The sequence below is a fragment of the Bordetella sp. 02P26C-1 genome, from assembly GCF_009763255.1.
In the GTDB taxonomy this organism is placed as follows: Bacteria; Pseudomonadota; Gammaproteobacteria; order Burkholderiales; family Burkholderiaceae_B; genus Bordetella_A.
Map to the genome: position 1 here is coordinate 57672 of NZ_WSJB01000032.1, position 113881 is coordinate 171552.

The window sequence follows — 113881 nt, forward strand, 5'->3', positions numbered from 1 at the left end:
GCTCCACCAGCGCCTCGTACTCACCCTGGCCGTCAGCCATCATCGCGCGCGCCCGAGCGCAAAATTCGTCCACATAGAACTGATAATTCGTAAATAGGACGAAGTTCTGAAAGTACGACGGTGCTGTCGCTGTGTAATGCTGCAAGCGATGCAAGGAATAATCCACCCGCGGTGCCGTGAACGGCGCCAATGGACGCGGCTCGCCCTCCCGCCCTTGCCACGAGCCATTAACGATCGCATCGTCGGTCACCGCGAGATTCGGCACATCGAACAGATCCCGCAGCGGCCGCCGCATGCCTTCCAGCCGCTCACCCTCGACATACGCCCCTTCCGGAAATGCGAAATGCAAGGGAATTGGCGTTTGCGACTCGCCTACCTCGATGGCAACTCCATGGTTCTGTATCAACAGTCCGATTTGCGCCAAGAAATACTCACGGAACAGCTTAGGTTGCGTGACAGTGGTTTGATAAATACCCGGCTCAGCGACGTGGCCGAACGATAGACGCGTATCAATGGGATCGTAAGTATCAACCTTGATCCGGATGGCGGGATAGCAGGTGCGCACCCGATCTGGCAGGTCGTGGCCCGCGACAACCTGTTGAAACCCATCTCGGATATAGGCCGTGTTCCGCTCATAGATCGCCGTCAATCGATCCACCGCTGCCTCGGCATCGTTGAACGCCTCGAACTCCCAGCGAGGTGGAAAACCCAATGAACCACCAGAAAAGTCAACTGTCATTTTTTATTTTCTGCAAAGTTGCCATGCCTTCAAGCATAAGCCGAAGTTAAGACAACGCAATGACTGTCTCCAAGCCGCCTGGAAAATGCTTCGATATGTTTCTATTTGGTTAGTATTAACCCCGAAATGCAAAAAAAAGTCATTCATGTACAATCCTGCCTGGCTTAGTTGTTCCGCCGCCACACTTTCGCCGGCCTGACGTAGTCAGCCCTCTTTCCGCCCACTCCGATTTTCTGAAGTGTCGCAATGACTCCACCGACGCGAAAAGCACGTACTGCCCGTTCCCTTTTCACCGCATTTTTCAGCGCCCCGCTCCTAGCTTTGGGGCTTTCTTGTTCCCTCCCCGCTCACGCCACGATCATGGCCGAAGCCATCCCTTCGGTTCAGGGCCTGCGCATGGTCGACGCCCTGACGGTGCCCAGCCTGCCAGAAATGGTTGTGCAAGCCGGATTAGAAGCGATTGGCACCCCCTACGTTTGGGGTGGGGAAGATCCCGACGCTGGTTTCGACTGCAGCGGACTGACTCAATTCGTCTACCGTGAGATTGTCGGCGTCGAGTTGCCCCGTACCGCGCGTGAACAGCGCCGCAAGGGTACCGGCGTTAGCAAAAAAGAGCTAAAGCCCGGCGATCTGGTTTTCTTCTCGACGACGCGACGCCGTGGCGTATCGCATGTCGGCATTTATATCGGTCAGAACCAATTCGTCCACGCCCCTACGCGTGGTTCCACCGTGCGAATCGATAGCCTCGACAACAAATATTGGTCGCGTCACTACGTCGCAGCCCGACGCTATATCGAAGCCCCGGCCGAGACGCCCATGCCCGAGGTGCGTATGATCGCCCAGGCAGACCACCAATAAACCGTATCCGACGGGTGCGTGAGCCCTCGCCGGCTCAGCGCGCCACGAATCGGCAAAAGAAAAGGGAGCGATCAGCTCCCTTTTTTATTCCGCATCCAAGCGGCATCAACGACGTCCTGACGACTTAGCCTCGTCCGACGAAGGGCATGTTTGTCGCCATGATGGTCATGTTCTGCACATTGGCATCCAACGGCAGTTTCGCCATTGCCACCACGGCCTGCGCCACGTGAGCCACATCCATCCGCGGCTCGACGCGTCGTTCGCCATTGGCCTGCAGCACGCCGTTTTCCATGCGCTGAGTCATTTCCGTGGCGGCATTGCCGATGTCGATCTGGCCGCACGCGATGCGATACGCCCGGCAATCCAGCGAAATCGATTTCGTCAGGCCGGAAACCGCATGCTTGGTCGCCGTATAGGCCACCGACAGCGGACGCGGCGCATGGGCAGAGATGGAGCCGTTATTAATAATGCGACCGCCGCCAGGCTGCTGCGCCTTCATCAGGCGGATCGCAGCTTGCGCGCACAAGAACATACCCGTGAGGTTCACGTCCACGATCTCTCGCCACAAATCCACGGGCACATCCTCGATCGGCAACGCTGGCATATTCCGTCCGGCATTATTGAACAGGACATCCAAGCGCCCGAACGAGCGTTGCAACTCATCGAACAAGGCGCGTACGGACTGCTCGTCGCTGACATCCGTGGGCACGACGAGCGCCCGAATACCGTCCTCACCGGCTGCCGTGCGGGTTTGTTCTAGCGCCTCGCGTCTGCGACCAGCCAAGACTACCCGGTAGCCCTGCGCCAAAAACTCCAACGCCACCGCGCGTCCGATTCCACTGCCCGCCCCGGTAACCAACGCCACCGGCGAAACGATCGCCTCGTTATCGTGCATCTTTTTATATCTCCTTTAAGGGGGTAGCCCGGTAATCTCTTTGAATGGTTGTCGCGGATACCGCTACCGTTGTAACAACCCGCGCCGCACGCCGGCATCCCAACGGCGCTCTACGATACAAGAGCTCGCGGATACAACTCCTATAATAGTGTGAATTTGTTATGCTTCGCGTCTCTCGCACGCCACTCCCCTTTTATGTCTAAACGCTCCGGCAACGTGTTCATGGTGGTCGCTCCCAGCGGCGCCGGCAAATCCAGCCTTGTAAAAGCCCTGCTGGATCAAGACCGCTCACTGGTTTTGTCCATTTCCTGCACCACCCGCGAGCCACGCCCGGGCGAAGTGGATGGACGCGAATACCGGTTCATCAGCAAAGCAGAGTTCGAGACCCTGCGCGAAGAACAAGCCTTGTTGGAATGGGCGGAAGTTCATGGCAACTTTTACGGCACGCCGCGCGACCTGATTGACCGCGCCACGGCCGAAGGTCGCGACGTACTGCTCGAAATCGACTGGCAAGGCGCGCGTCAGGTGCGGCAACGCTTTCCCGATGCGATTGGCATATTCATCCTGCCACCCTCTATCGAGGAACTCGAGCATCGCTTAAAGGCGCGCGGCCAAGATGCGCCGCAGGTCATCGCGCGGCGCCTGCTGGCCGCCGGAGGCGAGATCGCCCATGCGCCGGAATGCGAATATGTTATTATTAATCAAGAATTTAGCGTAGCCTTGGCGGAGCTGATCCAAGTCATCAGCGCCGCCCGGCTACGTTTTTCGTCTCAGGCCGTACGCCACGCCGCACTATTTGCGCAGCTGGGCATTTCGGCCGATCATTGAGGCGTTCCCTTTCACAGCCCGTTCCAGGTGTAATTCATGGCTCGCATTACTGTCGAAGACTGTCTGAATCAAATCCCCAATCGCTTCAAGCTGACGCTGACGGCAACCTACCGCGCCCGTGAACTGGCCCAGGGCCATGCCCCGCGCGTTGACAGCAAAGACAAGCCCACGGTCACCGCGCTGCGCGAAATCGCCGCCGGCCATACCGGCCTGGAAATGCTCCGTAAAGTTCCGACCTGATCCGGATCAGGGGGCAGCAACATGGCTTTTCCCCGGCTGAAGTACGCGTCGTCCGGCCTGCTGGCAGCGTTGCGGGCAGGCTCGCGCCTGGGACGCCGGGACAAGAAAAACGCGCCAGTCCAGCTGTCCAAGACCACCAGCGATGTCAGTCTGGCGGATACCCCCGCCTCTCCCGTTGCATCGCTGGCGCCGCTGACAGAAATCATCGGTGGCTATCTCGATCAAAAAGACGTCGAACGCGTCCGGGAAGCCTACCGCTTCGCCGATCAAGCGCACCTGGGCCAATTCCGGGCTAGCGGCGCGCCTTATATCTCGCACCCTATCGCGGTCACGGAAATCTGCGCCGGCTGGAAGCTTGACGCGAATGCCCTGTCGGCCGCCCTGCTTCACGACGTTATCGAAGACCAAGGCGTCGCCAAGCACGAACTGGCCGAGAAATTTGGCACCCAGGTAGCCGAACTGGTCGACGGTTTGTCGAAGCTGGATCGCCTGGATTTCGCCACCAAGGCCGAACAACAAGCCGAGAGTTTCCGCAAAATGCTGCTGGCGATGGCGCGCGATGTGCGCGTCATCTTGATCAAGCTCGCCGATCGCCTGCACAACATGCGCACGCTGGATGCGGTCAGCTCCGAGAAGCGTCGTCGCGTCGCGCGTGAAACCCTGGAGATCTACGCCCCGATCGCGCACCGCCTGGGCCTGAATGTTCTCTTTCGCGAGCTGCAAGATCTGTGCTTTGCGGCGATGTATCCCAATCGCTACCAGGTCTTGTACAAGGCGGTGCTCGCCGCTCGCGGCAATCGTCGTGAAGTCATCGGCAAGATCAGCGATGCCGTGCGCGCCGCCCTACCGGCTGCCGGTATCGAAGCCGAAGTCTCTGGCCGCGAAAAAACACTGTTCGGCATCTATACCAAGATGGTCGAACAGAAGAAATCCTTTTCCGAGGTGCTGGACATCTACGGATTTCGGGTGATTGTGCATACGCTGCCGGAGTGTTATCTGGCCCTCGGTACCCTGCATCAGCTTTATCGCCCGGTCCCTGGCAAATTCAAGGACTACATCGCGATTCCCAAGGTCAACGGCTATCAGTCGTTGCACACGACGCTGGTCGGCCCCTATGGCACGCCCGTGGAGTTTCAGCTGCGCACGCGCGACATGCATCACATCGCCGAAGAAGGCGTCGCGTCGCATTGGTTGTACAAGGGCACCGACGTCACCCTGAACGATTTGCAGAAGCGTACGCACCAGTGGCTGCAATCGCTATTGGATATTCAGAGCCAGACCGGCGATTCCGGCGAATTCCTGGAACACGTCAAGGTCGATCTGTTTCCCGATGCGGTGTACGTTTTCACGCCGCGCGGCAAGATCATTTCCCTGCCCCGTGGTGCCACGCCGGTGGATTTCGCCTATGCGATACACACGGACATTGGCAATCAGGCGGTCGCCTCCAAGGTCAATAGCGAGTTCGTGCCGCTGCGCACCGAGCTCAGTAGCGGTGACGTGGTCGAAATCATCACCTCGCCCGCCTCGCGCCCGAATGCACAATGGCTGAATTACGTGCGTACTGGCCGCGCACGGTCGGAAATCCGACATTATCTGCGTACGGTCCGCTACGAGGAATCGGTCGCGTTCGGCGAGCGGCTGCTCGCGCAAGCCCTGCAGGAATTACACCTCACTCTACCCGCCTCGGATGATCCCATGTGGCAGAAACTCGCGCGTAGTACAGGCGCGAGTTCGCGTGACGAAATTCTCGCCGATATCGGTTTGGGCAAGCGCCTGGCGGCCGTGGTCGCACGGCGTTTCGCGCCAGAGCATCAGCTGGTGGCAACGACGGCCGCCGCCGTCGACGAAATCACGTCGGCCCGCAGCGCCCCGATTCTTATCCAGGGCAACGAAGGCGAAGCCGTTCAGCTTGCGTCCTGCTGCGGTCCGTTGCCCGGAGACCCCATCGTCGCCGGCATGCGCCTCGGTCAAGGGCTGGTGGTACACACCGCCGACTGTCCGACCGCGACGCGCCTGCGTGCGCGCGAGCCCGAGCGTTGGGTCAACGTCGCCTGGGATGCACAAACGGCGAAGCACCTGTCGACGCGACTGGATGTCATCACGCGCAATGAACGCGGTGTATTGGGCCGTATTGCCGCCGAAGTCACCGCCGCGGATGCAAACATCGTACAGATCACCATGCACGACGATGCCATTTCAACGGTCTCGCTGCATTTGACGATCCAGGTAGATAGCCGCAAGCATCTGGCACAGGTCATTCGCGCGATTCGCCACGTGCCGCACATCCAGAAGATCGTGCGGGTCAAGAGCTAAATCCTCTATGCGTCATGGCTCGCGCAGGGCGCTTGTTCCTGTCATGGCGTAGATACGACGGCGCTGACACTACCAAACCGTAGCCCCGACGCCGCGTCCGATTTTCATCGACTGATCGCTCGTATCTCATCCACAGCAATCGGCGGCCCTATGCTGTACGAACACGGGCTAGGTAGCCCGTTTCGGCCCGCATCGTATGTGAGCAATTCGCAAAACGGAGCCTGCACGACTGGCCACCGCGGTGTCCGACATGTCAATGGACTGATTTCGATCGGGGGATAAGGATGCACGACCTAACTAAGTACCAAATTGGCCATATTGCTGGCGGCATTCCGGTCATGGCGACGATGGCGACCACGGATTTGGATACGGACGCACAACCGCCATTGGTTGGCAGCGTGAGCCGGCAAACAGGCATTACTGGCAATTTTGTGACTCGCGCGCTCGGTGCGCTGTCAGAGGGTATCCATCTAGCGCAACACCCTATGCTGGGAGCGGGTTTCGCTGCGCTCATATGCGCGGTGGAGTTCCTTTCCCACGAAGGGATGCCCAGCCTGCACCACCGACCACAACGGACCGTCGAAGAGGCACAGTAAGCTCGGGCGGGACCATTCAACAATCGGTGTCTACCGTTTGTCTGATTCTAAGGCGAAAACGCACCCCGCCTTTCGTCCGATTTTCCTCTTCGGCTACCCTCGTCGCCAGCCGTTCGAGCCCCGCGCAGATGGCGCAACTCGAGAAGACAACACCGTCTTCGGCTACGACATCCTGGCTTGTCGACTTAGATAAATGGAGCAATGATGCGCGAACTTTCTTTATATGGTTTGGACTCCGTTGGCGGTGGTCGAGACGACGCCCTTGCCGTGCAGGTGCTGGCCACCGCCGCGACGGTAGGTGTATGGTCCTCCTGGACCGACCGAACAAACACCGAGGCGCTTTTCACGGCGATCAAACGATCCTGGATCCCGACGGCCATCGTCGATGTTGTCTGCGCCAAGGCATTCCCTGACCCAGCGATAGACGGCCCGCTAGGCCCGATCAACTCCAACTACAACCGGTGGGCTTGCGCCATACTCAGCGGCACCGTTCAAAGCTTCTTTCATTTCGGTGTGAACCCGTTGGCCGAGCTGGGCACTGCCAACTAACGTTTTGCATAAGGAGACACAAATGCGCGAACTCGCTCTGTCAACCATGCCAGCTGTTTCCGGCGGCCTGGATTCCACCACCGGCGCCGCCATGATTGCTGGCACCTTATCCCGAGCGCTTGCCTATACAGTAACTTCCAGTGTGACTGGCGGCTCCTGCACGCTCGAAGGGCTCAAGCCATCATGGACCAAAGGCTGGATTGTCCCAGGCATCGCCGACGTATTCTTCGATAGCGACACCTATGAATCACGGCTCCCCGTAGCGTTCTTGTACGGCACACTGGCGGGATTCACCGACGCGCTGGAGCAGCGGGAGCAGGCGGCAACAATCGCCAAGCGCGATTGATTCAGGGACGCAGCGCAATTGCAGCAGGCTTCAGAAAACCGTAGTAGCTACAAGAAGTGAAGCACCGCTGCCGTTAAAAGACGGTGTATCGCGTATATGTCGAGTGCGGCTACAGGCGCCCTGCCGCACTCGACACGCCACCTTAATAACGGAACGTCGCGGTCAGGTTACCCCCGTTCTCCTTATATCCCGCCCGGCCCTGATTGTGAAACAGTGCCAGGTTCAGCAAAAGATTTTTGTCGATTTCGCCCTCGACACCCAGCTTGACTTGCGCCACATCGCGCGCGTGCGAGAGTGTCGTGGTGACACCATCATCGTGAGCCTTGTAGGCCTTGTTGGTGTGCAACCAGTTGAGTTCAACATGAGGCGTGAAGGTCGAGTTTGATGTGCCTGCAAAGTTGGCCGCGGCCCGGACTCCAAGCACTGTTTGCAATCTCGGGCTATTGCTTACAGACACGCGTCTTGCGTCCCCGCTGTCAAAGCCCCGTGCGCGAACATTCTGATAGATCAGTTGTGCGTGTGGCTGCAACTTGTACTTAACATTGCCGCGCTCCGCGAGCATCGCGTCATAGCCGACTTCCAGCCCAGCGGTCAGCCCTTTGGCTTTGTACTTGTCGGCCGCGAGTTGATCTGTCTTGATCCGGTTGTCGAAAACGTTCCAGAGTAACCAGCTATCGATGTAGGCGCCGCGATCTTGACGACGGCCGTTTTCATAGTAGGTCCCATAAGCACCGAAGCTATAGCCGTTCACCGTGCCTGAACTAGAAGGCTTGTTCCGGTTAGAAGTGGTTTTGCCGTGATAGTGACCATACCCGCCCATAATGCCCAAGACGATTTGATCGCCACGCCGACCCGCTTCGTTGAAAAGATCGACGCCAAGCATGACGGCATTTTTGTCGCCTTTGTGGTGCAGTTGACCGGAAGCGTCGTTAAAGCGACTGTGGGAACCGCTATAGCGGATCCATGCATTGCCATGCGTGTTCCCAGCGCTCATATCGCCAGGTTGATAGTTGGCCAGTCGCTCTTGCAGCGACAACTGGAACATGGTGTTGGCCGCCAACAGATTGCTCGCAAATGCGCCGGCCCTGGGCGAATGTATCGGCATGGTGGCGATTGACGGCGGAGCATGGACCGGCGTGGTCTCCGTCTCCGGCATCACGGCGGACGGGGATTCGGCAGCGGATTCAGGATTTGATTCTTGAGATGCTTCTTCGGGGTTATCCGGCGGAGTTTCTTCGACCGGCGGTTCCTGCGTTAACGGGTGGGTTTCCTTATTTGGGGCAGCCTTGGCATTGGGATTCATTTCTTTCTGAGACGATTGCTCCGCATCCTCCGCCCCCTCTTCTGGCTCGCCTTGACCATTTGACTGCTTGGCGGACACTGCCGGCGACGCGTTTGAATCTTGATGCTGCCCAGGCGCGCTGGCTGTTTGCTTCTCAGTGCTTGCCTCTACCGTAGCCCGAGCGGCAGATTCGGCGTAATCGGTTAAATGAACAATCTCTTGTCCAGTTGTCTTCAACGTCGTTAGGGCATCCTTGATCTCGTCCCCAAGCGACGTTTCGCTAATCACGGCTACGACATATGATGCTTCGCTGGCAGCGAGTGGCTTGGCGGCGTCTTCGAGTGCGACTGACGTACGGTCTATAAGCTTGGCGGCTTCTCCTGCCACGCGTGCGGCGTCTGCCAACTCTGGCCCTACCGGGGCTATGACCTTTAAAAGGTCTTCACTCTCTCGTCCCGCAAAGGCCTTCACTTCCTCCTCGGATTGATCTGCCAGAGCAGTCAAGGCGACCCCGGTTTTCAGGGCGTCGGCCAACTCGGACACCAGACTGGTCGCAAGGAGCACCTCCGCAATATCTGATGTTTGTTGTTGCGCGAAGGCCTTCGCTGCGGTTTCCATCTCATCTGTTTGCCGCACGAGCCATCGCACCGTTCCATCACATACGCCCACTGCGTCTTGGAGCTCGGGCATGAGGGGTTTCAAGATAGTTTTGACAGCGGTCGGCAATTCCTCAACCGTTGACCAAGGAACGGGCGGTGAGCTGGATCGCTCCGACTTGGGAGACATCGCATTCAACCCTGGTTTTTGTGGCTGCCGCTGCGATTCGCCCAACGCATGCGATACGCTAGGAACGGCCAGGGACGCCAGTAATACGCATGAAACCCACGACGGATTCCTACGGTGCCGCATGTGCTCGGTAGCCGTCTGGTCACCCTGCGCACACCCAATAAACTTGGTCATCATCCTATCCTCACTTGGTACAACGGTGTAGATCAGTCATCGAGCGAAGTATTGGGCCACAGTCCGCAAACCCGCCGCGGAAGATTCCATGTCCTCGCGGAAAACAGGACCCATGCACATGTGAGGACGCTCGACGTCGCAGCCTCCGACAACACGCGATCTGCGTATCGGTGCCTGACTGAAGTCTTATTTTTGGGGAGAAGACTAACTTTTATCCGTGCTGTTCACGACGGAGATTAGGCTTGGATCCGCTCGCCATCGTGTCTGGTGATGGCGGCGTTTCCGCATCCTTGGATGCATTCAATCGATAAATGCTTTAAAGCACGGAGATATGATGCGTGAACTGACTTTGCACGATCTGACCGACATTGGCGGTGGGAACGTGGTGAATGGTGCGTTTGTAAATTCGGTGGCCGCTGTGATTCGAGGAGTTTTGGGAAGCGCGAGCACCGATCTGAGTTTAGGTAGCGCCATTGATTCCGCCCAGAGAGGGTGGGTCCTGACGACGGCGATCGATTATGGCTGCATGAATTTGGCTCAGGCGGGTGGAGGGGGAAATGAGCACTACATCCGCTTGACATGTGGCACTTTGTCCGCCCTATTACAGAGCTACGCCCGCTGGCCCATCACAAATAGCGATCAAGCGTAGACAAGCGCGCTGGTTGCCGAATTAATCGTAATAAAGCTGGAGAACTAAATGCGTGAAGTTTCAACAAATGAATTGTCGATGGTAGGCGGCGCGGTCACCGCTACGGAAGTGGGCTGCACACTAGCGGCGGGCATCGTGGGTCAAGGGGCAGGCTACCTCGTCGCTGAATTATGGGATAGCGGCTTCAAGAAGCTTCCCTCCAGCGAATCATTGCACTCCGCCCTGACAGGCTGGGTTGCCCCGCTGGCAGTAAGCCTTGCTTACCACACAGAAGATGTTTACCAATCTCGCGGCCCATTGAGTGTAGGCATCGGCTTCCTGGCTGGCATCGCACACCATCGGGCGAAGCAAAAGGCTGTCGAGCCTCAGGCGACTGCATAACGCTACTAACTAGTGCCTTGCACCCGCGCGTCCCCCCACCGGCGCGCGGCCGCCAGCAGGTCATCAACATGCACCATCATCTCCCGCGCTCTGTACATAGATTGATATTGCTGCATGACCGGCTGCCAACGAGGCGCATACAATACCTGCTGCCAGACTGGCTGCAAGGCGTCGGCACATGGCTTCTCTCCATCTTGCAAGCGGGCCGCAAAGGTAAGGCTGTCCTCACACGAAAGAAGCTGCATACGGCTACCAGGGCTTAACAATCCAACAAGGGGCTCGATCTGGGAATCAGAGCAATAAAGCACGCCGCACGACGCCTCGGCCTGACACGTAGGCCATCCGGCGAGCGATGCACCATGGATACTGACTTCGCCTTCGTTTGTCATGCACGCATAGTGGACGTCCCGGCCCGCACTAGCCAAAGCCTGTAACCCACGTATCAAACGCGGCAAGTCCCCCGTGGCTGCGTCCGCCGAGGCTTTCGCTTCGATCAACAGGCAAAGGTCATAAGGCGAAGCCTCACTCGCGGACGCCGAACGCCTAAGTAGCACGACGTCCCACTCGCCCTTGGCATGATCTGTCGCCATCGGCAATATCGCAGGGGAACGTAGCGAGGTGACAACGCGATAGACGTTATGGTGATCGCACAATGCTTCGAGACGCGCCGCCAGATACTTCAGAGCATGTGCAGCGCGCAGCTCTACGGCATCGCCTCGTTGACGCGCTTGAGCCCCTTGCTCTCGCGCGTACGCACTGCCCGCAAGCGGACCCTGACGCGCTCGCAATGCCCGATACTTCATTACGTCGGTATGATTTTGGAGGACCGACAGACGCTGCAACCGTGAAAGTGCGCCTGTACTCAGCAGCCGTTTCAAGGACGCCGTAAAAACAAGATCACCGCGGATCGGTTCCGGTTGCACTATCGCCTGCGCTTCGTCAGCGAGCTTGTCCCAAGCTTCTGCGGCATACTGCTGATACATCCGCTCGGCGACTTCACGGACCGGCCCAACGGGCATCCGTAGCACCTTCTGCGGATGCGCGATGGCGTTGATGTTCGCGGTAACCGCGCGCCGGTCGTCGTTCTGCCCAGCTGAAAGCAAGACATACTCATTTACCGCCGCGGATTGCCGTTGCAAGAGCAACGCTTGAAAGGCCGGATCACCATGAACAGGGTGCGCCGCCCTTTCGATGAGAAGCGCTAATGCCCCGCAGAATTCGACGCTTAAGTCTTCGGACGGGCTCGCCTGGGCTTCGATGGCTGCGCGCGCGTGCTCGATTGCAATAGCGATTCGATTGGCCGGCGTCGCGGGGACCGCGCCATTAGCTGAAACCTGCTCCTGTATGGCCGGGTGCGCCGCTGCAATTAAAGAGGGGCGCGCCGGTATGCGATAGCGCCGTTCCACGGTTCGCAGCACCTGCTCGAGAATCGGGCACTGTCCTGACATACCGAGTAACCCCTCACAACGCGCCCAAACATCTTGCGCACAAACGATTATTCAAACCTAAATGATCGTGCCCGCCTGAGATTGAGCCGATCAACTCAACGCAAAACGCATCATCCGTCCAGCGCCACCCCGAGATCCAAGCTCATCAATTTCTCGGCATACAAAGTGCCGTCAATCAGCAACGCATCCGGTTCCTCACCATACACCTGAAAGCCCAGCCGCTCATATAAGCGCAATGCGCGAGTATTCGAACCCGTCAATGTCAGCGTAATGCGCTGGATGCCATCAAGCTTGCGCGTCTGCTCGATCGCCATGGTCAGCATAGTTTCGGCCGCGCCGCTGCCGCGCAAGTCCGGATCCATGTAGACGCCCCAGAACGTCACCTTATGCGCGGTTTTACGCGCGTGGTTGCGGAATGCGCCGACGGTTCCCTTGAGCTCGCTATCGAGAAACGCGCCCACAATGAACGCGTCCTCGTCCGGCCCGATACGAGATGCCCATTGAGCATCCGACAGCGCCGCCTCATCTGCCACGCTGGCATGGAAGCACTCGGGTGAGTTGGTCAGCATGACCTCGCGCAACCGGCGCATAGGGGTTATGTCCTCGCGGGTCAAAAGACGGAATTGAGGCTGGCGCTTAGTGATTTGGGGACCTGACGTCATGACAATAAAGTTTAGAAACAAGAAGGTCCAGCCAACATACCAGATCTCGCAGCTCGCGGGCGCTCAGGGACGCAGATGTCAGCATCAGGAGCGTCTGAATTCGCACACTCTCGCTACTTAGGAATTACCCCTATGTGGCGCATTCCAGGGACTTGTAGGCGGTCCAGACCCGTAGAATTGCATCGCACAAGGCAAAAGCCTCGAATTTTCATGATGTTTCCGTGTTTCGTACCGGCCGCATCGCTACTCTAAGCCAAGAAGGATCGTTCTCATGAAAAAGACCCTCTCCCTGCTGGCCGCCAGCTTCGCGCTGGCCTTTAGCGCCAGCGCTACGGCACAGACCAAATGGGATCTGCCCACGGCATACCCCTCCAGCAATTTCCACGTGGAAAACCTGAACCAGTTTGCCAAGGACGTCGATACGCTGTCCAACGGCAAGCTCAAGATCGTCGTCCACAACAATGCCTCGCTCTACAAGGCCCCGGAAATCAAGCGTGCCGTGCAGGGCAACCAAGCCCAGATCGGCGAGATCCTGCTGACCAACTTCGCCAATGAAGACCCGATCTACGCTTTGGACGGCCTGCCCTTCCTGGCTACGGGTTACGACGCTTCTTTCAAGCTCTACCAAGCGCAAAAAGCGTATCTGGAAAAGAAACTCGCCTCGCAAGGCATGACGCTGCTGTACTCCGTGGCATGGCCCGCCCAAGGCATTTTTGCCAACCGCGACCTCAAGACCGTGGATGATCTGAAAGGCCTGAAGTGGCGCGCTTACAGCCCGGTGACGGCGAAGATCGCCGAACTGGTGGGCGCGCAACCGGTCACGGTGCAAGCGGCCGAATTGTCGCAGGCGATGGCTACTGGCGTGATCGATTCGTATATGTCTTCGGCCTCCACCGGCTACGACACCAAGACGTACGAGTACATCAAGAAGTGGTATGACAATCAAGCATGGCTGCCCAAGAACGCCGTGATTGTGAACAAGCGCGCCTTTGACGCCTTGGATCCGGCCACGCAGGAAGCCCTGAAAAAGGCGGGCGCTCAGGCCGAGGAACGCGGCTGGAAGCTGTCCCAGGAAAAAGGCGAGTGGTACAAGCAGGAGCTCACGAAGAACGGAATGGCCATCGTCAAGCCGACTGCTGAACTTCAAGAAGGCCTGAGCAAGGTTGGTCAGGTCATGATCGACGAATGGGTCAAGCGTGCCGGAGACGATGGCAAAGCCATCATCGATTCCTATCGCAAGATGTAATCCCAATGCGCCGTTTTCTTGATTCTTTGTACGGCGCAGCCGGCCTTCTGGCCGGCTTGTGCATGATAGGGGTACTGGCTTCAGTACTTATTTCCATTATTGGCCGTCAGATCGATTGGCACGTGGCGGGCGTCGATGCCTACGCGGGTTATTTCATGGCGGCTGCGGGCTTTTTGGCGCTGGCCAGCACGTTCAAGCACGGCGAACATATCCGGGTGACCCTGTTGTTGAATTCCCTCGCGGAACGCAGCAGCCGCCGTCTTGATATTTTCGCGCTGTGCATGGGCACGCTGTTGGCCGCGGCTTTTGCGTTTTTCAGCATCAAATTGACGCTGGATTCGCATATGTACAACGACGTTTCGACGTCCAACGATGCCACGCCACTGTGGATTCCACAGCTCAGCATGGCCATCGGTACCGTGTTGTTCCTGGTTTCGCTGGTCGATGAACTGTTCCGCCGCCTGCGCGGCCTGCCTGCTCCTACGTCTCAGCAAACCCATGAATGAAGTCCTCGTCATCACACTATTGGTCGTCTCGATTTTTGCGCTGCTGGGTTGCGGGGTCTGGGTTGGTTTGACCCTCGCCGGCACGGCGTGGATCGGGATGGAAATTTTCTCCAGTCGCCCCGCTGGCGATGCCATGGCGGTCACCATCTGGGGTGCGGCGTCGAGCTGGACGCTGACGGCGTTGCCGCTGTTTCTGTGGATGGGAGAGATCCTTTTCCGCACGCGGCTGTCGGAGGATCTGTTCAAGGGCTTGGCCCCTTGGCTAAACCGTTTGCCCGGACGCCTCCTGCACACCAACGTCATTGGCTGCGCGATCTTCGCCGCAGTGTCTGGCTCGTCGGCCGCTACCTGCGCGACGGTGGGCAAGATGACCATCCCGGAACTGAAAAAACGCGGCTACCCGGAAAGCAAGGTACTCGGCACGTTGTCGGGCGCGGGCACACTTGGTCTCTTGATTCCACCCTCGATCATCATGATCGTCTACGGTGTCGCGGCCGACGTGTCGATTGCACGCCTGTTTATTGCCGGAATCTTGCCCGGCATCTTGCTGGCCGTGCTATTCATGGGCTATATCGCGTGTTGGGCGATCCGACATCCGGACGAAGTCCCCTCCTCCGACGAGAAAATGTCGTTGCGTGAGAAGCTCTATCACTCGCGTCATTTGATACCTGTGTTGATCCTTATCGCCGCCGTGTTGGGATCGATCTATACGGGTATCGCTACCGCGACGGAAGCTGCCGCTATTGGCGTGGTTGGGGCACTGATCCTGTCGGCCTCGCAAGGGTCGCTGAACCGAAAAAGCTTCATGCAGGCGCTCCTGGGCGCCACAAGGCTGTACTGCATGATTGCCTTGATCCTGGCCGGCGCGCAGTTCCTGACGCTGTCCATGGGATACATCGGCCTGCCGCGCGCATTGGCCGAGTGGATCGGTGGGCTTGGGCTGTCGCAGTTTGGGCTGATCATCGCGCTGATGGTGTTCTTTGTTGTGCTGGGATGCTTCTTGGACGGTATCTCGATCGTGGTACTGACGATGGGCGTGCTGCTGCCCACCGTGCAAGCCGCGGGCATCGATCTGATCTGGTTCGGGATCTTCGTCGTGTTCGTCGTGGAGATGGCGCAAATCACCCCGCCCGTGGGATTCAACCTGTTCGTGCTGTCGGGCATGACGGGCCGCGAATTACCCTATGTAGCGCGCGCGTCCATGCCCATGTTCATCCTCATGATCCTAGCGGTACTCTTGTTGTATGTCGTGCCTGGCATCGCGACTTGGCTGCCTCAGCACATGATGAGCCTGCAGTGATCTTGCAGGCACCCATCTAAGGTCAGTCCCGCGTCTTGATGCCATCTTGGTGTCATGATGCGGGGCTGCCCTAGCTAGCGAAAGCCTCATTGAATGCGCCACCAGCTTGGCAATAACGCGCGTACCTTGCCGCGCCGATACCGGTCATCGATTAAATACACCGAGCCGGTATCGTCTTCCCCCCGAATGACCCGACCCGCTGCCTGCACCACCTTTTGCAAACCAGGATAAAGATAGGTGTAGTCGTATCCCACGTTGGCGCCATACAACTTGTCCATCGCCACGCGCATTTGTTCGGTCACGGGATTGAACTGCGGCAATCCCAGCGTGGCGATAAATGCCCCGATCAGGCGTTTACCCGGCAGGTCCACCGCCTCGGAAAATGCACCGCCGAGCACCGCAAAGCCGACTCCACTACCCGTTTCCGTAAAACGTCCCAAGAATGCCGCGCGGCCGGCTTCATCCATGCCGGGCACCTGTTTCCAAAGTGGGATATCCGGATAGCGCTGCGCTAACAGCGCGCAGACTTGCTCCAGGTAATCGAAACTGCTGAAAAAGCTCAGATAGTTGCCGGGCTGCCGGGCATACTGCGCGGCGATAAGCTCGACAATCGGCGTGAGGGACGCGCCACGATCTCGATAACGCGTCGAAACATTCCCCACCACGCGCACCGCGAGCTGATCCGATTTGAATGGCGCAGCGACCTCGATCCAGCCGGTGTTCGCTGGCAGGCCCAAGGTGTCGCGGTAGTACTGTTGAGGATTCAGTGTGGCTGAGAACAACACGGAGACATGAGCGCCCGCGTAACGCGCGGCCAGATAAGGCGCCGGTACCACGTTACGCACGCAAAGTGTCGAGCTCAGGGTATCGCGCCGCCCGGGCGGATCTTGGGTCACGTCGAACATCGCGTGACTGCCGAACTGTTCGGCCAGACGCATGAACTGCAACGCCTCAAAGTAAAACTGCAGCAAGGGATCGTTCTGCGGCAGCGGCGTCTGGCCCATATGGTCGCCTATCGTCGCGATGGCTTTTTGCAGCGCGGCCAGTACCCCAGCGGGCACGCTTTCATAGACCTGATAGTGCTCTGCTTGCTTGCGATTCAAGGTACTCCACGAACGCGCAAGACCGTCCAAGGAACGACGTAACGCCTTGGGCGCCGCTTGACGCGCCAGCTTCAACGCGCGTTGCGAGAGCTTGCCCGTGTACATCTGCCGCGCACGGTCAACGAGATTGTGCGCCTCGTCCACGAGTACCGCGACGCGCCATTGATTGGCTTGGGTATAAGCATGCAGCATCGCGTTCGCATCGTAGTAGTAGTTATAGTCGCCCACCACCACATCGGCCCAGCGCGCAAGCTCCTGCGACAGGTAATACGGGCAGACCCGATGTTCCAACGCCACCGCACGCAGCGCCTCGCTATCCATCCGTTGTGCGCTTAACGCCGCGGCCCGTGCCGCCGGCAAGCGATCGTAAAAGCCCTGCGCCAAAGGACACGATTCACCATGACACGCGCGATCGGGATACTCGCAGACCTTTTCGCGGGCCTGTAGATCCAACACGCGCAAGCGCGGCGACACCGGTGCGTCGTTGATTTGCGCGAGCGCGAGATGGGCCAATGCTTTACCCGCATTCTTGGCCGCTAAGAAGAAAACTTTATCGATACCGGTATCGGGCGCTGCCTTGAGTAAAGGGAACAACGTGCCTAGCGTCTTGCCAATGCCCGTCGATGCCTGAGCCAGCAGACAACGCCCCTCGCGCGCGCTGCGATAGACCGCGACCGCCAGCTCCCGCTGGCCGGCGCGAAACTGGCCCATGGGAAACTGCAGCTGCGCCAATGCGTCGTCACGCGCTTGTCGATGCGCCTGTTCTGACTCCGCCCAGGCCATAAAACACGCGCACTGCGTTTCGTAAAACGCTTGCAAGGTCGCAGCGTCGTAGTCCCGCGTGAGGACGGTCTCTTCCTCGGTCACGAGGTTGAAATACACGAGCGCGATGCGTAGGTTGCTCAAGCCGCGCGCCTGACACATCAAATGCCCATATACGCAGGCTTGTGCCCAATGCAGCGCGCGGTGGTTTTCGCGCACGCTGCCGAGCTCGCCGCGATAGGTTTTGATTTCTTCAAGCTGATTCGCGGCGGCGTCATAGCCGTCAGCGCGCCCGCGCACGAGCAGGCTATCGTATTGGCCGAACAGGGCGATTTCGGATTCATAGTCCGGCCCGCGACGCGCGACGACTTTGCCGTGGCCGGCAACCCCTTCCGCGCCCGTCGGCGCGGGCGTAAAGCGTAGGTCCAGATCGCCTGCGCGTGCCGTGAACTCACACAACGTACGGACGGCTACTGAATACTGCATGTCTCACCTTCGTGCCACCGAACATAGCAGACATGCGCCGCGATGCCATGCTCCGCGCAATATTGCAGCCAGCGGGACTGATTGTCCTGCAGCTTATCCCCCGGCCCCTTGATTTCAATGAGCTCATAACGTCGTTCGGCCGGGTAAAACCGAATCAAGTCCGGTAGCCCTGTTCGATTGTTCTGCAGGTCTTGCAAGATCCGCGTGAAGAAGCGCCGCAGGTGATCCGCGGGAATACAGTCCAGCGCCAGGCGTATAAGCTCGTCCGACAAAGCCCCCCAAGCGACAAAAGGCGATAGCAGACCCCACTTCTCTTCGTAGTGCCGCCAAACGGTATCGCGGTAGGCGTCCGAATCAAGTTGTGCGAAGCACTCCTCCAACAACGCCGCTCGCCAGGTAGCGAAGTCCGGGGCGGTCAGGTCCGCCGGTCCGCGCTGAAACGGATGAAAGAACGCTCCGGGCAAGGGCGCGAATATCGCTTTCCAGAACAGCAGACCGAATAAAGCGTTAATCAGCGTGTTCTCGACGTAATAGACCGGGGCATCCTCCGTATGCAGGTGGTCACGCGCGACGATTTCCACACTCAGGGGATCACTCGGTTTGCTCAATACCAGATCCTGGCGGGCGATTGGCGGTCGCTGGAGGCGCTGGGGCCGTGGTTCACCGGCATGACGTTGTAGACGTGGCATCATCCGCGTGACCGCCTGCAGTTCCGCAGCGCTTTCCGGCTGGGTTTGCGCCTCTTGCGCCAATGCCAGGGCGTCTTGATGGCGTTCCAGCCGCTCGAACACACGGATGCGACGATGGCGCGCGCCAGGATAGGCGCATTGTTCATAAACCCGCAGTGCGGTGTGCCAGTCTTGTGCGCGCTCGCACGCCTGCCCTAGACGAAATAATACTTTCGCGCGCCGCTGCTCCAGCCACGCATTGTCACTGACGCAGGCATGCACGACCGACAGTAAATCGGGCACTGGGGTTCCTGCCTCCAACGCCTGCCTGCAGCCGTGCAAGGTCAGATAAACATCGATATTCCCGCGCGCGCGAAACGCCCGGGCATCGCCGTCGAACGCCACCGCCTCGTAACGAAACACGCCCAGATCCGCCAGCACGAACTCCGACCAATCTTGATGCAGGTTGCCGAAAAACATGAGACGCAGACGGTCGCAATGATCGCCCAGTGAAAAACGCCAAGCCGGTTCGGCGCCGGGACACCACTCCGCGTACGGACGAGGCGCGACATCGAGCCCGCGTAAGGCCTCCAACCACTCGCCTTTGCGGCGAGCCGCGACAGCCGGGGCCCCAAAGATCGCTCGCAGTTCCGGCATCGTGCAGACATCAAACAACTCGTCGAGCGTCATGTCGGCCTGATCCTGCAGCCAGCCTAACGCAACCAATGCCTCGGCGGCGGCCAGAATGTCGGGAATTTCTTCATACACCAGCCGGCTCGCGCGGAACCACGGGCCACGGCGCATCGCCATGCGCACGAACAAGGCTTGTGCCGAGTGCGGCAAGCGGTCAAAATTCACAAAGAAAGCCTGCTCGCGCGCGTCCAGCAGATCGCAATAGCACCGCCGCACGACGTCCAGCGCACGCCTGAAATTCTGCAGGTAGTAATAACGGTGCGGGGGTACCATCGAGGATAAAGCTGGATATTTATCCAGCCATCATAACAAATCGCGGGAGTTTTACGCTTTAGACGCCCAAACGGAGACAGGTATGCCACTTGCTGCCCACGAGAATTCAGTCAAGGAGACGTCATGATTTCTGAACGCTTGAGACGGATACGACATATCGCGGAGTTCGTGGTCGAACGCAGCGGTGACTATGTAGAACTGGCCGGCATCGAACTTTCCTTGTTCCGCTCAGCGCTCGTGACCACGATGATTGGCGGCGTGGCCTTGCTGTTTTGCACATTGGGGACGCTCGCCTTCATCTCCGTGGGGGCCATTGTCACGTTTTGGGATACGGAGCACCGCACACTGGCGGCATGGGCCGTCGCCGGCGCTTGGCTGCTCATTACCCTGATCGCCCTCGTTGTTGTAACGCGCAACGCGCCCAAGTCCTCGCCTTTCGCTGAATTGAGTCGCCAGGTACGCCTGGATACCGCCACTGTCCGGAGCCAACATGACCAAGATAGACCATCAAGCTGAGAAGCAGACCCTGTTGGCCAAAATGGAGCTGGATCGGGCCCAACTGGCCGATGCGTTGGTGCACCCTACCCCCGAAACCAAGACCACCAAAGGTTGGGCGTCAACGGCCGCTCTGGCTGCTGGTGCGGCTGTAGGCTGGCCACGATTCCTTCGGAAGCCCCTACGCGCGATGGCTTTGGTCGCTGTACGTCAGCGGGTAGCGGAAATTCTCAACCGACGTAATCAGGTTCGAGAAGTGCCTGACGACCCCGAGATGCAACGCTTGGCGCAACTGGCTGCTGATTTGCGGCACGCCATGGCACAGGCCGAGCGCCCGGAAGACGTGGAACGCGTACGCCGGGAGCTCGACGAACAGGTGCAGCGGGTGCGCGAGCTGCGGGCCAGAGAAGCCGAAGCGTTAGCGAAGGAAGCAGAAGCGCAAACTCGCGAAGCGCAAGCAACGAGGATGGCCGCCCAGACAGAGGCACTCCATGCGGAGCACTCGCGTGTACAGGCTAAAAAAGCGCGACTGCAAGCGGAGGCCGAGCGCGCCCGCGCGCTGCAGCAAGCCGATGAAGCCGGACGCGTCGAAGCAGAAGTCCTGCGCGCGAGCCCGCCCGCTACGGGTACTGCCGTAACCCCCAACGCGCCGCCGCACGCCGACGTAGCCCCGCTGCGATCAGCTTCCTCGCGCACCGTGGACCCGATTAGCGGCGATCCGGCTAAAGAACCGCCATCCGACTATTCAGCAAATCGGTGATCAGCATGTGGCCCGGAGCATGCGTGATGCAAAACTCGGGCTGCACCGCCGCGACCACGGACTGTGGCGTTACGCCGCATGCCCAAAATACGGGGACCTCGCCAGGACGAATCTCGACGGGGTCACCGTAATCCGGGCGATTGATATCGGCGATGCCGATTTCGGCGGGATCGCCGAAATGCAACGGCGCCCCGTGCACCGAAGGGAATCGCGAGGTCACTTGGATCGCGCGTATCGCGTCGGCGGCTTTTAAGGGGCGCATCGACACCACCACCGGACCATGGAACGGGCCAGCCGGCAACGTGGGGATAGACGTGCGGTACATCGGCACGTTGCAGCCTTGTTCGATGTGGCGGACAGGCAAGCCATTTTCGAGCATGGCTTCTTCGAACGAGAACGAGCAGCCGATCAGGAACGACACCAGATCCTCGCGCCAGATGTCTCGCACGTCGGTCGGCTCTGCGACCAATTCGCCTTTGTGCCATACCCGGTAGCGCGGTATATCGCTGCGGATGTCGATGTCGTGGCCCAAATCCGGCAGCGCCGGATCGCCCGGCTCAGACATCGCCAACAAGGGGCATGGCTTGGGATTGCGCTGGCAAAAATGCAGGAAGTCTCCCGCCAGGCTAGCCGGCAGGATCGCCAAGTTAGCTTGGACGTATCCCGGAGCGATGTTCGCCGTGGGCCCCGTCAACCGACCGTCGCGAGCTTCCAACCGTGCCAGATAAGACGGGCTTTGTTCAACGTCAGACTGTTTCATCGTTTAACCACGCAGCAAATCTTCGACACCCATTCCGATGGACAGAATACGTGCATCCGCGCCGTTCGCTCCCGCGATCATGAGGCCTACGGGCGCGCTGCCCTCGGCATGGCAGGGTACGGAAAGTGCGCAACCATCCAGGAAATTGATGAATGTGGGATTACGCAGGATAAGGCCATTGGCGGCGTAGTAGGCTTCGTCGCTGGCCGTGACCTCGGCGATGGTGGGCGCCACGACGGGCACAGTAGGCATCAGCATGGCGTCGTAGCCGGCGATGCGATGATCGACGGCGGCCACCCAGGCTTCACGCGCTTGGAGCAGATCCAGATAGTCGGCGGCGGACATGGCCTCGCCGCGACGGATGCGCGAGCCCACGCGTGGGTCATAGCGATCGCCGGCGCGGGCGAGCAGGTCACGATGCCATGCCCAGGCTTCGGCCGCGGTAAAGCCGCCTTTGGCGTTGATCTGAGCCAGCTGTGCGAACTCGGGGATTTCGATTTCTTCGATCAGCGCGCCGGCTTGGGCGAGCTTGTCCAAGGTAGCCGAGAACGTGGCGGAAACGGTCTCGTCCATGCCGTCAAGCACCACCGTGGTCGGTACGGCGAACCGCAGTCCGCGCAGCGATGCCGCATGCCACACGGGCTCGGTCGCGCCAATTTCATCACCGGCCAAAATCGCGTCAAGCGTGGCGCAACAACGCACCGTCGCCGCGATGGGGCCGATCGAATCCAGGTTCGTGGACAAGGGCAACACACCCGCCATCGACACACGCCAGGCGCTTGGTTTGAAACCCGTCAGACCGCAAAGCGCGGCGGGAATGCGCACGGACCCCCCCGTGTCTGACCCAATCGCGCCCAGGGCCATGCCGTCGGTCACAGACACGCCAGCGCCGGAGGACGAGCCGCCGGGAATGCGCCCGGTTGTGCGGTCCCAAGGATTGCGCGGGGTGCCATAGTGCGGATTGATACCCAGGCCGGAATACGCGAACTCGACCATATTGGTGCGGCCAATAATGACCGCACCGGCGGCAAGTAAACGCTGCACCACGACCGCGTGTTCGTCGGCCGCGGGTTCGCCTTCGCGCGCGACGGACCCCGCCATGGTCGTCTCGCCTGCGACATCGAACAAGTCCTTGATCGAGATCGGCAGACCATCAATGGGCGAACGGGCCAAGCCCGCGGCGCGCAACGTATCGGAGGCGCGAGCGGATGCCCGAGCCTGTTCCGCATAAACGCGGGTGTAAACGCGCGCGCCCTCTCCTGCCGGGTCGGCAGCGCGCGCAAGTGCGGCTTCGGTTAACTCGACCGAGGTGACGCGCCCTTGTTGCAAGGCGTCGGCGGTGTCATGCAAGGTAGGAAGCATAATGTCCTCATTCCGCCATGGCGGCGGAGACTTCGTGGTTCACACGGCGCGCGACCAATCCACGCGCACATGCAAACCAGCACCAATATTGACTTAAGCGACTTCGGGCAGAATCTCGACTTCGTAGCGGTGACGCAGCGAACGCTGACGACGCGGATCGTAGAGTTCCATGATAAACGTCGTGGACGCACGGATTCCGCCAATCGCGCCAACCGTGCCGCAAGTCATGCCCGTACCGTCGGGCAAGGCCGAGCCATTGGTATAGCCCGCGATCAATTCCTGCGGCGTGCGCAGCGAATCCAGCGTGCCTTCTTGGTACAAGACTTCCGCGCCGTTTTCGACGATGATCGAACGGATCACGAGTTCGTCCCAGTACTCGGCCACGTCCGCCACACGCCAGGCGGTCGTACCGACGGGCTTGGCGCAAACCTGTTTGGACAAGGCCACGCTGTGCGCTTCGAGTTTGCGATCGGTATGGTCCGACGCGATGCCGACGTAGAGTTCACCATCCACGGCAAACACAAAGGTTTCGATCTCCCCCGACGAAGCATCGCCCACGACTTGGATACGATCGGCCTGCGTGAGCTGGTTATCCGCGATACGGTAGTACAGCGGCACGCTGCTCGGACGCGGCACGCCGATGGCGGCGAGTTCTTCGATATGGTGTTCGATGGCGGCCATGTCACGACCGGCCCAGCCGGCGACGACCAGATTGTGGATATCGACTTCGAGCTGTTGCGCTTCGCGCCCGTCGACGGGCTGGACTTGGAATACGGCTTTCATAATACTTCCTGCTTAAATATTTAAAATTCAAACGATGGCGGGCATCAACCGAATACGCGCGGCATCCATAGCGCCAGATCGGGGAAGAACGCCAAGAGCGCGACCATCACAAACATCGCTGCGACGAAAGGCAGGCTGCCGAGGATGACGGCGGTCATGTTGCCGCTCTTGCGAAGGCTCTGAACCACGAACAGATTGAGACCCACGGGCGGCGTGATCAACGCTGCCTCGACCAGCACGATGATGACGATACCCAGCCAAATCGGGTCGTAGCCCATGGCGATCATGATGGGAGCGACGATGGGAATCGTCGTGATCATCATGGACAGCGTCTCCATGAAGCAGCCCAGAATCAGGTAAAAAATCACCAGGATCAACAGCATCCAACCGGGCGACAAACCGAGACCAGTGATGGACTGAGTGAGCGCATCGGTCAGGCCGGTCGCCGACATCACGAAGTTCAGGAAGCTGGCCGCGATGACGATCAACATGATCATCGCCGTCGACTTCATCGTTCCTTCGATCGCTTCACGCAGCATCGTCCACGTCAGACGGCGAAAGCAGGCGGCCAAGATCAATGCACCCAACACGCCCAGTGCAGCCGCCTCGGTCGGTGTGGCCAACCCGGCGTAGATCGATCCCACCACCAAGAAGAAGATACCCATGGGTGGCGCCAGATGCACCAGACTGGCCAAACGCTGGCCCCAGGATGCCTCGATCTTGCGGCCGCCCCAGCTGGGTTTAACGATGCAGGCCATGATCACGGTCAACATGAACAGCAACGCCAGGCCAAAGCCGGGGATGATGCCGGCCAAGTACAGTTTCGGCACCGAGGAATTCGTCAAAACGCCATAAATCACCAGATTGATCGACGGCGGAATCAGAATGCCCAGCGTGCCACCGGCGGCGAGACTGCCCAAAAACAGCGGCTCGTTATAGCCATACTTCTTGATCTGCGGAATAGCGACCGTGCCGACCGTCGCGGCCGTGGCGACGCTGGAGCCGGACGTCGCGGAGAACAAGGTCGATGCGCCGATGTTGGCATGCATCAGTCCGCCCGGCAGCCACGACAGCCACAGGCTCATGGCGCTGTACATGCGTTCGGCCAGACCCGAACGCAACAACACTTCGCCCAACATGATGAAGAGCGGAATGGCGACCATGAGGAATTCGTTGTTCGTGCTCCACGATACTTCCCCCATGGCCCGCGTGAGCGGCAGCATGGAATAAAGGGGATCGAGAATCAGCCCCAGCAAGCCAAGCGCGGCGCCTACCGGGATCGAGATTCCGATCAGCACCAAAAGCAGTATCAGTGCGGTGGCGATCATGCTGCACTCCCTTTAACCAGACGCTCGCCGGCGGCGGCTTCTTCTTCGGCCTCTTCTTGCGAGGAGCGCACGCCGCAGATCGATTTGACCAATTGAAGGTCACCCGTGACCAGAGCCAGCGATGCACGCACCAGCATCAGCGCGACGGTGATGCACATCCAAACCAGACCCAGCCACCATAAACCTTGCGGAATCCACAGGGGCGTAGCCAAGGGGGTATTGGCAGCGGAACTACTATCCCAGGACATTTGCACCATTTCCATGGCGTAGTACGAGAGATAGACCATGAAGACACCGAGCGCGACTAATGCGATCCAGTCGAGCAAGGCCGACACGCGCACGGGAAAGTGTTGATAGAGCACGTCCACGCGAACGTTGGCGCGCTGCAAGGTCGCGAATGCCAACGACCATGCGGTGCTGATCGCAAACGCATAGCTCGACAATTCATCGGCACCACCCGTGGTAAAGCCAAAGAATTTACGTGCCAGCACATCGAACGAAATCAGCAGCACGCTAGCGAGGATTAGCGCACCGCCCACCCAAACGGCGGCACGCGAGAAGGACTCTGCGCAGCGCAATAGCGTGCCCAGCGTCCGGTATTTTTCATGTGAGGTCATAGATTGCCTCCGCGATATTGCGCAGAGCGGCGCGAGCCCGCCGTACGCACGATCTGGACTGCGATGAAGAGATCAGCGTGGCCGCGACCACGCCTTATAGAGACTGTCAGATTGACGAGCGCCGGGGCCATGCAAGGCCCGCAGTAGCGCCCGTCATGCCAGGCGTTTACTTCTTGGCGACGACGCCCAGCTCTTTACCAATGGTGGCGTTGAAGTCTTCCACGCATTGCGCCGAGCAGCGTGCGGCCCATTTTGGCAACACGGCGTCGTTCAGCACTTTCTTGAGCAACACGCGGTCTTCTTCGGTGGGCTCGACCAGCACCATCTTGCCTTTCACGGGGTACGGGCAAGCATCGGAACCCGTGTTGCAGTCGTAGCCTTCCTGCGTTTGACGTGCGGCAGCGGCCCAGATGTCATCGACCATCTTGTCCACGTTCTCTTGCAGGAACTGCTGCACTTTGGGATCGAGCTTGTCCCATGCCTTTTGGTTCACAGCGTGAATCTGCTGGTTCCAGTTGATGGGCAAGGCGTACAGGTGCGTGGCAACCTCGTACCATTTGGCGGAATAGCCCGACAGCGAACCGGTGATCGCGCAATCGACCACTTTGTTTTGCAGTGCCGGTACGACTTCGCCAAACGCCATGGTGACGCTGGAGCCACCGAGGGCCTGCACGAATTCGGCCGTGGTGCGGCTGCTGGTGCGGATCTTTTTGCCCTTCAGGTCGGCCAGGCTCTTGATGTCAGCGTTGCAGAACAGCACTTGACCGGGATAGGTGGAAATGCCCAGCAGCTTGACGTTGGCGCCATCGCCATACACCTTGGCGTAGACGGGCTCGAACGCGTCGGTGACGGCGCGAGCGGTTTTCGCGTCCGGCGCAAGGCCGGCCAGGTCGATGGCTTCGTTAATGGGATTGTCGCTGGCGAAGTACGACAGCGTAGCGGTACCGAATTCGATCACGCCTTGCGACATCAGGCGCAGCAGTTCCGGACCCTTGAGCCCCATTTCGTTAAAGCCCTTGATGTCGGCCGTCACCTGCCCTTTGGAGAGCTCGGGGACTGTCTTGGTCCAGAACGGCTTTTCGTAGTCGTTGTAGGCGGTCAGGTTGCTCAGGCCACCGACGACTTTCAAATGGGTCTTCGGCAGATCCTGGGCGTGGACGGCGGTGCCCAACAGCGCGACAGCGCTGGTTGCGGTGATTAACAGCTTTTTCATGGAGCTCTCCTTGCAGGCGGGATTCGACGCGCGTCGGGCCCCGTTACCCGATTGACGCGCTGGGATAGACGATGTGGCTGGTGCAGAAACAGCGTTCGGCGATCAGTCCTGCCATGCTGCGCATTCCACCGTTTGGGCAAAACCTTGTCCAATCGTAAGTTACGATGCGCAGACATAAAAAATATTTATACCCCCTCGGCTCCGAAATCAGGATATCGGCAAAATCCAGTAACGACGCGGGTTTCCAGGCAGTGGTGCTGCCAATATCGGACCAGTCTTAGGCCCTACACTTCATTTAGACTGAGGCGAATCCTAGGGAAACCCCTAGGTGACTACGAAAGGACAATCGCTTGTTTTTAGCTGTCTGCAGGGGCAAGCGTGCCCGCAGCCGCCTGTTGCGCCAACAAGGCGATGGTGCGCGCGATATGACTGTCCGGGCCTTGAATCCAGGTCGCGGTAAAGGCCAGGTCGGGTAAGGGATCCGCCTGCACGTTCAAAATCTGGAGCTGTCCGCTGGCCAATTCGTCGTCCAGGAACACCGGCGCGATGACACTGGTGCCGATGCAATCCATGGTCATGCGCACCACCATGGACAACGACGCGCTGCCGTACATGCGGGGCGCGCGCACGCCGGCGCGGGTCAACATGTCGCGCACCATCTGATAGGGGCGGCTGCTGGAGGGATAGGTAATAACCGGCAAGGTGCCGATCTGTGTCAGCGTGAGCGGCTCGGGCCCCAACGATAAACGCGGGCTTGCGACCCAGGCCAAGGGATAGGAGCACAGCGGCAAGTTTTCGAACCGTGGCTCCAGGACAGGCCCCATCAAGAAGGCCAGATCGATCTGCCGCGCGGTCAGATGGTCGCGCAGTACTGATGAGGTGTCGACCTCGATCTGCAGCACCAGGGCCGGATACGCGGCGTGTACGTGTTCGATCAGCCGTGGGAGCCAGGTTTGAACAATGGTCTCGGCCACGCCCAGACGCAAGGGCCCGCGCATGACGTTTTGCTCGCGCGCCGCGCGCAGCATGTCGCTGCGTAATTGCAGCATCCGCTCGGCATGCGAGACGAGTTCCTGGCCTTTGCCAGTCAGCGTGACCCCCCGCGCGTCACGCTCGAACAACCGCACGCCGAGATCGCCCTCGAGCGAGGCAATGCGCTGCGAGATGGCAGGTTGTGTGGTGTTGAGCTTTTCGGCCGCCGCGCGAAAGCTGCCGAGCGTGGCTACCCAGAAAAACGTTTCTATGTTGCGCAGATCGAGCATAGTGAGCATCATAGCCCGCTGTCCCGCCAGAGGATAGGCGTATCATGTCGCGTTGATCGAGCCGGCCGTGTGCCGGCTTGGCTTTGCCGAGCGCCTGAACGGAGGATTATTTCATGCATCGGGCCGTCGCCGGAGCTGTCCCGGCCGCTACGACATCCGCGCCGCGTCCGCCTGCGACGCGCCCTGTGATTGGCATCACGCTGCTGATATTGTCGGCATGGACCTTGTCATGTCTGGACGCCAGCGGCAAATGGGTCATGGGCGCCGGAGTGCCGCTGTGGGTTTTATGCTGGGTGCGCTATCTGGTTCACCTGGTGCTGGTGCTGGGGCTGGTATTGCCCTCGCGCGGGGTCAAAATTTTGCGAGCCACACGCCCTAAGGAACAGCTGGTTCGCGGCGGCGCGATGCTGTGTGCCACGGTGGTGTTTTTCAAGGCGCTCAGCTATATGCCGCAGGCCGAAGCGACCGCGATTAACTTTCTGGCGCCTTTACTGGTGCTGGCGCTGGCGCCATGGGTATTGAAGGAACCGCCTCGCATGTCGCGCTGGGTGGCCGCAGCGGTAGGCTTTGGCGGCGTGCTCATCATCATCCGCCCTGATAGTGGTCTGCCCTTCATGGGCGTGGTCTTCGGTCTGCTGACCGCATGCTGCTTTGCCGCGCAGTTCATCGCGACCCGGCGCGTGGCGGGCGACGATCCGTACACGTCGCTGATCTGGAGCGGCGCGGTCGGTGCGATCGCGCTGACATTGATGCTGCCTTTCATTTTGCCGCCCGCCCTGCCTGCACTGCGTGAGCTGAGCACGGCGAATTGGATTTTGCTGATATCCACCGGGTTTACCGGGGCGCTGGGTCATCTGTTGCAGATCGGCGCCTACCGAAATGCCCCGGCCTCGATGCTCGCGCCTTTTGTGTATCTGCAAATCGTCAGCGCGACGACGGTCGGCTGGCTGTTCTGGGGGCATTTCCCGGATGCCTTGACGTGGCTCGGTATCGCGATCATCTGCGCCAGCGGGATTGTGATCGGGCTGATCGAGTGGCGCCGCAGTCAGAAAACGACTGCTGCGTTGGCGCGCGAGGCCAAGAACGCCTGAGCACGCCCGTCAACGGCGGGCTTTAATGGGATGGAAACGCTGACAGCGCCGATGCGTTTTTTCAGCCCGTAGGCGCACGCCTCGGGCTCATTGCACCTCAATCGACCATGCGCCCGGCCGAAAGAATCAGCTGGCGGCCGCAGCGCGCCGCGAGTTGAGCATCATGGGTGACCAACACCAGCGTCGTACCATGCTCACGGTGCAAATCGAACATCAGATCTACGACCGTCTCGCCAGTCGCGGCATCCAGACTGCCGGTGGGCTCATCCGCGAATAAGAGATCCGGCTGCACGACAAAGGCGCGCGCCAGCGATACGCGCTGCTGCTCGCCGCCGGATAAGGTCCGCGGATAATGATGCAGGCGTTCGCTCAAGCCTACGCGCCGCAACATGGCCTCGGCGGCCGTGCGGGCAGACGACCCGGCAAGCTCCAATGGCAGCATGACGTTTTCCAGCGCGGTCAGATTCGGCAGCAATTGGAAAGACTGAAACACAAAGCCCACATGGCGAGCCCGTAGCTGTGCGCGGCCGTCTTCGTCCAGGGCAAACAAATCCTGCCCGGCAATTCGCACCGTCCCCGTCGAAGGAACATCCAGCCCCGCCATGAGTCCCAGCAAGGTGGACTTGCCGGACCCCGAGCTGCCCGTAATGGCCAACGCACTTCCCGCTGCGACCGTAAAGTCGATATCCTGCAGGATAGAAAGCGTGCCGCCGGCATCCGATACCTGCTTGCCCAGCCCTGAAACCTCAATCGAGACTTTGTTATCCATGCGTGTGTATCCCAAACTGCTGTGCTTGTTCGTCAGTGCGTTCTGCTTTGCCACGGCCGCCTTCGCTCAGACACCCTCGCCGTCACCGAGTTCCGAGCCCCGCGCCATATTGGTGGTGGGCGACAGTTTGTCGGCCGAATATGGTTTGCAGCGCGGATCGGGCTGGGTGGCGTTGCTATCGCAGCGCATTGCCGAACAATACCCGAATTACCGTGTGGTGAATGCCAGCATCAGTGGCGATACCACCAGCGGCGGTCTGTCGCGGCTGCCAGCGCTGCTGGAACGCGAGCATCCCGCGGTCGTGATCATCGAGCTGGGTTCGAATGATGCCTTGCGCGGGCTATCGCTGCAGATGACCGAACAGAATCTGCGCGGGATGACGCAGCGCGCGCGCGAGGCCGGCGCGCAGGTGCTGCTCGTGGGCATGCAAATCCCGCCTAACTATGGGCGGGATTACACCCAGCGCTTTGCCGCGCTCTTTCCAACGATTGCCAAAGCGGAGGATGCGAGCTTGGCGCCCTTCCTGCTCGATGGCATCGCGACGGACCGCGAACAGTTCCAAGCGGATGGGATACATCCTAACGAGCAAGCTCAACCGGCGCTGCTAGAAAACGTATGGGCCGCATTGCGGCCCATACTGGAGACGACCCTAGCGCAAAAACGCTAGTCAGGGGTCTGCGATTTATCCAGCGTTCTCGGACGACTCCGCGCCCTGGATTGCCTGCTGCGCGGCCGGCAAGATCTGAACCTTGTACTGCTCGCGCAGCTGTTTGAGGACGGCGGCAGCCTCGGCCTCGCCCCAGGTGCTGCCTAGCTGACGGGCCAGCAGTTCGTTGGCGGAAGCGTCGGTCTTGCCCGGCTCGACCTTGTCCAGACGAATCACGACGAAGTCGTTGCCTTCTTCCACGCCGGCATAGGCCGGCAGCTTCTGCGCGGGCAAGCGCATGGCGGTTTGCAGCACCGAAGGAGGCAGCTGGGAAGCCTGCTGGCGCGACACCACAATGCTTTCACCGAAGCCCTCGGGCAGGCTAGCCGCGTCGGCGGACCAAGTCTTGAGGGCGTCCTCGCCTGCCTTGCGAGCTGCCTCGGCGGCACGTTCCTCGATCAGGCGTTCACGGATGGTGGCCTCGGCCTTTTCCAGGGGCGCGACGTGCTGGGGCTCAACGTTCTCGACGCGTACCACCAGCAACTTGTCGGACGACAGCTCGATCACGCCAGAGTTGAGTTTTTCGCGCAGGGATTCGGGGCTGAACAGGGCTTCACGTACGCGAGGATTGTCCAGCAGCGCGGCATCTTCGCCAGCGGAGGCCGGGCTCTCGCCGGTGGTGTCGTCAGCAGACAGCAGACCCTTGCGGGTGATGCCGCTGGCGGTGCGCGTCTTCAGACCCAAGGCATCGGCGGCGGGCTGCAGGCTATCGCGCTGGTCGTAAACGATCTCGGTCAGCTTGGTCGCCATTTCGGCAAAGCGATTGGCAGCGATCTGTTTACGGATTTCCGCGACGATCTGGTCACGCACTTCGGCCAGTGGCTTGGTGGCGGCCGGCTGAATCTCGGTGACCTTGAACACGTGATAGCCCGAGGGGCTTTCGATCACGCCGGAGATTTGATCCTTATTCAGGCTGAATACCGCCTCGCCCAGCGAGCCGGTCAGCATGCCGGCGCCCAGCCAACCCAAGTCGCCGCCCTGTTGAGCGGAGCCAGCGTCTTGCGAGTTTTCTTTCGCGAGCTTGTCGAACTCGGCCGGATTGGCGGCAGCTTGTTGGGCCAAGGATTCGGCCTTGGCGCGCGCGGCCTGACGATCGCTGTCACTCGCGTTGGCGGGGACTTGAATCAGGATGTGGCTGGCGCGACGGCGCTCGGGCTGACCAAAGCGCGATTTGTTCTGGTCGTAATAACCGGCGATGTCGGCATCGCTGACTTGCACGTCTTTCGAGGCGGCCGGCTCGTCCAGCACCAGGTACTGCGCAGTCACCTGTTCTGGGATGGTCAGTTCCTGTTGATGCGAGTCGTACCAGGCCTTGATTTCCTCGGGCGTGACCGACACTTGAGCACGATAGTCGGCCGCCGGGAACCGGCGCAGTTGGATCGTGCGCTCTTGCGTCAACGCCGATTCGAGCGAGGCCACGACTTCGGCGGGCGCCAAGCCGGATTGAATGACGGGCTGCAGAACAAGGTTGATCGCCAGATCACCACGCAGGCCTGCCTCGAACTGCGCGGGCGTCATGCCTTGTGCAGCGAGCACCTGGCGGTAGCGCTCGGCGGAAAAACGGCCATTGTCCTGCACGGCCGGGATGGACGCGATCGTATCGCGCAGCGTGGTGTCCGAAACCGAAAAGCGCTCGGCTTGCGCGACCTGGGCCAGCAGACGACGGTCGATCAAATCGTTGAGCAGCTGCTCGCGCATCGCGGGCGTGTCCAGCATCGCGGGGTCATAGCGCGAGCCCAAAGTCTGACGATATTGCTCGAGCTGATTGCGTAGCGCGATGTCGAACTCGCCCTGCGTGATGGGCTGATCGCCAACGCTGGCCAGCTCGGGCTCACTGCTCATGAAGCTGTCATAGCCCTGTATGCCGACCAGGAAAAACGACGGCACGATCAGAATCAGCAGGATGACCTGCATCCAACGACGGTGACTGCGTATTAGTTCGAACATGGAATCCTTGTTGCCCCACGCGGCGCCTCGGACAGACAAACGCCACGGTAAAAAAAGGCGAACCGATTCGCCTTTGCCACGACTAAACCGCGCTGGTTTAGCCGCCGGAGTTTACCATTGTCGGCCTGAAATTCATCACTGAGGGTGCGCGGCTCCCCAAGGGCCCCGTCGCATACGCGCGCTGGATCACGCACTGGCGGGCCGGACAGCTAACGCGCCAGGGTTGGAAAAGCAGACATAGTTAATTTGCCGGAAACCCGGTCCGATAAACAATGAAGGGTTATGCTTTTACCCTCGACCGTGATTTGGTCTTGTTTTCGTATCGTTACTGTTATGTCCACCTCCCAAAACTGGCCCTATCCTACTCATATCGCGCACCGCGGCGGCGGCCGTCTGGCGCCGGAAAACACATTGGCCGCCATGCGCGTCGGCCGCGATCATGGATTCCGCATGGTCGAATTCGACGTGAAGCTCAGCCGTGACGACATCGCGTTTCTGCTGCACGACGACGATCTGGATCGCACCACGGACGGCAAGGGTCTGGCCGGCGATCGCAGCTTTACCGAGCTGGCGCTCCTGGATGCTGGCGGCTGGCATTCACCCGCCTATGTCGGCGAGCCGGTGGCGAGTTTTCAGGCGGTGGCGCAATACGCGATTGCCAATCAGATCGCCTGCAACGTCGAGATCAAGCCCACCACGGGCCGCGAGGCTGAAACGGGTACCGCCATCGCTCTGGCGGCGCGCAATCTCTGGCAAGGCGCTACCGTGCCCCCCCTGCTTTCGTCGTTTTCCGAAGAGTCGCTGGCTGCCGCACAGGCCGCCGCGCCCGAATTGCCACGCGCGTTGCTAGTGGAGGAAATCCCGGCGGATTGGCGCGAAAAACTCGCCAAGTACGAGTGCGTGGCGCTCAACATCAATCAACGCGATGCGACGCAAGCGCTAATCAACGATGTCCACGCCGCGGGTTACCGGATCGCCGCCTGGACGGTGAATGACCCGGAGCGCGCCGCCCTGCTGCTATCCTGGGGCATGGACGCGATCTTCACCGACGAACTCGCCCGTATTTCCCCTACTGCGTGACCTTAGGATTCCATTTTGTTTAGTTATCGACACGCCTTCCATGCCGGTAACCACGCCGACGTGCTCAAACACGCCGTGCTGGTCCAGATGCTGGATTACTTTAACCGCAAGGACGCACCCTACTGGGTGATCGACACCCATGCGGGCGCCGGCCTCTACGCGCTGGACGGCGAATGGGCCAGCAAAAACGCCGAGTTTGAAGATGGCATTGGCCGTCTGTGGGGCCGCAACGATCTGCCGGCGTTGCTGGCCGACTACGTGCGTGAGATCGAACGGTACAACCCGAACGGCCGTCTGCGTCACTACCCTGGATCGCCATGGCTGACGCTCGATGCGCTGCGCGATCGTGATCGCCTGCGCTTGTTCGAGATGCACCCGACGGAATCGGGCATCTTGGCCGGCAATCTCGATAAGCTCGATCGCGTGAATCTGCGCCAGACGACGATCTATGCGACCGACGGTTTCGAGGGCATGAAGGCCTTGCTACCGCCGCCGACACGGCGTGGCATGGTGTTGATCGATCCCTCGTATGAGGACAAACAGGATTACCGGCGTACGCTCACCGCGGTGAAGGAAGGCATCAAGCGGTTTGCCACGGGGACCTACGCGGTTTGGTATCCGTTGGTGCAGCGACGGGAAGCCACCGATATGGTGCGCGGTCTGGAAAACCTGCAGATCAAGAACTGGCTGAACGTCTCATTGACGGTGAAAAAGCCGGCGTCCGAAGGCTTTGGCCTGCACGGCAGTGGCATGTTCATCGTCAACCCGCCGTGGACCTTGCACGCGGCGTTGAAAGACACCATGCCTTTTCTGACGAAGCTACTTGCTCAGGACGAGCGCGCGGCCTTCACGTTGAAGCAACGCGCCGACTAAGGTTGCGGGCAACCGGTTTCGCGCCGCGCGCAAGAGCAACGCTCACGCGCGCGAAGCCGACCTCGATCAACGTCAGGGGTGGCGTGCAATATGCACGCCCACGGCCGCCCGATTTAATCGCGCCGCAACATCGCGATCAAATTCATCACGAGCAAAATGGCGAACAACGCCAGGCTCCACAGGGCATATTCCACGCCCAGGATCTCGACCATGGCATCCATGCAGCTGGCATAAATACCGAATAGCCAGGGTGCAGCCCCATCCAGACCCGATGCGCTCATGAATTGATCGGCGAAGGTCATATCGCACGAAAACATGTGCGCGGCCACGTCATACTGATACCAAGCCGCCGCGATCCCGCCCGCACTCAACAGCAGCCCTAGGGTCGCGCACAGCCGCGTGAGCGCGCGGATATTTGCCCCTAAGAGTGCCAGCACGCCGATTACCAGATACAGCAGCCGTTGGAACACACACCATGCGCACGGCGGCATATCGAAGACATGCTGCGACACCAAGGCAGCGCCCACGGCGCCAAAGCACAGTAATGCGATCAACCATAAGAGGCGGCGGGATTGTTCCATGTAGCTTAACCTGATCAAACCGTTAAAAAATAGCCGGACTACATTGCAGCCCGGCCAGTTTACAAACCACATTAAGCTACCACATGTTCACCCGGTACGAGACCAGCCGGACATGTGCCGCGCAAGATCAACCGTCGTTTGCTACATATCCCATATTGAACTGCAAACCACCGGTGGACTCCTCGTCGCTGGAGCCGCCACGCGACTGCCCCAGACGTTCGAGGTATTCCGCGGTAATGTCGCCCGTGACGTATTGGCCATCAAAGCACGATGACTCGAAACGCGTCAACGCCGGATTGATGTCGGTCACAGCCTGTTCCATATCGCGCAGATCCTGATAGACCAAGCCATCGGCGCCGATGGTGCGCGCGATTTCCTCGTCGGAACGGCCGGTTGCGATCAGCTCGCTCTGCGTGGGCATATCGATGCCGTAGACGTTGGGGAAACGCACGGGAGGCGCGGCAGAGGCGAAGAACACCTTATTGGCCCCAGCGGCGCGCGCCATGTCGACGATTTCGCGGCTGGTGGTGCCACGGACGATGGAGTCATCGACCAGCAGCACGTTTTTGCCCTTGAATTCGCTGCCGATGGCGTTGAGCTTCTGGCGTACCGATTTCCGGCGCACGGCCTGCCCCGGCATGATGAACGTGCGACCCACGTAGCGGTTCTTGATCAGACCTTCGCGATAGTCCAGGTTCAGGCGCGCGGCCAGCTGCATCGCGGCCGGACGCGAGGAATCCGGGATAGGCATGACCACGTCGATGTCACCCAGGCGCATATTGCGCGCGACTTTATCGGCCAGGTATTCGCCCATGCGCAATCGAGCGTCGTACACCGACACACCGTTGATCATGGAATCGGGACGCGCGAAATACACGTATTCGAAAATACACGGCACCAGTTGCGGGTTGTCGGCACACTGACGGCTGATCATGCGCCCGTCCAGATCGACGAACACGGCCTCGCCCGGCTCGACATCGCGCACAAACGCGAAGCCGCTGCCTTCGAGCGCCACGGATTCCGAGGCGACCATCCATTCCGGACCCTGCTCGGTATCCTGACGGCCGATACAAAGCGGACGAATGCCATTCGGATCGCGGAACGCGAGCATCCCGTAGCCGGCGATCTGCGCGACAACCGCGTACGCACCGCGCACGCGCTTATGCACGGCGGCAACCGCCTTGAACATCGTGTCATCGTCGAGCGACACCCCATTGGCTGCCGATTGCAACTCGTGCGCCAGCACATTCAACAGGACTTCGGAATCCGAATTCGTGTTGATGTGACGGCGATCGACGCGATAGAGCGACTCGCGCAGTTCGCGCCAGTTGGTCAGGTTGCCGTTATGGGCAAAGGTGATGCCGAAAGGCGCATTCACGTAGAACGGCTGGGATTCTTCTTCGCTGACGCTGGAACCCGCCGTGGGGTAGCGCACGTGCCCGATACCGCTGTTACCCGGCAGCGACCGCATGTTGCGCGTGCGGAATACGTCACGCACCAGGCCATGGGCCTTGAACATGTTGAAGTGTCTGCCTTGGGACGAGGTGGCGATCCCCGCCGCGTCCTGGCCACGATGCTGCAGCAGCAACAAACCGTCATAGAGCAGCTGGTTGACCGGCCCGCGCCCAATGACCCCGATGATTCCACACATGGTGATTTCCCGTTAAACGAAACTTAGTAGGGCACCCACGTCGCCAACGACGGGGGCAGCCACAACTTGATATGCCTGACGGCCTCGGTGGCCGAATGCGAAAACATGGCGTTTTGCCACCAGGGCTCTTGCGGCAGCGGCGTATAGCCGCCCAACGCCACCAATACCAATACAAATAACAACCCGCGCGCCAGGCCAAAAACCGCACCCAGGCCGTGATCCGCGGGCGTTAATCCCGTGGTGCGAATCAGAGCGGCCAGGGTCATATTGACCAAGCCCACGCCGAGCAGCACCAAAATAAATACCGCCGCATACGCTATGCCCATGCGCAGCATGGCGGTTTCGACGTAGGCCTCGAGCCATCCATACACCGTGGGCCCCCACCAGATGGCGGCGACAAAGGCCAGCAGAAACGCCATCAGAGAGAGGACTTCCTTGAGCAGGCCGCGCACTAACCCCAGCAGCCCGGAGACTGCCAGGATGGCCAAGACGACGAAATCGAAACCGGTCACTGGCTAGCAATAAAGCCGTTGTCATAACCCAGGGTGCGTAAACGAGCCTGGGCAGCCTGTGCGGCCTCGCGCGAAGGGAATGGACCCACGCGCAGACGATATTGCTGTTTCCCCCCGATGGTCGCGGGCTCGACAAAGGCGTTGGTCACGCCGGCTTGATGAAGCTTGGAACGACGCGACTGCGCGTCTGCCTGGGCCCCATACGATGCGATCTGCAGGACAAAGTTGCCTTTCGCGGCGGGCTTGGGTGCGGGTTGCGACGGCACGTCGGTAGGCGCACGGCCCTCAAGCAACGCCAGCGCGCGGGCGCCGTCGTCATCGCGCGCCGTGGGCTTGCTCGGCGCCGGCGGCGCGGATGGCTTGGCCGGTGGCGGAGCGGGCGGTTTCGCGGGCGGCTGCGGCTGCTGGGCCGGTGGCGTGGGCGCAGCGGGCGGTATCGTTACCGCGGGCGGTTCCGGCGGCTGCTGTTGGGCGGTGACTTCGCCCGGCGTGGTGGCGCCGGGTTGGCTGCCGGTGGCACCGGGGGTCGCGCCTACGACACCGCTGCCTGCATCCGCGACGGAGGTGGGCGCGGAGATCTGCGGTTGGTACGGCGTATTGCGCTCGGGCATGCGGATCGGGATATCAGCCGCCACCGGTACGGGCTCGGAGTCCAGGACCATGGGCAGCACGATGACGGCGGCCAGCACGAGCACGACGGCGCCAGCCAGCCGGCGACGCGCACGCCCACGGAGTTCCGCCGCCTGGGCCTCGCTGGAGACCGATGGACGCGGTCTGGCACGCGATGCCTCAGAGGCGGAATCTTTGCGAGTGAACAATCCCATGGGCAGGAATTCCTTGCGACCTGTTCGAGGACACCGCCTCGACTGCCGTAAACCTTAAACTTTGCGACCCAATGCCTGCAAAACCGCGGCAACGGTGAGAAACGAGCCAAACACCACGATTCTATCACCCTCGCCCGCCCGCTCGCGGGCTGCGGCGAACGCGGCCGCCGGGTCGGGATAGGCTTGGACAGACGGCGCCTCGGCACCCGCAGGGCCGTCTTCCAGCGCGGTGGTGACGTGACGAGCGAAATCTTCGCCGGAGCTACCGCGTGGGCCGGGCAAACCTGCGCAGTACCAGTGATCGATGCGGCCACGCAGCTTGGCAAGCACTCCGTCTACATCCTTGTCATTAAGCATCCCTACGACGGCATGTGTGTAGGGGTGAAAGCCCATATTGTCGAGGTTTTGGGCCAGGACGGCTGCGGCGTGGGGGTTATGTGCGACGTCAAGGATGATGACCGGCTGGCCAGGCAGAATCTGGAACCGACCCGGCACGGAGGCTTGCAAGAGCCCAACGCGCACGGCTTGTTGCGGGACGGACAATTTGTCTCGCACGGCTTCCAATGCGGCCAGCGCAGCCGACGCATTCAGTAGCTGATTCGCGCCACGTAATGCGGGATACGCCAGAGCGTTGCGCCGTTGTGCGCGGCCACCGTAAGCCCATTGCTGCCGGTCGCCGGAATAGTTGAAGTCTTTACCGAATTGCCAAAGCTCGGCACCGATCTCGTTTGCGTAGTCGATCAGGGTTTGCGGGGGCTGCGGATCGCTGCAGATCGCCGGACGGCCGCTGCGGAAAATATGGGCTTTTTCCCAGCCGATTTTCTCGCGGGTATCGCCCAGATAATCCGTGTGATCCAGGTCTACGCTGGTGATGATGGCGCAATCGGCATCGATGATGTTGACGGCGTCCAGGCGGCCGCCCAGACCGACTTCCAGCACCACTGCGTCGAGAGACGATTGCGAAAAGAGTCGCAAAATCGCCAACGTGGTGAATTCGAAATAGGTCAGCGTGGTGTCGCCGCGTGCGGCTTCGATAGCGGCGAACTGCTCGGTCAGCGCGGCATCGGAGGCGATTTCGCCATTGATGCGTGCGCGTTCGTTGAAGTCGATGAGATGCGGCGAGGTGTAGAGGCCTACGCGATAGCCGGCGGCTAGCAGGATGGCCTCTAGCATGGCACAGGTCGAACCCTTGCCATTGGTGCCGCCGACGATGAATTTGACGGCGTCGATTTTCAGATCCAGCCGGTCAGCGACTTGCTTGACCCGATCCAATCCCAGGTCGATCGTTTTGCTATGGATGGACTCTAGGTACTGCAGCCACTCTGGCAACGGTGTGGCGGCGTCGGGATGGGGGGCTGACATGACGGGGTATCTGAAATTTGCTTAGACGTGGGAGTTTAGCAGTCTGCGGAGGTTGTACGAGGGATAACCCCTAGAGTTGTGGAGGGTTATCGGTGTATTTGCGTAGGTTGTTCGCGTTCTTCTGGTCGTCGGAGCGGGGTGTGCGGGCCGTGGGGGCTTCACGAGGTCGGTCCGGCGCGCGGGCGCCGGACACCGCGTCGCTCGTCTCGTCCGCGCCTTCGCGCTCCCTTCGACTTCCGCTCGCTCGACCTCGAGGCGCCCCCACGGCCCGCACACCCCGCTCCGACTGGCGGTTTAGAAAGCCGGAACGTCTTGGGGGAGAGAGGGGTTCTTGGCGTTTTGGCGTGACGCTGGCGACCGTTGGAAGATTTTGCGGGGCTGCGTAAATCGGGTGCCCTGCACACCCGATTTACGCTATCGGAGATGCTAGCGCGGGATGTGCGACATCAGTAACGGTGTCAGCCGCCGTACCGATAGGGGTACCGGTATCCGTATCGGCATTGGCATCGCATCGGCATCTGCATCGGTATGTGAATCGATAGCTATTCGGAGCACGAATGCGAGTAGCGGACGAGACGAGCGACGCGGTGTCCGGCGCCCGCGCGCCGGACCGACCACGTGAAGCCCCGACGCCGTCACTGCCCCCCATCGACGCCACAAGCATCGACGGCAGCCACAAGCATCAACAGCCGCCTCGTACACGAACAACAACCCCGCACACACCCAGCCCCCCTTGCACCATCTTTCATATCCATGAAATACTTTTCATACACATAAATTAAGGAACCCCCGAGGATGACCCAACCACCCCACTGGCTAATCCGCCAGCAGGATGTCCCCGGCTACCACCCGGCAAATCACACAGGCACCCTGAACCGACGCCTAATCGGCCCCGCCAACGTCGGCGCGAAGAACGTGGAAGTCCTGTTAGGCGTCATCGAGAAAGGCCAAGGCGCCCTGCCCCACGCCCATCCCGGTATCGAACAAGTCTGTTATCTGCTTGAAGGCACCGCGCGTGCGCAAGTCGGCGATGAGGTCGCCGATATGGTCGCTGGCGACTGTTGCTATTTCCCCCCTGACATTCCACACGTCTTTACCGTCACCAGCGACACCCCCGCGCGCCTGCTGGTGATCTATTCGCCCCCCTACGAAGAATGCCCAGAAAGAGTCATCCGCGAATTTCCCGGTCGCGCACCACCACCGTAAGCGTGCGCGGCCACCCCGAGAGCAGCCCCTGTCCGTTGACACGATTTCCAAACGGCCACGCCAGAGCCGTCCCGCAAAAGGAGACAACCATGCTTTTACGCAGCCTACGCGCCGCGATGCTTTGCAGTGCCGCCATCGTCTCATTAGCCGCCGCGCCGGTTCAGGCGGCTTACCCCGATAAACCCGTCAGCCTCATCGTGCCCTTCCCCGCAGGGTCCGGCACCGATGCAGTGGGACGCATCTTCGCCGCCGAACTGGGCAACCTCCTGGGGCAACAGGTCGTGGTCGAGAACAAGCCCGGCGCCAACGCCACCATCGCCGCGCAGTACGTAGCGCGTGCCAAGCCCGACGGGTACACCTTGTTTGTGACGACCAACACCTCGCATTCGGCAGCGCCTTTCCTCATGAAGAGCGTGTCCTACGACCCCGTCAAGGATTTCACGCCCATCGCGCGTGGCGGCAACCTGCCCTTCATTCTCGTCACCAATCCCAAGCAGCCCTATAAGAGTGTTGAAGAGCTGATCGAGTATGCCCGCAAGAATCCGGGCAAGGTCTCGTATGCCAGTGGCAACAGCACCGGGATCGTTGCTGGAGCAACCTTGGCGCGACGCGCTGACATCGACTTGCTGCATGTGCCCTACAAAGGCACGCCTCAGGCCCTGACAGACTTGGTCGGCGGGCAGGTGGACATGATGTTTACCGACCTGGCGTCGGGCTTGCCCTTTGTGCAGTCGGGTCAGTTGCGGGCGTTGGCAGTATCGACCGCGCAACGCAGCGATATTGTTCCTGATTTGCCGTCGATGAAAGAAGCCGGCGTGGAGAATTTCGACCTTAATTCCTGGAACGGCTACTTTGGACCGGCGGGCCTGCCGCCTGAGGTCGTGAGCAAGCTGAACGCGGCGATCAATCAGATCGTCGCAAATCCGGAGACGAAAAAACGCCTGGCCCAGCTAGGGTTTGACGCCTTTAGCGGGACCCCGGAGAGCTTTGCGGAGTTCGTCAGTGAACAACGCGACTTGTGGGGCAATTTGATTAAAGACGCAGGCATACAGGCACAATGACTCAACTCGCTTCTACCGGCCACGGACCCCTGGCCGGCATACGCATACTGGACCTGAGTTCCGTCGTGATGGGCCCGTATGCCACGCAGGTGTTGGGGGATCTGGGTGCTGACATCATCAAGGTCGAGTCCCCCGATGGCGACAATATGCGGGCCGTCGGCCCCATGCGGCATCCCGGCATGGGGCATCTGTATCTACACTTGAATCGCAACAAGCGATCCATCGTGCTGGATCTGAAAAACGAGGCGGGGCGTGAGGCTTGTTTGCGCTTGGCGCAGAGCTGCGATGTGCTGCTCTACAACATCAGGCCTCAGGCCATGGCGCGCTTGGGTTTGTCCTATGAGGCGGTCCGCGCGCGCAACCCGCGCCTGGTGTATGTCGGCGCGTACGGATTCAGCGAGGCCGGCCCCTACGCCGGGCGGCCGGCGTATGACGACCTGATTCAAGGGCAAACCGGGATTGCGCATCTGATCCAGCAGCAAAGCGGAGATGTACCGCGCTATGCGCCCTTGACGCTGGCCGATCGTGCCGTCGGCCTGCATGTGGCCATCGCGATGGTGTCAGCGGTGCTGCATGCGCGGCAACGCGGCGAGGGACAGTCCGTCGAGATACCCATGTTCGAGGGCATGGCGCATCTGGTCTTGGGCGATCATCTGGGCGGCGCGACGTTTGAGCCGCCGCTGGGCAGCACTGGCTATGCCCGGCTGCTGGCGGCGCATCGACGACCGTATGCGACGTCGGACGGCTATATCTGCCTGTTGATCTACAACGACAAACATTGGCGCAGTTTCTTCAAGCTGATTGGCCGTCCCGAGCTGGCGCAAGATCCCCGCTTTTGCAATCACACCGCCCGGGCGCAGCACATCGATGAAGCCTATGCCTTTTTGGCCGAGGTCATGCGCACCCGTTCCAGCGCCGAATGGCTGGCGGATTTAGCACAAGCCGATATCCCCTCTGCGCGGCTGTATTCCGTGGATGACCTTATCGAGGATCCGCACCTGCGCGCGACCGGGTTTATCTGCGAACAGCAGCATCCGAGTGAGGGGCACCTACGCACGCCCGCACCGCTGGGGCGATATACCGGAACGCCCACCTCTATTCGTCGCCCGGCTCCCCGCCTGGGAGAACACAGCAGAGAGATTCTGCGCGAGGCCGGCTGCACGGACGCGGAGATCGATGCATTGATCGCGGCACGCGCCACCGCCGATATCTCGCTCAACAAAGGAAGCATTTGATGGACTTCGTGTTTTCGACTGATCAGCTCGCCTTGCGTGATGCCATTGAACGTATCTGTGCCCGTTATCCCGACGACTATTGGCGGGAACGCGATCGAGATGGAGGCTTCCCGCATGAGCTGCACGCCGATTTAGCGCGTGACGGTTGGCTGGGCATAGCCATGCCGGAGGAACTAGGCGGCGCGGGGCTGGGAATGACGGAGGCGGCGCTGATGATGCAGACGATCGCCGCTTCGGGAGCGGGATTTTCCGGGGCCTCGGCGGTACACATGAATATCTTCGGGCTTAACCCCGTCGTGGTGTTTGGCTCGGACGAGCAGCGGCATCGGTGGCTCGGGCCGTTGATCGCCGGACAAGAGAAAGCCTGCTTTGCGGTCACTGAACCCGATGCGGGATTGGACACCACCAAGCTATCGACCCGCGCGCAACGTCAAGGTGACGAGTACATCGTGCACGGCCGCAAAATCTGGATTTCGACGGCGCAGGTGGCGCAAAAGATGCTGTTGCTTGCGCGGACGACGCCTCTGTCCGAGGTGTCCAAGCCCACGCAAGGGCTATCGCTGTTCTACACCGACCTGGACCGCGAGCGTGTTGAAGTGCGCGAGATCGAGAAGATGGGGCGGCACGCGGTCGACTCGAACATGCTGTTTATTGATGGCTTGCGTATCCCTGTGGCCGATCGCATCGGCGAGGAAGGGCGGGGCTTTGAGTACATCCTGCATGGTATGAACCCCGAACGGATCCTGATCGCGGCAGAGGCGGTGGGCATCGGACGCGCGGCGCTGGATCGGGCGGTCAAATATGCGGGCGAACGCACGGTGTTCGGCCGGCCCATTGGTCAGAACCAAGGCATACAACATCCGCTGGCGCAGGCCTGGATGCAACTCGAGGCCGCGAATCTGATGGTATTCAAAGCGGCCAGCCTGTATGACGCTGGCTTGCCTTGCGGGCCGTTTGCCAATACGGCAAAGTACCTGGCGGCCGAGGCTGGGCATAACGCCTGTCAGACGGCGATTCTGACCTTAGGCGGCATGGGTTATGCCAAGGAATACCAGGTCGAAAGATTGCTGCGGGAAAGCTATATCGCCCGTATCGCACCGGTCAGCCCACAGTTGATCATGTGCTTTATCGCGGAGAAAGTGCTGGGCTTGCCGAAGTCGTATTAGCCCGCCCACGCCTCGGGGAACCCACTGCCCTCAAACTTGTTCAAGGGCAGTGCATGCCGCCCTGAGCACGCTGGCGCACTCTTCCTGACGGGGTTCCAAGCGATACACCGGTCCCCCCACGGAAATCGCATACGTTTCGCCCGATAAGGTCAGCGGCCACGCCAGCGCACATACATCGGGGATCGATTCGCCCAGGTTCATAAACCAACCACGCTCGCGCGACGCGGTCAGATCCGCGTCAATCGCTTTGATGGTGGTCAACGTGCGTTCGTTATAACGTGTCAGCGGATAGCTCTTGAGCAACGCGTGCCTTGCTGTGGGGTCCATGACGGACAACAAGGCTTTGCCTAATGAATTCGCGTGCGCCTCACGAAATTCGCCAGCCACAGGCGCGTAGCGGATCGTGTGGGGGGAGTCGAGCACTTCCAGGTAGACCACCTTGCCTTCCGTGCTGAGCTTGGCAAACACAATGGTTTCGCGCGTGGCCTCGCGCAGCTCCAGCAATGTGGGATACACACGATCAAGCACCGGGTCGGCCGCGGCAATGCGTTGCGCCATCGCCAGCAGCCTGCCGGTCGGGTAATAGCCTTGACGCCGGCCGGTCTCGTAGAGATAGCCTAAGTCCACCAGCGTACGTATCAACGCCAGACAGCTGGACACCGGCACGCCCAACAGGCGCGCCAGTTCCGATAAAGGCAATGCGCGTCGCTCGCGAGCATAAGTTTCTATGATCTCGATGACGCGCAGTGCGGTCTTGACGCTCATGGCACGGCAGACGGGCTACGCCCGCCTTACTTCTTGCGCACGGGTGGCAAGTCGGTGCACACGCCCTCGGCGACTTCCGCGGCCATGCCCACCGATTCGCCCAGCGTGGGATGCGGATGGATGGTCTTGGCGATATCCACCATATCCGCGCCCATCTCGATCGCCAACGCAATCTCGCTGATCAGATCGCCGGCATGCGTGCCCACGATGCCACCGCCCAGGATGCGATGCGTTTCGGCGTCGAACAAGAGCTTGGTAAAGCCCTCGTCGCGACCGTTGGCAATCGCACGACCTGAAGCGGCCCACGGGAACAGGCCCTTCTCGACCTTGATGCCCTGCTTCTTGGCTTCGTCTTCCGTCAGACCCACCCAGGCCACTTCCGGATCGGTATAGGCCACCGACGGAATGACACGGGCGTCGAAGAATGACTTCTGGCCAGCGGCGGCTTCGGCAGCGACGTGACCTTCGTGTACGGCCTTGTGCGCCAGCATAGGCTGACCCACGATGTCGCCAATCGCAAAGATATGCTCGACGTTCGTGCGCATCTGGCGGTCGACTTCGATAAAGCCGCGATCGGTCACCGCGATGCCCGCCTTGTCAGCGGCGATCTTCTTGCCGTTGGGGCTGCGGCCAACCGCTTGCAGAACCAGGTCATAGCGCTGCGGCTCTTTCGGCGCGCCCTCGCCTTCGAACGTGACGTAGATGCCGTCCTTCTTGGCCTCGGCGCCCACGGTCTTGGTCTTGAGCATGATGTTGTCAAAGCGATGGGCATTCATCTTCTGCCACACTTTGACGAGGTCGCGATCGGCGCCCTGCATCAAGCCGTCTTGCATTTCCACCACGTCCAGGCGTGCGCCCAGCGTGGAATACACAGTGCCCATTTCCAGGCCGATAATCCCGCCGCCGATGATCAGCATTTTTTTCGGAACTTCGCGCAATTGCAACGCGCCGGTCGAGTCCACGATACGTGCATCATCGGGCAAGAACGGCAGCTTCACCGACTGGCTGCCAGCGGCGATGATGGCGTTCTTGAAACGGATCGTCTGAGTCTTGCCATCTGCGCTCTTGACCGACAGATGATGCGGATCGGCGAACTCGCCTACGCCGGTCACGACCTTGACCTTGCGGGCCTTGGCCATGCCTGCCAAACCACCAGTCAGCTTGGCGACCACGCTGTCTTTGTAGCCACGCAGCTTGTCCAGATCGATCTTGGGTTCGCCGAAACTGATGCCATGCGCGGCCAGGGCGCGAGCCTCGTCAATCACAGCGGCGTTGTGCAACAGCGCCTTGGACGGAATGCAGCCTACATTCAGGCACACGCCGCCCAGCGTGTCGTAACGTTCGACCAGCACAACGGACAAGCCGAGGTCGGCCGCGCGGAACGCAGCGGAGTATCCGCCGGGGCCCGCGCCCAGGACCAGCACATCGCATTCTTGATCGGCCGAGCCGGAATACGAAGCAGCGGCGGGAGCCGCGGCTTTCTCGCCCGATGGCTGGCTGGCGGATGCTTTTCCGCCATCAGCCTTTTTATCGCCTTCGGCGGCCTTGGCCTTCTCCGCCGACTTGTCCGATTCGGCATTCTTGCCAGCGGCAGCGCTCTTGTCGTCCGACTTGCCAGCCGAAGCCTGCGCCTCGACTTGCAGAATCACCGCACCTTCACCGACCTTGTCGCCGACCTTGACCTTGACCGACTTGACCACGCCGCCGGCGGAGGCAGGGATCTCCATCGAGGCCTTGTCGGATTCAACCGTGATCAGGCTTTGTTCAGCCTCGATCGTATCGCCTTCGGCGACCAGCACTTCAATGACTTCCACTTCCTTGAAGTCACCGATATCCGGCACCTTGATATCCACTAGATTGCTCATGAAGCCCCCTTACAGCACGATGCGGCGGAAATCCGCCAGCAATTGGCCCAGGTACGCGTTAAAGCGCGCGGCAGCAGCGCCATCGATCACGCGGTGATCGTAAGACAGCGACAGCGGCACGATCAGGCGCGGGACGAACTGCTTGCCGTCCCAAACGGGCTTGTGCGCGGAACGCGACACGCCCAGGATGGCGACTTCCGGAGCATTGATGATGGGCGTGAAGTGCGTGCCGCCAATTCCACCAAGCGACGAGATCGAGAAGCAGCCGCCTTGCATTTCTGCGGGCGAAATCTTGCCGTCGCGGGCTTTCTTGGACAGCTCGCCCATTTCCTTGGCGATTTCCAGGATGCCTTTTTTGTCGGCGTCACGGATCACCGGCACCACCAGGCCATTAGGCGTATCGGCGGCGAAACCGATGTGGTAGTACTGCTTGTAGATCAGCTGATCGCCATCGAGCGAAGCGTTGAACTCAGGGAATTTCTTCAGCGCGGCAACCACGGCCTTGATCAGGAAGGCAAGCATGGTGACCTTGACGCCGGCCTTCTCGTTTTCCTTGTTCAGGGTCACGCGGAAGGCTTCCAGGTCGGTGATGTCCGCTTCGTCGTTGTTGGTGACGTGCGGGATCATGACCCAGTTGCGATGCAGATTCGCGCCGGAGATCTTCTTGATACGCGACAGCGGCTTGGCCTCGACCGGGCCAAACTTGGTGAAGTCGATCTGCGGCCACGGCAAGAGACCGAGCGCAGCGCCACTATCGCCGCCCGCCGGTGCGGCAGCGGCGGCGGGGGCCGACAACGCCTGTTTGACGAAAGCGCGTACGTCATCAGCCGTGATACGTTCCTTCGGACCGGAACCCTTGACCTTGCTCAGATTGACGCCCAGTTCGCGCGCGAATTTGCGCACGGAAGGCGATGCGTGCGGCAACTGACCCGGCTTCAAGCCTGGGTCTTCCAAGGATGCAGTGGGCGATGCCTTCGTAGCAGGCGCGGACGTGGAGGCCGAAGCGGACTTGGCCGACTCGGCTTTGGCAGGCTGGGCAGCCGGCTTGTCCTCGTCAGAGGACTTGGCAGCCGGCTCGGCCTTGGCAGGTGCCTCTTGCGCACCGCCCTCGCCTTCGACCAGCACGATGACCGAGCCCTTGTTGACTTTGTCGCCAACCTTGACCTTGACTTCCTTGACCACACCGCCCGCAGACGAGGGGATCTCCATGGAAGCCTTGTCGGATTCGACCGTCATCAGGCTTTGATCGGCTTCGATGGTGTCGCCAACGTTGACCAGAACCTCGATGACCTCGACTTCCTTGAAGTCGCCGATATCCGGCACCGTAACCTCGACTACCCCGCCAGACTTGGCTTTCTTGCTGTCAGCGGCGGGAGCGTCGGCCTTGGCTTCCTTTTCCTCGGCTTTGGCAGCGGGTTTATCCTCGGCTTTCTCGGCAGCGGCGGCTTTATCGTCGCCGCCCTTATCGGCAGGAGCTGCCTCGGCCTTTTCGCCCGCAGCCTCCACTTCCAGAATCACCGAACCTTCGCCGATCTTGTCGCCCACCTTTACCTTGACGGACTTCACCACGCCGCCAGCGGAGGCCGGGATTTCCATCGAGGCTTTGTCGGACTCAACCGTAATCAGGCTCTGATCGGCCTCGATCGTGTCGCCAGCCGACACCAGGACCTCGATGACTTCGACTTCTTTGAAATCACCGATGTCGGGTACCTTAATTTCCACGAGTGTGCTCATGTCTGTTTACCTTCAAGCGTGGTGCGGGTTGGCTTTTTCCGGATTGATGCCGTATTTCTTGATCGCTTCGGAAAGCTTGGCAGCCGGGATCTTGCCTTCATCGGCCAGGGCGCGCAAGGCGGCCAGTACGACGAAATGGCGGTTGACCTCGAAGTGCTCGCGCAGCTTGGAGCGGAAATCCGAACGGCCATAGCCATCGGTACCCAGCACGCGATAGGTGCGATCCTTGGGCACGAACGGGCGGATCTGGTCGGCGAACAACTTCATGTAGTCGGTCGACGCGATGATCGGGCCTTCGCTCTTTTCGAGCTGCTGCGTGACGTACGGCACTTGCGGCTTGGCTTCCGGGTGCAGCAGGTTGTGGCGATCCACATCCAGACCGTCGCGACGCAACTCGGTAAAGCTCGTCACGCTCCATACATCGGAGGCCACGCCCCAATCCGATTCCAGCAGCTCTTGCGCGGCCATGACTTCGCGCAAGATGGTGCCAGAGCCCATCAGCTGTACGCGCAGCTTGCTCTTGCCGTGCGACTTCAGCTTGTACATGCCCTTGATGATGCCTTCCTCGTCGCCGGCGGTCAGGCCCGGCTGCGGGTAGTTTTCGTTCATCACCGTCAGGTAGTAGTACACATTCTCCTGGTCTTCGACCATGCGCTTCAAACCGTGCTGGATGATCACAGCCAATTCGTGCGCGAACGTCGGGTCGTAGGACACGCAGTTCGGGATGGTCGAGGCCAGGATGTGGCTGTGACCGTCTTCGTGCTGCAGACCTTCGCCGTTCAAGGTCGTACGACCAGCCGTGCCGCCCAGCAGGAAGCCACGCGCCTGCATATCACCCGCGGCCCAGGCCAGATCGCCAATGCGCTGGAACCCGAACATCGAGTAATAAATAAAGAACGGGATCATGATGCGGTTATTCGTCGAGTACGACGTCGCCGCCGCGATCCACGAGCTCATGGCACCGGCTTCGTTGATGCCTTCCTGCAGCAGCTGACCGTTGGCCGCTTCCTTGTAGTACATGACCTGATCTTTATCGACCGGGATGTACTTCTGGCCTTCAGGCGCGTAAATCCCGATCTGGCGGAACAGGCCTTCCATACCGAAGGTACGCGATTCATCGGCCAGGATAGGCACGACGCGAGGACCGACTTCCTTGTCGCGCAGGATCTGGTTCAGCACGCGCACGAAGGCTTGCGTGGTCGAGATCTCGCGGCCTTCGGAGGTGGGTTCGAGCACGGACTTGAACGCTTCCAGCGCGGGGGCCTTGAGCTGTTCGTCGGCCTTCACGCGGCGCTTGGGCAGGTAGCCGCCCAGCGCTTTGCGACGCTCGTGCATGTACTGCATTTCGGGCGCGTCTTCAGCCGGCTTGTAGTACGGCAGTTTTTCCAGCTGATCGTCCGGAATCGGGATCGCGAAACGGTCGCGGAATTCGCGGATCGATTCCAGCTCGAGTTTCTTTTGCTGGTGGGTGGGGTTCTTGGCCTGACCCACCTGACCCATGCCGTAGCCCTTGATGGTCTTGGCCAGGATGACGGTCGGCTGACCTTCATGCGTGGTCGCTGCCTTGAAGGCCGCGTAGACCTTGTGCGGATCGTGGCCGCCGCGGTTCAAGCGCCAGATGTCCTCGTCGCTCATGCGAGAGACGGCTTCCAGCAGTTTCGGGTGCTTGCCAAAGAAGTGTTCGCGCACGAACTTGCCGTCGTTGGCCTTGTACGCCTGGTACTCGCCGTCGACGGTTTCTTCCATGATCTTGCGCAGGATGCCTTCTTTGTCCGTCGCAAGAAGCGGATCCCAATAACCACCCCAGATCAGCTTGATCACGTTCCAGCCCGAACCGCGGAAATCGCCTTCGAGTTCCTGGATGATCTTGCCGTTACCACGCACCGGGCCGTCCAGGCGCTGCAGGTTGCAGTTGATGACGAAGATCAGGTTGTCGAGCTTTTCGCGCGCGGCCAGCGAGATCGCGCCCAGGGATTCGGGCTCGTCCATTTCGCCGTCGCCGCAGAATACCCAGACCTTGCGCTTGCTGGTGTCAGCGATGCCGCGAGCGTGCAGGTATTTCAGGAAACGCGCCTGATAAATCGCCATCAGCGGGCCCAAGCCCATCGACACGGTCGGGAATTGCCAGAATTCCGGCATCAGCTTCGGGTGCGGATACGAGGGCAGACCCTTGCCATCGACTTCCTGACGGAAATAGTCGAGCTGTTCGGCGGTCAGACGGCCTTCGAGGTACGCACGCGCGTACATACCGGGCGAGGTGTGGCCCTGGAAGTAAACCAGGTCGCCACCGTGCTCGGCGTCATCCGCGTGCCAGAAATGGTTCTGACCCGTTTCGATCATCGTCGCCAACGAGGCGAACGAGGCGATGTGGCCGCCGAGGTCGCCGCCATCGGGCGGATTATGTTTGTTCGCCTTGACGACCGTCGCCATGGCATTCCAGCGCACGTACGAACGGATCCGGTTTTCCAGTTCCAGATTGCCCGGATGTGCGGGCTCCAGGCCCGGCGGGATGGTGTTCACATACGCGGTGTTGGGCGAAAACGGGATGTGCGCCCCGGAGCGGCGAGCCTCGTCAATCAGGCGTTCCAGCAAGTAATGCGCACGCTGGGGGCCTTCGCGATCGAGAACGGCAGCCAGGGCCTCAAGCCACTCTTGGGTTTCCAGAGCGTCGTCGTCGTTGGCGGCAGATAGCGCGCTAGCCTGGTTGTTAGAGGACATCGTGGTCTCCTTTGGGAGTCTGAGCAGGCCCGATCCATGATTCAGCTGGGTCGGGCAATCCAATAATCCGGCTCCTGGCCGGGCGTCTTGCGCCTAAACGGTCAATGCTATCGCGTAAGGCTTTAATACGAAAACGCGAAGATTAACCCGTTCGGAGGAAAATTTCATGTTGCGGTACGGAATTTCATAATATGAAAAACACCTGTATTTCGGTTTAGAATATGCGTGCCGTGTAACGCGTGCCGCCTGCACTGGCCCCACAGAGCCGTAACACGCTCTAAAATGCCCGCTCCACACGTCGCTTCCGTCATGTCCAGCCCCGTCAAATCGAGCATCCCGAACTCCTTTCACGACCATGCGCGCAGTCGCCGCCGTGGCGTGTACTGGATCACGCCGGCCGTCGTACTGATTCTGTACCTGTGCGTGATGGGCGCCTTTTTCTGGCTGCAACGCATGCATGGCGACAGCGTCATGTTCGTCACCATCGACCAGGAAGTGCGCCAGCAGCGCCTGACGTGGCTGGTGATCGCGCTGTCTTGCGTCATCATCATCAGCTTGCTGATGCTGTGGCGCTATACCCGGTTCCGTTCGACCGCCGAAGCGGCACTGATCGCCGAGACGGGTTTTCGCCGCGCCATGGAAAACTCCATGTCCACCGGGATGCGCGTACTCGACATGGAAGGCCGCATCGCCTATGTGAACCCGGCGTTTTGCCGCATGATAGGCTGGAACGAGGCCGACCTGATCGGCCGCAGCCCGCCCTTCCCTTACTGGGTGCCGGGTCGCCACGAACAACACCAGCATACGCTAGACCTGCTGACTTCCGGCAAAACCCCCAGCAGTGGCCTGGAAATCGAGGCGCAGCGGCGCGACGGCTCGCGATTCACGGCGCGCATGTATGTATCGCCCCTGTTGGACCCGAACGGCACGCAGATCGGCTGGATGACCTCCATGACCGATATTACGGAGCCCAAACGCATCCGCGAAGCCCTCACCGCCGCGCACGAACGCTTCATGACCGTGCTCGAGGGGCTGGACGATGCGATCTCGGTGACGGCCGACACCGCCGATGGCCTGGAGCTGCTATTCGCCAATCGCACCTATCGGCGCGTATTCGGCGCGCAAACAGGTGGCCACGAAGAGCTGCTCGCGCAGCGCCGGGGTCGATTCACCGACGAAGCCGTCGAAATCTTCGCCCCCTCGGTGCAACGTTGGTTCGAGGTCCACCACCGCATGCTGGCCTGGACCGATGGCCGCCGCGTGCGCATGCAGGTCGCCCGTGACATCACCGAACGCCGCGTTCACGAGGAAGCCTCGCGCGTGCAACAAGAGAAAATCCAGCTGACCAGCCGCCTCACCACCATGGGTGAAATGGCTTCGTCGCTCGCGCACGAGCTGAATCAACCGCTGACCGCCATTGCTAACTACAGTATGGGCGCCGTGGCGTTAGTCAAGGCCGGTCACACCAGCCCGACCATGCTGCTGCCCGCCCTGGAAAAAGCCGCCGCGCAGGCCGAACGAGCGGGCAAAATCATCAGCCGCATCCGCGAATTCGTCAAACGCAGCGAGCCGCGCCGTCAGCGCGTGGCGGTTGGCCGCATCGTCGATAACGCCATCGGTTTTGCCGAGATCGACGCGCGTAAACGCCGCATCCGCATCGAGTCCTTTGTTCCGTCCAACGCACCGGCCGTGCTCGCCGACCCGATTTTGATCGAACAGGTCTTGCTGAATCTGTTAAAAAACGGCCTGGAAGCGATGGAGAACAGCGAGTCAGACGAGTTGAAAGTCGCCGTCATTCCCCACGATCAGCATATCGAGGTGGCCGTTGTCGATCGGGGCCACGGGTTGACCGACCCCGAGCGACTGTTCGAACCGTTCTTCAGCACCAAATCCCAGGGTTTGGGGATGGGGCTCAATATCTGCCGTACGATTATCGAGTCGCATCATGGCCGCCTCTGGGCGGATCCGAATCCCGCCGGCGGTACTATTTTCCGCTTTACCTTGCCCTGCGCCGCGCCCGAGCCGGCCGCGCAGAGTGATCAGTCCGAGGAGTTGCACGCATGAACACCCCCCTACAGTCGAGCACGGTATTCATAGTTGATGACGACGAAGCGGTACGCGATTCGCTGCGCTGGCTGCTCGAAGCCAACGGCTACCGTGTGCGCGCGTTTGCCAGCGGCGAATCGTTCCTGGATGAATATGACGCGTCGCAGGTTGGCGTGCTGATTGCCGACGTGCGCATGCCCGGCATGAGCGGTCTCGAATTGCAAGAGCAACTGATCGCCCGCAAGGCGCCCCTGCCCATCGTGTTCATCACCGGCCACGGCGACGTGCCGATGGCGGTGTCCACAATGAAGAAAGGCGCGGTGGATTTTCTGGAAAAGCCGTTCAACGAATCGGATCTGCGCGAAATCGTCGCCCGCATGTTGGAGCAGGCCACGCAGCGCGTCAGCCAGTTCCAAGCCCAAAAGGACCACGAGGCCATGCTCGCCCGCCTGACCGCGCGCGAACAGCAGGTGCTCGAACGCATCGTGGCGGGGCGCCTGAATAAACAAATCGCCGACGATCTCGGCATCAGCATCAAAACGGTGGAGGCGCACCGCGCCAACATCATGGAAAAACTTGAAGTCACTACAGTTGCCGACCTCATGAAGGTCGCACTGGCAAAACCCGAGGCACACGCATGACCCAGCAGGACCCCAACACGTCCGCCCAATCGGGCGCACGCATCATCGACGGCACCGCGCTGTCGCAACGCATACGCGAAGACGTCGCACAACGCGTGCAAGCCCTCGCCGCCCGGGGCGTGCGTCCCGGCCTGGCGGTCGTGCTGGTGGGCGAAGACCCGGCCTCGCAAGTCTATGTGCGCAATAAAGTCGCCGCTTGCGAAAAAGCCGGCCTGCATTCGGTGAAAGAGCAATATCCGGCCGATATGACCGAGGCCGAGCTGCTGTCGCGCATCGACGCCTTGAACCGCGACCCGGCCATCCACGGCATTCTGGTGCAGCTGCCGCTGCCGCCGCATATGAACAGCCACAAGGTCATCGAAGCGATCTCCGCCGAGAAAGACGTGGACGGCTTTCACATCAGCAACGCCGGTCTGCTCATGACCGGCCAGCCGCTGTTCCGTCCGTGCACGCCCTACGGCGTCATGAAGATGCTGGAATCCGAGGGCGTGGCCCTGCGCGGTGCGGAAGCCGTCATCGTGGGCGCGAGCAACATCGTCGGCAAGCCCATGGCGATGCTGCTGCTGCAAGCCGGCGCCACCATCACCATCTGTAACTCCAAAACCCGCGATCTGGCCGCCCAAACGCGCCGCGCCGATGTACTAGTGGTTGCTACCGGCAAACCTGGCATGATCGATGGCAGCATGATCAAGCCGGGCGCGGTTGTCATTGACGTGGGTATCAATCGCGGCGCCGATGGCAAGCTCTGTGGCGACGTGGATTTCGCCTCCGCGCGTCAAGTTGCTGGCGCCATTACGCCCGTACCGGGCGGCGTGGGCCCGATGACCATCGCGATGCTGTTGGTCAATACTGTAGAAGCCGCGGAACGCGTCGCTGGCTGATTGCCCGCGGCGACAAGCACTTGCCTTTTGGGCAAGTGCCCCCATCCTAGAGATATCTCGTCTCTTTCGCTGCGTCCTCCCATGACCCAAAATCCCCTGCTTGCTCCCGTCTCAGATCTGATCGACTACGCTGCCGTGCAGCCCGCCCACATCGTGCCGGCGATCGAAACCTTGCTGGAGGGCGCACGTGAGGCGGTCGACGCCGCAGCCGACGAGAGCCTGCCGGCGACGTGGGAGGCCGTTGTACAACCCTTGGATACCGCCTCTGAACGCCTGTGGCGCGCCTGGTCGGTGGCCGGGCATCTGAATGCGGTCGTCAACACGCCGGAACTGCGCGAGGCCTATAATGCTGCGCTCCCCTTGGTGACGGAGTTCTCGACCTGGGTAGGTCTGCACGAAGGCCTCTACAAGCAATATCAACGTCTGCATGCCGCTGCCGATTTTGCGCAATGGGATCCCGTGCGCCGTCGCGTGATCGAGCTGGCGTTGCGCGATTTCCGCTTGAGCGGCGTGGAGCTGCAAGGCGAGGCGCGTGAACGCTATGCCGTGATCTCCGACCGTGAAGCGCAGGTTTCGCAGAAGTTCTCCGAAAACGTGCTCGACGCGATCGATGCGTGGTCGCTTTACATCGAAGACGAATCGCGTCTGGCGGGTCTGCCGGCCGACGTGCTTCGGGCCACCCGCCAGGCCGCCGAAGAAGACGACCGCAGCGGCTGGAAGCTCACGCTCAAGATGCCTTGCTATCTGCCCGTCATGCAGTACGCGAAAGACCGCGACCTGCGCGCGCAAATGTATCGCGCCTACGGCACGGTGGCTTCCGAGCAAGGTGAAACGCGCTTTGATAACTCGCCTCTGATCGAGGAGCTGTTGTCGCTGCGCGCCGAGGAATCTAGGCTATTGGGCTATGGCACCTTCGCCGCCTTGCGCCTGCAGACGCGTATGGCGCGCGACGCGGATGAAGTGACCACATTCCTGCGCGATCTGGCTTCGCGCGCGCGGCCCTACGCGGAACGCGATCTCGCTGAGCTTAAGGCCTTCGCCGCCAGCGAGCTGGGCCTGGAATCGCTGGAACCCTGGGACGTCCCCTACGCGGCGGAACGCCTGCGTGAATCGCGTTACGCGTATTCCGAAGACGAGATCAAACAGTACTTCACCGAGCCGCGCGTGCTGCAAGGCCTGTTCGACGTGGCCGAGTCGCTGTTCAACGTGCGCCTGCGTCCAACCGACGTGTCCTGCTGGCATGCCGATGCGCGTGGCGTGCGCGTCGAAACCCCGGATGGCGCGCTGATCGGTCATCTTTATCTGGACTTGTACGCCCGTTCCGGCAAGCAAAGCGGCGCATGGGTCGATAGCGAACGCAGCCGTCGTCGCGTCGGTGATCGGGTGCAAACGCCCGTGGTGTATCTAACGTGCAACTTCGCACGCCCAGGCGACGGCAAACCCGCGCTGCTCACGCACGACGACGTGATCACGCTATTTCACGAATCCGGCCACGCGTTGCACGCGTTGTTGTCGGAAGTCGATGAACCGGGTGCCTCGGCCTTCTCCGCTGTCGAGTGGGACGCGATCGAGCTGCCTTCCCAGTTCATGGAGAATTTCTGCTGGGAATGGCCCGTCGTCCAACGCTTGTCCGCGCATGTAGAAACCGGCGAACCGTTGCCACGTACGCTCTATGACAAGCTGGTTGCCGCGCGCAATTTCCAAAGCGGCATGCAGACGGTGCGCCAGATCGAGTTCGCGCTCTTCGATATGCTGCTGCATAGCCGCGCGAACGGCGCCAGCATTCAGGAAACGCTGGCATTGCTCGAGGAAGTGCGCAAAGAAGTCGCCGTGCTGTTCCCGCCCGCGTGGCATCGGTTCCCCCACGCTTTCTCGCATTTGTTCGCGGGCGGCTATGGCGCGGGTTACTACAGCTACAAATGGGCCGAGGTATTGTCAGCCGATGCCTACGAGGCCTTCGAAGAAGCCGCTGCCGCGGCTGGCGCGGACAACGCGATTGGCACCTTGGACGCCTCCACCGGCGCCCGTTTCCGCAAGGAGATCCTGGCGGTAGGCGGCGCGCGTCCCGCGGCGGAATCGTTCGAGGCTTTCCGTGGCCGTGCGCCGCGCATCGACGCGCTGCTGCGTCATAGCGGCATGGCCGGATAATTCGGTAGCGAAGTCTCCAACGCGGGTGCGAACGGTGGCCTATTGGCCCACCCGCGTTAGAATCCCAGGCATTACCGTGACCTCCGACGCCTGTCGCGTCCCGAATCCAAGATGCCTGCATCGTTCACTGGCCGTTTCTGGCGCGCTCTCCTCTTCGTGACTTGCACGTTGCTCGCCGCTTGCGGCGACCGTGCGGTTAACTGGACGCTGTATGACGTCAAGGGACACTTGCCTGACCTGAAATTTTCATTGTCGGGCGCAGGCGGCCAGACAATCACCAGCGATCAGCTCAAGGGCAAAACCGTTATGCTGTTTTTTGGCTACGCGAGCTGCCCCGACATCTGTCCCACCACGATGGCGCAATTGAGCTCGGTGATCGAACAATTGGGCGATGACGCGCGCGATGTACGCATTGTGTTCGTCAGCGTTGATCCGCACCGTGATACGCCCGACAAGCTGCAAGCCTACGTCGATGCCTTTAATCGACAAGCCATTGGCGTCACTGGCGCCGAAAAACAGATTGCGGATCTGGCGCGTCGGTATCGGGTCGCTTATCAGATCGAAAAGCCCCGTCCTGGTGACTCGGCCGAGACGTACGACGTCACGCATAGCCGTGGCGTTTATATTTTCGACAATAAAGGCCGGGCGCGGCTGTTGGCCTCGGATACCGACAGCACGGAAGCAATTGTCAAAGACGTCCGTCAGCTAGTCGACATCACGCGCTAAGCTGCCGCGTCGTCCAACAGACGCAGATCTGGCGGGCGGTTGTCAATAATGGCCTCCATGCTGAAGAACCCCGTCACCGCGGTCAATTCGAAACCCGTGATCAAACGCTGATAAAAGCGGTCGTAGCCCGCCATGCCTCGGCACGCGACCTTGATCAGATAATCCCAGTCGCCGCCAATTCGATAGAACCCGGTTACCTCCGGCAAGCGCTCGACATGCTGGCGGAATTCGTCGGCCCACTCCTTCGCATGCCGGCTGGTGCGTATCATCACGAAGACCGTCAGATCCAGGCCCAGCGCCACCAAATTAACCTGTGCGCGGGTGCCTTCAATGACGCCGCAGCTGTTTAACCGTTGCAGGCGGCGCCAGCACGCATTTTGCGAAAGACCCACCCGATCGGCCAGTTCACGCTGGGACAAGGCCCCATCCTTTTGCAGGGCGGAGATGATAGCCATATCAAGCTTATCAATTTTTTCCATATTCTCGTTCATATGACCCGTTTTTAAGCGAATCACGCAAAAAATAGGTGATGTTTCAAATTTTCGTCCATCGTATGATATCCAGGACCTTTTCGCATGACCTAGCGCCTGAATTAGATGGACACCTACACCGCCGCAGCCCCTGCAACGCTTAGCGTTTTGCAGCAGTTTCAAGCTTCCCTGAATGCATCGGATTCCACCTTTGCGCATGAATCCGGCTCCCCCCAGTCTCCGGCCTCACTCCCTGGCCCGGCCCACGAACTCACACAGTCCCTCGCCAAAGGGCTGATCGGTCACAACGCCATAGTTCCCGGTCCGTTCGGACCCAAGCCGATGGTGTACGCCGACTATGTCGCCTCGGGTCGCGCGCTGATGCAAGTCGAGCAATTCGTGCTCGAACACGTGCTGCCTTACTACGCCAATTCGCACACCGAAGCATCGTACTGTGGCGGCTACATCACGCGCCTGCGCCGCGAGGCGCGCGCGGCCATCGCTCGCTGCTGCGGCGCTTCGGCCGAGCATGCGGTGATCTTTGCAGGCTCTGGCGCGACCGCCGGGATCAATCGGCTGGTGAATCTGTTGGGCGTCAAGGCGGCGGTCGCCGAGGGCCGCGCGGCGCGCGTCATCATCGGCCCCTATGAGCACCATTCCAATATCCTGCCCTGGCGCGAAAGCGGCGCCGAATTGATCGTTCTGCCCGAATGCGAACACGGCGGTCCGGATCGCGACGCGCTGGCCGCTGCCTTGAAAGCGCCGTCCGACACGCTAGTGATTTGCGCATTTTCCGCGGCCTCTAACGTAACCGGCATCGTGGCCGACGTGGCCGGCATTACCCGCCAGGTCAAGCAGGCCGGCGCGAAAATGGTGTGGGACTATGCAGGCGGTGCGCCCTATTTGCCCATCACGATGATGCCCGACGCCGACGCGCCTATCGACGCGCTCGTTTTCTCGCCTCATAAATTCATCGGCGGCCCGGGCGCATCCGGCGTACTCATCGTACGACGCGACGCCGTCACCACCGCCAAGCCGACGTGGGCAGGCGGTGGCACGGTGAAATTCGTATCGCCCACGGGCCATGACTACAGCGACAGTCTGGAATCGCGCGAGGAAGCCGGCACCCCCAACGTCATCGGCGATATTCGCGCCGCATTGGCGCTCTTGGTCAAGGAGTCCATTGGCGAAGCCTATTTCAAGGATCGGCAAGCGGAATTGGTGCAACGCGCGCTGGAAAAGTGGAAGAACGTGCCCAACCTGGAATTGCTAGGCTCCTTGACGGCGCAACGTCTGCCGATCTTTTCCTTCCGTGTGCGTCATCCCGCTGGCGGCCTCGTGCATCAACAGCTCGTCACCCGCATGCTGAGCGACCGTTTCGGTATCCAGGCCCGGGGCGGATGCGCATGCGCAGGCCCCTACGTTCATGATCTGCTCGACATCGAGCCCGAGGAATCCGCGCGCATACGCGAGGCGATTCTGTCCGGCAACGAGATCGAAAAGCCAGGCTTCACGCGACTGAACCTGAGCATCCTGCTCGACGACGCCAAGGTCGAATTCATCCTGAATTCGGTCGCGACGCTGGCTGCTGATGCCTCGCAATACGTGGATCAATATACGTTCGATCCCAGCCGCGCGATCTTCACGCCGCTGGCGAATAGAGCGGAAGTTTGATGCATTAAAAGTGTTGTTCGTAGACGCCAAATACGTGTTGTTACACCGCGCTTCGCCACGATGAGTATGATCAAAACGTTACCCACCGCCTGAGAGGAGTACACGTATGAGCATCATCATCATGATCATCGTTGGCTTTGTCGTCGGTCTGATCGCGCGCGCGATCATGCCCGGGGATCAATCCATGGGCATCATCATGACAACTATTCTAGGGATCATCGGCGCGGTCGTTGCCGGATTTTTAGGGCAGGCGATGGGGTGGTACGAGCCGGGCGAGCCCGCAGGATGGATTGGCTCGGTGGTAGGCGCCATCATCGTGCTGTTCGTCGTGGGTCTGGTGACGAAAAAACGAGCATAACGCGCCAGTCTCGCGCCCACAGGCGCATGATTGCAAAAACGGGCGGTTTCTTCACGAAGCCGCCCGTTTTCATTTTCGGTACAAAGCTGTCTCGCAACCTGCTCGCACGTCAGTGGCATGACGGCCCGGGCGCGGGATGGGCAGGCTGTACCCTTGCAATGAACAGCCCTTTCAGCGCTCCCCAGGTGCGACCGCAGCACCTGTCCCCTGCTCGGGCTGAGATGCGATGGTTGACTCTGTCCAGCCCCCGCCCAGTACCCGATACAAGGTCACGAGATTGGTCAAACGCGCGAGCCGCGTCTCGACCATGGTCTGTTGTGCCGTGTAGAGCGAACGCTGCGAATCCAACACGCTCAGATAGTCATCAATGCCTTGATCGAAACGCGATTGCGACAAGTCATAGGCGCGCTGGTAAGCAGCGACCAAGAGCCCCTGGGCTTCGATCTGATTTTCCAACGTGCCCTGCCCGGCCAGGGCGTCGGCGACTTCACGGAATGCAACCTGGATGGCGCGCTCATACTGCGCAATTTGGATGTTCTTGCGTACCTTGGCGACATCCAGCTCCGCTCTGAGCGCCCCGCCAGCGAAAATCGGTACGGAGATCGATGGTGCAAAGCTCCACGCACCCGAACCCGCATCGAACAAGCCGCCCAGACTGCTGCTGGCCGTACCGGCGCTGCCTGTCAGGCTGATCCTCGGGAAAAACGCGGCACGTGCCGCGCCGATATAAGCATTGGCGCCACGCAGCTGATGTTCGGCCGCGCGAATATCCGGCCGCCGCATCAACAAATCGGAAGGCAGGCCCGGAGGTAATGCCGATGGCACGACGTTATCGGGCAGGGTCTTGGCCTGGTTCAATCTGGCGGCAATATCTTCCGGCAATGGCTGGCCGGCCAACAGCACCAGTGCATTGCGGTCCTGCGCGACACGCCGCGTGTACTCCGCCTGATTACGCTGCGCGGTACGCAACGAGGCCTCGGCTTGGCTGAGATCCAGCGCGGTCGCAACACCCAAGTCATAGCTTTGCTTGACGAGATCGTACGACTGTTGCTGCGAGGCCAGCGTCGACTGGGTCAACGCCAACAGTTCTTGATCGGCGCGCAGCGTTAAATAGGCAGAGGCCGTTTCCGCGATCAACGCCAGCTGCGCGGCAATACGGGTCTCATCCTGCGCCAGATAGTTCTCCAGCGCCTGATCGCTCAGGCTACGGATACGTCCAAACAGATCCAGTTCCCACGAAGCCGCGGCACCGACCTGGTAGGATCGGTTAATGGCGCTGCTGCCCGTGCTGCTCAGATCCGCGGGCACACGCTGTACCGATCCTTCGCCGCCCACGCCGACCGAAGGAAGAACATCAGCACGTTGAATACGATATTGCGCGCGCGCCTGTTCCACATTCAATGCAGCAACGCGCAGATCGCGGTTCGCCGAAAGCGCCATGGAGATCAGTTGCTGTAGCAACGGGTCGGCGTAGAAATCACGCCACCCTATATCCGCGACCGGCGCCTGCGCGGCCGGCCCCTGAGCCGGACGCGGCGGCACATACGCCTCCCCCGCGGGATATGTGGCGCTGACAGGGGAGACCGGCCGCTCGTAAGTCGGCGCCAACGAGCAGCCCGCCAGGGCCGCGGTCAGCGCGGCCAGCATAAAAGGTCTATGCATGATGGATGTCATTCTCACGATTGCCCCCCAGTATGACCGGGCAGCGGTGCGGGATGGGTGCCAGTGTGACTGCCGCCATCCTGGTCGTCATCGTCTTCCTCGGCCAGTCGCTCGCTCAGACGCTTGATCTTGAACGCACGCAACATCACCACAAAGAACGCGGGCACAAAGAAGATCGCCAGGAACGTACCGGCCAACACGCCGCCGATCACGCCCGTACCAATCGCATGCTGGCTGCCCGAGCCCGCGCCGTTAGAAATGGCCAGCGGCACGACGCCCAGAATAAACGCCAACGAAGTCATCAAGATAGGACGCAAACGTTGGCGCGCCGCATGCACCGCCGCTTCGATCAGGCTGGCGCCGGCCTCATAGTGGGCCTTGGCGAATTCGACGATCAGAATCGCGTTCTTCGCCGTCAGGCCGACGGTGGTCAGCAGACCCACCTGAAAGTACACGTCATTGGACAAGCCCCGCACCATCGTCGCCGCCAGCACGCCCACCACGCCCAACGGCACGGCCAGCATGACCGAGGTCGGAATCGCCCAACTCTCGTACAAAGCCGCCAGACACAAGAACACCACCAGCAGCGAGATCGCATACAAGGCAGGCGCCTGCGACCCGGACAAGCGTTCTTCGAACGACAACCCGGTCCACTGATACCCCACCCCGGTCGGCATGGTGGCAGCGATCCGTTCCATTTCTGCCATGGCATCGCCAGAGCTATAACCCGGCGCGGGACTGCCCTGGATGTTGAACGATGCCACGCCGTTAAAGCGATCCAGACGCGGCGGACCATAGATCCACTCGGCCGACGAGAAGGCGGAAAACGGCACCATCTCGCCACTGCTATTGCGCACATACCACTTGTTCAGATCCTCGGGCAGCATGCGCGAGTCGGGTTGACCCTGCACATACACCCGCTTGACGCGACCCCGGTCGAGAAAGTCGTTGACGTAGGAACTGCCCCAAGCCGTCGACAGCGTGCTGTTGATGTCAGCGATCGCCACGCCCAGCGCACGGGCCTTTTCCCGGTCGATATTCAACTGGTACTGCGGCTGATCGACCATGCCGTTCAAGCGCGTACCGACCAGGATAGGACTCTTGGCGGCCTCGGCCAGGAACTGGTCCCGCGCTTCGGCGAGCTTTTCATGCCCCAGACCGGCTCGGTCCATCAGCTGAAAATCAAAGCCCGAGGCGTTGCCCAGCTCCATCACCGCGGGCGGCGCGAACGCGGCGACGCGCGCATCGTGCAAGTTCGTGGCGAAAAAGGCGTTCGCGCGTTGTGCCAGCGCCGCGACCTTCTGATCGGCGTTGGGCCGGTCCGCCCAGTCGCGCAGCTTGATGAACATGATGGCCGAGTTCTGACCACGTCCGCCAAAGCTAAAACCATGCACCGCAAACACCGATGCCACGACATCTTTCTCATCCTCGAGCAGATACCGGGTCGCCTCACGCACCGTCGCACTGGTGCGTTCCGCTGTCGCCCCCGTGGGCGCCTGCACTTGGACAAACAGGATGCCCTGGTCTTCGTCGGGCAGAAAGGACGTCGGAATCTGCGTGAAGAGAAAGCCCATCCCCAGCACGAGCAGCGCGTAAATCACCATCAGGCGTTTCGTGCGTCCCAAGCCACGCGCGACCGAGTTGGCGTAGCGACGGTTAGAGCTCTCGAACATCCGGTTAAACCAACCGAAGAACCCTGTCTTGGCACCATGATGGCCCTTTGGAATCCGCTTGAGCATGGTCGCGCACAAGGCCGGCGTAAAGACGATCGCCACCAACACCGACAGCGTCATCGCCGCCACGATAGTGATGGAAAACTGTCGATAGATCACGCCCGTCGATCCGCCAAAAAACGCCATCGGCACAAACACCGCGGACAGCACCAGGCCAATACCTACCAGCGCACCGGTAATCTGCTCCATGGACTTGCGGGTGGCCTGTTTGGGCGACAACCCCTCCTCCGCCATTACGCGCTCGACGTTCTCCACCACCACGATCGCATCATCCACCAGCAGACCGATCGCCAGCACCATGGCGAACATGGTGAGCGTGTTGATGGTGTAGCCGAACGCCGCCAGCACCGCGAACGTGCCCAGCAGCACCACCGGCACGGCCAGCGTGGGAATCAGCGTGGCGCGGAAGTTCTGCAGGAACAGATACATCACGAGGAACACCAGAATGATGGCCTCGATCAGCGTATGAATCACGCTCTCGATCGACAGGGATACGAAGGGCGAGGTGTCATAGGGATAGACGACCTCCATCCCCGGCGGGAAGTAAGGCTTCAGCCCTTCGATGGTCTTGCGCACGGCCTCGACGGTATCCAGCGCGTTCGCGCCGGGCGCGAGCTTGATGCCCAGGCCCGTGGCGGGTGTGCCGTTATAGAAGCTGTCGATCGCGTAGTTCTGCGCACCCAGCGACACGGTCGCCACATCGCGCAGTCGCACTTGCGATCCGTTCGGGTTGACCTTGAGCAGGATATCGCCGAACTCTTCGGCCGTCTGCAAACGCGTTGGCCCGATGATGGTCGCATTCAATTGCTGCCCACGCACCGAAGGCAAGCCACCCAAGGCGCCAGAGGACACCTGCACGTTCTGCTCTTCGATCGCGCGCACCACATCGTTGGTGGTGAGCTGGAAGTTCAACAGCTTGGCCGGATCCAGCCAGATCCGCATCGCGTACTGCGATCCAAATAGCTGAAAATCGCCCACGCCTTGCGTGCGGCTGATCGGGTCCTGCACGTTGGCGGCCACATAGTTGGCCAAGTCTTCCTTGGCCATGCTGCCGTCGGTCGAGATAAAGCCAGCAAAGATCAGAAAGTTCTTGGTCGCCTTGGTGACGCGGATACCTTGCTGCTGCACTTCGCGCGGCAACAACGGTTGCGCCACCGCCAACTTGTTCTGCACCTGCACCTGAGCCGTATCCGGATCAGTGCCCTGCTTGAACGTCAGCGTCACGCTCATGCTGCCGTCGGAGTTACTTTCCGACGTCATATAGCTCAGGTTATCGATGCCGTTCATCTGCTGCTCGATCACCTGAACCACGCTGTCTTGCACGGTCTGGGCGGACGCACCCGGGTAGTTCACCTGAATGCTGATCGCGGGCGGCGCGATATTCGGATACTGCGCCACCGGAAGCGCCAGGATCGACAGCACGCCCGCCAACATCAGAACGATGGCGATGACCCAGGCAAAGACCGGCCGGTCAATAAAAAACTTGGCCATGCGGGCTCCTTACTTGGTCGCGCCAGCGGACGGCGCGGCATCGGCCGCCGCGGCATTCGCGCCCTGGGGCTCGAAGGGCTTGGCCACCACTTCCACCCCGGGTCTCACGCTTTGCAGACCTTCGACGATGACGCGATCGCCCGCCTGCAGGCCCTCGGTAACCAACCACTGATCGCCGATGGCGCGGTCAGTCTTGAGCGTGCGCAATTCAACCTTGTCCTCGGCATTGACGACGAGCGCGGTGGCTTGGCCGCGCTGATTACGCGTCACGCCGCGCTGCGGCACGAGCAGGCCTTCGGGCGCGACGCCCTCCAGGATGCGAGCACGCACGAACATGCCCGGCAACAGCTTGTGGTCGGGATTCGGGAACACCGCGCGCAGCGTTACCGAGTCGGTGCCTTCATCTACGGTGACTTCAGAGAACTCGAGTTTTCCTTCCAGGCTGTAGGGTTGGCCATTGGCCAACACCAATGACACTCGCGCCGAATCCTTGCTCATATCACGCTGCAATAAGCCACTCTCGATCGCATCGCGCAGGCGCAGCAGTTCGACGCTGGACTGTGTGACATCAACATAAACGGGATCGATCTGCTGAATAAAAGCCAACGGCTCGGCTTGATTGGCCGTCACCAGCGCCCCCTCCGTCACAGACGAACGCCCGATAATGCCGTCGATGGGCGACAGGACTTGGGTGTAGACCAGGTTGATCTGTGCGGTCTCCAGGGCCGCCTTCGCAGCCGCTACATCGGCCGCGGCTTGATCGCGGGCCGCCACGGCATCGTCATAGGCCTGCCGGCTGACTGCGCGCGTCTCGGTCAAGGGCTTATAGCGTTGCACGAGCAGCGTGGCCGTCTTCAACTGCGCCTGCGCGCGCGCCAGTGCGGCTTTCTGGCTGTTGTAGCTGGCTTGATATAACGCGGGGTCGATCTGATAAAGCGCCTGTTCGGCCTTCACCTGGCCGCCCTCGGTAAAAAGCCGCTTCTTGATGATACCGCTGACCTGCGGGCGAACCTCGGCCACGCGGTAGGGCGAAGCGCGGCCAGGCAGCTCCGTCGTCAGCACCACTGGCTGTGTGCGCAGCGTCACGACACTGACTTGCGGCTTGCCCGCAGGCGGTGGCGCAGCCTTCTCGCCACATGCCGACAGTACCAGCGTCGTCACAGCGAGAGTCAACAAAGCGGCGCCGCGCCGCAATCCAGAGCAATTCATACGATCCTTTCCGAGCTTTTTTACCGGCCACCTTGCGAGGGGGCCCGCCACTATCCGTGCGTGATCCAGACGGACGCAGTGCAATATGTTGCACTGCGCAACGCGCTATTTTGCTTTATGCCAATTCAGAAACAAAGTAGGGACACGGCAAAACATCATCCCATATATGGAATAATCAACGATTCTTCACAACGACTAACCCACCGATGAAACGCCTGCAAGGGATGGAGCTCTTTGTCGAGGTGGCAAAAACCTGCAATTTCGGGCGCGCCGCTGACAATCTGGGCATCCCACGATCCACCTTGTCCCGACAGGTGGCAGAGCTGGAGCGTTCGCTAGGACTGCAGCTGCTGAGCCGCACCACGCGTAAAGTCGAGCTGACTGAAGCCGGCAAGCTGTATTTCGAACGCTGCCAGCGCATCGTCGCCGAAGCCCAGGTGGCGCACGAAGAGCTACAGAATCTCGTACAGACGCCGTCGGGCCCCTTGCGCGTCAATATGCCCGCGGATTTCGGCACCGACTTTTTGGCAGAAGCGTTTCTCGAATTCGCCGAGCATTATCCCGAGGTCACGTTTTACCTGGACCTCGCCAGTCCCGAACATGCGGGACGCGTATTCCAGACCTGCGATATTTCCATCGAGATCGGCGCCCTGCCCGATTCCACGCAAATCGCACGCATGTTGGGGCGTCTGTCGGCGCATCTGTATGCCTCGCCCGAATACCTGGCGCGTCATGGCGTGCCTAAGCACCCCAGCGACTTGCAACACCATGAGTGTATCGAATTTCGCGCCGACAACGGTCGCGTCACCCGCTGGCCGCTATCGCGCGGGGATGAGTATATCGAGATCACCCCGGGCAAGCGCTTTTCCGTCAACAGCATGGCGATGGTGCGCAGCCTGGCCTCGTTGGGCGCGGGAATCGCGATACTGGGCCCGGCGCGCAGCGTTTTGCAGGACGTCGCCGAGCAGCGCCTGCAACGGGTCTTGCCGGAATGGAGCGCCGGGCCTTTCCCCGTCCACGCAGTGACCGATACGCGTCTGCTACCCGCCAAGACCCGAATATTCATCGAGTTTCTGATCGAACGACTGCGCGATGGACGCTTGGTCTATCAGGAGACGGCCGATTTATCGCTGTAGGACGCCGGGCCGCACAGCGCCGCGCATCTGCGGTCACGTCATCAGAACTGTTCATCTGGGCGCAGATAGCGCCATTGGCCAAGCGGCAAATCGCCCAGCCTCACGCGGCCGATGCGCACGCGCTTGAGACCCACCACGCGCAATCCGACCAGTTCGCACATACGGCGAATCTGGCGTTTTTTTCCTTCGCGGAGAATGAAGCAAAGCTGGTCTTCGTTCTGCCACCGGACTTTTGCGGGACGCAGGGGCTTGCCATCGAGCGACAGACCATGATTGAGCAGCGCCAGACCGCCCTCGCTAAGGCGTCCTTGCACACGTACCAGATATTCCTTATCGACATCGGAGTCCTCGCCGATGAGCTGCCGCGCGATACGTCCGTCCTGCGTCAGCACCAAGAGGCCTTGCGAATCGATATCCAGCCGGCCGGCCACGGCCAGCCCTTGCAAATGACTGCGCGAGAAACGCAGCGGCGAGCGGTCGCGCGCATCTCGCGTGCGCGCGTCGATAAGCGCCGCCGCCGGGGTATAGCCTTTTTCGGCCTGGCCGGATACATAGCCCACGGGCTTATTGATCAGAATCGTCACGCGCGAGGTTTGCTGAGCCTTGGCCGCACGATCCAGCGTGATGACCTGATCCGGGAAAGCGCGCGCGCCGAGTTCGGATACCACGACGCCATCGACCTTTACCCAACCACGTTCGATGTAGCTGTCGGCCTCGCGACGCGAGCACAGGCCGCGTTCGGCCATCAATTTCGAGATTCTGACTTTTTCCATATGCCTGGTTGGTTGCGCCGGCGGCTCACGGTGTATCTGTGCGGGCCGACTAGCCGCTATTTTAGGCCCAGGCGGCAAGGCGCCCCGGAACCCACCGCGCAAGCGCACTGTCACGTCCGCCGGGCGCAGCGCTTGCGACACGTCCATCCGAACCTCCATCGCCCTCGTCCACTGCCCAGTCTTGGCATAATTAAGGGTATGACACAGACTCTTCCTCTCGCAGCGGGCTGGCACGGCCGCGTGCCGCCATCCTTATCACCGGCACACAAGTATTGGTTAATGCGCCCGGGCGCCTTGACGGCGGGCTTGCGGCAACTGGGCAAGATGGATCTGCGCGTGTTGCGCGAATACGCCGATGGTGCGCCGCTAGACGAGGCCCGGGCGATGGGCCTGGCGGTCAACACGCCGGTATGGATACGCGAAATCCTGATGTCGGTCGACGGCGTGGACAGTGTCGTGGCGCGCAGCCTCACGCCGCTCACCGCGTCGCATGGGGTTTGGCAAGGCATGCGTCGGCTGCTCACGCGTCCATTGGCCGACATGCTTTATCACGATCGTTCGATTGTGCGGTCGCCCTTCGTGTGCCGGAGGCTGGCTTCGCCCGTACCCTTTTACGCGACGGCGCGTTCGGTGCAAACTGACGCCGATCTGCGCGCATTATGGGCTCGTCGTTCGGTATTCTGGCGCTATGGACAACCGCTACTGGTCGCGGAATGTTTTCTACCCGAATTCTGGGACCTGGCCACGCAGCAATGCTGAAATGATCTAGCGATCTTCATGCCATGTCCGGCTTCGCAGCGGCGCGGCGGATTTAGCGCCAGACCTCTGGCACGACCGTGACTTCGCCCTTCACGCTGGAGACAAAGGCTTCGCCGTCTTGCACGTTGATGTTGACGACCATGGTGCGTTCCGCCAGCGCGGCCATCTCGCGCGTTTGCGCCGATGGCAAATGCACCACGCGCAGATTGCGCGCGCGTTCGAGTTTGTTGCGCACGCCTTCCCACCAGACAGAGCTGGCATGGCCGCCATAGCAGTACACCACCACCTGCTGCGCGCGGCCGCAAGCCTTGAGGATACGACGCTCGTCCGGCTGGCCGACTTCGATCCAAAGATCAATAGCGCCCGTCAGGTCTTTTAGCCAGACGTCGGGTTCATCCGTTTCGCTCAGTCCCTTGGTGAACGCCAGGCCATCTTGCGCGTGCAGGCCGAAGGCGAGCAATCGCACCATCATTCGTTCGTCGGTCTCCGAGGGATGACGCGCGATCGTCAGCGCGTGGCTGTCGTAATAGTGCCGATCCGTATCCGCGATATTCAGGTCGGCTTTGTAAATCGTCGCGCGCAGGGCCATGGCAGAGTCGACGGCATGACCGTCTTTAAAAAAGCGCTAATCATACCCGCTAGCTCCTAAGTGCTATGGCAGCCGCGGCGACATGGCGCGCTCACGGCCCAGGCGCCCCGCGAGCCATCGCGTTTCGCGATGGCCGGTTGACGATTCACGAATTGCCTCTTCGCGCTGCTTCTCCGAACATATGCGGCTAAAACCAGACATCAGGCCCAGCCAATCCGCCTGACCACTCGGAGACAGACATCGTGACCCTCCCCGACAAGGTTGACATCGTGGAAGTGGGGCTACGCGACGGGCTGCAGAGCGAGCCCGAGTTCGTGCCTACTGAAACCAAGGTCGAAATGCTCAACGCGCTCATCGATGCCGGCGTCCGGCATTTTGAGGCGACCTCGTTCGTATCGCCCCGCGCCGTGCCACAGCTGCGCGATGCCCAGGAGGTGCTCGCGGGCGTCCACAAACGACCCGGCGTCGTGCTGGCGGCGCTCGCGCCTAACCGCAAAGGCGTCGAGCGCGCGCTGCAGTCGCAAGCGGACGAGGTGGTAGTGTTTGTGTCGGCTTCGCAGACTCACAACCAAAAGAACCTGAACCGCCCCATCGAAAAGTCGCTGCAAGATATCGAAGAAATCGCCGAATTATTAGGCGATCAGCCGATGAAACGTAAAGGCGCAATCGCCGTCGCTTTCGGCTGCCCATTTGAGGGCGACGTGGATCTCGCCACGCTGAAGACGATTTTCCGCCAGTTTCATCGTTTGGGTTTCGATGGCGTGACGCTTGGTGACACCACCGGCATGGCCACCCCCGCATTGGTTCGCCGCACCGTCGAAGCGCTGCGGGCCGAAGCGCCGGACATGAACATCTCGCTGCACTTTCACAATACGCGAGGCATCGGACTGGTGAATGTGGTCGAAGGACTACGAGCAGGCATTACCTCGTATGAATCATCCCTAGGCGGACTGGGCGGCTGTCCCTTCGCGCCGGGAGCGACCGGCAATATCTGCACCGAAGATCTCGTCTATCTGTTAGACGAGATGGGCATTGATAGCGGGATCGATCTGCGCGCGCTGATCGACGTGGCGCAGCGGCTCGAACGTGTCATCGGCCGCAAGCTGCCCGGTCAGCTCATGAAGGCCGGGCCACGGCTACGGCTCTACGATGTCGAGGCGGTGGTATCGGCCGTGGGTTAGAAGCAAGACGCGCGCTAGATTCAATCTTTACGCTTTACGGAAAAGAAATACGCATATGCCGCTGACTGGAATCCGGGTACTCGACCTCACGCGCATTATTTCGGGGCCCTACTGCAGCTCGATCCTCGCTGACATGGGCGCCGAAGTCATTAAGATCGAACCGCCCGGCGAGGGCGATCCCGTGCGTCATCAGGGTGTCATCCGCAATGGCTTGAGCTGGTACTTCGCCAACTACAACCGCAACAAGCAATCTGTCACGCTAGATCTGTATAGCCAGGAAGGCAAAGATATTCTGCGTGCCCTGATCCCAAGCTGTGATGTGATCGTCGAAAATTACCGGCCGGGCATCATGGACAAGATGGGCTTTGGCGAGGCCGAACTAAAGGCTTTAAAACCCGACATCATTCACTGCAGCATCAATGGGTTCGGCACCTCCGGTCCCTATCGCGACCGGCCATCGTTCGACTTCATTGCCCAGGCCATGAGCGGATTCATGAGCCTCAATGGCGTAGAGGACGACCCGCCATTACGCGCAGGCCCGCCCATCAGCGATTTGGTGGCGGGCATGAATGGCGCGATTGGTATTCTGGCAGCGTTGTTGCGGCGCGAGCGCACGGGTAGGGGCGAGGCCATCAGCGTCAGCTTGCTCAGCAGCATGGTCGCCCTATTGAGCTTTCACGCCTCCAATTACTTTGCCGATGGCAAGATTCCAGCGCGCACGGGCAACGATCATGGCATCGTCGCTCCGTACGGCCTGTTCGCGACGGCTGACGGGCAGGTCGCCATCGCGCCGTCGAACGACACGATGTATTACAAGCTGCTGGACGCCCTCGATCTGCGGCACCTCCGGGAGGACCCCGCGTTTCGCACCAATGCGGATCGGATGCGCAACCGCGAAGCCATCAAGACCGTCGTCGAATCGCGCACCCGGGAAAACACCAGCCAGTATTGGATAGACCGGCTCAATGCCTTTGGCGTACCCTGCGGACAGGTGAAAAACATGCAGGAGGTCTTTGACGACCCGCAGGTTGTCGATCAGGAAATGATGATCTCGGTGCCTCACGAGAACGGCGACGAGGTGCGTATGCTCGGATTTCCCGTCAAATTCGATCAGGCCCCGTGCCGCATCAGTCGCCCGACGCCCGCATTAGGTGCCGATACTGACGCGGTATTGACATCATTAGGGTTATCTACCCAAGAGATCGAGTCGCTGCGCCAAGCCAAAAAGATTTAAGCCGGGCGTAGTATTACGCCATCATGAAACAACGCTGACACCGCATGATCAGCGCGAAAAACATCTAGGAGACAGACATCATGTTACGTCGCACCTTCCTCGCAAGCTGCTGCATGGCCTTGGCGCTACCCGCCTTCGCCCAAAACAACTATCCCGAGCAGCCCATCCGTATCATCGTGCCATTCACGCCGGGCGGCGGCACTGATTTTCTGTCGCGCACGGTGGCGGCGAAGCTCTCGGAATCGGCCAAATGGAATGTGGTGGCGGAAAACCGCGCGGGCGCGGGTGGCACGGTGGGCATTTCCGCTGCCGCGCGCGGGCGACCCGATGGCTACGAACTGGTCATGGGTCAAACCGACAACCTCGCCGTCGCGCCGTCGCTCTACAGCAAGTTGAGCTACGACCCGATCAATGATTTCCAGCCAATCGGTATCGTGGGCGAAGCGCCCCTCATCGTCGTCGCCGGAAAGAACAGCCCGTATAAAACGCTGGATGATCTGATCCAGGCGGCCAAAAAGGCCCCGGGCACGATTAATTATGGATCGCCGGGCGCCGGCACGATCACGCACTTGGCCGCTGAACTCCTGCAGCAAAAAGCCGGAATCAAGTTAGTGCATGTGCCTTATAAAGGTTCAGGGCCGGCGATGACGGACTTGCTGGGCGGTCAGGTGCCGGTGATTTTCACCTCTATCCCGTCATCGGCCCCACAGATCAAATCGCAAAGCGTGATCCCGCTTGCCGTCACGTCGCCCAAGCGCAGTCCCGCTATGCCCGACGTGCCTACCGTGGCCGAATTAGGCTACCCGGATTTCGATGTGCGTGTCTGGTATGGCCTGCTCGCACCGGCCAAGACCCCACAGCCCGTGATCGAAAAGGTAAACGCCGAGTTGAATAAAATCCTGGCGCTTCCCGATATTCAGAATGCGTTGGCGGCGCAAGGCGCAACCGCCATGCCCACCACCCCACAAGAATTTGCCGCAACGATCAAGAACGATCTGGGCAAATGGAAACCCGTGATCCAAGCCGCTAATTTGAAGCTGGATTAATCCCGGGTTCCATCACGCGCCAGCCCTAGGCCGCCACCCGCAGGTGGCGCTTGCCGCGCCTGGTAGGCGTCGCCGGCGGGCTGAGCAAGCTGCTTGGCACGCCGGCCAGCTCCGCCACCTCTCCACGCTGACTCAGCTGGCCCGGCAACACCCAACTCCTTCCATCCGAGCATTCGGACTCGCGAACTTGTTGGGCCAAACGCATCGCCTCGAATTCCGCACGCTCACGCGTCGAGCACATCAGCGGTGAAAAACGGGTGAAGCTGAACGTGCGCTCGCCATCGCGCCCGATCACTTCCACACATCCTCGGTATTGCCCCGCATCCATTTCATGAACCCGTGGGCGTATCGTATAGCTCACCGGGCAAGCAAACGCTGAATGAGTGTCCATAGCCGATCTCCCTAACGATGTCCTACGCTTTCAGGGTAGATCAGGATTACTGGAGAGGCGGTGCGGTTTTGCAATGTTTGAGAACGATTACCCTCGCGTTACATTCGTCATAATTCAACACATGAGTCCGTTTGCGAGGGAAAGGCGGCTGTTCCCCCGCCGTGTGGCCCATTTACCGGCCAGCGCCCCGCTGCCCACGACCCCGCGCTCGCGAGGACACGCTTTCGGCCACTTGCGCCGCCATGCTATGGCCTGTTGTCGCCGCGCCGCGTTCCGGCTCATACACATTAACCGGTGCGGCGCTCTCCTGCAGCCCGCCAGGATTTGCTTCGCGCGGGCCACGCGATGGGTTGGGAGACAAGCGCCGACCGCGCTTGCGCTTGCTGGGTACCGTGGCGAAATCCGACGTATACAGATCCCAGCACGAGAAAAACAAGGCCGCCACCAAAGGCCCGATCACAAATCCGTTCAATCCGAACAGGCCCATGCCGCCCAACGTAGAAATCAACACCACGTAATCGGGCAGCTTGGTATCCTTGCCCACCAGCACGGGTCGCAACACGTTGTCGACCATGCCGATCACCAGCACGCCATAAAGCGCCAACGCAATGCCCTGCCATGTCGCGCCGCTGACCAAGAAATACACGGCGACCGGTCCCCAGACCAACCCCGCGCCGATCGCGGGCAGCAAGGACAAAAACGCCATCACCACGCCCCACAACACGGGACCCTGGATGCCCAGCACATAAAAGATCACACCGCCTAGTGCACCCTGAGCGGCCGCCACGGCAATATTGCCTTTAACCGTGGCCCGGATCACCGTGGTGAACTTGCGCAACAAAAGCATCTTGTGCCCGTCGTTCAAGGGAATCGCTTCTCTGACTCGCGCGGCGACAATCGAGCCATCGCGCAACAAGAAGAAAAGCAAATACAGCATCACGCCAAAACTCACGATGAACTCGGCCGTGTTCTGTCCGATGTTCACCGCCTGTGTGGCGAGAAATTGGCTTGCCTGCATGGCTCCTTCGGTAAGCCGGTCTTGCAGGCTGGATAAATCGCTCACGCCAAAGCGTGCCAGCATACTTTGCACGCTGGCAGGCATGGCATCGAGGATTTGCTGCACGTAAGAGCCGAAATTCAGGTTGCCGGACTTCACGCGCTCGTACAGATTGGCGCCCTCTTGCACCAGCGAGCCCGCGATGAAGATCACCGGCACGATGACAACGATGAGCACCACCAGCAATGAGATCGATGCCGCGACGTTACGCCGGCTGCCCAGTTTGGCGGCAATGCGCCGGTGAATGGGCGCAAATAGAATGGCCAGAATAGCGCCCCAGAATACGGCGCCGTAGAGTGGCCACAGGATCCAGGCAAAAGCGACCGAGACGGCCACCAAAAGAATAAGAAAAGGTCGGTAGTGCTGGCTAGAACCGTTCATGACGCGTGTTTCCAGGCGCGGCACCGGCCGCGGGTGCTCCATTGTACAAACGCCTGGCCATCGTCTTGGTCAATAAGATTGCAGTTCCTGCAGCCGCGCCGTCGCCGCCTCGATCGCGTCGGTATGCCCGTTGAGTTTCTCCAGAAGCTGATTAAGATCGCGCTGTACCGACGGGTCGCGCACTGCGGCGGTATCTCCGTCGGTGATCAACTGATCAGCGTGCGCTTGCAGATAATCCGCGACCGATAAAGTGTCGTTGAGCGCGGCCAATGCCACCAGGGTCATGGCTTCGAGCTCCGCCATCGAAAAGGTGACCGTTTTATTGAAGGCTGCGTCGTAAACCGCCCGCAGATCCGCGGGTTGATCCCATTCTGCTTGCGACGCCCGCGCGCGTTCAACAGCGAGGCGCAGGGACTGCAAGCCGTTGGTCAGGGCACGGCGATCGGCGCGCAAGATTTCGTGGCGCGCCTGGATCTGCGCGACCGACCCCAATCGCTCATGATCGAAGGTATTGGCCAGATGCAGTACCTGTGTCTGCGCCAGCGCTTGGAAATCGTTGAGCACTGCGTACTGTTCAGCGTACTGGCCCAATGCTTCGCGCTGGTTTTCATCGAGCTCCGGCACGCGCGCACCGGGCGCGTCCACCACTTGCGTCTGCAGCCAGGCGATAAACGCGGCGCGCTCCTCGGGCTCCTTGTTCGTACAAGCGACGAGAATCAGACTGGAAAACGCCAGCACGAGCAATCTATAGGCAATCCGCATGATGTTTGTTCTTTAATCTTTAACAAAATGGCTGATTCGCGCGGGGCAAATGGATGCATCGACCCCGGACGCGCGAGCCAGGTGCCCTACCCTACAATATGTGAATGAATTCATCCACCACACCTCAACCAACCGACTCCCGCGAAACGCCGCCATGGGGCTACACGCATCCCGATTGCAAAGGCTCGTCCGCGTTTCTATTTTTCGTCTCTGACCTTGCGCGCGTGGTCAACGAGGCACTGTCCGGCCGCGCGCTGGACAATGCCAGCATGACGGTCGCGCAAGACGCGGTCGATGCCCTGGTTCAAAAATACATCGACATCGAAGCCGCTCCCGCCGCCTTCCGCGGACAACGCATCTTGTTGAAGCTGGAACCGGCCCAAGGTGGCCGCGGCCCGCAGGTGGCGTTGCAGATGTCCCCCGAGTTGGAAGATCAGATCATCGAGGCGCAACGTCTCGCTCAGCATCAAAGCGCGTTAAAGCAGTAAATTTTACCCTGGCCCGATGGGTCAGGGCAGAAAATGCTTGCGCGATCTATCGCTTTTCGATAAAATTTAAAAACTGCTGTTCAGGCGCCCTGGGTTGGTCAGGCAATAATGCCGACCTACTACTAAAACCCATATGTAACCCGGGTAGCCCTACGCGAATACCACGTGTGTGTTTCGCACATAACGCGCTGGGCGCGTTTCACCCCTTCAGCTTGAAATTCTTCCCCGCTTTCACCCGGGGACTGCCGTAGCATCTTGTCTGTTGCTCATCCTGGGCACGATGATTGCTATAGCCGGATGGCTGTCCTTGCCTGGCTCTTTTTGAAGTCCGTTGAGGCCTGTCATCGCATTTCCATAATGACAATTCAAAATAGGATCATCATGACTCAAACCATTCGCCCCATCACCCCGTCGGATCTGCTGCCCCGCCGCGCCAAGAGCCAAATCGACCAAACGCCCATCCATATCGGCGACACCGTCGTATTGCGCCCGGCCAATGGCCCGGATATCCGCGCCACGGTGATTTACAACGCGCCCATCAACGGCACGGTCACGTATACGACAGACGTCGTTCGTTGCGGCCGCCCCGATCAGCCGGGCATGCGCATCCGCTTCCGTCACGAACATGTTCATCGCATCGAGTCGGTACGCCAGGCTGCTGCCTAATATCCTAGTGTCGCTATGGCGGGCGGCTCGCCCGCTTGGTGTTCTACCGCCCTGGTTGCACGGCGTCGAGTCGGTCGGATGACCGATTTTTTGCGCTCCAGTGGCGTGATAAAGTGGCCTCCTCTTAATTGAGTATGTCCACGTCATGCCGTCACCTCGCTCAAGCGTCCGGATCTGGGACCTTCCCACACGTCTATTCCATTGGGCATTAGCCGTCTGCGTCATCGGCGCGTACGTGAGCGTAAAGCTCGGCGGCTTATACATGGACTGGCATGTACGGTTTGGTCTTGCCACGCTCGGACTGGTGACCTTCCGTTTGATCTGGGGCTTCGTTGGGCCGCGTTACGCGCGTTTTTCCAGCTTTGTGCGCGGCCCTGCCGCGCTCGGCCGTTATCTGCGTGGCCAAGCCCCTGTCGCGGGACATACTCCGCTGGGCGCCCTCTCGGTGATCGCCATGCTGGCCATCATTGCGTTTCAGGCCGTCAGCGGTCTTTTTGTGAGCGACGACATCCTGACCCAAGGCCCGCTCCATGGACGCGCTCCCGAAGCACTGGCATCGTGGTTCGCGTCTTGGCACCATCGTAATGAATGGATCATCGTGGGTCTGGTGGCGCTGCACCTCTGCGCCATACTCTGGTACGTCTGCGTGAGGCGCAAACGCCTGGTGCGTCCAATGATCACCGGGGATGCCCAAGCCACCGACCTGCCGCCTGGCACGCCGCCCTCACAAGACGGGCTCATGCTGTGGTTGCGCGCACTCGTGGTTGCGGCCCTCGCCACGGCACTCGTGCTGTGGATCCAGTCATTGGAATTGGTGGCGGACTTTAGCTTTTCTTAACCCGCGCCCCAAATCAATAATGATGAAAAACCCCGTGACGTTCTCACGGGGTTTTTTCATCTGTTATTTCTTCGCCCGGTAGCTGTCGTGGCAGGACTTACAGCTCGCGCCGACGTTACCAAACGCGGCGCGCACTTTATCCAGATCGCCGGAGTCGGCGGCTGTCTGGAGCTTGGCGATGTTTTCCTTGAAGGCATCGCGTTTTTGCGCAAAGCCGGATGCGTCGGACCAGACCTCGGGCCGCGCGTCTCCGCCTTCCGTGCCGGGCCCGAAGGCGGCCCACGGCAGCTCGGATAGCGTGCTCAGAAGCTTCACGTTGTTTTTGATCGCCTCGGCGTCATAGGGTGCCTGCCCCTTGACCACCGGCTGCATGCGGCCAAAATGCGATGCAATCAGCGTCAGCGCCGCTTGCCGATACTTCACCGCATCGGCCGGCTTGGCGAACTGGGCCGCAGCCGGAGCCGTCCACGAGGACAAGGCAAACGTACAAGCCGCAAGGGCCAGCGCAGAAAACGACTTCATGGAAACCTCCGGAAAAAAGAGGGCCGACATACGCCGGCCCAGATCATTCATGCCCTGACGGCAGCAGTGACTATACCGCGCGACTAGACTTCGCGCGCGAGTTTCGCGGCCAGGCCAATGTAGGAACGCGGCGTCATCTCCAACAGGCGCGCACGGGCGTCATCAGGCAATTCCAGACCGCTGATGAATTCGCGCAACGCCGATTCAGTAATGCCCTTGCCACGCGTGAGCGCCTTGAGCTGCTCGTACGGTTGCGGCAGGCCATAACGGCGCATGACCGTTTGCACGGGCTCGGCCAGGACTTCCCAGCAGGCGTCGATATCGGCGTCGATGGCAGCGGCGTTGACTTCCAGTTTGCCCAGACCACGCAGGCAGGAATCCCAAGCCACCAGGCTATAGCCGAAGCCCACGCCCAGGTTACGCAACACCGTCGAATCGGTCAGGTCACGCTGCCAGCGCGAAACGGGCAACTTCTCCGAGAGGTGACGCAGCACGGCGTTGGCCAGGCCCAGGTTGCCTTCGGAGTTTTCGAAGTCGATCGGGTTGACCTTGTGCGGCATGGTCGACGAACCGACCTCGCCTTCTTTCAGGCGCTGTTTGAAATAACCCAGCGACACATAGCCCCAGATGTCACGGTCCAGATCCAGGATGATGACGTTGGCGCGAGCCACGGCATCGAACAGCGCCGCCATCCAGTCGTGCGGCTCGATCTGGATGGTGTGACGGTTCTGGGTCAGGCCCAGGCCGTTCAACACGCGGGCGCTAAAGGCCGGCCAGTCGATTTCCGGGTAAGCGGACAGGTGGGCGTTGTAGTTGCCGGTCGCGCCATTGAGCTTGGCCAGGGGCTCGACAGCCTCGATGGCGGCGATGGCGCGTTGCAGACGGGCGGCCACGTTGGCGAATTCCTTGCCCAGCGTGGTGGGGCTGGCCGGCTGGCCGTGGGTGCGCGACAGCAGCGGCTGGTCGGCCTGTTGCTGCGCCATCTCGTTGAGCTTGTCGGCGATCTCGCGCAGGCGCGGCACGATGACATCGGCGCGGGCGCGCTTGAGCATCAAGGCGTGCGAGGTATTGTTGATGTCCTCGGACGTGCAGGCAAAGTGGATGAATTCCGCGGCGCGGGCGAGTTCTTCGTCACCGGCGACCTTTTCTTTCAGCCAGTACTCGACCGCCTTGACGTCATGGTTCGTCGTGCGCTCGATATCTTTGATACGCGCGGCGTCAGCCTCGGAGAAATCGCTCACCAACTGGGCAAGACGGTCACGGGCGCCTTGCGAAAAGCTAGGCAGTTCGGGCAGGCCGGCGTCGGACAAGGCGACCAGCCAGGCGACTTCCACCTCGACGCGGTGCGCCATGAAGCCGGCTTCGGACAACAGGCCGCGCAGCGCGTCGCCGCGCGATGCATAGCGGCCGTCCAGCGGCGAAAGAGCGTTAAGATGACTGATCTGGTCGGCGATATGCATGGCGTTGTGAAAAAAAGTAAAAGTGGTGCAACCCGCGATTTTATCATTGAGGGCGCACAGGTCCGCCCGAAAAGGATGCCGGTAAGCCCGCTTTGCAGTAGAGTTAGGTCTGTGCCTGCTATACTTCGGCCGCTTTCCGACTTCGCCTGTGGCTCCCATGAAACTGATCGGTTCTCTCACTAGCCCTTACGTTCGCAAAGTACGGGTCGTCATGGCCGAGAAAAAGCTGGACTACCAGCTTGAAATCGAAAATGTATGGTCACCCGACTCGCAGATCCAGACGTTCAATCCGTTGGGTAAGGTCCCGTGCCTGGCCATGGAAGATGGCGGCACGCTGTTTGATTCCCGCGTGATCGTGGAATACCTGGACACGCTTTCCCCGGTGGCGCGCTTGATCCCGCCCTCGGGCCGCGAGCGTGCGGCGGTCAAGTGCTGGGAAGCCATCGCCGACGGTTTGCTGGACGCGTGCGTATTGATCGTGCGCGAAAACATGCGCCCCGAGGCCCAGCGCAGCCAGGACTGGATCGATCGTCAATACGGCAAGATCGATGCGGCGCTGCACGCCATGGAAGAAAGCCTGGGCGAACAACCCTATTGCATGGGAATCAACTACGGGCTCGCCGATATCGCCGTGGGCTGTGCGTTGGGCTATCTGGACCTGCGCTTCCCGCACCTGAACTGGCGTGATTCGCACCCCAATCTGACGCGCCATTACGAAAAAGTGTCGGCCCGTCAGTCGTTCATCGACAGCGCACCACCCGCTGTATAAATCGAAGGCCCCAGGTTTTATCCCCCCGATCCACCGGCCGGGCATAAAAAAACTGCAAGCAGCGAGACATCGCCGGCTTGCAGTTTTTTTATGGGCTTTCACTCCCGGCTCATACAGCCTGGCGCATCCGATCAGAGATCAAACACGCCGGGCTCCGGCGGCTAGGAGCGCCCGATCAGAGACCAAACGCCTGGACCGCCTTGAACAGCATGTAGGCCGCCAGCGCGAACAACAGTCCGGAGAACACGCGCTTGAGCGTGCTGACCGGCAAGCGATAGGCCATTTTGGCGCCCACCGGTGCCATCAATACGCTTGTGGCGACCAAGGCCAGCAGCGCGGGCCAGTAGATATAGCCCAGCATATGCGGGTAGTCGATATCCATGGTCAAGCCCGAAGCGATATAGCCGATGGTGTTGGCCAATGCGATCGGGAAACCCAAAGCGGCCGAGGTGGAGACCGCCGCGTGCAGGGCGACGTTACACCACACCATGAACGGCACCGACAGAAAGCCGCCACCCGCGCCCACCAGCCCCGACAGAAAACCGATCACCACGCCAACGGCACTGGTACCCACAATTCCCGGCATCTGACGGCTAGGCTTGGGCTTGGTGTTGCGCAGCATGCTAAAGCCCGAATACCCCACGAACAGCGCGAAGAACGTCGACAGCCAGGCAGTGCTGATGAACGCAAACGCGGCACCGCCGGACAGCAGGCCGCCCAAAATGATGCCCGGGGCCATCGCCAGGACGATCTTCCACTGGATGGTGCCCTTGCGCTGGTGAGCCCGCACGCTAGAGAGCGACGTGAACAGAATCGAGGTCATTGAGGTGGCGATCGCGGAGTGCACCACCAGTTCAAGTGGCATGCCATGCCAGGTAAACAACATCGTGAGAAACGGCACCAGCAGCATGCCGCCGCCAATCCCCAACAATCCCGCTGCAAAACCGGCAACCGCGCCCAGCGCCAGCAGGCATACCAACATCAACACATCCACATCATTCCCCTCAGGTTTACAGTGATCGAAACACGCGCACAGGCTCGGAAGCTATCCATCCTGAAAATAACGAGCGCCCGGGGGTCGCGATCAACGCGTCAGCCACACGGGCGCGAGCGCCATTGTAAGAGCCTGACGCAATGCATGCTAACGTTAACGACAGCCCAGCTGTATCAATCTGTCGCGCTCGCGATGATCCCGCCGCCTAAACAAACATCGCCGTCATAGAGCACCGCGGACTGCCCGGGGGTCACGGCCCATTGGGGCTCGGTGAACGACAGCTCGAATTGGCTGGCGTCAGCGCTCACGAGCTGGCAGGCTGCGTCCGGCTGGCGGTAGCGGGTTTTCGCCCCGTATTGCTGGACGCTTGGCGCGCGGCCGGCGATCCAACTGGCGTCCAACGCCTGCAACCCACGCGACAACAGCCAGGGATGGTCGTGCCCTTGCACCGCGTACAGCACATTGCGCTCGAGGTCTTTGCGCGCGGCATACCATGCGTCGGCAGTGCCGTCTTCGCGCTGATTGCCTTTGACGCCACCGATGCCCAGGCCCTTGCGTTGCCCCAAGGTGTAGAACGCGAGCCCATGATGACGGCCGATGCGCTTGCCCTCTGGAGTCAAAATATCGCCAGGAGCCGTGGGCAGATAACGATTCAGAAACTCGCGAAATGGCCGCTCGCCGATAAAGCAGATACCGGTAGAGTCCTTTTTTGCCGCGTTATGCAGACCGATTTCGTGCGCGATACGGCGCACCTCGGTTTTGGGTATCTCGCCCAAGGGAAACAGGGTGCGCGACAACTGCGCCTGATTCAAGCGGTGCAGGAAGTAGCTTTGGTCCTTGGTGCTATCCAGCGCTTTGAGGAGCTGATACTCCGTGCCTTGGGGGCCTTGCACCGCGCGCACGCGGGCGTAATGGCCTGTGGCGATATGGTCGGCGCCCAAGGTCATGGCGTGATCGAGAAACGCCTTGAACTTGATCTCGGCGTTGCACAACACATCGGGATTGGGCGTGCGGCCCGCGGAATATTCGCGCAGAAACTCGGCGAAAACACGGTCCTTATATTCCGCCGCGAAGTTCACGTATTCGAAATCCACGCCCACGCGATCGGCGACGCTCGCGGCGTCCAGCAGATCCTGGCGGGTCGAGCAATATTCGGAATCGTCGTCGTCTTCCCAATTTTTCATGAAAAGACCGATGACTTCGTACCCCTGTTGTTTAAGCAACCAGGCGGTGACCGAGGAATCGACGCCCCCGGACATGCCGACAACGACACGGCCCCGGGCGGAGGAGGATGGAGAAGGTAAGGACATGATGGCGGTATTTTAGCCGGTGGCTTTCCCCTGCTGACGGTAGGGTCGTTACAGACGCTGTGCAGCGCCTGCCCTTCGTGTATAACTACCCAACTGTGGAGGAGGAGCGACGATGCAGATCGGAATCCCGCGAGAATCCCGAGAGGGCGAAACTCGCGTTGCAGCGACACCCGAGACGATAAAAAAATATATAGCCGGCAAACATACCGTCGTCGTAGAACGCGGCGCCGGCCTGGCGGCGCGATATCCGGATGAGGTCTACGCCGCGGCCGGTGCGACGATGGGATCGGCGCAGGATGCTCTGGGCAGTGAACTGGTTCTGAAAGTCCGCGCGCCCGAGGGCGATGAGCTGGCGCACTTGAAACCAGGCGCTGTGGTGGTCGGGATGCTCGATCCCTATGACGAAGTGGGGATAGAGGCTTTAGCCCACACTGGCGTAACCGGCTTCGCACTCGAGGCTGCGCCGCGCATCACCCGCGCGCAGAGCCTGGATGTCCTGTCTTCGCAGGCCAACCTCGCTGGCTATAAAGCGGTATTGCTGGCGGCTCATTACTACGGGCGGCTCTTTCCCATGATGATGACCGCCGCGGGCACGGTGAAGGCCGCTCGCGTCGTCGTGTTGGGCGCCGGTGTCGCCGGTCTGCAAGCCATCGCCACCGCGAGGCGTCTGGGCGCGGTGGTGGAAGCCTCCGACGTGCGTCCCGCCGCGCGCGAGCAGGTCGAATCACTCGGTGCAAAGTTCATTGATGTGCCTTTCGAAACCGATGAAGAGCGCGCGATCGCTGAAGGCACGGGCGGCTACGCGCGCGCGATGCCGCCCGCCTGGATGGCGCGGCAGGCCGAACGGGTTGCCGAGCGATGCAAACAAGCCGATATCGTCATCACTACCGCCCTGATCCCCGGCCGCCCTGCCCCGACGCTGCTGACCGAGGAAACCGTCCAGGCCATGAAGCCTGGCTCTGTGGTCGTCGATCTCGCGGTCGAGCGCGGTGGTAACTGCCCGCTGTCCGAGCGCGACCGTGTGGTGGAAAAACATGGCGTCACGCTTATTGGCCTGACAAACCTGCCCGGCTTAGTAGCGACCGACGCATCCGCCCTCTACGCGCGCAACCTGCTCGATTTTCTCAAGCTGATCACCAATGCCGATGGGGCATTGGCAATTCAACGCGAAGACGAAATCGTCGCTGCCTGCCTGCTATGCGAAGGCGGCAATGTCATCCAAAAGCGAGGCTGAGCATGGACGCCATTAATCCAACACTGATCAACCTGATTATCTTTGTGCTGGCGATCTATGTGGGCTACCACGTGGTGTGGAACGTCACCCCCGCGCTACACACGCCCTTGATGGCTGTCACCAACGCGATTTCGGCCATCATCATCGTAGGCGCGATGCTCGCGGCCGCGCTGACCGAAGGCAACCTCGCGCGCGGCATGGGCGTGTTTGCCGTGGCATTGGCGGCTGTCAACGTGTTTGGCGGTTTTCTTGTCACGCGCCGCATGCTGGAGATGTTCAAGAAAAAGGACAAGAAGCCCACCTCGGAGCCGCGCCCATGATCTCGCTCAATGTGGTGACCCTGCTGTATCTGGTGGCCTCGGTCTGCTTTATTCAGGCGCTTAAAGGCCTTTCGCATCCGACGACCTCGCGCATGGGTAATGCGTTTGGGATGGCCGGCATGGCCATCGCCGTGTTGACCACGGCGGCACTGATCGTCGAACTGGCCAGTGCGGGAACGGCAGGTATCGGGCTCGGATGGGTGGTGCTTGGCCTGCTCGTGGGCGGCGCGGTCGGCACCCTGATGGCCAAGCGCGTCGAAATGACAAAGATGCCGGAACTCGTGGCGTTCATGCACAGCATGATTGGATTGGCCGCCGTCGCGATCGCCGTGGCGGTCGTGGCCGAGCCACATGCCTTTGGTATTGCCGCGCCGGATGAAGCCCTGCCTGTAGGCAACCGGCTGGAATTGTTCATTGGCACCTTTGTTGGCGCCATTACCTTTTCCGGCTCCGTCATCGCGTTCGGCAAGCTCTCGGGAAAATATAAATTCCGCCTGTTCCAGGGCGCGCCTGTGGTGTTCGCGGGCCAGCACCTCGTCAATCTGATCCTCGCGCTGGCCATGCTGGCTGCGGGTTTCTGGTTCATGGCGACGCAATCATGGACGCCCTTTATCGTCATGACCGCCCTGGCCTTCGTATTGGGCGTGCTGATCATCATTCCGATTGGCGGCGCGGACATGCCCGTGGTGGTGTCCATGCTCAACAGCTATTCCGGATGGGCGGCCGCGGGCATCGGGTTTTCGCTCAACAATCCCATGTTGATCATCGCGGGATCGCTCGTGGGGTCGTCGGGCGCGATCCTGTCGTACATCATGTGCAAGGCGATGAACCGATCGTTTTTCAATGTCATCCTGGGCGGATTCGGCAACACGGGCGGCGGTGCCGCGGCCTCGGGCGATGGTCAACAACGCAGCGTCAAATCCGGTAGCCCCGACGATGCCGCCTTTCTATTGGCCAATGCGGAGACCGTCACCATCATCCCCGGCTATGGACTGGCGGTCGCCCGAGCCCAGCATGCATTAAAAGAGCTTGCGACCACGCTCGGCGAAAAAGGTATCACGGTCAAATACGCCATTCATCCCGTAGCCGGCCGCATGCCCGGTCACATGAATGTGCTGTTGGCGGAGGCCGAAGTCCCATACGACCAAGTGTTCGAAATGGATGACATCAATGGCGAGTTTGGCCAGACGGACGTGGTCCTCGTGCTCGGCGCCAATGACGTGGTCAACCCGGCTGCCAAAAACGATCCTTCGTCTCCCATCGCCGGCATGCCGATACTCGAGGCCTATAAAGCGCGCACCATCATCGTCAACAAACGATCCATGGCCGCGGGCTATGCCGGCCTGGACAATGAGCTGTTCTACATGGACCGCACCATGATGGTATTTGGCGACGCGAAAAAGGTCTTGGAGGACATGGTCAAAGCCGTAGAATGAGTGCGGCGTCGCGCGGGGAAACCGGCCAAATACACGGATTATCCGCGCAGCTGTGCGTCCACGACTTCCACCCAATGCCGCACCGGCACCTCCGTCCCGCTTTGCAGGTGGGTCACACAGCCTATATTCGCCGACACGATTACCTCTGGCCTCGTCTGCGAAATCGCGCTGAGCTTGCGATCGCGCAGCTCCAATGCCATCTCGGGATTCAACACCGAATACGCGCCGGCCGATCCGCAGCATAAATGTGTGTCTGCAAACGGCTGCAGCTCAAAGCCCAGATCCAGCAGCAACCGTTCGCTCAACGGCCGTAACCCTTGCCAATGCTGCAGCGTACACGGCGGATGAAACGCCGCGCGGACTCCTGGCGTAAGCCGCGACCGCAAGGTCTCGACATGCGGGGCGACGATCTCGGCCACGTCCTTGACCAGTGACACGATGCGTTCCGCGCGCGCGGCATACGCCGGGTCGAGACGCAGATGGTGCGCATATTCCTTCACCATTGCGCCGCATCCCGAGGCGTTGATCACAATCGCTTCAACCGAGCCTGCCTCCACCAAGGGCCACCAGGCATCGATATTGGCGCGCATTTGATCCAGCGCCTCGCTTTGCGCGTCGAGGTGAAAATTTACCGCCCCACAACAACCCGCACCCGGCCCCAAGCGCGCGCCGATTCCGATCGCATCCAGCACTCTGATTGTCGCCGCATCGATAGTGGGCATCATCGATGGCTGCACGCAGCCGGTGAGCATCAACACTTGTCGAGTATGCCGCGACACATCCGGCAGCGCGCCCACATCACGCCGCTCGGGAACTTTACGCCGCAAAGAATCCGGCAGCATGTCGCGCATAGCCTGCCCCAACCGCATCGCCGGCGCGAACAAAGACGAGTTCATGCCTTTGCGCAACAGCAAGCGCCGCAGCCTGTCTGGCCACGGTCGCGCCACTTTCTGGTCCACGAGATTGCGCCCGATATCGACCAGATGACCATACTGCACGCCCGACGGGCACGTCGTTTCGCAATTGCGGCAATTCAAACAACGATCCAAATGCTCCTGCGTGGACCGGGTCGGTTCTTTGCCTTCCAATACCTGCTTGATCAGATAGATCCGCCCGCGCGGTCCGTCCAATTCATCGCCCAGCACTTGATAGGTGGGACAGGTAGCCGTACAGAAACCGCAATGCACGCAACGCCGCAGAATCGCATCGGCTTCACGGCCTTGTTCGGTGTTTCGAGCCCAGGAGGCTAAATCGGTCTGCATGCTGCGCTATAGCTCCATCACCAATCGGCCGGGATTAAACAGCCCCGAGGGATCCAATTCCTGCTTGAGCCGCCGTGTGATCGCGGCGACGCCCGGCGCCAGCGGATGGAAAACGCCATCCGCCGGTATCGGCCCACCTGCCGCGCGGAATAAGGTGGCGTGCCCGCCCAGGGTTTGTGCGCGGGCTCGCACGGCCTGCGCATCCAGGCTGCCACTGAACCAACGCTGTCCGCCACCCCACTCGATCAAGGTCGGCGCACCGAAATCTTCTGCCGGCGTGGTGGGCGGTAAAGCCACACGCCACAAGGGCCGTCCGTGTTTGAAAAACGGATGCGTCTGCTCACGCAATGAACGCCACCAATCGGCCGCCTGTGCACCGTCGAGTTCGTGGCCGCCGATCGCGGCCTTGGCTGCGCGGATGGCCGGCGGTGCTCCTGACAATCGCACCGTCACACAGCCCGGTGTATCGGCGCCAAGATGCGTATCGCTATCCTCCAGCGCCGCCCAACTCGTTGCCGATATCGCCAGCGGCTGGCTGCGCCATTGCGCGAAACGCGTCAATGCCTCCTGCTGCGTCGCTTCAAAGCGCAGGCTTAGCTCCTCGAAAGGTTTAGGCATCACTTTGAGCGACACCTCGATAATGGCACCAAAGATACCCAGCGATCCGGCCAGCAAACGAGACACATCGTATCCAGCGACGTTCTTCATCACCTCGCCACCAAACGATAGCAGGCGGCCTTGCGAGTCCAGCAGTCTTGCACCCAGCACGAAATCACGTACCCCGCCGACCGCCATACGCCGCGGCCCCGCCAGACCGGCGGCCACACACCCACCCACGGTCGACGAAGCGCCAAAGTGAGGCGACTCGAACGCCAGCATTTGCCCATATTCGGCCAGCTCCGCTTCCAAGGCCGCTAGCGAAGTGCCCGCGCGCACCGTGACGACCAATTCGGAAGGTTGGTAATTGATGATGCCGTTGTAGGCCGACATATCCAACAGGCAATGCCCGTCTTGCGGCGTCACCGGACGGTAGTTGCCGTAAAACGATTTGCTGCCGCCGCCACACACGTACAGCGGCTTGTGACCGGCGTGCGCGGTCATCACCTGATCACAGAGTTCAGACAGAACGAATTGCATACTCGCGCAACCTAAAAGCGCGGAAGATCAGGAAAACGCAGCTCTCCACTATGCACGTGCATTTTTCCGTACTCGGCGCAACGCGCCAAAGTCGGAATGACTTTCTCGGGGTTTAACAATCCCGCCGGATCGAACGCTCGCTTCACCGCCAAAAACGCATCCAGCTCATCACGCGAAAATTGCACGCACATCTGATTTATTTTCTCCATTCCCACCCCGTGCTCGCCTGTCACGGTGCCTCCCACCTGCACACACAGCTCCAGAATCGCTGCGCCGAACTTCTCTGCCCGTTCGACTTCGTCGGGCTTATTGGAATCAAACAAAATCAAGGGATGCAGGTTGCCATCGCCTGCATGAAATACATTCGCGCAACGCAGTCCGTATTCGTCTTCCATCTGCTCGATGGCTCCCAATACCCGTGCCAAGTGGCGTCGCGGTATCGTGCCGTCCATGCAGTAGTAATCCGGCGAAACACGTCCGGCGGCAGGAAACGCGTTCTTGCGTCCGGCCCAGAACAAAAGGCGCTCCGCCTCGGAGCGCGACACTTGCAAACGGGTCGCCCCCGCTTGCCGAAAGAGCGTTTCCATCCGCTCGATTTCGTGCGCGACTTCTTCCGCAGTGCCGTCGGATTCGCATAACAGAATCGCTTGCGCGTCAACGTCATAGCCTGCCTTGACGAAGGGCTCGACCATTTGCACGGCGCGATGATCCATCATTTCAAGCCCTGCCGGAATGATGCCCGCGGCGATCACATCGGTCACGGCCTGCCCTGCTGCCTCGACGCTGGCAAAGCTCGCCATGACGACTTGAGCACAGGTGGGCTTTGGAATGAGTTTGACGGTGACTTCCGTCACCACGCCCAGCATACCTTCGGAGCCAATGAAGACCGCCAGCAGATCAAGGCCGGCGGCGTCGGGAGCCTCGGAACCTAATTCGACAACATCGCCGTCAATGGTCACCACGCGCGCGCGCAACACATTATGGATAGTCAGACCGTATTTCAGGCAATGCACGCCGCCGGAGTTCTCGGCCACATTGCCGCCGATAGAACAGGCAATCTGACTGGACGGATCGGGTGCGTAATACAGCCCATGCGGCGCGGCCGCCTCGGAAATGGCCAGGTTGCGCACGCCCGGCTCGACCACGGCCGTGGCGCTTTGCGGGTCGATACGGCGGATGCGGTTGAACTTGGACATCCCGAGCAAAACGCCGCGCGTGTGCGGCATCGCGCCACCTGACAAACCCGTCCCGGCACCGCGCGCCACAATGGGCACATTCAGACGCTTGCACACCCGCATGACGGCGACGACCTCGCCTTCGGACTCGGGCAGCACAACGATAGGGGGCAAGGCCCGATACAAAGACAAGCCGTCACACTCGTACGGCCGCGTATCCTCCTCGCGGTGCAGGATGCAATGCGCGGGTAGGACACCGCGCAGCGCCTCCAGCAGCGCGGTGGTCTCGAAAGCCGCCTGAGACGACGGCGAGAGGAGTTCGGCAAACGCATTCATGCAGACACAATAGCCTGACACTATGGTTTGTGGGAGGGCGGAATAACCCGCATCCACGCCCCGCTAACACTGAGGACAGTAACGCTCAGTGACTAACCGACCCCTAGGCGTTTAGTTTACTTACCAAGTGATGATTTTGCCGGGATTCAGAATGTTGTTCGGGTCGAACGCATGCTTGAGGCTGCGCATCAACGCGAGCGCTTCATCGCCGTGTTCTTCGGCCATGAACTGCATCTTATGCAATCCGACGCCGTGCTCGCCGGTGCAGGTACCATCCGCGGCAATCGCGCGACGAACCAGATTATGGTTGATCGTTTCCGATTCGCGCCATTCGGTTTCGCTGTCGGGGTCCAACAACATCAGCACGTGGAAATTTCCATCGCCCACGTGACCCACGATGGTGTAGGGAAAACTGGCACGATCCAGCTCGTCCACGGTCTCCCGCACGCAATCCGCCAAGCGCGAAATCGGCACGCACACATCCGTGGTGCTGGCACGGCACCCCGGGCGCAATTGCAGACCAGCGAAATAGGCATTGTGCCGCGCAGTCCACAGACGATTACGGTCCTCGGGACGATCGGCCCATTCGAAATCCATGCCGCCGTGCTCAGTTGTAATGCTTTGCACAATAGCGGCCTGCTCCTGCACGCCTGCCGGACTGCCATGGAATTCGAACACCAGCATCGGCGTTTCGCGCAATGTCAGTTTGCTATGCAAATTGACTGCGCGTACGGCGGCGGCGTCCATGAATTCGACGCGCGCCACGGGCACACCCATCTGAATGATCTCGATGACGCTTTTAACCGCGGCATCCAGCGTGGGGAAATTGCAGACCGCGGCGGACACGGCCTCGGGCTGAGGATACAGACGCACCGTCACCTCGGTGATGATGCCCAGCGTACCCTCGCTGCCCACGAAAATGCGAGTCAGGTCATAGCCGGCCGACGATTTACGAGCGCGGCCCGCCGTACGCACGATGCGACCATCCGCTGTCACCACCGTTAACGACACCACGTTCTCGCGCATCGTGCCATATCGCACGGCGTTGGTGCCGGAGGCGCGCGTGGCCGCCATACCGCCCAGGCTGGCATCGGCGCCCGGATCAATGGGAAAGAACAAACCCGTGTCGCGAATGTCCTCGTTCAATTGCTTGCGCGTGACACCGGCCTGAACCGTCGCGGTCAGATCCTCGGCGTTAACCGCCAAGACCTGATTCATCTGCGACAGATCCAGGCTGATGCCGCCCTGGATCGCCAGAAGATGCCCTTCCAGCGAGGAGCCCGCGCCGTAGGGAATCAGCGGTACGCGATGTTCATTGCACAGCCGCGCGACGACCGCGACTTCCTCGGTACTACGCGCGAAAACCACCGCATCGGGCAACATCGGCGGATACGGGGATTCGTCGCGCCCGTGATGCTCGCGCACCGCATGGGAAACGGACAAGCGGTCGGCAAATCGCTCACGCAAGGCATCCAGGCAAGCAGCAGGCACCGGGCGGCGCAGGTTTTCGGCAATAGCAGGCGCGTTCATGGCAGAAAGACGGCGTAGAGAGGAAAAGATACATTCTACGCCCTGTGCTGCCCTATTTGCTCACGGTGGAAGCCACGAGACGGCGCGCTTTAACCGCGGCGGCCAGGCGTTCCAACACGGCCACCGACGCCTCCCAATCGATGCAGCCGTCGGTAATGCTCTGACCGTAGACGAGCGGCTGACCGGGCACCAGGTCTTGGCGACCGGCCACCAGATGGCTTTCGATCATCAGACCGACGATACGCCCGTCGCCCGCTTCGATCTGGCGCGCGACGTCCTCGGCCACCAGTGGCTGATTCTCGGGCTTCTTGCTGCTGTTGGCGTGGCTGGCGTCGATCATGACACGCTGAGCGAGACCGGCCTTGGCCATGGCCTCGCAGGCGGCAGAGATGCTGGCGGCGTCATAGTTCGGCGCCTTGCCGCCACGCAGGATCACGTGGCAGTCCTCGTTACCCGAGGTGGACACAATCGCCGAATGACCGCCCTTGGTCACCGACAAAAAGTGATGCGACTGTGACGCCGCCTTGATCGCGTCGACCGCGATGCGCACGTTGCCGTCGGTGCCGTTCTTAAAGCCAACCGGGCACGATAGGCCGGAAGCCAGCTCGCGGTGAACTTGGCTTTCGGTCGTACGCGCCCCGATGGCGCCCCAGGACACCAGATCGGCAATGTATTGCGGCGTAATCATGTCGAGGAATTCGCAGCCCGCTGGCAAGCCCATGCTCGTGATGTCCAGCAGCAGTTCGCGCGCCACGCGGATACCGCGATTAATATCGAAGCTGCCATCCAGACCCGGGTCGTTGATCAAGCCCTTCCAGCCCACCGTGGTGCGCGGTTTTTCGAAGTACACGCGCATGACGACTTCCAGCTCGCCTTTGAGGCGGTCGCGCACCGGCTTGAGCCGGCTGGCGTATTCCAATGCCGCCTTGGTGTCGTGGATCGAGCAAGGGCCAATCACAACGATCAGCCGATCATCCATGCCGTGCAGGATGCGGTGCATCGACTGGCGGGCGGCGAAAACCGTCTTGGACGCGTCCTGCGTACACGGGAACTCGCGCATGACATGCGAGGGGGGATTGAGTTCTTTGATTTCGCGGATGCGAATGTCATCGGTATTGTGCGACACGAGTAACTCCTGGGTTTCCCGCCCGTCTGACGGCATGAAAAAAGCCGCCAGGGCGCTGGCGGCTTTTTTAAGGATCTGGGCAACTTCAGTTTGAGTGCGTCCCTTCCTCCGCCAGCGGCTTCAGAAACTTATAAAAATAAAAATAAAAGGCGGGGGACGCGAATTTCATAACGAAAGACTCTAGCACAGATGTTTATCGGCCGTCTATCAACTTTTGTCGAACAAGGCCTGGTGACCTTGCCCATCGTGGGATCGATTCAGGCGGCGTCCCGGCGCATGCGTGAAGGCTAGGCCCGCTGCGCCGGGGGCTGGCGTCAAGCCGTGCCGCCGACCGTGAGGCCTTCCATGCGTACCGTCGGCATCCCGACGCCCACCGGAACGCTCTGGCCGTCCTTACCGCAGGTGCCCACGCCCGAATCCAACCGCATATCGTTGCCGATCAGACTCACCCGGTTCATGGCATCCGGGCCGTTGCCGATCAAGGTTGCGCCTTTGACCGGATACGTGATCTTGCCGTTCTCGATCATGTATGCCTCGGATGCCGAGAACACGAACTTCCCGTTAGTGATATCGACCTGCCCCCCGCCGAAGTTGGCGGCGTACAAGCCATGCTTGACCGAGGCAATAATTTCCTCGGGCGGCGTGCTGCCGGCCAACATATAGGTGTTGGTCATGCGCGGCATCGGCAAGTGCGCGAAGGATTCGCGACGGCCGTTGCCGGTAGCGGAGGTTTTCATCAGTCGGGCATTCAAGGTGTCCTGCATATAGCCGCGCAGAATGCCGTCTTCGATTAACACATTGCACTGTGTGGCGTTGCCCTCGTCATCCACATTGAGCGAGCCCCGACGATCCGGCAAGGTGCCATCGTCCACGACCGTGACACCCTTGGACGCCACGCGTTCGCCGATGCGGCCGGAGAACACGCTGGAGCCCTTGCGATTGAAATCGCCCTCCAGGCCATGGCCGACGGCCTCGTGCAGCAAAATGCCCGGCCAGCCCGAACCCAACACGACCGTCATCTCGCCCGCGGGCGCCGGACGCGCCTCCAGGTTGACGAGCGCCTCGTGTACCGCGCGCTCGACATAGCCCTGCAGCACCTCGTCGGAAAAATATCCTAGCCCTAGTCGGCCACCACCGCCGGCATGACCCATCTCGCGACGACCATCGCGCTCGGCGATCACGGTCAACGACAGGCGCACCAAAGGACGCACATCGGCGGCCAGACGCCCGTCGCTGCCCGCGACAAGAATCACATCGTATTCAGCGCCCAGACCAGCCATGACTTGAATGACGTGCGGATCGCGCGCGCGCGCCATGCGCTCGACGCGTTCGAGCAAGGCCACTTTTTCGGAAGCCGTCAGCGTACCCAGCGGGTCCACATCCCCATAGAGGCTGCGGCCGGCTTCGGGCGGCACTTGAGCGGCGACCTTTACCCGGCCCGCGCCCCGACGCGCGATACCGCGCACGGTACGGGCCGAGGACAACAAGGCCTCGGGCGAGAGCGAATCCGAGTACGCGAAGGCGGTTTTTTCCCCGCTGATCGCGCGCACACCCACGCCCTGACCAATCGAGAAGCTGCCGGTTTTGACGATACCCTCTTCCAGGCTCCAGCCTTCGCTACGCGTGTACTGAAAATACAGGTCGGCGTAATCCACCTTATGGGTAAAGATTTCCCCCAGCGCCCGGGCCATATCGGCCTCGGTCAGGCCCCAAGGGTCCAGCAATAAGGATTTGGCCGTGGCCAACGATTGGATATCAGGATCAATCAAGTTCATAGAATCTCTGGTTTACAGGACGCGGTGTCGCAGCGCGGGCAGCGATGCGCGCACCTGAGTCAGGCGCTCAGCCTCTATCGTACCTCTGACTACGCCCGGGCCTTCGGGCAGGACGTCGATAATTTCGCCCCACGGATCGATCAGCATGGAATGGCCCCAGGTGCGGCGTCCGTTTTCATGATGGCCGCCCTGTGCGGCAGCCAATACGTAACACTGGTTCTCGACCGCGCGAGCGCGCAGCAGTAATTCCCAATGCGCCTTACCTGTCGTGTAGGTGAAGGCGGCCGGCACCAAAATCAAGTCCACCTGCCCCATCGCGCGATACAGCTCGGGAAAGCGCAGGTCATAGCATACGGATAATCCCACGCGGCCCAAAGGTGTTTGAATCGCCTGGACGGATTCACCGGGACGAATCGCAATTGATTCGTCATACGACTCCGTGCCACGCTTGAAATTGAATAAATGAATTTTGTCGTAGCGCGAGGCGAGACGTCCGTCGGGGTCATAAACCAGACTCGTATTAAACACGCGCTCGGGATCCGGGCAGTCCAGGGGCAATGTCCCTCCTGCAATCCATATTCCGTGCTTGGCCGCCATATTCGCGAGAAAATCCTGAATCGGACCATCCCCCAAGCGTTCCTTAATCAGGAATTTTTGCCGATCGCTCGTTCCCATGAAGCAGAAATACTCCGGCAAACACGCAAATTTCGTACCCAGGTCCGCCGCTTGCGCGATTAATTCGCCAGCCTGCTTCAAATTATCTTCAACGCTGGGGCTCGAGACCATTTGAATAGCGGCCACGTTGAAGTCTGTTAATACGGGATCATTCATGCTTGCTCCATAAAAACCGTGACAAAGCTTTTAATGCCATGAATATCAGTCTGATTTTGGGTATTATGTTGGCACAGGCCGACAATTAGCGCAGACAACAATTAGCATGTGCTCCACCGGCCGACCAAATTAATAGGATTACTCATGCCCCGTGAAAGCTACGCTACGCTTCAAGCCAAGATAGAAAAGGAAATCAGCAAACTCCAAAAGAAAGCTGAGGCCCTGCAGAACAAACGGCGCAAGCCGGTTATCGCCTCCATCATTTCCTCGATGCGTGACTACAATATCACTCCCGAGGAAATCGCCACGGCGTTTAACAGTGCTAGCAAAGCGCCTCGCCAAGCCGGTCGCCGCGCCGTCACTACATCCAAGCGCCCTGTCGCCCCCAAATATCGCCATCCCAAAACCGGCGAGACCTGGAGTGGCCGTGGTAAAGCCCCTCGTTGGCTTGCCGCCGAAGAAGCCGCCGGCAAGCAGCGTGAATCGTTCCTGATTGCTGAGTAGTAATCTAGGCAAACGTTTTCCTGCAGTCTAGCGAAGTGGATTATGGGGGTGCGCACTGACATTATCGATCAGCGCGCAGGAAACTCCACTTCGCGCTCAGAGCCATTATTACCCGGGAAATTATCGAATATAGCGCGGGTCAGATAGGGCATGGTCCGTATTAAATCCGACCGCCCGGTCACAATGTACGCACTGGCGCGATAGACCTCGGCACCATGTCGCTCGTTATCGGATATTTCGACGGCCAAGCGATTCCGAAACGCTACCGACGGTACATCGACCCAGCTTGGCCCCCAAAAGCCGGTGCCCCACCAAGGTGGCCCGTAAACCACCCCGAATCCGCCATAGAAATACGGATCGTAAGGCTGACGCACCATTACCTGCGTCTGCTCGCTACCGTAGTTGAACGACACATTAAAACGGGCATTTGTCCCGGCCGGCGCCTCCACCAAGCCCGTTGGCCCCATGCTGGCCCGCAGGATGTCTCGGTAAGATTGATATTCAAGATTATTGCGTTGGGCAGGCGTGGCGTCCACGAACTGGTAAGTCGCGCCCACCGCATTGGCTGGCCATTGCTGGAACGACGTCACGGCGGCCGACACCGTAGGACCCGCGCAGCCCGTCAGCATTGACGCGGCCAGCACGGTCGCGACCGCCGCTGCGCGCCAAACCATTGGCCCGGTACGCGTATTCAACATAAAAGATCCTCCCGCTCGTTCGTTGGCCCAGCCAGTCGCCGGGCCGACGCCCCGGCAGCGGGACGGTCGGCGGCGACCATGTTGGCATGATACTGCGAGAGGGTTGGACCTTTTTTCCCAGGAAAGTTTTCAACCGAATATGTCTGCCCGGCTGCGGGATGGCGGCTACTACTACAATAAGGCGTTACCCATACCCATTCGAATCCAGGCATGCGCACCGAAACGCCAGTCACCGTATATCGCAAAGATTATCAGCCCTATCCTTTCGCCATTCCGGAAGTCGCGCTGGCGTTTGATCTGGATCCGGAGGTCACGCTCGTGCATAGCACGCTGCGGCTGGAGCGGCGTGCCGATGCGCCCGCGGATGCCCCGCTGGTGCTCGATGGAGAAGAACTGGAACTGGTGTCCTTGCGCGTCGATGGCGCGGAATGGCCCACGGACCGATATCGCGTCGAGACCCATACATTGACGGTGCTGGATTTGCCAGCCTCGGCGACCTTGGAAATTGTCAGCCGCTGCCGTCCGAGCGCGAATTCGGCATTAATGGGTTTGTATGTTTCGGGGGGGAATTTCTTTACCCAATGCGAAGCGGAAGGTTTTCGTCGGATTACCTGGTTTGCCGACCGGCCGGACGTAATGTCGCGCTATCGTGTGACGATGCGCGCGAGCGTCGATTATCCCGTGCTGCTCTCCAATGGGAACCTGCTGGCGATGCGCACGCTCCCCGATGGCCGCCAAGAAGCCGAATGGGAAGACCCGTTTCCCAAACCCTGTTATCTGTTCGCGCTTGTGGCCGGGCGTTTGACGCATCGCGAAACCAAGGTGAAAACCGCCTCTGGCCGCGAGGTGCTGCTGCAAGTCTATAGCGATCCCGGCTCGGAAGATCGGACGGAATGGGCGCTGGAATCGCTGGTCCGGGCGCTGCGCTGGGATGAAGACCGCTTCGGGTTGGAACTCGATTTGGATCGCTTCATGGTGGTCGCGGTGAGCGACTTCAATATGGGCGCGATGGAAAACAAAGGCTTGAACATTTTCAATGCCGCCTATGTTTTGGCCGACCCGGAATCAGCGACCGACGCGAACTACGAAGGGATCGAAGCGGTTATCGGCCACGAGTATTTCCATAATTGGACCGGTAACCGCGTGACGTGCCGCGACTGGTTCCAACTGAGTTTGAAAGAAGGCCTGACGGTATTCCGCGACCAGGAATTCACGGCGGATATGATGGCGCGCGATCTGGATGCCGCCGCTGCCGCCAGCGCGCGAGCCGTCAAGCGCATCGATGACGTTGTGACGCTGCGCGCGGCGCAGTTTCCCGAAGACGCGGGGCCAATGGCGCACCCGATCCGCCCGGAAAGCTATCAGGAAATCGGCAACTTTTATACGGCGACGGTTTACGAGAAAGGCGCAGAAGTCATTCGCATGCAGCACACGTTGTTGGGTGCCGAGGGTTTTCGCGCCGGTATCGATGAGTATTTCCGGCGACATGACGGCCAGGCCGTGACTTGCGATGATTTCGTGGCTGCCATGGAATCGGTGTACACGCGCTTGAATCCCGGACGTGATTTGGCGGTATTTCGCCGTTGGTATCAACAAGCAGGTACGCCGCGTGTAACGGTCAAGCTCGATTACGATGCGGCGCAGCAGCGTTGCACTGTGACGCTGAGCCAGCGTTGTCCGGCGGTCGGCGTGGAAAAGCGCGCGGGCGGCGATTATGTGAAGCAACCGTTCCATATCCCATTTGCGTTGGGTTTGCTGGGCCCGGATGGCAGCGCCCTGCCCTTGCATCGCCAAGGTTCCGATACCATCGAGCAAACGGCATTGCTGGAGCTGACCGAAGGTACGCAGCAGTGGGTGTTTGATCACGTCCCCGCCAAGCCCGTGCCCTCGCTGCTGCGCGGGTTCTCGGCCCCGGTCATGGTGGAGTACGAATGGACCAACGAAGAGCTCGCGCTACTCTCGGCCCACGACACGGATCCTTTTGCCCGCTGGGAAGCCGGACAGGAACTGGCCACGCGCCAGATTCTGCAGCTTGCGGGCAGCCATCAGGCTGGCATATCTCTCGTGGCGGATGCGGCGTTCATCGAGGCCTGGCGCGCGCTGTTGACGGATCCGGACCTGGATGCCGGCTACCGCGCCCGCGCCCTGGCGCTGCCATCGGAAAAAACGCTGGCCGAGCGCCAGGATGCGATCGATCCGCCGGCGCTGGCCGCCGCCCGGGATTTCCTGCGCGCGGAACTTGGCCGTCAGCTGGCCGATCAATGGCGTCAGGCGTTCGACAATAACCAAACGCCGGGCGAATACAGCCCCGCGCCCGGTCCGGCCGGAAAACGCGCGCTGAAGAATCTGGCGCTGGCGCACCTGATGGCCGCGGGCGTCGAGGGCGCCCAAGCCCTCGCGCAAGCGCAGTTCGACGACGCCACCAACATGACGGACAAGCTCGCCGCGCTCGGCGCCCTGGTGCACTACGCCCCGGCCGATGTGGCGGCGCGCGCGCTCCAAGCATTCTATGAGCGCTGGAAAGACAACGCGCTGGTCGTGGATAAATGGTTCGCGCTGCAAGCCGCATCGCAAAGCACCACCGTCGATCGTGCGCGCGAATTGATGACCCACCCGGCGTTCACCCTGCGCAACCCGAATCGCGCCAGAGCGCTGGTATTCCAGTTCTGCCTGAATAATGCGCGCGGTCTGCATCGCCCGGATGGAAAGGGCTACGATTTCTGGGCCGATCAAGTGCTGGCCCTCGATGCCCTGAACCCCGAGATCGCCGCGCGTCTGGCGCGTGCGCTGGATAACTGGGCACGCTTTGTTCCAAGCCTGCGTCAGCCTATGCAAGCTGCGCTGCAGCGCGTGCGCGACCATGCAGGCCTGTCGCGTAACGTGCTGGAAATCGTCTCCAAAGCGCTCGATCTGGCTGGCTGATCCATTGACTGCCGGAGGGGTGGAACCTCGTCCGGCCTTGCCCGCGCGGCAGCCACACCGCCGCCGTGCGCGCCCTCACGATTATCGTTAATGACGGAGAAATCCTTGAAACGCAAAACCCTTACTCAATACCTGGTGGAGCAGCAGCGCTCCGCGCAGGCTCTGGCGCCGGAAGTCCGGTTGCTTATCGAAGTCGTGGCGCGCGCGTGCAAAAGCATCAGCCACGCCGTCAGCAAAGGCGCACTCGGTGGCGTGTTGGGCGCGCTGGAGACCGAGAACGTCCAAGGCGAAGTCCAGAAAAAGCTGGACGTGATGTCCAACGAAATTCTGCTCGAAGCCAATGAATGGGGCGGACATCTGGCGGCGATGGCGTCCGAAGAGATGGAAACCATCCATCTGATCCCGAACCGCTATCCCAAGGGCGAATACCTGTTGATGTTCGATCCGCTGGATGGGTCCTCGAATATCGACGTGAATGTGTCGATCGGCACGATCTTTTCCGTCCTGCGCGCGCCGCATCACGTCGCGGGTACCGTCGTTTGCGAACAGGATTTCCTGCAACCGGGCAAGGATCAAGTCGTCGCCGGTTATGCCGTGTATGGCCCGCAGACCATGCTGGTGCTGACCATCGGTCAAGGCGTGGTCGGCTTTACGCTGGATCGCGAGATGGGTTCCTGGGTGCTGACGCACGAGAATATCCGTGTGCCGGAAGACACTAAGGAGTTCGCCATCAATATGTCGAACATGCGTCATTGGGCGCCCCCGGTGAAGCGTTATATCGACGAGTGCCTGGCGGGCAAGACCGGTCCGCGTGGCAAGGACTTCAATATGCGCTGGATCGCGTCGATGGTCGCCGATGTGCATCGCATCCTGACCCGTGGCGGCATCTTTATGTACCCCTGGGATGCGCGCGAACCGGGCAAGGCGGGCAAACTGCGCCTGATGTACGAGGCGAACCCGATGAGCTGGATTATCGAGCAGGCCGGTGGCGCGGCGATTAATGGCACGCAGCGTATTCTGGACATTCAGCCCGAGGCGCTGCATCAGCGCGTAAGCGTGATCCTGGGTTCGAAGAACGAGGTCGAACTCGTGGGTCGCTACCACGCCGAGGCCCAGCAAGGGTAAGCTGGCCGGCGGTCATCGGGCGTCGTAAATCGACGCCATAAAAAGAAACCCCTGGCGTTGAGAATATTCAGCGCCAGGGGTTTCTTTATGGTGACTCGGAATGGCCGGCGGGCTTGCCCTCGCGGTCACCCGCGTCTTTACTTCACTTCTTCGATGCTTTTCACATCGCTCTTATTGACCTGGACCTTCTTGCCGTCTTTCTCGGCTTCGACAAAACCAGTGTCGTTATCCGTCTCCGGCTCATCGGCGGTCATGATCTGATTACCATCGCGCGTCTCGATAACGGACGGTGATGAACACCCCGCCATCACCGCGAATCCAGACATGGCGCAAGCGAGCATTAGCATTTTAGTTTTCATAAGCGAAGACTCCGTCTAACGAGAATGAGTCTTCACTGTAAGGGGCTCGCCACGGCCATGTAGTGACGAACCCGCCCAAAATGTATCCGAATTGAGGTCGACGACCGCCCTGCACTGCCGATCTCAACAGGCTGACATGCTCGTTACACTTTCGCGTGCGCCTGGATATAGCTGCGAACCGCGTTGAGGTCGCAGTCCATCACCTCTACGCGCTGTGGCAAGGCTTCCAGACCGGCCAATGCGGCGGGCGGCGGCACCGACTTGCCCAAAGCGGCCTGCATCGTCTCGGCGAACTTTGCCGGCAAGGCAGTTTCTAGCACCAGCATCGGAATGCCGGGCTCGACATAGTCCTGCGCAACCTTCACGCCGTCCGCGGTGTGCGGGTCGACCAGCACGCCGGTACGCTCGTGCAAGCTGCGGATGGTGGCTAGGCGATCCTGATGGGTGCTGGTGCCCGCGACAAAGCCGTATTCGGATTCGAATTTGGGCTTGAGCGACGACAGATCGAAGAAACCATCGCGCGCCAAATCAGCCCAGAGCGCATTGACGCGCTGCGAATCCCGCCCGACCAGATCGAAGACAAAGCGCTCGAAGTTCGAGGCGCGCGAGATGTCCATCGATGGGCTCGAGGTCTCGTACGTTTGCGCGGCGTCGCGCGGTCGGTAGATGCCGGTACGGAAAAACTCCTCGAGCACGTTGTTTTCGTTGGTGGCCAGCACCAGACGGCGCACAGGCAGACCCATACGGCGCGCGATATGGCCGGACAGAATATTGCCGAAATTGCCCGAAGGCACGGCAAACGAAACCTGTTGACCCGCGCCCGTGGTCGCACGCAACCAGCCGTGGAAGTAATAGACCACTTGAGCGGCGATGCGCGCCCAGTTGATCGAGTTCACTGCACCGAGGCGATATTCCGTCTTGAAGGACAGATCACGCGCGAGCGCCTTGACGATGTCTTGCGCATCGTCGAACACGCCGCGCACCGCGATGTTGTGAATGTTCTCGTCTTGCAGCGAATACATCTGCGCGCGCTGAAAGGCGCTCATGCGACCATGCGGCGACAGCATGAAGACGGCCACACCGCGCTTGCCGCGCAAGGCGTATTCGGCCGCCGAGCCGGTGTCACCGGAGGTCGCGCCCAGAATATTCAAGGTTTCGTTGCGCTGGGTCAGCACGTATTCGAACACCTGACCCAGGAACTGCATGGCCATGTCCTTGAAGGCCAGTGTCGGGCCTTCGGACAAACCGAGCAGCTGCAGCCCGCCGTCCAACGGTCGCAGCGGAACAATCGCGTCGCTGCCGAAGACTTCCGCGCGATACGCGGCATGCGTCAGGCGGCGCAAGTCGTCAGCCGGAATATCGGTCGCGAATAAAGACAGCACCTCGAACGCCAGATCAGCGTACGACAGGCCACGCCACGTTTCGAGCGTCTCTGCCGACACCTGCGGCAAGGTCTCGGGCACGGCTAATCCGCCATCGGGCGCGAGGCCCTCGAGCAGGATATCGGTAAAGGCTTGCGGCGCCATGCCGCCACGGGTAGAGATGTATTTCATTGCAAGGTCTCCACGCGCAGGCGCGTGACACTGGAACGCACAAAAGGAAGTTGTTCGATTTCGCTGATGGCCTTGTTGACGTGGCCTTCCACCGCTTGATGCGTGAGGAAAATAATGTCCGCGCCGCCAATGTGCGAGGGTTGTTGAATCATAGAACCGATCGAAATCTGGTGTTCGGCCAGCACGCGCGCGATGTCGGCCAGCACGCCTGGCTGATCGTCCACGCGCAGACGCAGATAGTACGAAGTCGCGACTTGCTCGATCGGCAGAATCGCGAGGTCAGAAAGCGCATCGGGCTGGAATGCGAGATGCGGCACACGATTACCCGGATCGGCCGTGTGCAGGCGGGTCACATCCACCAGATCGGCGACCACGGCCGACGCGGTGGGTTCCTCGCCCGCGCCTTGACCATAGTAGAGCGTGGGGCCGACGGCATCGCCGCGCACCAGCACGGCGTTCATCGCTCCCTCGACATTGGCGAGTAAACGCTCGGCGGGCACCAGCGCGGGATGCACGCGCAGCTCGATCCCATCGACGCGGCGCTTGGTGATTCCCAGCAGCTTGATGCGATAGCCCAGGCGCTCGGCGTGGGCGATGTCTTCCTGAGCCAGGTGGGAGATGCCTTCGATATGGGCCTTGTCGAATTGCACGGGCACGCCGAACGCCAACGAGGCGAGCAGCGTGAGCTTGTGCGCGGCGTCCACGCCTTCGACGTCAAAGGTCGGATCGGCCTCGGCATAACCCAGGCGCTGCGCCTCGGCCAGCACGTCGGCGAACGGCAGGCCGCGCGAACGCATTTCCGACAGAATGAAGTTGGTGGTGCCGTTGATGATCCCGGCCACCCACTCGATACGGTTGGCGGTCAGGCCCTCGCGGATGGCCTTGATAATGGGCACGCCACCGGCCACGGCCGCCTCGAACGTCACCATGACGCCCTTTTCGGAGGCGGCGGCGAAGATCTCGTTACCATGCTTGGCGAGCAACGCCTTGTTGGCGGTCACGACGTGCTTGCCGTTAGCGATGGCTTCCAGCACCAGTTCGCGCGCCAACGTATCGCCGCCGATCAGTTCGACGACGATGTCGATCTCGGGATCACGAACGAGCGCATGAACATCGGTATCCACGGGCAGGGTTTCGCCGATGCGGCTGCGCGCTTTGGCGACATCGCGCACGGCAATGCGGCTGATCTCAATGCGACGGCCGGCACGGCGGGCGATTTCTTCAGCGTTGCGTGTCAGCACACTCCAGGTGCCGCCGCCCACCACACCCAAGCCCAACAGGCCAATCTTGATGGGTTTCAGGTCGGTGCCGGAGTGATCTGGCCCGGAGGTGGGCGGTGTACTTGCAACGTTCGTCATCTCAAAATTTCCAGAATGCAGTGTCCGACGGGTGGGTCCGTATTCGCGTACGTATGTGGCCGCCACCGATTTATTTCAACAAGCCGTCCTTGGGAACCTATCTGTGATACCCGCACCGCCTGGCGGGAGAATTTCCTCATGGGAAAAACCGTATCCTAGATGGGCGTGGACGCGCGCCTTTGCGGCGCAGCAAAACCTAGTAATCTAGCGCAAGCTGGCCCAGGCGGCAAATGGCGGCACGGGATGTGCGCCGCTGCAACATACCGTCATCTCGATGCGCTATTATCAGAAGCATAAAGCCGGAGTTTTTATTGAAGCTGCATACCGACCCTGCATCGTCGGCCCTGAATACGGTCACCGCCTACGGCGACGATTACATCGAAGTTAATCAGGTCCGATTTTCCCATGCCGTGACCTTCGGTCCCGAAGGCGCGGTCTCCGAATGGCCAGTCCGGGCCGCGAGCGAAATCACGGTTTCGTTACTGAAACAGGCCGCCGGACTGTCCGAGGTCAAACGCGACCCGCTGGCATTCCTGGACGCGCCCGAAGGCGGCGGCATCCCCAAGGGTGTCGGGCCCGAAGTGCTGCTGGTCGGCACGGGCGGGCGCCAGCGCATGCTCGCGCAGTCTGTCATCGGGCCGCTCCTGGCCGCCGGTATTGGTGTCGAAGTGATGGACACGCAGGCTGCGGCTCGTACCTATAACATCCTGATGGCCGAAGGCCGACGCGTGGTCGTCGCCCTGCTGCCGACTAATGGAGAGTCTTCTACATGACCGCGCTCATCGGCAAACCCGCGCCGTTGTTCACCGCCGAAAGCACGATTGGGCCCTTGAGCCTGGAACAATGCCAAGGCCGAGCCGTCGTGCTCTATTTTTACCCCAAGGACAATACGCCGGGGTGCACGACGGAAAGCCAGAATTTTCGAGATCTGCACGACGAGTTTCTCGCTGCCAGCACGATCGTGATCGGTATTTCGCGCGATTCGCTGAAGTCTCACGAGAACTTCCGTACGAAATACGATTTGCCGTTTCCGCTGATCGCGGACACGGACGAGACGGTTTGCAATCTGTATGGCGTCATCAAGATGAAAAACATGTACGGCAAACAGGTGCGTGGCATCGAACGCAGTACGTTTTTGATCGACGCGTACGGGCGGCTGGTGCAGGAATGGCGGGGCGTGAAGGTGCCTAACCACGCCAGCGAAGTCCTGCAGGCCGCGCGCAGTATCGGTTAACGCTGTCCCAAGCAGCATTTGTCAGGCGCTAGAGCCGGCCCCCCAGGAGAACCCCCTATATGCCGCTACCCAAGTTGCCCTCACGCCCCGCAGCTATCCTGACATTCCCTTCGGGCGAAAGCCCGAGTCCCAAGGCACGTAGCACCAAGGCCGCGAAGAAGGCGGCCACCCCGCCCGCTCCGGAAGCCGCCGAGGCATTGCCGGTTCAACCAGAACTCAGTGGTTTGCAAACCGCGGCCAAGGCCCGCGAAGCGGCGCCCGCGCCGAATGTCGCCAAATTGCCCGTGGGGGACCCGGCTCCGGTCGCCGAGGCGCCAAAGCCCGCGAAGAAAGCGCCTGCGGCCTCGCCTGCAAAGGCATCGACCCGCAAGGGCCGTGCGCAGGCCGGCAATGGGCCGCGCCGATTGTTCGTGCTGGACACGAACGTGCTGCTGCACGATCCGTCTTCGTTGTTCCGTTTCCAGGAACACGACATTTATCTGCCCATGATGACCCTCGAAGAGCTGGATCATCAGAAAAAGGGCATGTCCGAAGTCGCGCGAAACGCCCGGCAGGTGAGTCGCTCGCTCGATGCATTGGTGCAGGACGCCACCCGGCTGGATGATGGCCTGGAGCTGAGCAAGCTGGGCAACAAGGACGCCACTGGCCGTCTGATGTTCCAGACCACGGCCGTGCATAGCGCCCTGCCCGACGATTTGCCCATGGGCAAGGCCGACAACCAGATCCTGGGAGTCGTGCGCGCGTTGCAGGAAAAGTACAAGGACCGCGAAGTCGTGCTGGTGTCCAAGGACATCAACATGCGCTTGAAGGCCCGCACGCTTGGCATGGCGGCGGAGGACTATTACAACGATCACGTGTTGGAAGACTCGGATCTGTTGTACCCGGGTGTGCTGCAGCTACCCGACGATTTTTGGAACCGGCACGGCAAGGATGTGGAATCGTGGCAGCAAGGCGGCACGACGTTCTATCGCATCCATGGACCGCTGTGTTCGCAGTTCGTGGTGAATCAGTTCGTCTACTTTGACGGTCAGCTGCCCCTGCATGCCCAGGTCCGCGAGGTCAGCGGGAAAACGGCGGTACTGGCAACGCTGCGCGATTACACGCATGGCAAGAACAACGTCTGGGGGATCACCGCGCGCAATCGCGAACAGAACTTTGCGATGAACCTGCTGATGAATCCGGACTGCGATTTCGTGTCGCTGCTAGGTCAGGCGGGTACCGGCAAGACGCTGCTGGCATTGGCCGCGGGCATCACCCAGGTGCTCGAGACCAAGCGCTATAACGAGATCATCATGACGCGCGTGACGGTGCCAGTCGGTGATGACATCGGATTTCTACCGGGCACCGAGGAAGAAAAAATGCTGCCGTGGATGGGTGCGCTCGAGGACAACCTCGATGTGCTGAACATGAACGACAGCGAGTCTGGCGCCGACTGGGGCCGCGCGGCCACCATGGACCTGATTCGTTCGCGCATCAAGGTGAAGTCGCTGAACTTCATGCGCGGCCGGACCTTCCTGAACAAGTATTTGATCATCGACGAGGCGCAGAACCTGACGCCCAAGCAGATGAAGACGCTGATCACCCGGGCCGGCCCGGGCACCAAGGTCGTCTGTTTGGGTAATGTGGCGCAGATCGATACGCCTTATCTGACGGAGGGCAGTTCCGGTTTGACGTTCGTGGTGGACCGGTTCAAAGGTTGGCCGCATGCGGGTCACGTCACGCTGCAGCGCGGTGAACGGTCGCGTCTGGCCGACTATGCCGGAGATGTTTTGTAATGCGCGTGCGCTGAGTGCAAAATAGGCAAATGTCGTCGCGGCGAGGTGCAGGCCTCGCCGTTTTCCTTTGTGAGCGCACGCGCATCGCGCGCGAGCGGTTTGTTGTGGGGCCATATCATGTCTGAATTGCATCCTGTCGGCATCACCATGGGCGATGCAGCCGGCATCGGTCCGGAAATCGTCGTGAAAGCCTGCGCGCAAGGGTTGCGTGCGCCTGCCGTGGTGTACGGCGACGCGGGCGCGCTGCGGCGCGCGGCCGATGCGTTAGGCGCGCGGCTGGACGTGGTCGAAATCCCCGACGTGAGCGCGGCGACTGGCACGCCGGGGCAGATCGAAGTCATCGCCTGCCGCGAGCCGCTGCCGGCGGATCTGCCATTGCGGCAGGCCAGCGCGGCCGCAGGCCAGGCCGCCTACGACTATCTCTGCGCGGCGATCGACGACGCCATGACGCAGCGCATCCGCGCCATCGTGACCGCGCCCCTGAGCAAGCATTCCATGCATATGGCCGGTATCGACCAGCCCGGGCACACCGAGATCCTGGCCGAGCGTTCCAACACCGCGGATTTCGCCATGATGCTGGCCAATGACGAACTGCGGGTGTTGCTGGTCACGATCCATATGGCGCTGGCCGATGTGCCCAAAGCCATCACGGCAGAGGCCGAGATGCGTGCGATCCGGCTCGCGCATCGGGCATGTCGGCACATGGGGATCGAGCAGCCGCGTATTGCGGTGGCGGGCTTGAATCCCCATGCGGGAGAAGATGGCAAGTTTGGACGCGAAGACGTGGACATCATCGCGCCCGCGATTGCGCAAGCGCGCGCCGAAGGGCTGGATGTGTCGGGTCCTTGGCCCGGCGACACGATTTTCATGCGGGCGCGCCGTGGTGAATTCGATATTGTCGTCGCGCAATATCACGACCAGGGGTTGATACCGGTGAAATATCTGGGTGTCGATCAAGGCGTGAACGTCACCGTGGGTTTGCCCTTTGTGCGCACGAGCGTGGATCATGGGACGGCGTTTGATATTGCTGGCAAGGGGATCGCCGATCATTCTTCGCTAGTGGCGGCGTTCGATCTCGCGTTGCGCATGACGCCGTAGGCCAGCGAAGTATGCCGCATGCGCGGGCACCCTGCAGGCGGCATCGCGCGGGCGCATGACCCGAGCCATGCGTAGCGGTACCCGCCGCCGCGGATACGTATCCTTCCGGTCAACGGCGTGTCAGGCGTGGCGCTCTACAATAGGCGCCTTTACGCGCCCCCTTTTGGCGCTGCCCGGTTGCTACGTTACATGTCCCGCCTTATCCGTTTTTTGCCTGATCGCTTCACGCTCTTTATCATCGCCACTGTTCTCATCGCGAGCCTCGCCCCGGCACACGGACAGGGTCTGGCGGCTTTCGAATGGATCACGAATCTGGCCATCGCGGTCCTGTTCTTTTTGCATGGGGCGCGCCTGTCGCGCGAGGCGATCGTGGCCGGGATGCTGCATTGGCGCCTGCATTTAACGGTGTTTTCGGCGACGTTTCTAATGTTTCCGCTGCTGGGGCTGGCGCTAAGGCCGGTGCTCACGCCGCTGGTCACGCCTGAGCTCTACGCGGGGATTCTTTTTCTTTGCTGTCTGCCGGCGACCGTGCAGTCGGCCATCGCATTCACGTCCATGGCGCGTGGCAACGTGCCGGCCGCGGTATGCAGCGCCTCCGCCTCCAGCTTGTTGGGTATTTTCCTGACGCCCCTGTTGGCCGGCATGATCGTGGTGTCCAGCAGCGCGGCGCCGATCTCGTATGACGCGGTGGGCAAGATCATGCTGCAGCTGCTGCTGCCGTTTCTGTTGGGGCAGATCGCGCGCCGCTGGATTGGCGCCTGGGTGCATCGCCGCAAGCCTTTGTTGAAGTTTGTGGATCAGGGATCGATTCTGCTGGTGGTCTATACGGCCTTCTCTGAAGCCATGAACGAAGGTCTCTGGCGCGATACGCCGGTGCCGGCCTTGATTGGGCTGGTGTTTTGCTGCGCGGTGCTGCTGGCGGTGGCGTTGTTGGGGTGCATCGTACTGGGCAAGATCTTCAAATTCGATCTGGCTGACCGCATTACCTTGCTGTTTGGCGGCTCGAAGAAGAGCCTGGCCACCGGTATTCCCATGGCCCAGGTGATTTTCGCGGGACAGGCGGTCGGGGCGATCGTGTTGCCCTTGATGCTGTTTCATCAGATTCAGTTGATGGTGTGCGCCGTACTGGCGGCGCGCTACGCGAAACGGCCGCATTGACGGCGATGAAACCGGCTGACTGCGTGCGTGCTTGGGCATCCACGCAGAAGACTTCGTATGCGCGCCACGGGAAGTGGCAGATGCCGGCCGCGAACTGAGTTCTCGCTTTCCCGACACTTTCTCTTTTATTCGTCGCGCGCCTGTTCGTCCTGTTTAGCCACTGGCGCGGCGATCAATGCGTCAGCGGGATAAGGTTGCAGGAATAAGGGCATGTCTTGCAGCGTGGCATTGAGCCACCCGGTGTACGACTCATCGGGCAAGATCACGACCATGCGCTTTTCATCATTGGGACGGTGATACCGCTGAAATAGCGGATGGTGATCGGCGTTGATCGTCAGCATGGTGTAGCTCAGACGCCAGTTGCCGGACGCATCCTTGTATTGATCCCAGAGTCCGGCAATCCCCAGCGGTGCACCATCAGCGCGGGTAAAGCGGGTAGAAATCGCTTTGCCCGTGCGCCAGTCGGGCTCGTAGATGGCCTCGGCGGGGATGATGCAGCGCTGGCCTTTGCGCCACGCATGGCTGAACGTGAAGGATTTATGCGCGGTTTCTGAGCGCGCATTGAACGTCGATAATTTCTCGGCGCGCGGCAAGTTATCGGCGCGCGTCATCGCCGAAATCAGGCCCCAGCGGCCCAGCTCGGTTTCGCGCTCGGGCACGGCCTCGTCACCGCTATCCCATTCCGGTGGCCGGCGGATAAATTCGCCCAGGCGGCGCGGCCACATGTCCGCGCCAGGCGGTAGCGGCAAGCCGCGCGAACGGAAGTATTTTTCCATTTGTTCGCGCTTCTTGATGCCTTGATAGTGGCTGCACATGGCTCCCCCCTGCACGCAACGGTGAAGCCATATGATTCCACACTTTGATGATCAGTTGATCGACACCCCCGTCAGATCCACGAGCTCGCGCCAGTTCTTCACCTCGGATGCTTGATAGGCCTTTAAGTCTGCGGCAGAACCCGGCGTCGGTGTCATGCCGATCTGCTTGGCCAGTTGTTGTAGTTCGTCGCTTTTTAATACCGCGTTGGCTTCGCGGTTGAGTCGGTCGATGACCTCGGCGGGCGTACCTTTAGGGGCAAACATCGCAAACCAGACGACCAGATCGTATTTATCCAAACCGCCCTCGCCCACAGTCGGCACTTCGGGCGCGAAGGCCGCGCGCTCCTTGGAAGTGACCGCTACCGCCTGGATTTTCCCTGCCGCGATCTGCGGCAAGGACGGTCCTACGTTTTCAAATGCGTACGAGATGCGGCCACTGATCAGATCCGTCATCATGCCGCCCACATTGCTATAGAGCACGGTCGCTACGTCGATGTCGGCCGCGCGTTTCAACAGTTCGATCCAAACGCGCGCGGTGGTGTTGCTAGCGCCAAAGTTGATCGTACCCGGCTTCGCGCGCGCCTCTTGAATCAGCTCGGGCAAGGTGCGAGCCTTCACCTCCGGGTTCGCGATCAGCACCATGGGCAGTTTGCCCATCAATGCCACCGGCGCGAAGTCCGCGACGGGATCGTGAGGCAGATTGTTGTAGAGACTGACATTGGCCGCCATGGGCCCATTGGTGCCCATCATCAGGGTGTAACCATCAGGCTGACTACGCGCCACGACATTCGCGCCGATATTGCCGCCCGCCCCCGCTTTATTTTCCACGGTCACCGGTTGGCCCAAACGTTCGCTCAAGCCCTTTGCCATGCCGCGCGCCAGGATGTCGGTCGCCGACCCGGCGCCGAATGGAACCACGATATTAATGGGCTTGTCCGGATACGCGGCCCAGGCTGGCGACATGCTCGTCGCGCTCAAGGCGCAGATAGCGGCCCACCGCATTACATGCTTGATCATTTTTTTACCCCGTCAAAAATCTGACTGTTACGAAACCGTCGGGCCGGCGTCTTGTACCGTGGCGCGACGCATCGAACGACGAAAACGCTCATCGAATCCGGTCCCGCGATGCATGGTGCGCCGGTTATCCCACAGGACAAGGTCATCAACGCGCCAACGATGTCGATACACGAACTGAGCTTGCGTGGCGAAAGCCATCAGGTCATCGACTAACGCACGGCTTTTATCGACGTCCATGCCTTCGATGCCGCTGATATGCGAGGCGAGGTAGAGCGAATGTTTTCCCGTGGCCGCATGTTGTCGCACCAGCACTTGTCGTACGGGCGGCTGCATTTCGCGCCATGCTGGAGGGATGCCGTCGACATCAAAGCCCGTCAAACCGCGCGAATGAAAATAATCGTGCGTGGCGATGAGCGGCAGCAGACGGGTCTGCATGTCCGGATCCAGTGCATCCCACACGGCCGTCATATCGGCGAATTCGGTAGCGCCGCCAACTGGAGGGATTTCCTGCGCGGAAAGCAGGGAAACACTGGCCGGCGTTCGTTTGAACGAGCTGTCCGTATGCCAGAGTTGATTGCTCAGGTTGATCAGCCGTCGGATGTCTCCCGCATCGAGGATCTGGCCTTTCTCATCCAGATTCGAAATGTCGGAAAGCTCCGCATGGCCAAGCCTGCGCGGCCGCTGGGCGTTATAGACGGACGCGCCGACGGATATCTCCAGCGGGCCGAATACCTTGGCCACCTCGAGCTGTTGGGCTTCGGTCAAGGGTTGATCGGGAAACACCAGCACGGCATATTGGTCCACGGCGGCGCGCAGCGCCTGGGCATCGTCGGCCGACAAACCTTGGGCGAGATTCAGCCCATAGACCTCGGCCACGAAATCGGGTCTGACGACGGTCAGCTCGATCATGACGTCTCCTTCCATCAAAGTGTGGTATTTTTCGTTGTACGAAAATGTTTTCTTTAATCGAAAACCATAATGCCAAAAACGAGAAACTCGGAAACTAGGGATTTACCCAAAGGCGGAGACCTGTTCGTGGAAGCCTTTGCGCGCGGCTTGGGCGTAATCAGCGCGTTTGGCCCAGGGCACCAGCGCATGACGTTGAGCGAAATTGCCGCGCGTGCAAACGTGACGCCGGCGGGCGCGCGCCGGTTACTACATACCTTGGTGACGCTGGGCTATGCCGTCCAGCAAGATCGCAGCTTTAGTCTCACACCAAAAGTGATGGAAATCGGCTATGCGTACTTGGCTTCGTTGCCATTGCGTGATCTGGCGCGCACTGCGGTTGAGGCGTTCATGAAAGACACGGGCGAGATCTGCACGGCCTCTGTGCTCGATGGTGACGCCGTGGTGTATGTGGCGCGCGCCGAAATGCCAAGCCCCGTGTCTCGACGGTTAGGCATAGGCGAGCGGCTGCCTGCGCATGCGACATCAAGCGGCCTGGTTTTGCTGGGTGGCTTGGATGATGAGATGCTTGAGGCCTATTTGAGCCGCGCGCCGTTTGAGCCGTTGACGGAACATACGTTGACGCAGCGCGATGCGCTGCGCCACGCGGTGATGCAAGCTCGCAAAGACCGCTACGCCATCGCCGCCGAACATTTAGAGCTGGGCATCTGCGGGCTGGCGGTGCCCATATTCGACGATCGGGGCGCGATAGCCGCCGCGCTTACCACCAGCTTGCGGCTGGCCAAGCATAAACGGCCCGATATCGTGGATCGATTTCTACCGCGCCTGCGCGAAGGCGCAAGACAAATCAGCCAGGCGCTGGGTTATCGAGGATGATCGCTCGCGGTGACAGCCAGTCGCCATACCAAACGAGCTAAACCCCAATTGCATCGCCTCGCACCCCGCGCCGGGGGTGCCCGGAGAACAAAGGCAGACGCGATTCGATCCGCCGCAACATCTCGGTGGCGGCGCTCGACAAGGGCCGCCCCAACCTGACCATGAGCTGCATCTCCGCTTGCCGCAATACCGGATGCGCGATGGGCACCAGCACCAGCTCCCCACTGGACAGCTCGAGCGAGGCGCCTATATCGGTCATCAACACCGCGCCCGCGCCTGCCAAGGCATACTGACGCAGCACACCCAACGAGTTGGTCGTCAACGCCGGCGAGATGTGGATCTTCTCGGTGAATTCCAACAGCTCCACGATACGTCGCAAGCCATAAGGCGCGGTCATCAGTGCCAGAGGATGCTGCATGAGATCCTTGACGGTGATCGGGCGCCGCTTGCGCGCCAAGGGATGATCGGCTCGCACCAACGCCCCCACAGCCAGCGCCTGCCGAGCCCGGATGCGCACCTCGGGATGCACCGGGGGATTAAATGCCAATCCGATATGCACGCGGTCGGTACGCACTGCCTCCACGACTTCGTCGACCGACGCCGTGTTGATGCCGACGCGGATATTGGGAAACTCCTGGCAGAACGGCCCCATCACATACTGCATCAGGGCTTCGATCATGCCTTCGCTAATGCTCAGTTCGACGTGTCCGCGGCGCATGCCGCGCAATTCCTGTAGCCGGTCCTGCAAGTGCTCGTGTTGCGCTCTATACCCGCGCAAGAATTCTTCCAGCATCTCCGCCGCGTCGGTGGGCGCCAACCCGCGTGCTCGGCGTTCAAATAGCGGCAATCCGATTTCCTTTTCAAGCAGCTGAATCTGCCGACTGATGACCGATGGCGACATCTCGAGCTTTTCCGCTGCGCCCCGAATCGAGCCGCAGACGATCACCTCGTGCATATAGCGCAGCCTCGCCTGATTCAGTTCTTTCATCGCCCTTGCCTTGCCGTTTAGTGTTGCTTAAAAGCGAACGATAAGTGACAGAATCGACTCTTGTCCACAACACAGCTCTCTGCGAGGATGGCGATTCCAGAAGGCAGTCCATTACTACACCTAAAGGGAAAACTTGCATGACTTCCGGGACGACTCTCGCGGTATCGCAGCCTGCGCGCACACCCGATGCATTGACCGCGATCTATAAGAAAATCAGCTGGCGCTTGTTGCCGCTGCTCTTGCTCTGCTACACCTTCGCCTATCTCGATCGGGTCAACATCGGGTTCGCCAAACTGCAGATGCAGGCCGATATCGGCATCTCCGACGCGGTGTATGGACTCGGCGCCGGGATATTTTTCCTGGGCTATGTGATGTTCGAAGTGCCCAGCAATCTGTTGCTGGTGCGAATCGGCGCACGCAAGACCATCT

General features: G+C 60.6%; 104 protein-coding genes (2 of these 104 only partly in view). 51 read left to right on the forward strand and 53 right to left on the reverse strand.

Annotated elements, in window-relative coordinates; translation table 11 throughout:
* Positions 1-739, reverse strand: the start of a protein-coding gene (locus tag GOQ28_RS16700) for an AMP nucleosidase (protein WP_160357255.1). It extends 755 nt beyond the left edge of the window; 739 of the gene's 1494 nt are visible here — the first part of the coding sequence; its start codon is at positions 737-739; its stop codon lies beyond the left edge, outside the window.
* 246 nt (positions 740-985) lie between these two features.
* Between GOQ28_RS16700 and GOQ28_RS16705 the strand changes: the two genes are divergently transcribed.
* Positions 986-1597 carry a C40 family peptidase gene (locus tag GOQ28_RS16705; RefSeq protein WP_160357256.1) on the forward strand — a complete coding sequence of 204 codons (612 nt, stop codon included), beginning with the start codon at positions 986-988 and terminating at the stop codon, positions 1595-1597.
* Positions 1598-1721: 124 nt separating this feature from the next.
* Here the strand turns inward: GOQ28_RS16705 and GOQ28_RS16710 are convergent, their stop codons facing one another.
* On the reverse strand, positions 1722-2492 hold the full coding sequence (locus GOQ28_RS16710) for an SDR family oxidoreductase (protein ID WP_160349473.1): 771 nt from the start codon (positions 2490-2492) through the stop codon (positions 1722-1724).
* Between the two features lie 195 nt (positions 2493-2687).
* On the opposite strand from GOQ28_RS16710, the gene gmk reads away from it, so the two are divergent.
* The 6 genes from gmk (at position 2688) to GOQ28_RS16740 (ending at position 7364) form a co-directional block, all read left to right on the forward strand.
* Complete coding sequence (gmk, locus tag GOQ28_RS16715; RefSeq protein ID WP_160349474.1) at positions 2688-3320, forward strand: guanylate kinase; 633 nt, start codon at positions 2688-2690, stop codon at positions 3318-3320.
* 36 nt (positions 3321-3356) lie between these two features.
* Positions 3357-3560 carry a DNA-directed RNA polymerase subunit omega gene (rpoZ, locus tag GOQ28_RS16720; RefSeq protein ID WP_160349475.1) on the forward strand — a complete coding sequence of 68 codons (204 nt, stop codon included), beginning with the start codon at positions 3357-3359 and terminating at the stop codon, positions 3558-3560.
* A 21-nt stretch (positions 3561-3581) separates the two neighbouring features.
* Positions 3582-5873 carry a RelA/SpoT family protein gene (locus tag GOQ28_RS16725; protein WP_160349476.1) on the forward strand — a complete coding sequence of 764 codons (2292 nt, stop codon included), beginning with the start codon at positions 3582-3584 and terminating at the stop codon, positions 5871-5873.
* Positions 5874-6157: 284 nt separating this feature from the next.
* On the forward strand, positions 6158-6469 hold the full coding sequence (locus tag GOQ28_RS16730; RefSeq protein ID WP_160357257.1) for a hypothetical protein: 312 nt from the start codon (positions 6158-6160) through the stop codon (positions 6467-6469).
* Positions 6470-6670: 201 nt separating this feature from the next.
* Positions 6671-7018, forward strand: a complete 348-nt coding sequence (locus tag GOQ28_RS16735; RefSeq protein WP_160357258.1) for a hypothetical protein — start codon at positions 6671-6673, stop codon at positions 7016-7018.
* Positions 7019-7040: 22 nt separating this feature from the next.
* On the forward strand, positions 7041-7364 hold the full coding sequence (locus GOQ28_RS16740; protein WP_160357259.1) for a hypothetical protein: 324 nt from the start codon (positions 7041-7043) through the stop codon (positions 7362-7364).
* Positions 7365-7506: 142 nt separating this feature from the next.
* On the opposite strand, the gene GOQ28_RS16745 is transcribed toward GOQ28_RS16740, so the two are convergent.
* Positions 7507-9336: an autotransporter outer membrane beta-barrel domain-containing protein gene (locus tag GOQ28_RS16745; protein ID WP_160357260.1), complete on the reverse strand. Its 1830-nt coding sequence runs from the start codon at positions 9334-9336 to the stop codon at positions 7507-7509.
* Positions 9337-9937: 601 nt separating this feature from the next.
* On the opposite strand from GOQ28_RS16745, the gene GOQ28_RS16750 reads away from it, so the two are divergent.
* Both GOQ28_RS16750 and GOQ28_RS16755 read left to right on the forward strand, forming a co-directional pair.
* Positions 9938-10255, forward strand: a complete 318-nt coding sequence (locus tag GOQ28_RS16750; RefSeq protein WP_160357261.1) for a hypothetical protein — start codon at positions 9938-9940, stop codon at positions 10253-10255.
* Between the two features lie 48 nt (positions 10256-10303).
* Entirely contained in the window at positions 10304-10636 is a 333-nt protein-coding gene (locus GOQ28_RS16755) for a hypothetical protein (protein ID WP_160357262.1), read from the forward strand.
* Between the two features lie 5 nt (positions 10637-10641).
* On the opposite strand, the gene GOQ28_RS16760 is transcribed toward GOQ28_RS16755, so the two are convergent.
* A complete protein-coding gene (locus GOQ28_RS16760) occupies positions 10642-12084 on the reverse strand; it encodes a 3-deoxy-D-arabino-heptulosonate 7-phosphate synthase (RefSeq protein WP_160357263.1) in 1443 nt (480 codons plus the stop codon).
* A 110-nt stretch (positions 12085-12194) separates the two neighbouring features.
* Complete coding sequence (locus tag GOQ28_RS16765) at positions 12195-12746, reverse strand: GNAT family N-acetyltransferase (RefSeq protein ID WP_272898859.1); 552 nt, start codon at positions 12744-12746, stop codon at positions 12195-12197.
* A 271-nt stretch (positions 12747-13017) separates the two neighbouring features.
* Here GOQ28_RS16765 and GOQ28_RS16770 point away from each other — a divergent pair, with 271 nt between their 5' ends.
* From GOQ28_RS16770 to GOQ28_RS16780, 3 genes are read left to right on the forward strand one after another with little or no spacing between them, the layout of a single operon-like run.
* On the forward strand, positions 13018-13992 hold the full coding sequence (locus tag GOQ28_RS16770) for a TRAP transporter substrate-binding protein (RefSeq protein WP_160357265.1): 975 nt from the start codon (positions 13018-13020) through the stop codon (positions 13990-13992).
* A 5-nt stretch (positions 13993-13997) separates the two neighbouring features.
* Complete coding sequence (locus GOQ28_RS16775) at positions 13998-14498, forward strand: TRAP transporter small permease (RefSeq protein WP_160349486.1); 501 nt, start codon at positions 13998-14000, stop codon at positions 14496-14498.
* Positions 14491-15798 (forward strand): TRAP transporter large permease, encoded by a 1308-nt coding sequence (locus GOQ28_RS16780; protein ID WP_160357266.1) that lies wholly within the window; start codon positions 14491-14493, stop codon positions 15796-15798. The genes GOQ28_RS16775 and GOQ28_RS16780 overlap by 8 nt, the downstream gene beginning before the upstream one ends.
* 86 nt (positions 15799-15884) lie before the next feature.
* Here the strand turns inward: GOQ28_RS16780 and GOQ28_RS16785 are convergent, their stop codons facing one another.
* Positions 15885-18149, reverse strand: a complete 2265-nt coding sequence (locus GOQ28_RS16785) for an ATP-dependent DNA helicase (protein ID WP_160357267.1) — start codon at positions 18147-18149, stop codon at positions 15885-15887.
* Positions 18134-19783 carry a VRR-NUC domain-containing protein gene (locus GOQ28_RS16790; protein ID WP_160357268.1) on the reverse strand — a complete coding sequence of 550 codons (1650 nt, stop codon included), beginning with the start codon at positions 19781-19783 and terminating at the stop codon, positions 18134-18136. Before GOQ28_RS16790 ends, GOQ28_RS16785 begins: the two co-directional genes overlap by 16 nt.
* A gap of 123 nt (positions 19784-19906) precedes the next feature.
* Here GOQ28_RS16790 and GOQ28_RS16795 point away from each other — a divergent pair, with 123 nt between their 5' ends.
* Positions 19907-20299, forward strand: coding sequence for a phage holin family protein (locus tag GOQ28_RS16795; protein ID WP_160349490.1), 393 nt, complete (start codon positions 19907-19909; stop codon positions 20297-20299).
* Positions 20274-21038 (forward strand): hypothetical protein, encoded by a 765-nt coding sequence (locus GOQ28_RS16800; protein ID WP_160357269.1) that lies wholly within the window; start codon positions 20274-20276, stop codon positions 21036-21038. Before GOQ28_RS16795 ends, GOQ28_RS16800 begins: the two co-directional genes overlap by 26 nt.
* On the opposite strand, the gene GOQ28_RS16805 is transcribed toward GOQ28_RS16800, so the two are convergent.
* From GOQ28_RS16805 to GOQ28_RS16835, 7 genes are all read right to left on the reverse strand, one after another.
* Positions 21001-21798: a putative hydro-lyase gene (locus tag GOQ28_RS16805; protein WP_160349492.1), complete on the reverse strand. Its 798-nt coding sequence runs from the start codon at positions 21796-21798 to the stop codon at positions 21001-21003. The genes GOQ28_RS16800 and GOQ28_RS16805 overlap by 38 nt on opposite strands.
* A gap of 3 nt (positions 21799-21801) precedes the next feature.
* Entirely contained in the window at positions 21802-23160 is a 1359-nt protein-coding gene (locus tag GOQ28_RS16810; RefSeq protein WP_160357270.1) for an amidase, read from the reverse strand.
* Positions 23161-23253: 93 nt separating this feature from the next.
* Positions 23254-23943, reverse strand: a complete 690-nt coding sequence (locus GOQ28_RS16815) for a DUF2848 domain-containing protein (RefSeq protein WP_160357271.1) — start codon at positions 23941-23943, stop codon at positions 23254-23256.
* A gap of 44 nt (positions 23944-23987) precedes the next feature.
* Entirely contained in the window at positions 23988-25271 is a 1284-nt protein-coding gene (locus tag GOQ28_RS16820; protein ID WP_160357272.1) for a TRAP transporter large permease, read from the reverse strand.
* Complete coding sequence (locus tag GOQ28_RS16825) at positions 25268-25888, reverse strand: TRAP transporter small permease subunit (RefSeq protein ID WP_160357273.1); 621 nt, start codon at positions 25886-25888, stop codon at positions 25268-25270. The genes GOQ28_RS16820 and GOQ28_RS16825 overlap by 4 nt, the downstream gene beginning before the upstream one ends.
* Before the next feature lie 166 nt (positions 25889-26054).
* Complete coding sequence (locus tag GOQ28_RS16830; protein WP_160357274.1) at positions 26055-27101, reverse strand: TRAP transporter substrate-binding protein; 1047 nt, start codon at positions 27099-27101, stop codon at positions 26055-26057.
* A 356-nt stretch (positions 27102-27457) separates the two neighbouring features.
* Positions 27458-28363, reverse strand: a complete 906-nt coding sequence (locus GOQ28_RS16835) for a LysR family transcriptional regulator (protein ID WP_160357378.1) — start codon at positions 28361-28363, stop codon at positions 27458-27460.
* Positions 28364-28476: 113 nt separating this feature from the next.
* Here GOQ28_RS16835 and GOQ28_RS16840 point away from each other — a divergent pair, with 113 nt between their 5' ends.
* Entirely contained in the window at positions 28477-29454 is a 978-nt protein-coding gene (locus GOQ28_RS16840) for a DMT family transporter (RefSeq protein ID WP_160357275.1), read from the forward strand.
* A gap of 97 nt (positions 29455-29551) precedes the next feature.
* On the opposite strand, the gene GOQ28_RS16845 is transcribed toward GOQ28_RS16840, so the two are convergent.
* Entirely contained in the window at positions 29552-30223 is a 672-nt protein-coding gene (locus tag GOQ28_RS16845) for an ABC transporter ATP-binding protein (RefSeq protein WP_160357276.1), read from the reverse strand.
* Here GOQ28_RS16845 and GOQ28_RS16850 point away from each other — a divergent pair.
* Entirely contained in the window at positions 30222-30890 is a 669-nt protein-coding gene (locus GOQ28_RS16850; RefSeq protein ID WP_160357277.1) for an arylesterase, read from the forward strand. The genes GOQ28_RS16845 and GOQ28_RS16850 overlap by 2 nt on opposite strands.
* 15 nt (positions 30891-30905) lie before the next feature.
* On the opposite strand, the gene GOQ28_RS16855 is transcribed toward GOQ28_RS16850, so the two are convergent.
* Positions 30906-32876 carry a SurA N-terminal domain-containing protein gene (locus GOQ28_RS16855; RefSeq protein ID WP_160357278.1) on the reverse strand — a complete coding sequence of 657 codons (1971 nt, stop codon included), beginning with the start codon at positions 32874-32876 and terminating at the stop codon, positions 30906-30908.
* A 333-nt stretch (positions 32877-33209) separates the two neighbouring features.
* On the opposite strand from GOQ28_RS16855, the gene ugpQ reads away from it, so the two are divergent.
* Entirely contained in the window at positions 33210-33956 is a 747-nt protein-coding gene (ugpQ, locus tag GOQ28_RS16860) for a glycerophosphodiester phosphodiesterase (protein ID WP_160357279.1), read from the forward strand.
* 15 nt (positions 33957-33971) lie between these two features.
* Positions 33972-34829 carry a 23S rRNA (adenine(2030)-N(6))-methyltransferase RlmJ gene (locus GOQ28_RS16865; protein ID WP_160357280.1) on the forward strand — a complete coding sequence of 286 codons (858 nt, stop codon included), beginning with the start codon at positions 33972-33974 and terminating at the stop codon, positions 34827-34829.
* A gap of 113 nt (positions 34830-34942) precedes the next feature.
* Here the strand turns inward: GOQ28_RS16865 and GOQ28_RS16870 are convergent, their stop codons facing one another.
* The 5 genes from GOQ28_RS16870 to folC all read right to left on the reverse strand — a co-directional run bounded on the left by GOQ28_RS16870 (position 34943) and on the right by folC (position 39759).
* Positions 34943-35410 (reverse strand): disulfide bond formation protein B, encoded by a 468-nt coding sequence (locus GOQ28_RS16870; protein ID WP_160357281.1) that lies wholly within the window; start codon positions 35408-35410, stop codon positions 34943-34945.
* A gap of 127 nt (positions 35411-35537) precedes the next feature.
* Positions 35538-37061, reverse strand: a complete 1524-nt coding sequence (gene purF / locus GOQ28_RS16875) for an amidophosphoribosyltransferase (protein WP_160349505.1) — start codon at positions 37059-37061, stop codon at positions 35538-35540.
* Positions 37062-37084: 23 nt separating this feature from the next.
* The gene (locus GOQ28_RS16880) at positions 37085-37573 is read right to left on the reverse strand and encodes a CvpA family protein (RefSeq protein WP_160349506.1); all 489 of its coding nucleotides are present in this window, start codon (positions 37571-37573) and stop codon (positions 37085-37087) included.
* The gene (locus tag GOQ28_RS16885) at positions 37570-38397 is read right to left on the reverse strand and encodes an SPOR domain-containing protein (RefSeq protein WP_160349507.1); all 828 of its coding nucleotides are present in this window, start codon (positions 38395-38397) and stop codon (positions 37570-37572) included. Before GOQ28_RS16885 ends, GOQ28_RS16880 begins: the two co-directional genes overlap by 4 nt.
* A gap of 54 nt (positions 38398-38451) precedes the next feature.
* Positions 38452-39759 carry a bifunctional tetrahydrofolate synthase/dihydrofolate synthase gene (gene folC / locus GOQ28_RS16890; RefSeq protein ID WP_160349508.1) on the reverse strand — a complete coding sequence of 436 codons (1308 nt, stop codon included), beginning with the start codon at positions 39757-39759 and terminating at the stop codon, positions 38452-38454.
* A 795-nt stretch (positions 39760-40554) separates the two neighbouring features.
* On the opposite strand from folC, the gene GOQ28_RS16895 reads away from it, so the two are divergent.
* The 4 genes from GOQ28_RS16895 (at position 40555) to GOQ28_RS16910 (ending at position 44427) form a co-directional block, all read left to right on the forward strand.
* Complete coding sequence (locus GOQ28_RS16895; RefSeq protein ID WP_160357282.1) at positions 40555-40965, forward strand: cupin domain-containing protein; 411 nt, start codon at positions 40555-40557, stop codon at positions 40963-40965.
* Positions 40966-41054: 89 nt separating this feature from the next.
* Positions 41055-42026 carry a tripartite tricarboxylate transporter substrate binding protein gene (locus tag GOQ28_RS16900; RefSeq protein WP_202109761.1) on the forward strand — a complete coding sequence of 324 codons (972 nt, stop codon included), beginning with the start codon at positions 41055-41057 and terminating at the stop codon, positions 42024-42026.
* Positions 42023-43261, forward strand: coding sequence for a CaiB/BaiF CoA transferase family protein (locus tag GOQ28_RS16905; RefSeq protein ID WP_160357283.1), 1239 nt, complete (start codon positions 42023-42025; stop codon positions 43259-43261). The genes GOQ28_RS16900 and GOQ28_RS16905 overlap by 4 nt, the downstream gene beginning before the upstream one ends.
* Positions 43261-44427 carry an acyl-CoA dehydrogenase family protein gene (locus GOQ28_RS16910; RefSeq protein ID WP_160357284.1) on the forward strand — a complete coding sequence of 389 codons (1167 nt, stop codon included), beginning with the start codon at positions 43261-43263 and terminating at the stop codon, positions 44425-44427. Before GOQ28_RS16905 ends, GOQ28_RS16910 begins: the two co-directional genes overlap by 1 nt.
* Before the next feature lie 30 nt (positions 44428-44457).
* Here the strand turns inward: GOQ28_RS16910 and GOQ28_RS16915 are convergent, their stop codons facing one another.
* The 4 genes from GOQ28_RS16915 to aceE are packed head-to-tail and all read right to left on the reverse strand — an operon-like array spanning position 44458 to position 51509.
* Positions 44458-45192 carry an IclR family transcriptional regulator gene (locus tag GOQ28_RS16915; protein ID WP_160349512.1) on the reverse strand — a complete coding sequence of 245 codons (735 nt, stop codon included), beginning with the start codon at positions 45190-45192 and terminating at the stop codon, positions 44458-44460.
* A gap of 26 nt (positions 45193-45218) precedes the next feature.
* Positions 45219-47057, reverse strand: a complete 1839-nt coding sequence (gene lpdA, locus GOQ28_RS16920) for a dihydrolipoyl dehydrogenase (protein WP_160357285.1) — start codon at positions 47055-47057, stop codon at positions 45219-45221.
* A gap of 9 nt (positions 47058-47066) precedes the next feature.
* Positions 47067-48791, reverse strand: coding sequence for a dihydrolipoyllysine-residue acetyltransferase (gene aceF, locus GOQ28_RS16925; protein ID WP_160357286.1), 1725 nt, complete (start codon positions 48789-48791; stop codon positions 47067-47069).
* Positions 48792-48803: 12 nt separating this feature from the next.
* The gene (gene aceE, locus GOQ28_RS16930) at positions 48804-51509 is read right to left on the reverse strand and encodes a pyruvate dehydrogenase (acetyl-transferring), homodimeric type (RefSeq protein ID WP_160349515.1); all 2706 of its coding nucleotides are present in this window, start codon (positions 51507-51509) and stop codon (positions 48804-48806) included.
* Between the two features lie 309 nt (positions 51510-51818).
* On the opposite strand from aceE, the gene GOQ28_RS16935 reads away from it, so the two are divergent.
* The 5 genes from GOQ28_RS16935 (at position 51819) to GOQ28_RS16955 (ending at position 57951) form a co-directional block, all read left to right on the forward strand.
* Positions 51819-53573, forward strand: a complete 1755-nt coding sequence (locus GOQ28_RS16935) for a PAS domain-containing sensor histidine kinase (RefSeq protein ID WP_160349516.1) — start codon at positions 51819-51821, stop codon at positions 53571-53573.
* Positions 53570-54196 (forward strand): response regulator transcription factor, encoded by a 627-nt coding sequence (locus GOQ28_RS16940; protein ID WP_160349517.1) that lies wholly within the window; start codon positions 53570-53572, stop codon positions 54194-54196. The genes GOQ28_RS16935 and GOQ28_RS16940 overlap by 4 nt, the downstream gene beginning before the upstream one ends.
* Entirely contained in the window at positions 54193-55077 is an 885-nt protein-coding gene (folD, locus tag GOQ28_RS16945; RefSeq protein WP_160349518.1) for a bifunctional methylenetetrahydrofolate dehydrogenase/methenyltetrahydrofolate cyclohydrolase FolD, read from the forward strand. Before GOQ28_RS16940 ends, folD begins: the two co-directional genes overlap by 4 nt.
* A gap of 81 nt (positions 55078-55158) precedes the next feature.
* Positions 55159-57225, forward strand: coding sequence for a M3 family metallopeptidase (locus tag GOQ28_RS16950; protein ID WP_160357287.1), 2067 nt, complete (start codon positions 55159-55161; stop codon positions 57223-57225).
* A gap of 111 nt (positions 57226-57336) precedes the next feature.
* The gene (locus tag GOQ28_RS16955; RefSeq protein ID WP_160357288.1) at positions 57337-57951 is read left to right on the forward strand and encodes an SCO family protein; all 615 of its coding nucleotides are present in this window, start codon (positions 57337-57339) and stop codon (positions 57949-57951) included.
* On the opposite strand, the gene GOQ28_RS16960 is transcribed toward GOQ28_RS16955, so the two are convergent.
* A complete protein-coding gene (locus GOQ28_RS16960; protein ID WP_160357289.1) occupies positions 57948-58442 on the reverse strand; it encodes an Lrp/AsnC family transcriptional regulator in 495 nt (164 codons plus the stop codon). The two genes, GOQ28_RS16955 and GOQ28_RS16960, sit on opposite strands and share 4 nt — an antisense overlap.
* Positions 58443-58547: 105 nt before the next feature.
* On the opposite strand from GOQ28_RS16960, the gene GOQ28_RS16965 reads away from it, so the two are divergent.
* Together GOQ28_RS16965 and GOQ28_RS16970 are read left to right on the forward strand one after the other, a co-directional pair.
* Positions 58548-60095: an aminotransferase class V-fold PLP-dependent enzyme gene (locus GOQ28_RS16965; RefSeq protein ID WP_160357290.1), complete on the forward strand. Its 1548-nt coding sequence runs from the start codon at positions 58548-58550 to the stop codon at positions 60093-60095.
* Between the two features lie 106 nt (positions 60096-60201).
* Positions 60202-60453 (forward strand): GlsB/YeaQ/YmgE family stress response membrane protein, encoded by a 252-nt coding sequence (locus GOQ28_RS16970; RefSeq protein ID WP_160349523.1) that lies wholly within the window; start codon positions 60202-60204, stop codon positions 60451-60453.
* Between the two features lie 171 nt (positions 60454-60624).
* On the opposite strand, the gene GOQ28_RS16975 is transcribed toward GOQ28_RS16970, so the two are convergent.
* From GOQ28_RS16975 to GOQ28_RS16985, 3 genes are read right to left on the reverse strand one after another with little or no spacing between them, the layout of a single operon-like run.
* The gene (locus GOQ28_RS16975) at positions 60625-62115 is read right to left on the reverse strand and encodes an efflux transporter outer membrane subunit (protein WP_160357291.1); all 1491 of its coding nucleotides are present in this window, start codon (positions 62113-62115) and stop codon (positions 60625-60627) included.
* A 14-nt stretch (positions 62116-62129) separates the two neighbouring features.
* Positions 62130-65339: an efflux RND transporter permease subunit gene (locus GOQ28_RS16980; RefSeq protein ID WP_160357292.1), complete on the reverse strand. Its 3210-nt coding sequence runs from the start codon at positions 65337-65339 to the stop codon at positions 62130-62132.
* A 9-nt stretch (positions 65340-65348) separates the two neighbouring features.
* Positions 65349-66548 carry an efflux RND transporter periplasmic adaptor subunit gene (locus GOQ28_RS16985; RefSeq protein ID WP_160357293.1) on the reverse strand — a complete coding sequence of 400 codons (1200 nt, stop codon included), beginning with the start codon at positions 66546-66548 and terminating at the stop codon, positions 65349-65351.
* A 206-nt stretch (positions 66549-66754) separates the two neighbouring features.
* Between GOQ28_RS16985 and GOQ28_RS16990 the strand changes: the two genes are divergently transcribed.
* Positions 66755-67684 carry a LysR family transcriptional regulator gene (locus tag GOQ28_RS16990; RefSeq protein WP_236844398.1) on the forward strand — a complete coding sequence of 310 codons (930 nt, stop codon included), beginning with the start codon at positions 66755-66757 and terminating at the stop codon, positions 67682-67684.
* 41 nt (positions 67685-67725) lie between these two features.
* Here GOQ28_RS16990 and GOQ28_RS16995 read toward each other — a convergent pair whose 3' ends face one another.
* Complete coding sequence (locus tag GOQ28_RS16995) at positions 67726-68457, reverse strand: pseudouridine synthase (protein WP_160349527.1); 732 nt, start codon at positions 68455-68457, stop codon at positions 67726-67728.
* A 198-nt stretch (positions 68458-68655) separates the two neighbouring features.
* Between GOQ28_RS16995 and GOQ28_RS17000 the strand changes: the two genes are divergently transcribed.
* Positions 68656-69216 carry a chorismate--pyruvate lyase family protein gene (locus GOQ28_RS17000; RefSeq protein ID WP_160349528.1) on the forward strand — a complete coding sequence of 187 codons (561 nt, stop codon included), beginning with the start codon at positions 68656-68658 and terminating at the stop codon, positions 69214-69216.
* A gap of 52 nt (positions 69217-69268) precedes the next feature.
* Here the strand turns inward: GOQ28_RS17000 and GOQ28_RS17005 are convergent, their stop codons facing one another.
* Positions 69269-69805 carry a YaeQ family protein gene (locus tag GOQ28_RS17005; protein WP_160357294.1) on the reverse strand — a complete coding sequence of 179 codons (537 nt, stop codon included), beginning with the start codon at positions 69803-69805 and terminating at the stop codon, positions 69269-69271.
* A gap of 242 nt (positions 69806-70047) precedes the next feature.
* Between GOQ28_RS17005 and GOQ28_RS17010 the strand changes: the two genes are divergently transcribed.
* The 3 genes from GOQ28_RS17010 (at position 70048) to GOQ28_RS17020 (ending at position 73266) form a co-directional block, all read left to right on the forward strand.
* Complete coding sequence (locus tag GOQ28_RS17010) at positions 70048-70986, forward strand: hydroxymethylglutaryl-CoA lyase (protein WP_160349530.1); 939 nt, start codon at positions 70048-70050, stop codon at positions 70984-70986.
* A gap of 55 nt (positions 70987-71041) precedes the next feature.
* Positions 71042-72220 carry a CaiB/BaiF CoA transferase family protein gene (locus GOQ28_RS17015; protein ID WP_160349531.1) on the forward strand — a complete coding sequence of 393 codons (1179 nt, stop codon included), beginning with the start codon at positions 71042-71044 and terminating at the stop codon, positions 72218-72220.
* A gap of 80 nt (positions 72221-72300) precedes the next feature.
* A complete protein-coding gene (locus GOQ28_RS17020) occupies positions 72301-73266 on the forward strand; it encodes a Bug family tripartite tricarboxylate transporter substrate binding protein (protein ID WP_160349532.1) in 966 nt (321 codons plus the stop codon).
* Between the two features lie 25 nt (positions 73267-73291).
* Here the strand turns inward: GOQ28_RS17020 and GOQ28_RS17025 are convergent, their stop codons facing one another.
* The 3 genes from GOQ28_RS17025 to GOQ28_RS17035 form a co-directional block, all read right to left on the reverse strand.
* A complete protein-coding gene (locus tag GOQ28_RS17025) occupies positions 73292-73657 on the reverse strand; it encodes a hypothetical protein (RefSeq protein ID WP_160349533.1) in 366 nt (121 codons plus the stop codon).
* A 172-nt stretch (positions 73658-73829) separates the two neighbouring features.
* Positions 73830-75095, reverse strand: coding sequence for an AI-2E family transporter (locus GOQ28_RS17030; RefSeq protein ID WP_160349534.1), 1266 nt, complete (start codon positions 75093-75095; stop codon positions 73830-73832).
* 69 nt (positions 75096-75164) lie between these two features.
* Positions 75165-75857: a DUF3053 family protein gene (locus GOQ28_RS17035; RefSeq protein ID WP_160357295.1), complete on the reverse strand. Its 693-nt coding sequence runs from the start codon at positions 75855-75857 to the stop codon at positions 75165-75167.
* Positions 75858-75961: 104 nt separating this feature from the next.
* On the opposite strand from GOQ28_RS17035, the gene GOQ28_RS17040 reads away from it, so the two are divergent.
* The 3 genes from GOQ28_RS17040 to GOQ28_RS17050 all read left to right on the forward strand — a co-directional run bounded on the left by GOQ28_RS17040 (position 75962) and on the right by GOQ28_RS17050 (position 77849).
* Positions 75962-76345, forward strand: a complete 384-nt coding sequence (locus GOQ28_RS17040; RefSeq protein ID WP_160349536.1) for a hypothetical protein — start codon at positions 75962-75964, stop codon at positions 76343-76345.
* A gap of 381 nt (positions 76346-76726) precedes the next feature.
* The gene (locus tag GOQ28_RS17045; protein ID WP_160349537.1) at positions 76727-77011 is read left to right on the forward strand and encodes a hypothetical protein; all 285 of its coding nucleotides are present in this window, start codon (positions 76727-76729) and stop codon (positions 77009-77011) included.
* A gap of 145 nt (positions 77012-77156) precedes the next feature.
* A complete protein-coding gene (locus GOQ28_RS17050) occupies positions 77157-77849 on the forward strand; it encodes a cytochrome b/b6 domain-containing protein (protein ID WP_160357296.1) in 693 nt (230 codons plus the stop codon).
* A gap of 63 nt (positions 77850-77912) precedes the next feature.
* Here the strand turns inward: GOQ28_RS17050 and GOQ28_RS17055 are convergent, their stop codons facing one another.
* Positions 77913-78371 (reverse strand): c-type cytochrome, encoded by a 459-nt coding sequence (locus tag GOQ28_RS17055; protein WP_160357297.1) that lies wholly within the window; start codon positions 78369-78371, stop codon positions 77913-77915.
* An 83-nt stretch (positions 78372-78454) separates the two neighbouring features.
* Positions 78455-79831, reverse strand: a complete 1377-nt coding sequence (purB, locus tag GOQ28_RS17060) for an adenylosuccinate lyase (RefSeq protein WP_160357298.1) — start codon at positions 79829-79831, stop codon at positions 78455-78457.
* A 157-nt stretch (positions 79832-79988) separates the two neighbouring features.
* Between purB and GOQ28_RS17065 the strand changes: the two genes are divergently transcribed.
* A complete protein-coding gene (locus tag GOQ28_RS17065; protein WP_160357299.1) occupies positions 79989-80600 on the forward strand; it encodes a glutathione S-transferase N-terminal domain-containing protein in 612 nt (203 codons plus the stop codon).
* 175 nt (positions 80601-80775) lie between these two features.
* Here the strand turns inward: GOQ28_RS17065 and GOQ28_RS17070 are convergent, their stop codons facing one another.
* Both GOQ28_RS17070 and mnmA read right to left on the reverse strand, forming a co-directional pair.
* On the reverse strand, positions 80776-81594 hold the full coding sequence (locus tag GOQ28_RS17070; protein ID WP_160357300.1) for a TSUP family transporter: 819 nt from the start codon (positions 81592-81594) through the stop codon (positions 80776-80778).
* 173 nt (positions 81595-81767) lie between these two features.
* On the reverse strand, positions 81768-82904 hold the full coding sequence (mnmA, locus tag GOQ28_RS17075) for a tRNA 2-thiouridine(34) synthase MnmA (protein WP_160357301.1): 1137 nt from the start codon (positions 82902-82904) through the stop codon (positions 81768-81770).
* Between the two features lie 112 nt (positions 82905-83016).
* Here mnmA and GOQ28_RS17080 point away from each other — a divergent pair, with 112 nt between their 5' ends.
* The 3 genes from GOQ28_RS17080 to GOQ28_RS17090 are packed head-to-tail and all read left to right on the forward strand — an operon-like array spanning position 83017 to position 85894.
* The gene (locus tag GOQ28_RS17080) at positions 83017-84138 is read left to right on the forward strand and encodes a Re/Si-specific NAD(P)(+) transhydrogenase subunit alpha (protein WP_160357302.1); all 1122 of its coding nucleotides are present in this window, start codon (positions 83017-83019) and stop codon (positions 84136-84138) included.
* A gap of 2 nt (positions 84139-84140) precedes the next feature.
* The gene (locus tag GOQ28_RS17085; RefSeq protein WP_160357303.1) at positions 84141-84458 is read left to right on the forward strand and encodes an NAD(P) transhydrogenase subunit alpha; all 318 of its coding nucleotides are present in this window, start codon (positions 84141-84143) and stop codon (positions 84456-84458) included.
* On the forward strand, positions 84455-85894 hold the full coding sequence (locus tag GOQ28_RS17090; protein ID WP_160357304.1) for an NAD(P)(+) transhydrogenase (Re/Si-specific) subunit beta: 1440 nt from the start codon (positions 84455-84457) through the stop codon (positions 85892-85894). Before GOQ28_RS17085 ends, GOQ28_RS17090 begins: the two co-directional genes overlap by 4 nt.
* A 38-nt stretch (positions 85895-85932) precedes the next feature.
* Here the strand turns inward: GOQ28_RS17090 and glcF are convergent, their stop codons facing one another.
* The 7 genes from glcF to GOQ28_RS17125 all read right to left on the reverse strand — a co-directional run bounded on the left by glcF (position 85933) and on the right by GOQ28_RS17125 (position 95066).
* Entirely contained in the window at positions 85933-87156 is a 1224-nt protein-coding gene (gene glcF, locus GOQ28_RS17095) for a glycolate oxidase subunit GlcF (protein ID WP_160357305.1), read from the reverse strand.
* 6 nt (positions 87157-87162) lie between these two features.
* Positions 87163-88293, reverse strand: coding sequence for a glycolate oxidase subunit GlcE (glcE, locus tag GOQ28_RS17100; protein WP_160357306.1), 1131 nt, complete (start codon positions 88291-88293; stop codon positions 87163-87165).
* 11 nt (positions 88294-88304) lie between these two features.
* Complete coding sequence (locus GOQ28_RS17105; RefSeq protein ID WP_160357307.1) at positions 88305-89804, reverse strand: FAD-linked oxidase C-terminal domain-containing protein; 1500 nt, start codon at positions 89802-89804, stop codon at positions 88305-88307.
* Between the two features lie 120 nt (positions 89805-89924).
* Positions 89925-91334 (reverse strand): FAD-binding oxidoreductase, encoded by a 1410-nt coding sequence (locus GOQ28_RS17110; protein ID WP_160349550.1) that lies wholly within the window; start codon positions 91332-91334, stop codon positions 89925-89927.
* A 52-nt stretch (positions 91335-91386) separates the two neighbouring features.
* Positions 91387-92460 (reverse strand): 3-deoxy-7-phosphoheptulonate synthase AroG, encoded by a 1074-nt coding sequence (gene aroG / locus GOQ28_RS17115; protein ID WP_160349551.1) that lies wholly within the window; start codon positions 92458-92460, stop codon positions 91387-91389.
* Positions 92461-92774: 314 nt separating this feature from the next.
* Positions 92775-94235 carry a metalloprotease TldD gene (gene tldD, locus GOQ28_RS17120; RefSeq protein ID WP_160357308.1) on the reverse strand — a complete coding sequence of 487 codons (1461 nt, stop codon included), beginning with the start codon at positions 94233-94235 and terminating at the stop codon, positions 92775-92777.
* Positions 94236-94247: 12 nt separating this feature from the next.
* Positions 94248-95066 carry a carbon-nitrogen hydrolase family protein gene (locus GOQ28_RS17125; RefSeq protein WP_160357309.1) on the reverse strand — a complete coding sequence of 273 codons (819 nt, stop codon included), beginning with the start codon at positions 95064-95066 and terminating at the stop codon, positions 94248-94250.
* A gap of 144 nt (positions 95067-95210) precedes the next feature.
* Between GOQ28_RS17125 and GOQ28_RS17130 the strand changes: the two genes are divergently transcribed.
* On the forward strand, positions 95211-95570 hold the full coding sequence (locus GOQ28_RS17130; protein ID WP_160349554.1) for an H-NS histone family protein: 360 nt from the start codon (positions 95211-95213) through the stop codon (positions 95568-95570).
* Positions 95571-95638: 68 nt separating this feature from the next.
* Here GOQ28_RS17130 and GOQ28_RS17135 read toward each other — a convergent pair whose 3' ends face one another.
* A complete protein-coding gene (locus tag GOQ28_RS17135; RefSeq protein ID WP_160357310.1) occupies positions 95639-96268 on the reverse strand; it encodes a DUF4136 domain-containing protein in 630 nt (209 codons plus the stop codon).
* 210 nt (positions 96269-96478) lie between these two features.
* On the opposite strand from GOQ28_RS17135, the gene pepN reads away from it, so the two are divergent.
* Entirely contained in the window at positions 96479-99190 is a 2712-nt protein-coding gene (gene pepN, locus GOQ28_RS17140; RefSeq protein ID WP_160357311.1) for an aminopeptidase N, read from the forward strand.
* Positions 99191-99295: 105 nt separating this feature from the next.
* Positions 99296-100315, forward strand: a complete 1020-nt coding sequence (locus tag GOQ28_RS17145) for a class 1 fructose-bisphosphatase (protein WP_160357312.1) — start codon at positions 99296-99298, stop codon at positions 100313-100315.
* 137 nt (positions 100316-100452) lie between these two features.
* On the opposite strand, the gene GOQ28_RS17150 is transcribed toward GOQ28_RS17145, so the two are convergent.
* The 3 genes from GOQ28_RS17150 to GOQ28_RS17160 all read right to left on the reverse strand — a co-directional run bounded on the left by GOQ28_RS17150 (position 100453) and on the right by GOQ28_RS17160 (position 103528).
* Entirely contained in the window at positions 100453-100674 is a 222-nt protein-coding gene (locus GOQ28_RS17150) for a YgdI/YgdR family lipoprotein (protein WP_160357313.1), read from the reverse strand.
* 143 nt (positions 100675-100817) lie between these two features.
* Complete coding sequence (gene thrC, locus GOQ28_RS17155; protein WP_160357314.1) at positions 100818-102227, reverse strand: threonine synthase; 1410 nt, start codon at positions 102225-102227, stop codon at positions 100818-100820.
* Entirely contained in the window at positions 102224-103528 is a 1305-nt protein-coding gene (locus GOQ28_RS17160; RefSeq protein ID WP_160349731.1) for a homoserine dehydrogenase, read from the reverse strand. Before GOQ28_RS17160 ends, thrC begins: the two co-directional genes overlap by 4 nt.
* A gap of 368 nt (positions 103529-103896) precedes the next feature.
* On the opposite strand from GOQ28_RS17160, the gene GOQ28_RS17165 reads away from it, so the two are divergent.
* The 5 genes from GOQ28_RS17165 (at position 103897) to GOQ28_RS17185 (ending at position 108850) form a co-directional block, all read left to right on the forward strand.
* A complete protein-coding gene (locus tag GOQ28_RS17165) occupies positions 103897-104358 on the forward strand; it encodes an Mth938-like domain-containing protein (protein ID WP_160349560.1) in 462 nt (153 codons plus the stop codon).
* Positions 104355-104819, forward strand: a complete 465-nt coding sequence (locus tag GOQ28_RS17170; protein ID WP_160349561.1) for a peroxiredoxin — start codon at positions 104355-104357, stop codon at positions 104817-104819. The genes GOQ28_RS17165 and GOQ28_RS17170 overlap by 4 nt, the downstream gene beginning before the upstream one ends.
* Before the next feature lie 59 nt (positions 104820-104878).
* Positions 104879-106594 (forward strand): PhoH family protein, encoded by a 1716-nt coding sequence (locus GOQ28_RS17175; protein ID WP_160357315.1) that lies wholly within the window; start codon positions 104879-104881, stop codon positions 106592-106594.
* Positions 106595-106711: 117 nt separating this feature from the next.
* Positions 106712-107692: a 4-hydroxythreonine-4-phosphate dehydrogenase PdxA gene (gene pdxA / locus GOQ28_RS17180; protein ID WP_160349563.1), complete on the forward strand. Its 981-nt coding sequence runs from the start codon at positions 106712-106714 to the stop codon at positions 107690-107692.
* Between the two features lie 189 nt (positions 107693-107881).
* Positions 107882-108850, forward strand: coding sequence for a bile acid:sodium symporter family protein (locus tag GOQ28_RS17185; protein ID WP_202109342.1), 969 nt, complete (start codon positions 107882-107884; stop codon positions 108848-108850).
* Positions 108851-108975: 125 nt separating this feature from the next.
* Here GOQ28_RS17185 and GOQ28_RS17190 read toward each other — a convergent pair whose 3' ends face one another.
* The 3 genes from GOQ28_RS17190 to GOQ28_RS17200 are packed head-to-tail and all read right to left on the reverse strand — an operon-like array spanning position 108976 to position 111591.
* Complete coding sequence (locus GOQ28_RS17190; protein ID WP_160357316.1) at positions 108976-109665, reverse strand: SOS response-associated peptidase; 690 nt, start codon at positions 109663-109665, stop codon at positions 108976-108978.
* A 51-nt stretch (positions 109666-109716) separates the two neighbouring features.
* Positions 109717-110682, reverse strand: a complete 966-nt coding sequence (locus tag GOQ28_RS17195) for a Bug family tripartite tricarboxylate transporter substrate binding protein (RefSeq protein WP_160349565.1) — start codon at positions 110680-110682, stop codon at positions 109717-109719.
* Between the two features lie 27 nt (positions 110683-110709).
* Complete coding sequence (locus GOQ28_RS17200; RefSeq protein ID WP_160357317.1) at positions 110710-111591, reverse strand: TauD/TfdA dioxygenase family protein; 882 nt, start codon at positions 111589-111591, stop codon at positions 110710-110712.
* Positions 111592-111717: 126 nt separating this feature from the next.
* On the opposite strand from GOQ28_RS17200, the gene GOQ28_RS17205 reads away from it, so the two are divergent.
* Entirely contained in the window at positions 111718-112464 is a 747-nt protein-coding gene (locus tag GOQ28_RS17205) for an IclR family transcriptional regulator domain-containing protein (protein WP_160349567.1), read from the forward strand.
* Positions 112465-112501: 37 nt separating this feature from the next.
* On the opposite strand, the gene GOQ28_RS17210 is transcribed toward GOQ28_RS17205, so the two are convergent.
* Entirely contained in the window at positions 112502-113452 is a 951-nt protein-coding gene (locus GOQ28_RS17210) for a LysR family transcriptional regulator (protein ID WP_160357318.1), read from the reverse strand.
* A 137-nt stretch (positions 113453-113589) separates the two neighbouring features.
* Here GOQ28_RS17210 and GOQ28_RS17215 point away from each other — a divergent pair, with 137 nt between their 5' ends.
* Positions 113590-113881 carry the beginning of an MFS transporter gene (locus GOQ28_RS17215; protein WP_160357319.1) on the forward strand. The gene runs 1022 nt beyond the window's last position, so the window shows 292 of its 1314 coding nt (coding positions 1-292); the start codon lies at positions 113590-113592; the stop codon falls past the right edge of the window.

What these genes read in the sequence shown, in the direction of transcription:
- GOQ28_RS17085 (WP_160357303.1), top strand. Translation starts at nt 84,141, where the DNA reads ATGGACGCCATTAATCCAACACTGATCAACCTGATTATCTTTGTGCTG.
- GOQ28_RS17050 (WP_160357296.1), top strand. Translation starts at nt 77,157, where the DNA reads ATGCCGTCACCTCGCTCAAGCGTCCGGATCTGGGACCTTCCCACACGT.
- glcE (WP_160357306.1), bottom strand. Translation starts at nt 88,293, where the DNA reads ATGCAATTCGTTCTGTCTGAACTCTGTGATCAGGTGATGACCGCGCAC.
- GOQ28_RS16895 (WP_160357282.1), top strand. Translation starts at nt 40,555, where the DNA reads ATGACCCAACCACCCCACTGGCTAATCCGCCAGCAGGATGTCCCCGGC.
- GOQ28_RS16785 (WP_160357267.1), bottom strand. Translation starts at nt 18,149, where the DNA reads ATGCAGTATTCAGTAGCCGTCCGTACGTTGTGTGAGTTCACGGCACGC.
- GOQ28_RS17020 (WP_160349532.1), top strand. Translation starts at nt 72,301, where the DNA reads ATGTTACGTCGCACCTTCCTCGCAAGCTGCTGCATGGCCTTGGCGCTA.
- GOQ28_RS16900 (WP_202109761.1), top strand. Translation starts at nt 41,055, where the DNA reads ATGCTTTTACGCAGCCTACGCGCCGCGATGCTTTGCAGTGCCGCCATC.
- GOQ28_RS17195 (WP_160349565.1), bottom strand. Translation starts at nt 110,682, where the DNA reads ATGATCAAGCATGTAATGCGGTGGGCCGCTATCTGCGCCTTGAGCGCG.
- GOQ28_RS16805 (WP_160349492.1), bottom strand. Translation starts at nt 21,798, where the DNA reads ATGAAACAGTCTGACGTTGAACAAAGCCCGTCTTATCTGGCACGGTTG.
- GOQ28_RS16980 (WP_160357292.1), bottom strand. Translation starts at nt 65,339, where the DNA reads ATGGCCAAGTTTTTTATTGACCGGCCGGTCTTTGCCTGGGTCATCGCC.
- GOQ28_RS16770 (WP_160357265.1), top strand. Translation starts at nt 13,018, where the DNA reads ATGAAAAAGACCCTCTCCCTGCTGGCCGCCAGCTTCGCGCTGGCCTTT.
- GOQ28_RS17080 (WP_160357302.1), top strand. Translation starts at nt 83,017, where the DNA reads ATGCAGATCGGAATCCCGCGAGAATCCCGAGAGGGCGAAACTCGCGTT.
- GOQ28_RS16965 (WP_160357290.1), top strand. Translation starts at nt 58,548, where the DNA reads ATGGACACCTACACCGCCGCAGCCCCTGCAACGCTTAGCGTTTTGCAG.
- GOQ28_RS16835 (WP_160357378.1), bottom strand. Translation starts at nt 28,363, where the DNA reads ATGCTCGATCTGCGCAACATAGAAACGTTTTTCTGGGTAGCCACGCTC.
- GOQ28_RS16825 (WP_160357273.1), bottom strand. Translation starts at nt 25,888, where the DNA reads ATGACCTCACATGAAAAATACCGGACGCTGGGCACGCTATTGCGCTGC.
- GOQ28_RS16870 (WP_160357281.1), bottom strand. Translation starts at nt 35,410, where the DNA reads ATGGAACAATCCCGCCGCCTCTTATGGTTGATCGCATTACTGTGCTTT.
- GOQ28_RS16740 (WP_160357259.1), top strand. Translation starts at nt 7,041, where the DNA reads ATGCGCGAACTCGCTCTGTCAACCATGCCAGCTGTTTCCGGCGGCCTG.
- GOQ28_RS16905 (WP_160357283.1), top strand. Translation starts at nt 42,023, where the DNA reads ATGACTCAACTCGCTTCTACCGGCCACGGACCCCTGGCCGGCATACGC.
- GOQ28_RS17185 (WP_202109342.1), top strand. Translation starts at nt 107,882, where the DNA reads ATGTCCCGCCTTATCCGTTTTTTGCCTGATCGCTTCACGCTCTTTATC.
- GOQ28_RS17125 (WP_160357309.1), bottom strand. Translation starts at nt 95,066, where the DNA reads ATGAATGATCCCGTATTAACAGACTTCAACGTGGCCGCTATTCAAATG.
- mnmA (WP_160357301.1), bottom strand. Translation starts at nt 82,904, where the DNA reads ATGTCCTTACCTTCTCCATCCTCCTCCGCCCGGGGCCGTGTCGTTGTC.
- folC (WP_160349508.1), bottom strand. Translation starts at nt 39,759, where the DNA reads ATGTCAGCCCCCCATCCCGACGCCGCCACACCGTTGCCAGAGTGGCTG.
- GOQ28_RS17190 (WP_160357316.1), bottom strand. Translation starts at nt 109,665, where the DNA reads ATGTGCAGCCACTATCAAGGCATCAAGAAGCGCGAACAAATGGAAAAA.
- GOQ28_RS16995 (WP_160349527.1), bottom strand. Translation starts at nt 68,457, where the DNA reads ATGGAAAAAGTCAGAATCTCGAAATTGATGGCCGAACGCGGCCTGTGC.
- GOQ28_RS16815 (WP_160357271.1), bottom strand. Translation starts at nt 23,943, where the DNA reads ATGAAAGCCGTATTCCAAGTCCAGCCCGTCGACGGGCGCGAAGCGCAA.
- GOQ28_RS17025 (WP_160349533.1), bottom strand. Translation starts at nt 73,657, where the DNA reads ATGGACACTCATTCAGCGTTTGCTTGCCCGGTGAGCTATACGATACGC.
- GOQ28_RS16845 (WP_160357276.1), bottom strand. Translation starts at nt 30,223, where the DNA reads ATGGATAACAAAGTCTCGATTGAGGTTTCAGGGCTGGGCAAGCAGGTA.
- GOQ28_RS16975 (WP_160357291.1), bottom strand. Translation starts at nt 62,115, where the DNA reads ATGCATAGACCTTTTATGCTGGCCGCGCTGACCGCGGCCCTGGCGGGC.
- rpoZ (WP_160349475.1), top strand. Translation starts at nt 3,357, where the DNA reads ATGGCTCGCATTACTGTCGAAGACTGTCTGAATCAAATCCCCAATCGC.
- glcF (WP_160357305.1), bottom strand. Translation starts at nt 87,156, where the DNA reads ATGCAGACCGATTTAGCCTCCTGGGCTCGAAACACCGAACAAGGCCGT.
- GOQ28_RS17170 (WP_160349561.1), top strand. Translation starts at nt 104,355, where the DNA reads ATGACCGCGCTCATCGGCAAACCCGCGCCGTTGTTCACCGCCGAAAGC.
- GOQ28_RS16850 (WP_160357277.1), top strand. Translation starts at nt 30,222, where the DNA reads ATGCGTGTGTATCCCAAACTGCTGTGCTTGTTCGTCAGTGCGTTCTGC.
- GOQ28_RS17045 (WP_160349537.1), top strand. Translation starts at nt 76,727, where the DNA reads ATGACTCAAACCATTCGCCCCATCACCCCGTCGGATCTGCTGCCCCGC.
- GOQ28_RS17000 (WP_160349528.1), top strand. Translation starts at nt 68,656, where the DNA reads ATGACACAGACTCTTCCTCTCGCAGCGGGCTGGCACGGCCGCGTGCCG.
- GOQ28_RS16955 (WP_160357288.1), top strand. Translation starts at nt 57,337, where the DNA reads ATGCCTGCATCGTTCACTGGCCGTTTCTGGCGCGCTCTCCTCTTCGTG.
- GOQ28_RS17090 (WP_160357304.1), top strand. Translation starts at nt 84,455, where the DNA reads ATGATCTCGCTCAATGTGGTGACCCTGCTGTATCTGGTGGCCTCGGTC.
- GOQ28_RS16940 (WP_160349517.1), top strand. Translation starts at nt 53,570, where the DNA reads ATGAACACCCCCCTACAGTCGAGCACGGTATTCATAGTTGATGACGAC.
- GOQ28_RS17200 (WP_160357317.1), bottom strand. Translation starts at nt 111,591, where the DNA reads ATGATCGAGCTGACCGTCGTCAGACCCGATTTCGTGGCCGAGGTCTAT.
- GOQ28_RS17055 (WP_160357297.1), bottom strand. Translation starts at nt 78,371, where the DNA reads ATGAAGTCGTTTTCTGCGCTGGCCCTTGCGGCTTGTACGTTTGCCTTG.
- gmk (WP_160349474.1), top strand. Translation starts at nt 2,688, where the DNA reads ATGTCTAAACGCTCCGGCAACGTGTTCATGGTGGTCGCTCCCAGCGGC.
- GOQ28_RS16710 (WP_160349473.1), bottom strand. Translation starts at nt 2,492, where the DNA reads ATGCACGATAACGAGGCGATCGTTTCGCCGGTGGCGTTGGTTACCGGG.
- ugpQ (WP_160357279.1), top strand. Translation starts at nt 33,210, where the DNA reads ATGTCCACCTCCCAAAACTGGCCCTATCCTACTCATATCGCGCACCGC.
- GOQ28_RS16970 (WP_160349523.1), top strand. Translation starts at nt 60,202, where the DNA reads ATGAGCATCATCATCATGATCATCGTTGGCTTTGTCGTCGGTCTGATC.
- thrC (WP_160357314.1), bottom strand. Translation starts at nt 102,227, where the DNA reads ATGAAATACATCTCTACCCGTGGCGGCATGGCGCCGCAAGCCTTTACC.
- GOQ28_RS17005 (WP_160357294.1), bottom strand. Translation starts at nt 69,805, where the DNA reads ATGGCCCTGCGCGCGACGATTTACAAAGCCGACCTGAATATCGCGGAT.
- GOQ28_RS16950 (WP_160357287.1), top strand. Translation starts at nt 55,159, where the DNA reads ATGACCCAAAATCCCCTGCTTGCTCCCGTCTCAGATCTGATCGACTAC.
- GOQ28_RS17150 (WP_160357313.1), bottom strand. Translation starts at nt 100,674, where the DNA reads ATGAAAACTAAAATGCTAATGCTCGCTTGCGCCATGTCTGGATTCGCG.
- GOQ28_RS17030 (WP_160349534.1), bottom strand. Translation starts at nt 75,095, where the DNA reads ATGAACGGTTCTAGCCAGCACTACCGACCTTTTCTTATTCTTTTGGTG.
- GOQ28_RS16935 (WP_160349516.1), top strand. Translation starts at nt 51,819, where the DNA reads ATGTCCAGCCCCGTCAAATCGAGCATCCCGAACTCCTTTCACGACCAT.
- pdxA (WP_160349563.1), top strand. Translation starts at nt 106,712, where the DNA reads ATGTCTGAATTGCATCCTGTCGGCATCACCATGGGCGATGCAGCCGGC.
- GOQ28_RS17210 (WP_160357318.1), bottom strand. Translation starts at nt 113,452, where the DNA reads ATGAAAGAACTGAATCAGGCGAGGCTGCGCTATATGCACGAGGTGATC.
- aceE (WP_160349515.1), bottom strand. Translation starts at nt 51,509, where the DNA reads ATGTCCTCTAACAACCAGGCTAGCGCGCTATCTGCCGCCAACGACGAC.
- GOQ28_RS16910 (WP_160357284.1), top strand. Translation starts at nt 43,261, where the DNA reads ATGGACTTCGTGTTTTCGACTGATCAGCTCGCCTTGCGTGATGCCATT.
- GOQ28_RS16790 (WP_160357268.1), bottom strand. Translation starts at nt 19,783, where the DNA reads ATGGTACCCCCGCACCGTTATTACTACCTGCAGAATTTCAGGCGTGCG.
- GOQ28_RS16730 (WP_160357257.1), top strand. Translation starts at nt 6,158, where the DNA reads ATGCACGACCTAACTAAGTACCAAATTGGCCATATTGCTGGCGGCATT.
- aceF (WP_160357286.1), bottom strand. Translation starts at nt 48,791, where the DNA reads ATGAGCACACTCGTGGAAATTAAGGTACCCGACATCGGTGATTTCAAA.
- GOQ28_RS17175 (WP_160357315.1), top strand. Translation starts at nt 104,879, where the DNA reads ATGCCGCTACCCAAGTTGCCCTCACGCCCCGCAGCTATCCTGACATTC.
- GOQ28_RS17035 (WP_160357295.1), bottom strand. Translation starts at nt 75,857, where the DNA reads ATGCGGATTGCCTATAGATTGCTCGTGCTGGCGTTTTCCAGTCTGATT.
- GOQ28_RS16915 (WP_160349512.1), bottom strand. Translation starts at nt 45,192, where the DNA reads ATGAGCGTCAAGACCGCACTGCGCGTCATCGAGATCATAGAAACTTAT.
- pepN (WP_160357311.1), top strand. Translation starts at nt 96,479, where the DNA reads ATGCGCACCGAAACGCCAGTCACCGTATATCGCAAAGATTATCAGCCC.
- GOQ28_RS17065 (WP_160357299.1), top strand. Translation starts at nt 79,989, where the DNA reads ATGAAACTGATCGGTTCTCTCACTAGCCCTTACGTTCGCAAAGTACGG.
- GOQ28_RS16820 (WP_160357272.1), bottom strand. Translation starts at nt 25,271, where the DNA reads ATGATCGCCACCGCACTGATACTGCTTTTGGTGCTGATCGGAATCTCG.
- GOQ28_RS16750 (WP_160357261.1), top strand. Translation starts at nt 9,938, where the DNA reads ATGATGCGTGAACTGACTTTGCACGATCTGACCGACATTGGCGGTGGG.
- GOQ28_RS16775 (WP_160349486.1), top strand. Translation starts at nt 13,998, where the DNA reads ATGCGCCGTTTTCTTGATTCTTTGTACGGCGCAGCCGGCCTTCTGGCC.
- GOQ28_RS16855 (WP_160357278.1), bottom strand. Translation starts at nt 32,876, where the DNA reads ATGTTCGAACTAATACGCAGTCACCGTCGTTGGATGCAGGTCATCCTG.
- tldD (WP_160357308.1), bottom strand. Translation starts at nt 94,235, where the DNA reads ATGAACTTGATTGATCCTGATATCCAATCGTTGGCCACGGCCAAATCC.
- GOQ28_RS16780 (WP_160357266.1), top strand. Translation starts at nt 14,491, where the DNA reads ATGAATGAAGTCCTCGTCATCACACTATTGGTCGTCTCGATTTTTGCG.
- GOQ28_RS16885 (WP_160349507.1), bottom strand. Translation starts at nt 38,397, where the DNA reads ATGGGATTGTTCACTCGCAAAGATTCCGCCTCTGAGGCATCGCGTGCC.
- purF (WP_160349505.1), bottom strand. Translation starts at nt 37,061, where the DNA reads ATGTGTGGAATCATCGGGGTCATTGGGCGCGGGCCGGTCAACCAGCTG.
- GOQ28_RS16795 (WP_160349490.1), top strand. Translation starts at nt 19,907, where the DNA reads ATGATTTCTGAACGCTTGAGACGGATACGACATATCGCGGAGTTCGTG.
- GOQ28_RS16705 (WP_160357256.1), top strand. Translation starts at nt 986, where the DNA reads ATGACTCCACCGACGCGAAAAGCACGTACTGCCCGTTCCCTTTTCACC.
- GOQ28_RS16755 (WP_160357262.1), top strand. Translation starts at nt 10,304, where the DNA reads ATGCGTGAAGTTTCAACAAATGAATTGTCGATGGTAGGCGGCGCGGTC.
- GOQ28_RS16745 (WP_160357260.1), bottom strand. Translation starts at nt 9,336, where the DNA reads ATGCCCGAGCTCCAAGACGCAGTGGGCGTATGTGATGGAACGGTGCGA.
- lpdA (WP_160357285.1), bottom strand. Translation starts at nt 47,057, where the DNA reads ATGAGCAATCTAGTGGATATCAAGGTGCCGGATATCGGTGACTTCAAG.
- GOQ28_RS17130 (WP_160349554.1), top strand. Translation starts at nt 95,211, where the DNA reads ATGCCCCGTGAAAGCTACGCTACGCTTCAAGCCAAGATAGAAAAGGAA.
- GOQ28_RS17015 (WP_160349531.1), top strand. Translation starts at nt 71,042, where the DNA reads ATGCCGCTGACTGGAATCCGGGTACTCGACCTCACGCGCATTATTTCG.
- GOQ28_RS16725 (WP_160349476.1), top strand. Translation starts at nt 3,582, where the DNA reads ATGGCTTTTCCCCGGCTGAAGTACGCGTCGTCCGGCCTGCTGGCAGCG.
- GOQ28_RS16990 (WP_236844398.1), top strand. Translation starts at nt 66,755, where the DNA reads ATGAAACGCCTGCAAGGGATGGAGCTCTTTGTCGAGGTGGCAAAAACC.
- GOQ28_RS16735 (WP_160357258.1), top strand. Translation starts at nt 6,671, where the DNA reads ATGATGCGCGAACTTTCTTTATATGGTTTGGACTCCGTTGGCGGTGGT.
- GOQ28_RS16800 (WP_160357269.1), top strand. Translation starts at nt 20,274, where the DNA reads ATGACCAAGATAGACCATCAAGCTGAGAAGCAGACCCTGTTGGCCAAA.
- GOQ28_RS17105 (WP_160357307.1), bottom strand. Translation starts at nt 89,804, where the DNA reads ATGAATGCGTTTGCCGAACTCCTCTCGCCGTCGTCTCAGGCGGCTTTC.
- GOQ28_RS16760 (WP_160357263.1), bottom strand. Translation starts at nt 12,084, where the DNA reads ATGTCAGGACAGTGCCCGATTCTCGAGCAGGTGCTGCGAACCGTGGAA.
- purB (WP_160357298.1), bottom strand. Translation starts at nt 79,831, where the DNA reads ATGCATATCGCCGACCAGATCAGTCATCTTAACGCTCTTTCGCCGCTG.
- GOQ28_RS17135 (WP_160357310.1), bottom strand. Translation starts at nt 96,268, where the DNA reads ATGTTGAATACGCGTACCGGGCCAATGGTTTGGCGCGCAGCGGCGGTC.
- GOQ28_RS16810 (WP_160357270.1), bottom strand. Translation starts at nt 23,160, where the DNA reads ATGCTTCCTACCTTGCATGACACCGCCGACGCCTTGCAACAAGGGCGC.
- GOQ28_RS16960 (WP_160357289.1), bottom strand. Translation starts at nt 58,442, where the DNA reads ATGAACGAGAATATGGAAAAAATTGATAAGCTTGATATGGCTATCATC.
- GOQ28_RS17040 (WP_160349536.1), top strand. Translation starts at nt 75,962, where the DNA reads ATGAATTCATCCACCACACCTCAACCAACCGACTCCCGCGAAACGCCG.
- GOQ28_RS16985 (WP_160357293.1), bottom strand. Translation starts at nt 66,548, where the DNA reads ATGAATTGCTCTGGATTGCGGCGCGGCGCCGCTTTGTTGACTCTCGCT.
- GOQ28_RS16830 (WP_160357274.1), bottom strand. Translation starts at nt 27,101, where the DNA reads ATGAAAAAGCTGTTAATCACCGCAACCAGCGCTGTCGCGCTGTTGGGC.
- GOQ28_RS16765 (WP_272898859.1), bottom strand. Translation starts at nt 12,746, where the DNA reads ATGACGTCAGGTCCCCAAATCACTAAGCGCCAGCCTCAATTCCGTCTT.
- GOQ28_RS17110 (WP_160349550.1), bottom strand. Translation starts at nt 91,334, where the DNA reads ATGAACGCGCCTGCTATTGCCGAAAACCTGCGCCGCCCGGTGCCTGCT.
- folD (WP_160349518.1), top strand. Translation starts at nt 54,193, where the DNA reads ATGACCCAGCAGGACCCCAACACGTCCGCCCAATCGGGCGCACGCATC.
- GOQ28_RS16840 (WP_160357275.1), top strand. Translation starts at nt 28,477, where the DNA reads ATGCATCGGGCCGTCGCCGGAGCTGTCCCGGCCGCTACGACATCCGCG.